Genomic DNA, 113987 nt, shown 5'->3' on the forward strand with positions numbered 1-113987 from the left:
CTGCGAGTGTCAGCTCCAGCAACTGTTCGGGCGGATCAAGGGAGATTCCGGCGTGGGCGCCAAGCTCCATGGCGATCGTCGAGATCCAGGCTTACACGGCGGCCCACGCCGGCTCTCGACACCTACGGTGCCAGATTCCAATCAGATAAGGCTTGGCCGCCGCATCCATGCGGCGGACACCCCCGCGAACCCAACCCGCCCGCCCTCTGACAGTTTCCTGTGGCCGCCCGCCACGGAAGAAAGAAAAGAAAAGCAACAGCGGGTCGCGCGCTGCGCGTGCTCACAAACAAAAAGGACGCGGCGAACGCCGCGTCCTTTTTGTTTTCCATCAGTTCGTCAGTAACCCATGCTCTTGCCCACCGTCACCGGGAAACGGTCGGGGGCGGGGCGGTGTGGGTTGGCAGGACCGTTGGCGCCATGGATGGCGCCATCGAGCCCCCATGGACGGGTTTACGGCGTGTCCTGCCAACCCACACCGCCCCGCCCAACCCACAGAAACCCAGAGCCGCTTTGGCTTTGGCTTTGGCTTTGGCTTTGGCTTTGGCTTTGGCTTTGGCTTCTGCCCGCCGCAGGCGGACCACCGCGCGTCAGCGCGGCACCTCCACATCCAACCCGATCGGGCAGCTCACGCCGGTACCGCCAATGCCGCAGTAGCCGTTCGGGTTCTTGGCCAGGTACTGCTGGTGATAGTCCTCGGCGTAGTAGTACGTCGGTGCCGGATACACGATCTCGGTGGTGATCGGGCCATACCCCGCTGCAGCCAGCTGCGCCTGGTAGGCCTCGCCACTGGCCAGCGCCGCGGCGTACTGGGCCTCGTCGGTGGCGTGGATCGCCGAACGGTACTGGGTGCCGGTGTCGTTGCCCTGGCGCATGCCCTGGGTCGGGTCGTGGCTTTCCCAGAACAGCTGCAGCAGGCGCTCCAGGCTGACAACCGCCGGGTCGAACACCACCTGTACCACCTCGGTGTGGCCGGTCAGGCCCGAGCAGACCTCTTCATAGGTGGGGTTCGGGGTGATTCCACCGGCATAGCCCACCGAGGTGCTGTACACGCCCGGCTCGTTCCAGAATTTGCGCTCGGCGCCCCAGAAGCAGCCCAGCGCGAAGCGGATCTGCTGCAGGCCGGCGAAACGGTCCTTCAGCGGATGGCTGTTCACGAAGTGCTGGTTGCTGTGCAGCGGCAGCGGCTGGTCGCGGCCCGGCAAAGCCTCTTCCGGGCGCGGCAGGCGCTGCTTGAAGGCCCCGATGCCGAGGATGCCCTGTCCGATTCCCAACATGATGCGCTCCTACGCCGGAAGCCCGGCAATGTCGTCGGCATCTGAAATGGGGGCGTCTGCGGCGTGGCCCAAGTCCAGCGCCGCCACGATCTCTTCGGCCTGTGGCCGCGCGGCGTCGGGGATACCGACCCGCAGCACGCCGAACAGCGGCAGCTCGCCCATGCCGCCCAGCAGCGACTCGCCGAACACGAACGCCGGGATGCCGGCGTCTTCCAGCGCGTGCTTGACCAGGTGGGCGTCGAACAGATTATCGGCCTTGTACACGATGTGCATGCGGCAGCTCCGTGGGACAGGATTCCAGCATACGCCCGGGGGCTGAATGGTGCCGCTGCGCTCGCCGGGCAGCCCTTCCCGGTAAGCGTTAGACTGGCAATCTTTCTGCCTTTCTTTCGCCGACTCATGTCAGAGCACACCCCCGCCAGCCCCGAGACCCCCGCCGACAGCCACGAGAAGCGCGATTTCATCCGCCAGATCGTGCGCGAGGACCTGGCCAGCGGTAAGCACCAGGCGATCAAGACCCGCTTCCCGCCCGAGCCGAACGGCTACCTGCACATCGGCCATGCCAAGTCGATCTGCCTGAACTTCGGCGTCGCCGGCGAGTTCGGCGGCGTCTGCAACCTGCGTTTCGACGACACCAACCCGGCCAAGGAAGACCCGGAGTACGTGGCCGCGATCCAGGACGACGTGCGCTGGCTGGGCTTTGAGTGGAACGAGCTGCGCCATGCGTCGGATTACTTCGACGCCTACTACCTGGCCGCCGAGAAGCTGATCGCCGACGGCAAGGCCTACGTCTGTGACCTGTCGGCCGAGGAAGTGCGCGCCTACCGCGGCACCCTGACCGAACCGGGCCGGCCCTCGCCGTGGCGCGACCGCAGCGTCGAGGAAAACCTGGACCTGTTCCGCCGCATGCGCGCCGGTGAATTCCCCGATGGCGCGCGCACCGTGCGCGCCAAGATCGACATGGCCAGCGGCAACATCAACCTGCGCGATCCGGCCCTGTACCGCATCAAGCACGTCGAACACCAGAACACCGGCAACGCCTGGCCGATCTACCCGATGTATGACTTCGCCCATGCACTGGGCGATTCGATCGAAGGCATCACCCACTCGCTGTGCACGCTGGAGTTCGAAGACCACCGCCCGCTGTACGACTGGTGCGTGGATAACGTCGACTTCGCCCACGATGACGCGCTGACCCAGCCGCTGGTCGACGCCGGCCTGCCGCGCGAAGCGGCCAAGCCGCGCCAGATCGAGTTCTCGCGCTTGAACATCAACTACACGGTGATGAGCAAGCGCAAGCTGATGGCGCTGGTCACCGAACAGCTGGTGGACGGCTGGGAAGACCCGCGCATGCCGACCCTGCAGGGCCTGCGTCGCCGTGGCTACACGCCGGCGGCGATGCGCCTGTTCGCCGAGCGCGTGGGCATCAGCAAGCAGAATTCGCTGATCGATTTCAGCGTGCTGGAAGGCGCGTTGCGCGAAGACCTGGACAGCGCCGCGCCGCGCCGCATGGCCGTGGTCGACCCGGTCAAGCTGGTGCTGACCAACCTGGCCGACGGCCACGAAGAGCAGCTGACCTTCAGCAACCACCCGAAGGACGAAAGCTTCGGTATCCGCGAAGTGCCGTTCGCACGTGAAGTGTGGATCGACCGCGAGGACTTTGCCGAAGTGCCGCCGAAGGGCTGGAAGCGCCTGGTTCCCGGTGGCGAAGTGCGCCTGCGCGGCGCCGGCATCATCCGCTGCGATGAAGTGATCAAGGATGCCGACGGCACCATCACCGAACTGCGCGGCTGGCTGGATCCGGAGTCGCGTCCGGGCATGGAAGGCGCCAACCGCAAGGTCAAGGGCACCATCCACTGGGTCAGCGCGGTGCACGGCGTGCCGGCCGAGATCCGCCTGTATGACCGCCTGTTCTCGGTGCCGAACCCGGACGATGAATCGGAAGGCAAGACCTACCGCGATTACCTCAATCCGGAATCACGTCGCACCGTCATCGGCTATGTCGAGCCGGCGGCTGCCACCGCGGCGCCGGAACAGTCGTTCCAGTTCGAGCGCACCGGCTACTTCGTTGCCGACCGCCGCGACCACACCGCAGCCAAGCCGGTGTTCAACCGCAGCGTGACCCTGCGCGACACCTGGTCGGCCTGAGCACCTGCGCGGGCGCCGCACAGGCGCCCGCGTCATCCCGGCGAGTGCCCCATCCCGTGAAGCCGCAGCGCCGACCAGCGGACGCGGCCCGGCCGTGCTGCGCACGTGGCACGCACTGCCGCTGTGCAGCGGATACCGCCATCATCGTCCGTTCTTTCCTACCCATCAGGCCCTGCCATGTCCGCTGCCCCGAGTGCACTTCTGCCGCTGCTGCAACAGGTCCTGCTGGGCCGTGACATCGCCTGCACCGTCGAGGACGACGGACTGCTGCTCGACAGTGGCCTGCACCTGACCCCACACGGTGTCGCCAGCAACGAACGAGACAACGGCGGCTGGCAGACCTCCACCGTCATCGAGACCCGTCACGCGGGCTTGTTCGCCGATGGCCTGTTCGAATACCAGCACGCCAATGGCGCAACCGAACAGGAATCCCTGCTGTCCGGCTTCGAGACCTGGGTGCGGGTGGATCTGGCGACCCTGCAGGCCGCCATCGGCGCTGAAGACGCACCGGATCTGCCGATGATGGGACTGACCTACCCGACCAACGAAGACGGCCGGGAACACGAGCGCACCGTGGTGCTGGGACCGCTGGCCCATTACCGCGCCCGCGAACTGGACGACGCTGCTGCGTGCAGCGAAGACGACCACGGCTCCTGCCCCTGCTGCCTGTTCACCAGGAGCATCGACGCCTTCGACGATCTGCTGAAGGCCCATCACTTCCTGGCCATCCGTCTGTTCGCTTCGCGCGACGAGCAGGGCCAGTGCGAAGCCGACTGCCGGGTCAACGGCCATGACTTCGCCCCTGCCCTGCCGCTGCTGCGCGCCTATGCTGCGCGCTGGCCGCAGGCGGGGCTGGAATTCCGGAAGCAGTACGTGGTGATCCGCACCGGCTCACCCTCAGCGGCCTGAATCCAGCGCGCACGCCCGGTACATGCCACTGCCGCTACACTGCGCGCCGACATCTGTTGCACCTGTTCCTTTCACTCCCAACGAGGCACCCCCGCGATGCTGTACGCGCAAGTCCACCTGACCCTTCCCGCCTGGATCCACGACCAGATCGACCTGGATCGTCGATATCCGGGCGACGAGGCCAAGGTCGCGCTGGCGATCGAGCTGTCGCGGCTGAACGTCGACCACGCCAGTGGCGGCCCGTTCGGCGCCGTGGTGTTCGGGCCGGATGACAAGGTGATCGCTGCCGGCGTGAACCGGGTGATGCCGCATTCGACCTCGCTGGCGCACGCCGAGAACATGGCCTACATGCTGGCCCAGCAGCGCCTGCAGACCCCGCGCCTGAACGCGGTGCTGTCGCCGATCACCCTGGCCACCAGCTCGCAGCCGTGCTGCCAGTGCTACGGCGCCACCGTGTGGGCCGGCATCGACCGCCTGCTGATCGGCGCCAGTTCGGCCGACGTGGAAGAACTGACCCCGTTCGATGAAGGCCCGCTGCCGGCCGACTGGGTGGGCGAGCTCAACAAGCGCGGCATCGACGTGGTGCAGGGCCTGAACCGCGATGCGGCGCGCAGCGTGCTGCGTGCCTATGGGGAAAGCGATGGCGCCCGTTACTGAGGCCGGCATCGGCCTGCTGTGCCTGTGCCGGCAGGGCTTCGAGCCCGAGCTGGCCGGCGAACTGCAGTTCCGCGCAGGCGCCGCCGGTTTTGCCGGTTACGCCCGTACCCAGCGCAACGACGGCTACGTGCTCTTCATGTGCGATGAAGCCGCAGCGCTTGCACCGCGACTGCCGTGGCGCGAGCTGATCTTCGCCCGCCAGAAGCTGGTGGTGCTGGCCGAGCTGCCGCAGCTGGATCCGGCCGACCGCATCACGCCGATGCTGGACGTGCTGGCCGATGCGCCGCGCTTCGGTGATCTGTCGGTGGAGCATCCCGATTCGGACGCCGGCAAACCGCTGTCCGGACTGGCGCGTGCCTTCGGTAATGCCCTGCGCCCGGCGCTGCGCAAGGCCGGCAAACTCAGCGAAAAACCCAACGCACGCCTGCCGCGCCTGCACGTGGTGTTCGTCGATGGCACGCATGCCTTCATCTGCGTGGCCAACCCGGACGACAGCGCACCCTGGGCGTTGGGCATTCCGCGCCTGAAGCTGTTGCCCGATGCACCCTCGCGCTCGGCATTGAAGCTGGACGAGGCACTGCTGACCCTGCTTGCCCCGGAAGAACGCGAAGCGCTGGTGCGTCCGGGCATGCGTGCGGCCGACCTGGGCGCGGCACCCGGCGGCTGGACCTGGGTACTGACCCGCCAGCACGTGCATGTGCTGAGCATCGACAACGGCCCGCTGCGCCAGCACGTGCTGGACACGGGCCTGGTCGAACACCTGCGCGCCGATGGCTTCCATTGGCACCCGGAGCAGCCGCTGGACTGGATGGTCTGCGACATGGTCGAGCAGCCGCGTCGCGTCGCCGAACGCATGGCCACCTGGTTCCGCGAGGGCTGGTGCAGGCACGCGATCTTCAACCTGAAGCTGCCGATGAAGAAGCGCTGGGACGAGACGCGCCTGTGCCTGGACCTGTTCCAGGAGCAGGCCGGCAAGCCGCTGGTGGTACGTGCCAAGCAGCTGTACCACGACCGTGAGGAAATCACGGTGCTGGCGTCGCCGCTGCGCTGATGAACACCCTGCGCATATCCCTGCTGCTGTGTACCGCGGTGCTGGCGTCGCCAGCACTGGCACAACCGGCGCGCCCGCAACCGGCACAAAGTGCTCCGCTGCGCGATGACAGTGGCGTGGTCCGACAGCAGTCACTGTCGGCCGGCCGCGTGACCGGCAGCGTCGACATCGTGGTGCCGCTGGGCGAAACCCCGGTAACGGTGCGCTCGCTGGCGCCGGCCAGCGTGGTCGGCCAGTACCGCATCCATTTCGCCGAGCTGGACGTGAATGCTGATGGTTTCATCAGCCGTGACGAAGCACTGGCCAATCCGGCGCTTTCCGATGAGTTCAACGCATTGGACAGCAAGCGTCGCGGCAAGCTGGACCGCGCTGACCTTGCCGGCTGGCTGATCGATTGAACCGATTCCGGTAGCGCCGGGCCACGCCCGGCGGGATCGGTGAACCGCGCTACGCGCTCGCCGGGCATGGCCCGGCGCTACCGGCGGATGATCCGGGGCTCGCGCGCCAACCAAGGTTGGCGTCTACAGAAGCGATTCGCTGCAGACCGGCATGGCCCGCTTTTGGTAGGTGCCAACCTTGGTTGGCACAAGCCCGGAAGGCCCTCACTCCAGCTGGGCCGAGGATGCCCGATCGACGCGCCAACCAAGGTTGGCATGTACCAGGGCCTCGCCGTCACACCCCTGCGGCGCGCTTCCAGAAGGCCTGTACCAGCGGCGGCCACTTGCCTACGCAGCCCAGCGCGCGGCCACGCGCCAGGGTCAGGTGCATCTCGTCGTTGGAGAACAGCCGGTTGATCGCGTCGAAGCTGTAGGCGGCGATCTGGTTGTCGCTGCGACGCTCACGCGCCCAGCGCTGCACGCGCTGCGGCGACAACCGGGGTTGTCCACGCCGTTCGGCCGACGGCGCCAGCCAGTGCTGCAGGGCGGCGACATCGCGCAGGCCAAGATTGACGCCCTGCCCGGCCAGCGGATGCACCACGTGGGCGGCATCGCCCAGCGCCAGCACGCGACCGGCCACGTAGTGGCGGGCCAGCTGCCGGCGCAGCGGGAAGGCCGCGCGCGGCGAGGCCAGCCGCAGTTCACCCAGGCGCGCGGCGAAAGCGCGGGTCAGTTCACGATTGAATGCGTCTTCGTCCAGGGCCAGTACGCGTGCGGCCTCGTCGTCGGGCAATGTCCAGACGATGGAACTGCGGCGCTCGGCCACCGGCAACAGCGCCAGCGGACCGGTCGGCAGGAAGCGCTGCCAGGCCGTGGCCTGGTTGGGCAGCTCGCTGTCCACATAGGCGACTACACCGCGCTGCTGGTAATCGTGGCGCTCGACCTCGATCCCGGCCAGTCCGCGCAGGGTCGATTCAGCGCCGTCGGCAGCCACCGCCAGTGCGGCTTCGATGCGACGGCCATCATCCAGGCGCAGGCGCACAGCGTGCTCGTCCTGCTCAAGCGCTTCCACGCGCGCCGGGCAATGCAGCTCCACGCCAGCTGCCGGCAGCGCCGCCCACAGGCGATCCTGCAGCAAGCCGTTCTCGACGATGAAACCCAGCTCGCGACGGCCGAAGCGATCGGCGTCGAACAGCAGGTCGTCGCCACCGGCCGCGTCCCACACCTGCATGCGCCGGTATGGCCAGGCGCGTGCCTGCGCGATCGTCGGCCACACGCCGAGACGCTCAAGCAACTGCACGTTGTCGGCGGCGAAGGCGAACACCCGCAGATCCGGCTGTGCGGCCTGCCATGGTGCCGGTTCACGCCCTTCCACCAGCGTTACGGCAAGGCCGGCATCGGCCAGCGCCAGCGCACAGGCGGCGCCGACCACACCGCCGCCCACAATGGCCACGTCCAGGCGTGCGCGCCGGTTCATGCGGCTTCTCCACGGCACAGGCGCGGCACATCGCCACGGAAGCCCATCGCACCACCAACCAGCATCGACTGCACCGAGGCGCGCTGTGCGGCCACCAGGCCAAGGCTGCGCAGGGGGCGCAGCAGCGGCGCCGGATTGCTGGTCAGCCGGGCAAGGCCGCCGGAGAACGCCACCGTCTGCCGTCGATCTTCTTCGCGGCGGTCCACGTAGGATCGCAACAGTGCATCGCTGCCGGCATCACCCTCCACTTCCAGCAGCTCGGCCAACGTCAATGCGTCGCGCAGGCCGAGGTTGAAACCCTGCGCACCCAGCGGGTGGATGGTCTGCGCGGCATTGCCCAGCAGCACCGTGCGCTCCCCCACCAGCGCGCGCGCCAGTACCTGGATCAGCGGATAGGCACTGCGCGGGCCGGAGTCGAGCAGGCGGCCCGCCCGCCAGCCGATGGCCTGCTGCAGGCGCTGCAGCCAGGCAGCGTCGTCCAGCGCCATCACCGCCTCGGCCTGGTCACGGGCAACCCCGTGCACGGTACCGAAATGGCGGTCGCCACGCGGCAGCAACGCCGTCGGGCCGGTATCGGTGAAACGCTCCCAGGCGGTGCCATCGGGCGCGCGCTGGCTGCGCACGCGGGCCACGAACAGCGTCTGCTGGAAGTCGTGGCGATCAACGTCGATGCCCAACGCATCGCGCACGCCGCTGCTGGTGCCGTCGGCACCGACCACCAGCCGCGCCAGCAGCACCCGCTCGCCACTGTCATCGGCCACCCGCACCTGGCGGTAGCCGTCAATCACCTCGCCCAGGCCAAGGAAACGCATCGGCCGGTAGCGGCGCAGCCGTGACAACTCCTGCAGCCGGCTTTCCAGCGCCTGGCCGAAATCACGCGCCACCACCACCTGGCCGAACCATGGCCGGTCGTACTCTGCGGCATCGAGCTGCACCCGGCCGAAATCGCCGGCGCGGCTGACATGGATGCGGCGGATCGGACCGGGCGCCATCGACAGCTTCTGCATGACCCCCAGCGCGGTCAGCGCGTTGATCGTGGCGGCGGCAAAACTGAGGTTGCGCTGGTCGAACACCGCCGGCAGTTCCCCGGCCGGGCTGGCTTCGAGCAGGCCCACGTCGCGGCCCAGGCGGTCCAGGGCGATGGCCAGGCTGGCACCCACCAGACCGCCACCGACGATCAGCACGTCATGTCGTTCACTCATGGGCGCATGATACGCGCTCGCCGCGCCGGCATGCCCCACGCCGCCCCGCCTGCGCCAAGCGCCGCGCCGGGCTAGAATGAAACCTGAATCCGCTCCGGCCCACCGCCATGTCCGACTCCGCCCCCCGCGCCTTCGTCCTGTCAGTGCTCGTGCTGTTGCTGGCTGCGACCCGCGTCAATCACTTCGCGGCAATCCCGGACGCCTCCTGGGCGGTGTTCTTCATCGGCGGCTTCTATCTCGCCCGCTGGACCCGCTGGGCGTTCCCGCTGCTGATGGTGTTCGCGGTGCTGGTCGACTGGATCGTGATCCGCAGCAGCGGCCTCGACTTCTGGCAGCACTACTGCGTATCGCCGGGCTACTGGCTGCTGTTGCCGGCGTACTTCGCGATGTGGGCCGGTGGCATGTTGCTGGGTCGCAACTACCGCAGCGCACAGTGGTCGGTGCTGGGCAAGGGTGCCTTGCTGCTGGTGGCGTCGGTGGCGCTGTGCCATCTGCTGGCGCAGGGCGGTTTCTACTGGACCAGCCAGAACGTGGCCGAGCCGACCGTGGCCGGATGGGCACAGAACTACGCCCAATGGTTCGGCCCTTACCTGCGCACCACCGCGATCTACGTGGCCTTGGCCGCCGCACTGCAGCTGGCCGTGGAGCAGGTGCTCAAGCTCCTGCAGGCCCGCCGCGACATCCACCACTGAGCCACGCCATGGGTCATCGCCTCTCGCGCATCTACACCCGCACCGGCGACGACGGCAGCACCGGCCTGGGTGACGGCAGCCGGGTCGGCAAGGATGACCTGCGTGTTGCGTCCTATGGCACCGTCGATGAAGCCAACGCCACGCTCGGCCTGTTGTTGGCCGTGCCGCTGCCGGAGGACGTCCGCGCACTGGTGGTGCACCTGCAGCACCAGCTGTTCGATCTGGGCGCCGAACTGTGCATTCCCGGCCATGCCGCGATCCACGCCGCTGATGTGTCGGCGCTGGAACAGCAGCTGGACCACTACAACGCCGACCTGCCGATGCTGAAGGAGTTCATCCTGCCGGCCGGTGGCGAGGCCGCCGCGCGCTGCCACCTGGCGCGCACCGTGGTCCGCCGCGCCGAGCGCGACACGGTCGCCCTGGCCCGCGTGGAACCGGTACGCAACGAGGCGCTGCAGTACCTCAACCGGCTGTCAGACCTGCTGTTCGTGCTGGCCCGGGTGCTGGCACGGGCCGATGGCCACGGCGAAGCGCTGTGGCAACCACAGCATCGCCAGCGCTGAGCCGCCGTGCTGGTCTTCACCCATCCCGCCTGCCTGCTGCACGATCCGGGCCCTGGCCATCCTGAATGCCCGCAACGCCTGCAGGTGGTGCTCGACGCGCTGCACGAGGCCTTCCCCGGCCAACTGGATTGGCGCGAAGCGCCGCCGGCCAAGTTCGGTGAACTGACCCGGGTCCACGACAGTGCGCTGCTGGATCTGGTACTGCAACCGCAGAGCGCACCGCTGCGCCAGCTGGACATGGACACCTGGACCTCGCCGGGCTCGGCCAGCGCCGCGGTGCACGCCGCCGGCGCAGGTGTCGCGGCCGTCGATGCGGTGATGCTGGGCGAGGATCCGCTGGCCTTCTGCGCGGTGCGCCCGCCCGGCCACCATGCCACCAGCAGCACCGCGATGGGCTTCTGCCTGCTCAACAACATCGCCATCGCCGCCGCCTACGCCCGCGACCGCCACGGTCTGGAGCGGATCGCAGTGGTCGACTTCGACGTCCACCACGGCAACGGCACCCAGGACATCTTCCAGCACGACGCACGGGTGTCCTACTACAGCACCCACCAGGCCGGGCTGTTCCCCGAGTCCGGCCTGCGCCGTGACCGCGGCGCCGGCAACCTGATGAACATCCTGCTGCCGCCCGGCAGTGGTGGCTTCCGCTTCCGCAACGTCTGGGCCGACGAGATGCTGCCGGCGATCGACGACTTCCGCCCCCAGCTGCTGCTGATCTCGGCAGGCTTCGACGCCCACCTGCGCGACCCGCAGGCCGACCTGATGCTGGAGACCGACGATTTCGCCTGGATCACCCGCGAACTGCACGCGCTGGCACGCCGCCATGCCGCCGGCCGGGTGGTGTCGATGCTGGAGGGAGGATACGACCTGCAGGCCTTGGCCGAGTGCAGCGTGGCCCACCTGCAGGCACTGATGGCGACGCCTTCCGGCAGCGGGCCTGGATGAACCCGAACCGGCAACCCGGGGAGGCCTTCATTGCCCCTATGCAAGGGATGGGGCAAGCTACCGTCCGTTTTCGCCCGAATCCGAACCGCGTGCGCCGAGCCCTCCGCCTGCTTCCCCTGCCCCTGAGCATCGCCGTCTGCCTTCCGGCATGGGCTGATGACAAGCCGCTCAACTGGGGCCTTTGCCCGGCCACCGACGTGATCCCTGCGTTCACCGACGCACCGACCCCGGTGCCCGGCCAGGACAAGGCTGCCGCCAGCGCTGCGCGCGAACAGCAGCCCACCGACATCGAGGGCGACCAGCTGCTGGGCACCACCACCGTGCCGCAGTACCAGGGCAACGTGGCGCTGCGCCGGGGCGACCAGTTCGTGGGCACCGACAAGCTCAGCTTCGATACCGAAAGCGGCAACTATGTCGCCGACGGCAACGTCCGTTACCAGGATGCCTCGATCCGGATGGTCGCCAAGCGCGCCGAGGGCAACCAGGAAAGCGACACCCACAAGATCACCGACATCCAGTACCAGCTGGTGTCCCGCCGCGGCAACGGTGAAGCCGAATCGGTCGACCTGCAGGGCGCGGTCGGGCAGATGCACCGCTCCACCTACACCACCTGCGACCCGTCGCAGCCGGTGTGGAAGCTGACCGCCCCGGAAATCGAAGTCGACAACGACGAAGGCTTCGGCACCGCCCGCAACGCGGTGCTGCGGATCGGCAAGGTGCCGGTGCTGTGGGCGCCCTACTTCAAGTTCCCGATCGATGACCGGCGCAAGACCGGCCTGCTGTTCCCGCAGCTGGGCATGTCCGGCCGCAACGGTTTCGATTACGCACAGCCGATCTACTTCAACCTGGCGCCGAACTACGACGACACGTTGACCCCGCGTTACATGAGCCAACGCGGCCTGATGCTCGACAACGAGTTCCGCTACCTCTACAACGGCGGCCGCGGCGAACTGCTGACCGCGTTCATGCCCAACGACAAACTGCGCGACCGCGACCGCGGCCGGGTGATGTTCGGCGGCTACCACAACCTCGACGACCACTGGCAGGCCCGCGCCAACCTGGCCTGGGTCAGCGACGAACGCTACGTGGAAGACTTCGCCAACCGCCTGGTGGGCGTCACCGCGTCAAACCTGCAGAGCACCGTCGGCCTGTACGGCACCGGCAAGAACTGGACGGCCGGCATCATGGCCGACCGCTGGCAGCTGACCGACTACACCCTCAACGAGAGTGCGCTGGCCTACAACCGCCAGCCGCGCCTGTACTTCAACTGGGACAAGCCGCTGCTGCCGTGGCTGGAGACCGGTGTCTACGCCGAGGCCGTGCGCTTCACCCACGACGACATCAACTTCAAGTACGGCGCCGATGCGGGACCGGACCTGCAGTACACCCGCAACGGCAGCCGGCAGACCGAGGGCATCGGTGTCAGCGGCGGCTCGCGACTGGACCTGAAACCGTACGTGTCGTTCCCGATCAGCGGCGCGGCCTGGTATGTCACGCCCACGCTTGCCTACCGCTATACCGGTTACCAGCTGGACCGTGGACTGGTTGATGGCGTGAACGGCATCCGCGGCCAGATCCTGCGCTCGCAGGGCATCGACCCGGCCACCGCTACCCCCGAACAGCTGCGCGGCAACACCTCGCCCAGCCGCAGCCTGCCGATCGCCAGCCTCGATGCCGGCCTGTTCTTCGACCGTGAGACGAAGATCGGTGGCAAGTCGTTCCTGCAGACCCTGGAACCGCGCCTGTTCTACCTGCGCACGCCCTACCGCGACCAGGACGAGCTGCCGATCTTCGATACCCGCGACTTCACCTTCAGCTGGGGCCAGCTGTTCCGCGATTCGCGCTATACCGGCGCCGATCGCCAGAACGACGCCAACCAGCTGACCGTGGCCCTGAGCACCCGCTTCATCGACCAGACCACCGGCAAGGAGCGTTTCTCGGCCTCCATCGGCCAGATCCAGTACTTCGACGAGTCGCGGGTGAGCGTGGTCCCCGGTGGCGCGCCGGTTGAAAAGGGCAAGTCGGCCTGGATCGCCGACGGCAACTACATGATCAACGACCGCTGGACCCTGGGCGCCACCTATCAGTGGGACCCCAAGTACAAGCGCGAGGATCTGGCCAGCGTGCGCGCCCGCTACCTGATGTCCAACGACGGCGTGGTCAACCTGACCTACCGTTACCGCATCAATTCCGGCGCCCCCGCCACCGCCAACAAGCATGACCGCACCCTGCTGGAACAGGCCGACCTGTCGTTCCTGTACCCGCTGAACGAGCGCTGGAGCCTGGTCGGCCGCTACTACTACTCGATCCAGGACAAGGAACCGCTGGAGATCATCGGTGGCGTACAGTGGGACAGCTGCTGCCTGGCCGTGCGCGCCGTGGCCCGCCGCTACGTACGCAACCGCGAAGGCGAAATGAACAACTCCATCCAGCTCGAGTTCGTGCTCAAGGGCTTGAGCTCCCTCGGCCAGGACACGGACCGCACTTTGCGCCGTGCTATCCTCGGCTACAACCGCGACGACCTCTATCTCGTGCCGCCCAGCAACACCGGAGCGACCCGCGATGACTACGATCCGAATCAGATCCCATGACCAAGAGCTTCCCCGTTCTCCTCGCATCGCTTCTGGCGGTGTCCAGCGTGTCCGCCCCCCTGCAGGTTCTTGCGCAGGAGGCCCAGCCGTTGGATCGCATCGCTGCTGTCGTCGATGAGGACGTGATCCTGCAGAGCGAGCTCCAGCGTGCGATCGCCAACATCAAGGCGCAGTACGCCGGCCGCGAGGCCCAGCTGCCGCCCGATGACGTGCTCAGCCGCCAGGTGCTCGAGCGCCTGGTGCTGGTCAAGCTGCAGGTGGCCCGTGCCCAGGGCAGCGGCATCCGTGTCAGCGACCAGGAACTGACCCAGGCGATGAATGCCATCGCCCAGCAGAACGGCTCGACCCTGGATGCCCTGCGCCAGCGCCTGGCCAGTGACGGTATCGATTTCAACGATTTCCGCGCCTCGGTGCGTGACGAGATCACCGTGCAGCGCCTGCGCCAGAGCTTCGCGCAGAGCCGCATCAGCGTCAGCGAAGGCGAGGTCGATGCTGCCCTGAAGCAGCAGGCCGATGCCGGCAACCAGTTCCACCTCGCACACATCCTGGTCGCCCTGCCCGATGGTGCCAGCGCCGAGCAGATCGCCACCGGCCAGAAGAAGGCTGATGGCGTGAAGGCCCTGCTGGACAAGGGCGAACTGGACTTCAATGCGGCGGCCGTGCGCTATTCCGACAGCCCCAATGCGCTGGAAGGCGGCGACCTCGGCTGGCGCACCCTGGATGAAATCCCGGCCGCGTTCGCACAGACGATGCAGCAGATGAAGCCCGGCGAAGTGGTCGGCCCGATCCGTGGCCCGAGCGGCTTCCAGCTGCTGAAGCTGGTGGAAGTGCGTGACGCCAGCGCGGCGGCAGGCACCCACACGGTCACCGAGTACCACGGCCGCCATATCCTGGTGCGCGTGGACGATGCCCAGTCCGACGCGGCCGCCAAGGCCAAGATCGACACCCTGCGTGCGCGTATTGCCGGCGGTGCCGACTTCCAGCAGGTGGCCAAGGAATCGTCCGAGGACACCAACAGCAAGGGCCAGGGCGGCGATCTGGGCTGGTTCCCGGCCGACGCGTTCGGCCCGGCCTTCGGCCAGCAGGTGGCAGGCATCCAGGACGGCGGCGTAAGCCAGCCGTTCCGCACCGATGCGGGCTGGCACATCGTGCAGCGCGTGGGCACCCGCCAGACCGACGTCGGCAGTGACAACCAGCGCGCCCAGGTCCGCGAGACCATCGGTCGCCGCAAGCTGGAAGACGAGTACAACCGCTTCCTGCAGGAGCTGCGTGGCGAAGCCTACGTCAGCTTCCGCAGCGGTGACCGGGCGGAAAATACCGCCACGCCTCCGCAGTCCTGAGCCATGCTCCCCGAGCTCGCTCTGGTACCGGGCGAGCCCGCCGGGATCGGCCCGGAACTGTGTGTCCGACTGGTCCAGCAGCCGCGCGATGATTGCCGGCTGCTGGCATTCGCCGATCCGGACACCCTGCGCGCGGCCGCAGCCGCGCTGGATCTGCCCCTGCAACTGCTGCCCGAGGACGCACACGCACGTGTCCCCGGCGATCTGCGCCTGCGCGCCGTCGCCAACAGCGCCCCCAGCCGTTTCGGCCATACCGACCCTGCCAACGCAGGTGCGGTGATCGGCGCCCTGCTCGGTGCGGGCCAGGCCTGCCTGTCCGGTGAACTGCACGGCGTGGTGACCGGCCCGGTGCACAAGGCGGTGATCAACCAGGGCGGCATCGCCTACAGCGGCACCACCGAACTGCTGGCCGACCAGGCCGGGGTGAAGGTGGTGATGATGCTGGCCAACGACATCGTCCGCGTTGCCCTGGCCACGACCCACCTGCCGCTGCGTGAGGTTGCCGATGCGATCACCGCGCCCGGCCTGGAACACACCCTGCGCACCGTGCATGCCGCGCTGCGCCGCGAGTTCGGCCTGGCCGCACCGCGCATCGCCGTGCTTGGCCTGAACCCGCATGCCGGCGAAGACGGCCACCTCGGCCGCGAGGAACTGGATCTGGTCATCCCGCTGCTGCAGCGCCTGCGCAGCGAGGGCATGGACCTGATCGGTCCGCTGCCGGCCGATACCGCGTTCCTGCCGGCCAAGCTGGCCGGCTTCGACACCGTGCTGGCCATGTACCACGACCAGGGCCTGCCGGTGCTGAAGTACTCCGGCTTCGAGCAGGCGGTGAACCTGACCCTGGGCCTGCCCTATCCGCGCGTGGCGGTCGACCACGGCACCGCGCTGGATCTTGCCGGCCGCGGCATTGCCGATCCTTCCAGCCTGCGGGCCGCCACAACGCTGTGTGCGCGGCTGGCGCGGCAACGTACACTGAGCACATGACTTCCCCGCATTCCCCCTCCGGCCCGGTGTTTTCCGCCCCGGCCAAGAAGCAGCTCGGCCAGCACTTCCTTGCCGACCGCTACTACATCGACAAGATCGTGATGGCGGTCAATCCCAAGGACGGCGACCGCCTGGTCGAGATCGGCCCGGGCCAGGGTGCGATCACCCTGCCGCTGCTGCGCGTGCACCCGAAGATGACGGTGATCGAGTTCGACCGCGACCTGATCGCGCCGTTGACCGCCGCCGCCGAGCCCCTGGGTGAACTGACCATCGTCAACCGCGACGTGCTGCGGGTCGATTTCACCGAGCTGGCCGACGGACAGCCGATCCGCCTGGTCGGCAACCTGCCCTACAACATCTCCTCGCCCATCCTGTTCCATGCACTGGAACATGCTGCGGTGGTCTCGGACATGCACTTCATGCTGCAGAAGGAAGTGGTCGACCGCATGGCTGCCGGTCCCGGCAGCAAGGTGTTCGGCCGCCTCAGCGTGATGCTGCAGGCCTACTGCGAGGTGACCTCGCTGTTCGTGGTGCCGCCGGGTGCGTTCAGGCCGCCGCCGAAGGTCGATTCGGCCGTGGTGCGCCTGGTACCGCGCGACCCGGCCAGCATCGACATCAAGGACCACAAGCGCTTCGCCGAGGTGGTCAAGGCCGCCTTCGGCCAACGCCGCAAGACCCTGCGCAATGCCCTGAACAACGTGGTCAGCGCCGAGCAGTTCGTGGCCGCCGGCGTGCGCCCCGATGCCCGCGCCGAACAGCTGGACGTGGCTGAATTCATCGCTTTGGCCAATGCCACCTGATTACACTGCCGGTATGGAAGACGCTGACGTTTATGCCATCTCCGTCGAAGTCGCCCCGCGCTTCCTCGACGACCAATCCGCGCCGGAAGACGGTCGTTATGCGTTCGCCTATACGATCCGCATCCACAACCAGGGCCGCGTTGCCGCGCGCCTGGTCGCACGCCACTGGCGCATCACCGATGCCAATGGCCGCGTCGAGCATGTCGATGGCGATGGCGTGATCGGCGAACAGCCGCGACTGCGTCCGGGTGAAGACTTCCATTACACCTCGGGTGTCATGCTCGGCACCGAGCACGGCACGATGCAGGGCCATTACGACATGGTGGCCGACGACGGCACCGAATTCGCCGCGCCGGTCGCACCCTTCGTGCTGGCCATCCCGCGCACCCTGCACTGACACGGAGGCCGAACGATGAGTGTATGGGCGATCGGCGACCTGCAAGGCTGCTATGACGTAACCCAGCGCCTGCTGGAGAAGATCCGGTTCGATCCGGCGCAGGACACCCTGTGGTTCTGCGGCGACCTGGTCAACCGCGGTGGACAGTCACTGGAAACCCTGCGGCTGGTGCATTCGCTGCGCGAACACAGCGTGGTGGTGCTCGGCAACCACGACCTTTCCCTGCTGGCCGTCGGTGCGCGAACCGAGGAAGAGCAGCGCAAGGTCAACCCGGACCTGCTGCGCATCGTCCAGGCCGAAGACCGCGATGTGCTGCTGGACTGGCTGCGCCTGCAGAAGCTGGTGCACGTGGACCGCGAGCTTGGCTGGATGATGGTGCATGCCGGCCTTGCGCCGAAGTGGACCACGCAGATGGCCGAGAAGCATGCGGCCGAAGTGGAAGTGCAGCTGCACGGCGCCGGCTACCGCAAGCTGTTCCGCAACATGTACGGCGACAAGCCCAGCTGGGCGCCGAACCTGACCGGCTACGAGCGCTCGCGGGCGATCATCAACGTGCTCACGCGCATGCGCTACTGCACCTCGCGCGGCCGCATCGGCATCGAGGACAAGGGCACGCCGGGCACCCAGGAGCAGGGGCTGTATCCCTGGTTCGAAGTGCCGGGCCGGGTCGAGCGCGACCTGAAGGTGGTCTGCGGCCACTGGTCCGCGCTCGGCCTGACCATCACCCAGGGCATCCACGCGATCGACACCGGTGCCGTGTGGGGTGGCAAGCTCACCGCGATCCAGCTCGACACCGATGAGCTGCGCGTGGTGCAGGTACCGGGACGCGACGTACCGGCACCGGTCGCCAACGCGCGGCCGCCCGCGCGACCGGCACACGAGCGCACGGCAGGCAAGGACAACAGCCAGGGCAACGGCAACGCTGCAACGGCTGGCGCCCCGGGCAACCGTGGTCCGCGCCGCCGCCGCCGCCGTGGTGGTGGCGGTGGTGGCAACAACAACGGAACGCCTCCTTCGGCATGACGCCCGGCAACCGCGCACCATGGACGGTGCTGCTGCTGACGCTGGCCCTGGCCAGCGGCTGCCAGCCCTCATCGTCGCCAGCGACTGCCGGCGCCGACGCTACCGCCGCCCCTGCATCAGCTCCTGCACCTTCGCCGCCGCTGGTCGCTGCCGCACGCGCACAGGTCGGCGTCACCACCCGCTACGACCCTGCCTATCAGGTACTGGCCTACCCCGGTGGCGACGTGCCCGCTGATCGCGGCGTATGCACCGACGTGGTGGTCCGCGCCCTGCGTACGCAGGGGCTGGACCTGCAGGTCCGCGTGAATGAAGACATGCGCGCTGATTTCAGCGCCTATCCGCCCCTCTGGGGCCTGTCCCGACCGGATCGGAACATCGACCACCGGCGCGTGCCCAACCTGATGCGCTGGTTCGACCGCCACGGCTGGCAGCAACCGATCAGTGCCCTTCCCAGCGACTTCGCTGCCGGCGACATCGTGGCCTGGAAGCTCAATGGCAACGGCCTGCTGCACGTGGGCATCGTTTCCGACCGGCGCCTGGCCGACGGTACGCCGCTGGTACTGCACAACATCGCGCGCGGTACGCGGGAAGAGAACCTGCTGTTCCAGCACACCATCATCGGCCACTACCGGATGCCGTAGAACGATCCTGTAGAGCCGAGCACGGCCAGGCTCTACAGGACGCCGCGCTCAGCGGCGGACGTAATGCACGAAGCGGAACGCGTAGGCGTGACGCTCATCGGCCGGGTGCGGCTCACTGGCCACCTCCTGCCAGAGGCGCTCATCCACCTCCGGGAAATGGGTATCGGCCGGTACTTCGGCATACACCCAGGTCAGGTACAGATCACTGGCCTGGTCCAGCAGCTGGCGGAAGATCTCGCCGCCACCAATGATGCACAGCTCGCTGGCGCCCTCGCCCTCTGCAATCGCTTTCGCCTCGTCCAGCGAGGCCACCGCGCGCATGCCCTCGAACGGCACCTGGCCGCTGCGGGTCAGCACCAGGTTCGTTCGGCCGGGCAGCACGCGGCCAATCGATTCGGCGGTCCTGCGCCCCATCAGGATCGGCTTGCCCAGGGTCAACGCCTTGAAGTGCCTGAAATCGTCCGGCAGGTGCCAGGGCATGGCGTTGCCCTGGCCGATGCCACGATTGCGATCCAGTGCAACGATCATCGAAAGTTTCATGGTGCGGCCTCCTCAGCCGGCGTCGATCTGCAGGCGTGTACAGGCCTCGTTGGCGGCACTGGCCGCGCGCAGCGCCGCAGCCAGCGCCGGGTTCGACGTGGAATTCTCGTCCAGGCCTTCGAGGATCCTGTCCATCTGCGCGTCCTCGATCTCCTTCAGGCCCGGTCCCGACAGGATGTCCCTGGACAGCGTGGCAACGTCGGTGCTGCCGCTGCGCGCCAGGAATCCCTGCAGATCCTTGCTGGAATAGACCACCGCCAGGCGCTGCTCAAGCTCATGCTGGTAGGCGGGTTCTTCGATGCCAGCCTTCAGGTGTTCGGCCATCGCCGCGTACATGCCGGTCACCGCTTCGCGCACCTGTGCCTGGCAGCCGGCCGGCATGTCGCTGGGCAGTGGCGCGCTGCCATCGAGCGTCCGGACGAAGCGCTGCAATTCCCCGCGCATGTGCTTGTGCACGATCTGCTCGTTGACCTGCCGGGCCAATGCGAGGGTGTCTGCAGGCGCCGCCTGCACCAGGCTCAACGGCGCCAGGCCAGCCAACGCCAGCAGTGCCGCAACGCGTGGGCGCGCGCTCATACCGCCACCGGCGCCTTGATCGCCGGATGCGGATCGTAGCCATCAATGCGGACGTCATCGAACTGGAAGCCGAACAGATCGGTCACCTCCGGGTTCAACCACAGCGTCGGCAGCGCGCGCGGTTCACGCGACAGCTGCTCGCGGGCCTGCTCGAAGTGGTTCGAATACAGGTGCGCGTCGCCCAGCGTGTGCACGAAATCGCCGACGCCCAGGCCGGTGGCCTGCGCCACCATGTGGGTCAGCAATGCGTAGCTGGCGATATTGAACGGTACGCCGAGGAAGATGTCACCACTGCGCTGGTACAGCTGGCAGCTGAGCTTGCCGTCGACCACGTAGAACTGGAACAGGTTGTGGCACGGCATCAACGCCATCTGCGAGAGCTCGCCCACGTTCCAGGCACTGACCACCAGCCGCCGCGAATCCGGATTACGCTTGATCTCGTCCACCAGCCACTGCATCTGGTCGATCTCGCCGCCGTCGGCCGTGGCCCAGCTGCGCCATTGCTTGCCGTACACCGGGCCGAGGTCGCCGTTCTCGTCGGCCCACTCGTCCCAGATGCGCACCTGGTTGTCCTTGAGGTAACCGATGTTGGTATCGCCCTTCAGGAACCACAGCAGCTCGTGGATGATCGAGCGCAGGTGCAGCTTCTTGGTGGTGACCAGCGGGAAGCCGTCGTTGAGGTTGAAGCGCATCTGCCAGCCGAACACGCTGCGGGTGCCCGTACCGGTGCGGTCGCTCTTCTCCGCGCCGTGTTCGAGCACGTGCGAGAGCAGGTCCAAGTAGGCCTTCATGCCTTGCCCTCCGCCGTCACCAGCGGCTGCGGCTGCAGCACCGGCGCGCGGCGCGACATCACCAGCAGCACCAGGCCGAAGGCGATCAGCGGCACGCACAGGATCTGGCCCTTGGTCAGCCAGCCGAAGGCCACGTAGACGCCGTTGTCGGGCATGCGCACGAACTCGACGGCGAAGCGGAAGATGCCATACAGCAGCGCGAACAGGCCGCCGATGAGATAGCGATGGCGCGGCTTGGCCGACACCGTCCTCAACACCGCGAACATCACCAGCCCTTCCAGCAGCGCTTCATACAGCTGCGACGGATGGCGCGCGAACTGGTTGAGCGCACCGCTGGCGAACTGCGACTGCAGGGTGGCGTGATCGAGCTGGTTCAACGGTGCCGGCAGGCCGGAAGGGAACACTACGCCCCAGCGGCCGTCGGTGTACTTGCCCCACAGCTCGGCGCCGATGAAGTTGCCGATGCGGCCAAAGCCCAGGCCCAGCGGCACCAGTGGCGCCATGAAATCCATGGTGTCGAAGAAGTGCAGCGCATGCTTGCGCGACCACCACCAGCAGGCCGCGATCACGCCGAGCAGGCCACCGTGGAAGCTCATGCCGCCATCCCACACCTTGAACAGCAGCAGCGGGTTGTGCAGGAAATCGCCCAGCGCGTAGAACAGCATGTAGCCGATGCGCCCGCCCAGCACTACGCCGAGCATGGCGTAGAACAGCAGGTCGGAGAAGCCGTTGGCGTCGACGCCCGGCAGGCGCCCGTCGGCGATCCGCTTGCGCCCCAGCAGCCAGGCGGCGGTGAAGCCGAGCAGGTACATGATGCCGTACCAGTGCACCTTGATCGGTCCCAACGAGAGGGCGATGGGGTCGATGTCGTGGAAATAGATCATGAAGGGCGCCTTGCAGGGATGCCGATATTCTAGCGCCGCCCGGGAGCGGCCTCGTCGTGGCCGCCGTCGCCCGATTGCCGGGCTTCAGCCCAGGATCTGCGGCGCGTCCGGCAGGCCGTCCTGATCGGACCGCGCCGAGGCCGGAAAGTGCCCTTCCACCAGGGAGGAAACCTCGTCGATGGCATCGCGCAGCGCCGCCACCGGCTGCGAGCCGCACAGGCCTTCGCGCAGATGCGTGCAGACCCGCTGCCACTGCTCGGGCGCGACCCGCCCCTGCAGTCCACGGTCGGCCACGATCTCGATGGCGTGGTCGGCCAGCAGCAGGTAGATCAGCACGCCGTTGTTGTGCGCGGTATCCCAGGTGCGCAGGCGCGCGAAGGCATGCTCGGCCGCCTGCCGCGGGGTGACCTTGTGCCACAGCGCATGCAGTGGCAGATCGGCCTCCACGGCAAACATCACCTGGCCGCCATGGCGCTGCTCGCCCGCGGCGATCGCCTCGGTGATCGCCTGCAGCGTGGCCGGCGGGAACGCCCGCCGTACCGATGGCGAAAACAGATGCCTGCACAGACGTTGGATCATCACCAGCCTCCCGACGCGCCGCCGCCGCCGGAACGGCCACCACCGCCGCCCCAGCCGCCGCCACCGCCAAACCCACCCCCGCCGCCGAAGCCGCCGCCGCCCCAGCTACCTCCGCCCCAACCGCCACCACCGGCGAAACGCCCCGGATGGCCGGACAACATCGCCACCACCAGGCCCACCACGCCGGCCAGGCCACTGGCCAGCAAGGTGGAAGTGAACAGGAAGGCGGCTACCGCCGCTCCAGCACCACCCAGCAGGCCGCGCAGCGGACGCGGTACCCGCGAGAACACGCCGCGCAGGATGCTGCCGGCGAACACGCCGATGAACAACGCCAGGATCCAGGTATCACCGCCCCCGTCCGGGGCGCGTCCCTGCTGGCTGCTGACCGGCGCCGGCAGGGCTTCGCCGTCGATGATCCTCACCAGCACCGCCGTGGCCTCGGTGATGCCACCGGCATAGTCATTGGCGCGGAAGCGTGGCACCAGGTATTCCTGGATCACCCGGTTGGCGATCGCGTCGGGAATCGCACCTTCCAGGCCATAGCCCGGTTCGATACGCACCCGCCGATCGTCCTTGGCCACCACCAGCAGCACGCCGTCATCCACGCCCTTGCGACCGATCTGCCACTGATCGAACACCCGGGTGGTGTACTGGGCGATGTCTTCCGGCTGCGTGGTCGGCACCACCAGCACCTGCATCTGGCTGCCCTTGCGCTGCTGCAGGTCCAGCGCCTGCTGCACCAGCGCCTGCTTCTGCGCGGCATCCAGGGTGCCGGTGGTATCGACCACCGGCGAATCCAGCGCCGGAATCGGCGCCAGCGTCTGCGCCTGCACGGTCATCGGCAGCCACAGCAGCAGGGCCAGCAGTGTGGCGGCCAGGCGCATCGGTCAGTGGCCCGGAGCCGGGGCCGGCTGCTGCTGCGGCGCGTTGCCGAAATCAACCGCCGGCGCGTTGGAAATCTGCGCTTCGTTTTCCACGGTGAAGTTCGGCTTGGGCTGGTAGCCGAAGATCTTGGCGGTGATCAGCTGCGGGAACGAGCGGATGTAGGTGTTGTAGTCCTGGACCTGCTGGATGTAGCGGCCACGGGCAACGGTGATGCGGTTCTCGGTGCCTTCCAGCTGCGCCTGCAGGTCGCGGAAGTTCTGGTCGGACTTCAGCACCGGGTAGTTCTCGGTAACCACCAGCAGGCGCGACAGCGCACTGCCCAGTTCGCCCTGGGCCTGCTGGAACTGCTTGAGCGAGGCTTCATCGTCGGCGTTGACGTTGATCTGGCCAACGCGCGAACGGGCGTTGGTGACTTCGGTCAGCACGCGTTCTTCCTGGCTGGCGAAACCTTTCACGGTCTGCACCAGGTTGGGCACCAGGTCGGCGCGGCGCTTGTACTGGTTGAGCACTTCGGACCAGCTGGCCTTGACCGCTTCGTCCTTCTGCTGGATGGCGTTGTAGCCGCAGCCGGACAGCAGGGAGGCCAGCAGCAATAATGGGATGAGGCGGGTCAACAGGCGCATGGCCTAGGCTCCGGGTGGACTGAGCGCCGAGCATGCCATGGTCGGTGTTAACGGACGTGTGGAGAGTGCCGGCCATCGGGCGCCGCCCCCTCCGCGGTGTGGTCCAGCCAGCTCGGGTGGGCCGGGAGGGTGGGTTGGCTGGGGGACGCTGCAAGTACGTCCATGTAAGCTCGGTCGCCGCATCCATGCGGCTCACGCCCCCAGCCAACCCACCCTCCCGGCCACGGACGGTTTCCTGCGCACCGCGGGAAGATCAAAAGAAAAAGAAAAATCAAAAGCGAAAACCGATTCTTCAGACATTCCTGATGCCTGCCATCCACGCATGGCGTGGATCTGTCGACCAAGGTCGACACCTACCAACAGCAGCACAGAATGCCGTCCCGACAGATCGCGGAACACTGTCGAAGGCGGGGTGGGTCAGCTTGCGGGGGCGTGAGCGCCATGGATGGCGCGACCGAGCTTACAGGGACGTACTTGCAGCGTCCCCCGCAAGCTGACCCACCCCGCCATCCCACGGAATGCCCGCCGTTGCTGTTGAGGTTGCCGGCCAGCGGCCGGCACTACCGCCTCTGCGGGTGCAGGGCGCAGCCCTGCCGGAACACATCTCTCAGCAAGCCTCAGCCACCGGCGCGCGTGCCCGCCCCAGCCACGCCAGCAGCAGCGCCGACGCTGCCAGCAGGCCACCGGCCACCGGAATCGCCGCGTACCCCAGCCCCAGGCTGATCACCGCACCACCCAGCGCCGCGCCCAGTGCATTGCCGAGGTTGAATGCACCGACGTTGATCGACGACGCCAGGCCCGGCGCCTCGCTGGCCGCCTGCATCACCCGGATCTGCAACGGCGGCACGATGGCGAAGGTCGCCGCACCGAACAGCAGTACACCCAGCGCCGCAGTCGCTTGGCTCATGAAAGCCAGCGGCAGCACGAACATCAGCACCGCAAGTACCGCCAGCAGGATCCGGGTGGCGCCGTCCAGCGACCAGTCGGCCAGGCGCCCGCCAATACCGTTGCCGAAGGTAAAGCCGATGCCGATCAATGCCAGCGACAGCGCGATGAAGGCATTCGACGCACCGGTCAGTTCAGTCAGCACCGGCGCCACGTAGGTGTAGAGGGTGAACATCGCACCTGCACCCAGCACCGTAGTGGCCATCGCCAGCAGCACCTGCGGCTGCATGATCGATTTCAGTTCACGCCGCACATCCGGGCGCGCGCCCGCGGCCGACGGCGGCAGTGCCATGGCCAACGCGGTGATCGCAACCACACCGAGTACGGCGGTGCCGGCAAAGGCCAGGCGCCAGCCCAGCTGCTGGCCGACCCAGGTCGCCAGCGGCACGCCACCGATGTTGGCGATGGTCAGGCCCATGAACATCGTCGCCACCGCCGCGGCCTGCTTCTCCTTCGGCACCAGGCTGGCGGCGACCACCGCGCCGATGCCGAAGAACGCACCGTGATTGAGGCTGGTCACCAGCCGTGACAGCAGCAGCAGGCCGTAGTTCGGGGCCAGCGCCGACAGCAGGTTGCCGATGACGAAGATCGACATCAGCAGCATGAGTGCGGTGCGCTTGCCGAAGCGTCCCATCAGCAGGGTCATCACCGGTGCGCCCAGCATCACGCCCACCGCATAGGCGGTGATCAGCATGCCGGCGGTGGGGATGCTGACCCCCACTCCGTTGGCGATGACCGGCAGCAGGCCCATCGGCGTGAACTCGGTGGTGCCAATGGCGAAGGCGCCGACGGCGAGGGCCAGCAATGCGGCTCTGGAATTCATGGGGGTTGCCTGCGTGGGGGCAGGCCCTGTGGAAAATGAGCGCGTAGCCTGCGCGCTTTGCCGGCCGGGAGTAAGCCACTACGCGGGAAAACAGTGTTGATCCCGATTCACAAGTGGAAGGTGCAAGCCGGCATTGCGGGAAGAAGCCACGCCGGGCATGGCCCACGCTTCGGTAGCGCCGGGCCATGCCCGGCGAGCGCAGCGGCGCCTGAAACGCAGAACCCCCGGCCGGGCCGGGGGTTCTGTCTCGCTTGCTTACCAGTCGCCGGCGCCCGGCACGTGGTGTTCGCGTGCGCGGCGGCGCATCAGCAGGTTCAGCCACTCCACCAGCACCGAGAAGCCCATCGCGGCGTAGATGTAGGGCTTGGGCACGTGCACGTCCAGGCCGTCCAGGATCAGCACCGCGCCGATCAGCAGGATGAAGGCCAGGGCCAGCATCTTCACGGTCGGGTTGGCATCGATGAAGCGGCCCAGCGGGTTGGCCGCCAGCAGCATCACCGCCACCGACAACAGGATCGCCGCCACCATCACCGGCACATGGTCGGCGATGCCGACGGCGGTGATCACCGAATCCAGCGAGAACACGATGTCGATGACCGCGATCTGCGCGATCACGTAGCCGAACACGGCCGAGGTCTTGGTGGTGGTCGGGTCCTCGTCCTCGCCACCGGTGATCATCTCCTTGATCTCCATCCAGCCCTTGATGATCAGGAACAGGCCACCGACGATCAGCACCAGGTCGCGGATGGAGATGCCCATGCCGGCCACGGTGAACAGGTTCGCCTGCATGTGCGCCAGGTACGCCAGCGAGACCAGCAGGCCGATACGGGTGATGCAGGCCACGGCGATGCCGAGGCGGCGCGCGAACGGGCGGCGCTCTTCGGGCAGCTTGCTGACGGCGATGGAGATGAACACCAGATTGTCGATGCCGAGCACGATTTCCAGCGCGCTCAAGGTGAACAGGGTCAACCAGACGTTCGGATCGGCGAGAAGCTCAAGGGACATGGGAAGTCTTCAACAAGGGGGGAGGAAGAAGGATCAGCCGACGCTGGCCGGGAACAACCGCGGCACCAGCACCAGGGCCCAGCACAGCAGCACGTTCATCATCAGCACGAACACCGCCGCCGAGCCCATGTCCTTGGCGCGGCCGGCCAGTTCGTGGATTTCCGCGCCATAGCGCTCGATCACCGCCTCGATGGCCGAATTGGCCAGCTCCATCGCCAGCACCAGCAGCATCGAGCCGATCATCAGCGCGCGCTCCACCGGGGTCTGGCCCAGCCAGATCGCCAGCGGGGTCAGCAGCACCAGCAGGTAGACCTCCAGCCGGAACGAGGACTCGTGCAGCCAGGCAGCACGCAGGCCCTGCCAGGACCAGCGGGCGGCCTGGAAGATGCGGCGCGGGCCGCGGGGCATGTGGCCGAACTGATCAGCCACGGGTGATGGATCCAGCAACAGGGGCGCGGCGCAGCGACCGCTCAGACGCACGGCAGGAAATCATGGGTGCACAGGGATAGGCAGACAGCCCCCATTTTGCCACAAGGGCGGCAATGGCACCCCGCACGCCCCGCCGCGAGGCCCTGCGAACGACCCCGCAAACGGCCCAGCGCGGCCAAGCGCGGGGCCAGCCCAGCTTCTATGATGGATACCCCTGCCCTGCCGGAGTGCCTGATGACCCGTCCCCGCACCTGCCTGATCCTGCTCGGCCTGCTGGCCGCGCCGCTGGCCCAGGCCCTGAGCCCGCCGGCGCCGCCACAGATCCCTGCGCAGGTCTCCAACGTGGCCTGGGAGGCCGACATCGCCGCCTTCGCCGCCGCCGACCGGACCAATCCGCCGCCGCGTGGTGGCATCGAGTTCATCGGCAGCTCGTCCTTCCGCATGTGGGACAGCCTGGCCCGGGATTTCCCGGGGCAACCGGTGTTCAACCGCGGCTTCGGAGGTTCGGAAGTACGCGACAGCACCTGGTACGCCGGCCAGGCCATCGTGCCGTACGCGCCGTGCAAGGTGTTCTTCTACGCCGGCGACAACGACCTCAACAGCGGCCGCAGCGCAACCCAGGTACGCGATGACGTGGTGGCCTTCGTGCAGCGCGTGCATCGCGACCTGCCGCAGACGAAGGTGGAATACGTCTCCATCAAGCCCAGCCCCTCGCGGGCGCACCTGCTGCCGGCGATCAACGACGCCAACGCGAAGATCAAGGCTGCGTTGGCGAAGCTGCCCAACACCGGCTACACCGACATCTACACACCGATGCTCGGGGCCGACGGCCAACCCGATGCGTCGTTGTTCCGCGAGGACATGCTGCACATGACCCCGGCCGGCTATGCGATCTGGACCAAGGCGCTGGCGCCGAAGGTCAACTGCAACTGATTGATCCCGAGGTTGCCGGCCAGCGGCCGGCACCACCGCGACAACGCGCGTGCTCCGGTAGTTGCCAACCGTGGTTGGCATGAATGCGTCCACCTGCATCCCAGTGAAAGCGCCGACCAAGGTCGGCAACTACCGAGGTGGCAAGCGGCCCTCAGCGGAAAATCACCGTCGCCTCGGTGCCCTTGCCCAGCTCGCTGGCCAGGCTGACCTTCCAGCCGAAGCGGTCACACAGGCGGCGCACGATCGACAGCCCCAGGCCAGTGCCCTGCGGTCGGCTGGGATCGGCACGATAGAACGGCTCGAACGCACGCGACAGCGCGTCAGCGGACATGCCGATGCCGGTATCGCTCACCACCACCCGGTCGTTGTGCACATGCACGTCGATGCGGCCTTCATCGGTATAGCTGCAGGCGTTGCGCACCAGGTTGCTGACCACCACCTGCAGCACCCGCGGCGGTGCGTGCAGCTGCACGGCCGCGTCGCTGTGCAGGTGCACCGCCAGCGGCCGTCCCACCAGCAGCTCGTTGGCGTTGTCCACTTCGTAACGGACGATGTCGTTGACGTCGAACAGTTCCACCTGCGGCTCGACGTCGGCCTCACGGGCCAGGATCAGGAAGGCATCGATCACCGCTTCCATGTCCCGCCCGGCACGCTGGATGCGCTGCAGGCTCCGACGCAGGCGCGGCTCCAGGCTTTCATCGCCCAGCGCCATGTCGCTGGCCACGCGGATGACGGTCAGCGGCGTGCGCAGTTCATGGCTGGCATCACGGGTGAAGTTGCGCTCGCGCGCCACGTGCGCGGTGACCCGGTTGGCCAGCGAATGCAGCGCCGCCGCAAGTTGCCGGGTCTCGCCCTGCATGTCCGCCGGCAGCTTGTTCGGCTCCAGGTCGGCCGCTTCCGGATGGCCCGGATCCCAGCGCGAGACACGGCGCGCCAGCCAGTTCACCGGCGATACCAGGCGTTTGGAGGCACGGTAGGTGATCCAGGAGGCGCCATATACCGCCAGCAGGGTCAGCAGCACCGGCACGATGCCGAACCAGAACGCCAGCATCTCCGCGCGCGAGCGCAGGAACACCAGGTACAGGCGCCCCTCTTCGCGGGCGTCGACCAGCACCAGCTGATCGTCGTCGGGCAGTTCGTGGAAACCCGGTTCCAACGTGCGCAGGTTGGCCGGCAGTGACAGGCTGGACTGCCCGCGTTCCAGCAGGTAGCCACGGATGTTCTGGGTATTGGGTGGCGGCTGCACGGGCGAGGCCTCGTGCAGTGTCCAGTAGTACGCCGCTTCTTCGCGCAGGGCAGCGCCCACCAGGCTGTGCTTGATCACCAGCGAAACCAGCCAGGCACCCAGCAGGATACCCAGGCTGGCCAGCACGGCTTGCAGGATGAAAGCGATACGGATCTTGCGCGGCAGGCCGTGCGGCATTGCGGTGTCCCGGTCAGAGCGCTGCGATTATAGGCAGCGCGCTGTGCCGTGATCGTGCATGGACGATGACGACCCGGTATCCGGAACGTGCACCCCTTCCCTGCCGACCACGGCCGTGCCGGTTCTGCTGCAACACCGGCACGACGTCGATCAGGCCATCGGCTGGGCGATATCGGCGATGCGATAGCCCGCGCTCTGCACGGTGTGCAGCAGCGGCCGATCGAACGGCTTGTCGATGATCTTGCGCAGGTTGTACAGATGGCTGCGCAACGTGTCCGAATCAGGCAGGCCGTTGCCCCAGATCTCGCGCTCGATTTCCTGGCGGGTGACCACACGCGGCGATTCACGCATCAGGATGGTCAGCAGGCGCAGGCCGATCGGCGACAGCTGCAGCTCGGTGCCGGCACGGGTGGCACGCATGCTGACCGGATCGAGCACCAGGTCGGCGACCTTGAGCACTTCCGAACCCACCTGGCGACGTTCGCGGCGGATCAGCGCGCGCAGGCGGGCTTCCAGTTCCTGGATCGCGAACGGCTTGGTCAGGTAATCGTCGGCACCAAAGCCAAGCCCGGTGAGCTTGTCATCCAGCGTGTCGCGCGCGGTCAGCATCAGCACCGGGGTCGACTTGCGCGCATCGTTGCGCAGCCGGCGGCACACTTCGATGCCATCCAGCCGCGGCAGCATGAGGTCCAGCACGACGACGTCGTAGCTGTTCTCGGCAGCCAGACGGTAGCCGTCCAGGCCATCCTGCGCATAGTCGACCTCGAAGCCACGGCCTTCCAGGTATTCACCGATCATCTCGGAGATATTGCGGTTGTCTTCGACCACCAGCACCAAGCCGGAAGTCTCCTTCGTCTGACGCATGAGAATCCCTCTTTCTTCAGCTTTGTGAAACATGCCCGATCGACGGTGCACGCGATGTGAAGTTGCGTCAATGAAAAGAAGATGGCGTGCTCACAGCAGCGGTTTCAGCAGCGGCCAGACGTTGTCCAGCACCTTCGGCTGCGCTTGGGCGGTGGGATGCAGGCCGTCGGCCTGCATCAAGCCGGGCTGCAGGGCCACGCCTTCCAGCAGGAACGGCAGCAACGGCACCTTGTACTGCGTGGCCAGTGCCCGGTACGCCGCAGCCAGGCGCTGGCGGTAGCCCGCCCCATAGTTGGGCGGCACGTCGATGCCCAGCAGCAGCACCTTGGCACCGGCCTTCTGGCTGGCCTGCACCATCTTCTCCAGGTTGCCCTGCACCTGCGCCGGGGTCAGCCCGCGCAGCGCATCGTTGCCACCGAGGGCGATCACCACCACCGTGGGCTTCTCCCGGCCAAGCAGGCCCGGCAGGCGGGTCAGCGCGCCAGCAGTGGTTTCCCCGCTCATGCTGGCGTTGACGATGCGCGGCGGGGTTTTCGACTGCTGCCTGACCCGCTGCTGCAGCAGGCTGACCCAGCCGGCATCGGCCGGGATATTGTGGGCGGCACTGAGGCTGTCACCGAGCACCAGCACGGTACCGCCGCCCGGACCTTTGGCACACGCCAGTACCGGCAACAGCAGCAACCCTAGCAGCAGCATCATCATTGCGCCGGCTTGCCGGCTCCATTCCGTCTTGTGCATTGGAGTCTCCTCATCGACAGCCTGTCCCCCCGCAGCGCGCCCGTCGCCATCGCCGTCGACCAGGTCGGCAAATCCGTGCATGGCCCGGAGGGTGAAGTCCACATACTGGACAACATCACCCTGACCGTCCATGAAGGCACCAGCGTGGCCATCGTCGGCGCCTCTGGTTCCGGCAAGACCACCCTGCTCGGCCTGCTGGCCGGGCTGGACCTGCCCAGCCGTGGCCGCATCGCGCTGGCGGGCCAGGATCTGACGGCACTGGACGAAGAAGCGCGTGCACAGCTGCGCGCGCGCGACGTCGGCTTCGTCTTCCAGAGCTTCCATCTGCTGCCGGCGCTGACGGCGGCCGAGAACATCGCGCTGCCGCTGGAACTGGCCGGGCGCGAGGACCGCACGCGGGTGGACGAGGTGCTGGCTGCGGTCGGGCTCTCGCATCGCGCCCGCCACTATCCGCGGCAGTTGTCCGGCGGTGAGCAGCAGCGTGTCGCCCTTGCCCGGGCATTCGTCAGCCGCCCGCGCATCCTGTTCGCCGACGAACCCACCGGTTCACTGGACCAGGCCACCGGCCAGCACATCAGCGATCTGCTGTTCGAACTCAATGCCGGCAGCGGTACCACGCTGGTGCTGGTCACCCACGACCTGCGCCTGGCGCAGCGCTGCCAGTACATCCATCGCATCGACAACGGCCGCCTGCAGCCGGTGGAACATGGAGTGGACGCATGAACCTGCTGCGGCATGCGTGGCGCGCGCTGCGCCGCGAGGCCCTGGCAGGTGACCTGCTGACCGTGTTCGCCGCCCTGGTACTGGGCGTGGCGGTGATGACGGCGGTGGGCACGCTGGTGAACCGGGTCAACCTGGCATTGACCGGCAGCGCGGCGGAAATGCTCGGCGGCGACCTCGGTGTTGCCGGCCGCGATGACCCGCCCGCCGCGTTCGCTGAGGAGGCGCAGCGACGCGGCCTGGCGCATACGCGGCTGGCCAGCTTCGGCAGCGTGCTGTTCCAGGGCGATGCCAGCCAGATGGCCAGCATCAAGGCCGTGGAAGCGGGCTACCCCCTGCGCGGCGCGCTGCGCGTGCGTGCCACGCCCGGCGGCGCGCTGATCGCCGATGCCGGAATGCCGGCCAAGGGCCAGGCCTATGCCGACCCACGCCTGCTGCAGGCACTGGGCCTGAAGGCCGGCGACGATCTGGAATTCGGTGCGGGCACGCTGCGCATCGCCGGCATCATCGAATCGGAACCGGATGCCGGTGGCGACCTGCTGACGCTGTCGCCGACCCTGCTGGTCAACCGCGCCGATGTGGAAGGCACCGGCCTGCTCGGCCCCGGCAGCCGCATCAATTACCGGGTGATGTTCGCCGGCCCTGCCGCCGACATCGCGTCATTCCGGCAATGGCTGCTGCCGCAGGTAAAAGGCATGCGCCTGCTCAGCGTGAACGATACCCAGCGCGGTGTGCGCCAGGCCTTCGACCTGGCCGGTCGTTTCCTCGGCCTGAGCGCGCTGCTGGCGGTGCTGCTGGCCGGCGTTGCCACCGCACTGGCGGCCAACCGGTTCGCGCTGCGTCGCATCGACCAGGTGGCGATCCTGCGCTGCCTGGGTGCACGCCAGCGCGACATCCTGGCCGGCTTGGCCCTGCAGCTGCTGATGCTGGCGGTGCCGGCGTGTGCGATCGGCATCGGCCTGGGCATGGCGGCACAGGAAGGACTGGTGCAGGTACTGGGTAGCCTGGTGCCGCAACGCCTGCCGCTGCCCGAAGCCATGCCTGCGCTGACCGGCGCGGGAATCGGCCTGTTGCTGCTGTTCGGCTTCGGACTGCCACCGCTGCTGCGCCTGCGTGGCGTGCCGCCGATGCGCGTGTTCAACCGTTCGTTCGCAGCCTTGCCGCCGGCCTCGCTGCTGGCCTATGTGGCTGCGCTGGCGGCCAGCCTGGTACTGGCGGTGCAGGTCACCGGCGATCTGAAACTGGCGCTGTGGGTGCTGGGTGGCCTGGCCGGGCTGGCGGTGGCCGCGGGCGTGGTCGGGTTCCTGCTGCTGCAGCTGCTGCGTGGCCTGCAGCACCGCCTGCACGGCAACTGGCGGTTGGGCCTGGCAGCGCTGACGCGGCGGCGGATGCTGGCGGTGATGCAGCTGGTGGGCCTGTCACTGTCGCTGTGCGCCCTACTGTTGCTGGCGGTGATCGGCCCCGGCCTGCTGCAGCAGTGGCGCGAGCGCCTGCCTGCGGACACGCCCAATTATTTCCTGATCAACATCCAGCCCGAGCAGCGCGACAGCGTGCTGGCGACCCTGCAGGGCCTGGGTGCGCACGATGCCAGCATCGAACCGATGGCCACCGGCCGCCTGATCGCGATCAACGGCAAACCGCCGCTGCGAGTGGATCGCACGCCGGCCGACGACAATCAGCCGCAGGGTGAAGGACAGCGCGACGACGATGACGAGAACCGGCCGCTGAACTTCAGTTGGCGCAGCACGTTCCCGCCGGCCAATACGCTGGTCAACGGCACGTTCTGGAAGCCGGACAGCACCGCCGCGGAGGCATCCGTGGAGATCGGCTGGGCCAAGCGCTACGGCGTGTATCCCGGTGACCGCATCACCATAGCGGTGGGCGAGCAGCAGCGCGAGTTCAGCGTCACCAGCGTGCGCAAGGCCGACTGGAATACCTTCCGGCCGAACTTCTTCGTGTTGTTGAACCCGAACGCGGTGGGCGATACACCGCACAACCTGCTGTCGGCATTCCATCTCCCGGCCGGCCGATCGGCGGGACTGGGTGCCCTGGTGCGTGCGCAGCCCAACCTCTCGCTGCTGGACGTGGATGCGGTGATCTCGCAGGTACGCGATGTGATGGAACGGGTGGCGCAGGCGGTGCAGCTGGTGATGGTGTTCAGTCTGCTGGCCGGCGTGCTGGTGCTGCTGGCGGCGCTGCAAGCAACGGCGGGCGAGCGACGCTATGACAGCGCGGTGCTGCGCACGCTGGGTGCGACGCGGCGCCAGCTGCGTGGCGCGGTGCTGGTGGAATTCGGTGCGCTGGGCGCGCTGGCGGCGCTGCTGGCGGTGGGCGCGGCAGCGGTGATCGGCGTAGCGGTGTCGCAGAAGGTGTTCGAACTGCCGCTGCTGCCGCCGTGGCCGGGCCTGCTGCTGGGTGGCCTGCTCGGCATCGCGCTGAGCCTGCTGGCCGGCTGGCTGGGGACCCGGCGGATCCTGCACACGCCACCGGCATTGGCGCTGCGCGAGGCCTGACGCTGTTCTGTGGCAAAGGCATCCACGCATGGTGTGGATCTACCAGCGAGCCCAGTAGATCCGGCCACGCAAGCAGGTAGATCCACGCCATGCGTGGATGCAGTGCCGATGGTCCCAGTAGATCCACGCCATGCGTGGATGCCGGGTGCAATCGCCGCCGGAGAGCGTGCCGAGCAAGCTCGGCACCCACCAGAGCAGCGCACGTCCGGTAGATCCACGCCATGCGTGGATGCCGTGCAGTGCGCATCCGGCACCCGCAGCGCGCCGATCAACCTTCCTTCGGCGCCTTTTCCACGTACTTGGCGAAGACTTCGTCGATCTGCGCGTCCTTCACCTTCTTGCCGGCCTGCACGTCCTCGGCCTGGGTGAACAACGGGATGATCATCGCCATGCCGTCGAGCTTGGTCTTCAGGTGCACGCCCGGGGCCTGGGTCAGGAAACCGTCCCAGCGCTGGCGCACCTTGCTCCAGTAACCGGCGGTGGCCTTCCAGTAATCGCGCGCCGGGGTGAAGTCGACCTCGGTGGTCCTGATGTAGTCGTTGAAGCCGAATTCGCGGGCGATTTCCACCTGGCTGCCATCCGCGTTGCGCTGCACCTTGGTGTTGAACTGCTCGTGGGTCCAGCCGTTCGGGGTCAGGGTGTGGCGGTTGACCACGGCCAGCGCGTTGTAATCGCTGCGCTTGGTGTACTCGCGGCGTGGCAGCGGCCGCCAGCTGATGTCACTGGTCCAGGTCGGCACGTTGTTGAGGTAGGTCCACGTGCCGGTGCCGCAGTAGCGCGGCGCATCGCTGACTTCGTACACGCACTGGGTCCAGGCGCCCTGGTTGGTTGCAGCCGCGATCGTGCGCACCTGCCAGGTCTGGTCGGCGCTGAACTCGAAGCGGTTCGGCGCTTCATACACCCAGTCCTGCCGCCAGTGCTTGGTCACGTGGCCGCTCTTCTCGTCCAGCAGCAGGTGCTGCAGCACGATGCGCTTCGGCGTGTCCTCGACCACGATCACCACTTCGTTGCCACCGCTGCGCATGGCCGGCGCGCGCTCGTAGCCCGGCTTCAGCAGCACGGTCTCATCGAAGGCGAAATCCACCGTGTACTCACCCTGCATGGCGAGGATGCTGTCATGGTCGCGGGCGATGTCGGAGGGCTGCGCGCTGGCGGCGCCACTGGCGGCGAGCAGCACCATCACGCTGGCTGTCTGGAACTTCATCGGGTCTTCCTTCGGGGTTGCAGGTTTCGTGGAAAGGCCATCCTGGCCGGCAGGCAATCCATCGCAATCAGGTCACAGCCGTACCAGCGGCAGGTCGCCGGGAGCGCGCGCGGCAGGGCGGCGTGCGGCGTCGGCGCAGCAGCAGTCGTCGATCGCCAGTTCGCCTTCGGCGCCTTCCATGCGTGCGATGCGGCGCGCGGTGGCGGCACCGAGCGACGACAGCGTGGACAGGCTGGCGGCCAGGGTCCGGCCCTCGTCGGCGGCGTGCAGGCGCAGCGTGCACAGACGCCAGCGTTGTCCGCCCAGATGCCCGGCCAGGCGCCGCCACAGGCGTTCACCGACGCTGCCATCACTATCGTGCGAAGGACCCGGCGGCAGCGTCGCCACCAGCCGGTCCCAGGCCAGGAAATCGCTGTCCGGCAACAGGTACAGGCGCCACACGCAACGGCCTCGTGCATCGAGGAAGCACAGGCTTTCGCGCAGGCCCTCGCTGTCCACGCCCTGGCAGGCATGCACCGATACCGCCTGGCGCCAACCGCCCAGCTCGTTGCCATCGGCGTGATACAGGCACAACACCGTGCCGAGCGCTGCCAGCTGTGCCGGCGCAGGCCAGGCCCGCGGCGACGAACGCGACAGGGAGGACGGCGGGCGGCGCGCGGACAGGGCTCGGCTCATGGGATCACCAGGACACGGCAAGGCTGGCCGACAGGGTGCGGCCGGGGCTGGTATAGCGGTCCAGAACGGTACTGGTGGCCGACAGGGTCGAGCCGACGTTGGACCAGTCGATGTAACGCTTGTCACCCAGGTTGAAGACACCGACGTTGAAGGTGGCGCCCGGGGCGAAGTTCCAGTGCGCCATCAGGTCGGCCACGCCATAGCCCGCCGGGCGATAGGTGGTGGTGCTGGCCAGCCGGTCCTTGCGCTTGACGAAGGTGCCTGCCAGTTCAACTCCCCAGGTATCGGTGTCGTACATCAGGCCGACGGTGCCGCGCAGCGGATCGACCGAATCCAGCGGCGTGTCTTCGGTCTTGTTGTCGCCGCGCGACCACGCCACCGCACTGCGCAGCGCCCAGCCCTGCAGTGCGGGACGGATCTGGCCGAAGTCGACGCCGGCCTTCAGTTCGGCGCCGTAGATGCGTGCGTCGGCGATGTTGCGCGACTGGAACACCATCAGGCCCTGCGGGTTCGTACCCACCAGCGTCTGCGACTCGATGAAGTCCTTGTAGTCGTTGTAGTAGCCGCTCACGCTCACGTACGCCGCCGGCGACAGGAAGCGCAGGCCCAGCTCAACGCCATCGCTGGTTTCCGGCTTCAGGTCCGGATTGGGAATGGCGGTATAGCCGAAAGCGAAATTGGTGAAGCCGAGGTTGACGTCGTTGTACGGCGGCGAGCGGAAACCACGCGAGTAACCGGCAAACAGCGACCACTCGTCGGTGAAGCGATAGACCAGGCCGAACTTCGGCGACACGCTGGTCTTCTTCAGCTCCGACACGGCCACGCCGGGGTTGTCCTCGGCGAAGATGCTGTCCACGTCCGGCTTCAGTTCGTAGCGGTCCACGCGCACGCCCGGCACCAGCGAGAGCCTGCCATCGGCCAGGCGCATTTCATCCTGCGCGTACAGGCCCAGCTCGGTGGTCTTGCTGATCGGGAAATCGCGCACGGGGAACGCGTCGGGCAGGATCGTCGTGCTGACCACGCCACGATTGCTGACCTGGTAGCCATCGCGCTTCTGGCGGATCTCGGTGCGGGCGCCATCGAAGCCATAGGTCAGCGCGTGTTCGACGCTGCCGGTGCTGAAGGCCTTGTTGAACACCGCCTGCAGGCCATATACGCGCTGGTCGAAACTGAACTCGCGATGGCGGCGGCTGCCGTTGGCGCGCGCCTCATCGGTGCGCTGCGTGGTTTCGCTGTCCTGCGTGTAGACCTGCCAGTGCAGGCTGTCGGCGAAGCCCTTGTCCAGCGCATCCATCTCGTGGGCGAAGGACACGCGGGTGCGGTTCTGCTTGTCGCGCGCCTTCATGCCGGTGGTGGTGGTGCGGTCGATCGAGGACAGCACGTCGGTATCGGTGTTGTCTTCGTTGCCTTCCACGGTCAGGCGGAAACGCTGGTCTTCGCTGGGCGCATAGACCAGCTTGGCCAGGCCGCTGCGACCATCGCGGTCCTGCGGGTTGGCCGCGGTGCGCGTGTTGTCATTGCTGCGCACATCGCCCTTGTTGTCGGTTTCCTGGCCCTGGCGGTGGTTGATGTTGACCATGCCGCTCCAGTGTTCGCCACCGAAGGCACTGGTGACGCCGCCGAGCAGGCCCTTCCACTCGCCGTCGTAGCCGAATTTCAGGCCGACGTAGCTGTCCTTGCCATCCTTGAGGTAATCAGCCGGATCCTTGGTGACGAAGGCAACCACGCCGCCAAGTGCGTCCGAGCCGTACAGCGAACTCGCCGGCCCGCGCACGATCTCGACGCGCTTGAGCGTGTCCAGGTCGGTGAAGTTGCGGTTGGCGTTGGAGAACGAACCGATGTTGAAGCTGGTCGGCATGGCGATGCCATCGGTCTGGATGCGTACGCGATTGCCATCCAGGCCGCGGATGCGGATGCTGCCGAGGCCGAAACGGGTGGCACTGCGGCTGACCGACAGCCCCGGCTCGTAGCGGACCAGATCCTTGATGTCCTGCACCAGCTGCCGGTCCATCTGCTCGCGGTCGATCACATCGACGGTGGCGGCGACATCGCTGACCGCACGTTCGGTACGGGTGGCGGTGACCTGCACGCGATCGAATTCGCGCGCGTCGGGCGCAGCATCGGCAGCAGCGTGGGCGGACAGCGGCAGAGCCATCCACAGGGCAATGGAAAGGGCAGTCGGGCGGGTCATCGGCATCGTTCGGTCAGGCAGGGGAACCCCCGGCCACCGCCACGCCAGACAGGCATGAACGGTAGACCGAGGGGGAGAGAGCAGGAGCGGACGGGTCGCCCACCCTGCCGGCGCTGCCGACAGGAGGGAGGGAGGCAGGCGACCAGACCGCGTTACTTGGTCAGGATCAGCTTGTCGTTGCTGGTATGACGCAGACGGTAGAAGCGGTCACCGTGCTGGATCAGGATTTCACGACGGCCCTTGAGCAGGGCTTCGCTGTCGATGACCTCTTCCGGCGGCACGACACGCACCGGGCGGTCGCGGAGGGTCAGCGTTTCGGGGCGCAGCAGTACAGGTTGAGCATTCATGAGCATCTGGACTCGTGCGAGGGACGAGTTAAATGATAATGATTCTCAGTTGACAATCAACAACCATTCTCAACTTCATTGATGGAATTAATGATCGAAATTTAAAATTCGATAGCTACCATCTATTGAAATGGGCCCGCCTGGGCGCGGGAGGGCGCGGGTTCGGCCCTGCCCCCTGTCCCCGTTCCTCAGGCGAATACGGCTTCCACCTGCGCCCAGCCGGCGTCGTCCACCTGCGCCAGCACGTCCAGCGCCTGCAGGTTCTGCAGCAGCTGGCTGACCCGGCTGGCGCCGAGGATCACGCTGGAGACGTTGGGATTGCGCAGGCACCAGGCGATGGCCAGGCTGGCCGGGGCGTGACCCAGCTCGCGGGCCACCGCACTGAAGCGGCGCACCCGGGCCAAACGCTCATCGGCGTTGTCGCCCAGCACCAGGTCCTGCAGCCAGCCCATGCCTTCGCGGCCCAGGCGCGCATCGGCCGGGACGCCATCGTCGTACTTGCCGCTCAGCAGGCCCGAGGCCAGCGGCGAGAAGATCGTGGTGCCCAGTCCGGCGGTGGCATACAGCGGCGCGTACTCCACTTCCACGCGCTGACGGTGCAGCAGGTTGTACTGCGGCTGCTCCATCGACGGCGCCTGCAGGTTGTGGCGCGCGGCGATGTCCACCGCCTCCTGGATCTGGTTGGCCGACCATTCCGACGTGCCCCAGTACAGCACCTTGCCCTGCCGGACCAGGGTGTCCATGGCATGCACCGTCTCAGCGATCGGCGCGTCCGGATCCGGACGATGACAGTAATAAAGGTCCAGGTAGTCCACCCGCAGGCGCTTGAGCGCAGCATGGCAGGCGTCGGTCACATGCTTGCGCGACAGGCCGCGCTGGGTGGGCCGGGGGTCCTTGGCACTGCCGAAGAACACTTTGCTGGACACACAGAAGCCATCGCGCGGCAGGCGCAGGTCGGCCATCACATCGCCCATCACCTGCTCGGCGCGGCCGTTGGCATAGCCCTCGGCGTTGTCGAAGAAGTTGATGCCATGGTCCCAGGCCGCCGCCACCAGGTTGCGCGCCTCGTCGCGCGGCACCTGGTCGCCGAAGGTCACCCAGGCGCCGAAGGACAGGGCGGACATCGGCAGGCCGGTGGAGCCAAGGCGACGGTAGAGCATGCGATTCTCCTGCTGCGGGCCCGCATACGGGCCGGGATCAAGCCACCATTCTACCTGTCCCGGCAGGCGCAACCCCTTGCTGTTGCTGGCCTGATCGGAGCCGATGGCCGCGCGCAGACGGCTTTTCCTTGCTCCGGCCCCTGCCCTGCACTAGGCTTCCCGTTTTTCGCGACGCCCCAGGGGAGTCACTCAGATGGTCGAAGGTTTGGGCAGGATCGGCTTCGGCCTGTTCGGTTTGGCGGTGCTGATCGGCATCACCTGGCTGTTTTCCAACAACAAGCGCGCGGTGGACTGGAAGCTGGTCGCCACCGGCATCACCCTGCAGATCGCTTTTGCGGCACTGGTGATCCTGGTACCGGGCGGGCGCGACGTGTTCGATGCGCTGGGCCAGGGCTTCGTGAAAGTGCTGAGCTTCGTCAACGAAGGTTCGAAGTTCATCTTCGGCTCGTTGATGGACGTCAAGAACTACGGTTTCATCTTCGCCTTCCAGGTGCTGCCGACGATCATCTTCTTCTCGGCGCTGATGGGGGTCATGTACCACCTCAACGTCATGCAGGCGATCGTGCGGGTGATGGCCTGGTCGATCACCAAGGTGATGCGCGTGTCCGGTGCGGAAACCACCAGCGTCTGCGCCAGCGTGTTCATCGGCCAGACCGAGGCGCCGCTGACGGTGCGTCCGTACATCGCCAAGATGACCCAGTCCGAGCTGCTGACGATGATGATCGGCGGCATGGCCCACATCGCCGGCGGCGTGCTTGCCGCGTACGTGGGCATGCTGGGCGGCGGCGATCCGGTGCAGCAGGCGTTCTACGCCAAGCACCTGCTGGCGGCCAGCATCATGGCGGCCCCGGCCACCCTGGTCGTGGCCAAGCTGCTGATTCCGGAAACCGGCACCCCGCTGACCCGCGGCACGGTCAAGATGGAAGTGGAGAAGACCTCCAGCAACATCATCGACGCCGCCGCCGCCGGCGCCGGTGACGGCCTGAAGCTGGCCCTGAACATCGGTGCGATGCTGCTGGCCTTCATCGCCCTGATCGCCCTGCTCAATGCGCCGCTGACCTGGATCGGTGAAGTGACCGGCCTGGCGGCTGCGATCGGCAAGCCGACCGACCTGTCGACCATCTTCGGTTACGTGCTGGCCCCGATCGCCTGGGTGATCGGCACGCCGTGGGCCGACGCCACCACCGTCGGTTCGCTGATCGGCCAGAAGGTCGTGATCAACGAGTTCGTCGCCTACACCGAACTGTCGAAGATCGTGAATGGCCAGGTGCCGGGCATGAGCCTGTCCGACGAAGGTCGCCTGATCGCCACCTACGCGCTGTGTGGCTTCGCCAATTTCAGTTCGATCGCGATCCAGATTGGCGGCATCGGCGGGTTGGCACCTGAACGCCGCCACGATCTGGCCAAGTTCGGCCTGCGCGCGGTGCTGGGCGGTACCATCGCCACCTTCATGACGGCTACCATCGCCGGCGTGCTGACGCATTTCAGCTGAACCCTAGTTTCGAGAACAGATTCCCTATGAGCAGCAGTGTCGTTGTCGTCGGTTCCTTCAATGTCGATCACGTGTGGCGGTGCGAGTCGCTGCCGGCACCGGGTGCGACCATTGCCGGCCGCTACAGCACCGGTCCCGGTGGCAAGGGCTTCAACCAGGCCGTTGCCGCCTGCCGTGCCGGCGCTGACACCAGCTTCCTGTGTGCGCTGGGCGACGACGCCGGTGGTGCCACCGCCCGTGACCTGGCCGCGCAGGATGGTTTCGCGCTGATCGCCGAAGCCAGCAGCGAGCCGACCGGCACCGCCGGCATCTACGTCGATGCCCGTGGCCGCAACACCATCGTCATCGGCCCGGGTGCCAACGCGGCGCTGAGCACCGACTTCGTACAGCAACAGCAGGCCCTGCTGACCGGCGCCAAAGTGGTGCTGGTGCAGCTGGAATCGCCGGTGCAGACCATCGAAGCGGCCCTGGCCGTGGCCCGTGAGGCCGGTGTCACCACCGTTCTCAACGCCGCCCCGGCCGACGCCCCGTCGAGCATCGGCCTGCTGAAGCTGGCCGATGTGATCACCCCGAACGAGACCGAGTTCGCCGCCCTGCTCGGCCGTCATGTCGGCGAGCGCGTGGATGCCAATGACGTCGCCGCGCTGGACGGTGCCAGCCTGCACGCGCTGTGCCGCAAGCTGGTCGGCAATGGCACGGTGGTGGTGACCCTGGGTTCGGTGGGCGTGTTCGTGTCGCATGCCGACGAGCACCTGCGTGGCGACACCCAGCCGTACTACCGCGTGGGTGCAGAACAGGTGCAGGCGATCGACACCACCGGTGCCGGCGATGCCTTCAACGGTGCGCTGGTGGCCTCGATGGCACAGGTGCCGGACGCTCCGTTCGCCCGCCACGTGCGCTTCGCCAACCAGTTCGCCGGTCGCTCGACCGAGAAGGAAGGCGCAGCGGCGGCGATGCCGCGCTTCACCCCGGCCGATGCCGAAGTGAAGTAACGCGACATCCCCGTGGGGATGATGATCGGGCCCGGGCATGCAGATGCCCGGGTCTTTTCACGTTCATGGGCAAGGCCCCATCCACGCATGGCGTGGATCTACCGGGTGTTGGGTGCGATGGCCCCATCCACGCATGGCGTGGATCTACCGGATGCTGGGAGCGATGGCCCCATCCACGAATGGCGTGGATCTACCGGGTGCTGGGTGCGATGGCCCCATCCACGCATGGCGTGGATCTACCGGGGCACAGTAGATCCACGCCATGCGTGGATGCGCCTTGCCGGCCCGCCCAGCCGCCCACCATGACCGGCCCGTGGGGGCGAAGGAAGCGACCATCAAGCATCTGCTGATGCCCGTCCGGCATGAGGTCGGTCCGGATCGGCCTGAACCGGCGGGCCGTCAACCCAGCCGGGGCGCCTGCCGCGCCCTACAATGGGCACATGCAGATCGGCCCGTACTCCATTGCCCCCAACGTCGTGCTGGCGCCCATGGCCGGCGTTACCGACAAACCCTTCCGCCTGCTGTGCAAACGGCTGGGCGCGGGCCTGGCCGCCTCGGAAATGACCATCAGCGACCCGCGCTTCTGGAACACGCGCAAGTCCATCCACCGCATGGACCACGCGGGTGAACCGGCGCCGATCAGCGTGCAGATCGCCGGCACCGAGCCGCAGCAGCTGGCCGAGGCCGCGCGTTACAACGTCGACCATGGCGCGCAGATCATCGACATCAACATGGGCTGCCCGGCCAAGAAGGTGTGCAACGCCTGGGCGGGGTCAGCGCTGATGCGCGACGAGCAGCTGGTCGCGCGCATCCTGGAAGCAGTGGTGAGCGCGGTGGACGTGCCGGTGACGCTGAAGATCCGCACCGGCTGGGACTGCGACCATCGCAACGGCCCGCTCATCGCGCGTATCGCCGAAGACAGTGGCATCGCTGCGCTGGCGGTGCACGGCCGTACACGCGACCAGCATTACACCGGCCAGGCCGAGTACGCCACGATCGGCGAGATCAAGGCCGCGCTGCGCATCCCGGTGATCGCCAACGGCGATATCGATTCGCCGCAGAAGGCCGCCTTCGTCCTGCAGCAGACCGGCGTGGATGCGGTGATGATCGGCCGCTCCGCACAGGGCCGGCCGTGGATCTTCCGCGAAGTGGCGCATTACCTGGCCACCGGCGAGGAGCTGCCGCCGCCGTCGCTGGCCGAAGTGCGCGACATCCTGCTCGGCCATCTGCACGCGCTGCACGGTTTCTATGGCGAACCGCAGGGCGTGCGCATCGCGCGCAAGCACCTGGGCTGGTACGCCAAGGATCGGCCGGAGAATGCCGCGTTCCGCGCGGTGGTCAACCGCGCCGAAGATCCGGCCAGCCAGATCGCGCTGACCACCGACTATTTCGACCGCCTGATTGCCGGGGAACCGGCGATGTCTTCTGCTGCCTGAGCCCGCCCCCATGACCCCGCCGATTTCTTCCCCGACCTACCTGCATGGGTTCTCCGGCACCGAGCAGCAGCGCCTGATGACCCAGGCGCGCCTGCTGGAAACGAGCATCTTCGGCCAGATCGATTACAGCGGCGCAAAGCGCCTGCTGGAAGTCGGCAGTGGCGTGGGCGCGCAGACCGAGATCCTGCTGCGCCGCTTCCCCGAGCTGCACGTGACCGGCGTGGACCTGAGCGAGGCCCAGCTGGAAACCGCGCGCGAAAACCTGGCGCGCACGCCGTGGTGCAACGACCGTTACACCCTGCAGCAGGCCGATGCCGGCGAACTGCCTTTCGAGGCGCGCAGCTTCGATGCGGCGTTCCTGTGCTGGGTGCTGGAACACGTGCCGTCGCCGGCGCGCGTGCTGAGTGAAGTACGCCGCGTGTTGGCCCCGGGCTCGCCGGTCTACATCACCGAGGTGATGAATGCTTCGTTCCTGCTTGATCCGTATTCGCCGCACATCTGGCGCTACTGGATGGCCTTCAACGATTTCCAGTACGACCACGGCGGTGATCCGTTCGTCGGCGCCAAGCTGGGCAACCTGCTGCTGGCCGGTGGCTTCCGCGATGTGCACACCGAGATCAAGACCATCCATCTGGACAACCGCGAACCGGCACGTCGCAAGACGATGATCGCTTTCTGGGAACAGCTGCTGCTGTCGGCGGCCGACCAGCTGCTGCAGGCCGGCACGGTGGACGAAGAGACGGTGGAGGGCATGCGCCGCGAGTTCCGGCTGGTGCAGAACGATCCGAACGCGGTGTTCTTCTATTCGTTCGTGCAGGGCCGCGCAACGGTGTATTGAGCGGCCGCGGTACACGCCATCCACGCATGGCGTGGATCTACTGGGTGCCGATGCACTGCGCCATCCACGCGTGGCGTGGATCTACTGGGCTGATGGGCCGTGGCGTGGATCTACGGGTGCGCGGCGGCGCCGTCCGCCGCCTCCGGTTCGTGCCAGATGCGCTGCCACATCGCCGACAACCGGCGGCCGGCATCGGCACGCGCGGCCGGGCTGCTGTAGTCCACCCGCAACTGCTCGGGCACGATCGCACGCCACTGGCCATCAACCTGCTCGGCCACCGCGAAATTGAAGGTGTAGTCCGGCTCCAGCCCCATGCGCAGGTCGCTCAGCACCAGCCTGCCCTGCACCACCTGTGCGCGCATGAAGCCACGGTTGAACCACTGCAGGCGCCGTACTGCCGGAATTCCCGCCGCTTCGCGCAAGGCCTGCACGTTGGACGGATGCCCCTCGAAACGCATCGGCCCGTGGTCGGCCACCAGCGAGCGGTCACCAACCACGTAGCCATTCGGGGTCATCGCCACGACCCGCCACAACAGGGTATTGAACGGCATCGGCACCGAGAACCGCGGCGCGTCGCCCAGGCCCATCGCGGCCAGGCTCTGCTGCGCGGCGCGGTCGACCTGTGCCTTGGCGATCAGCCCCCAGCCCAGGTACGCACTGCTGAGCAGCAACGCAACGCAGAGCACCTTGCCCACCCACGGTCGCGCGCGGCCGAACCACGCCAGCACGCAGCCCAGCAGCAGCCACACCGTGTAGCCGGGATCGATGATGAAGACGCTCGAGCCCATCGCGGGATGTGGCTGCAACGGCCACCACAGCTGCGTGCCGTAGACAGTGAACGCATCCAGCACCGGATGGGTGACCAGCGCCAGTTGGATCGCCCAGAACCAGCGCAGCGGTGATTGCGCCACCCGGCCGTTGCCGAAGCGCTTGAACAGCCACCAGATCAGCGCGGCCACCCACGGCAGCACCAGCAGCGAATGGCTGAAGCTGCGATGGTCGGTCATGTTCGCCACCGGGTCGGCGGCGGCAAAGCCCAGCCAGAGGGCATCCAGGTCCGGCAGGGTACCGAGCGCGGCACCGGCCAGCAGGGCGGCGCGGCGGTGTCCAGGCGGGGCGATGGCGGCAGCGACGGCGCCGCCAAGAACGATCTGGGTCAATGAGTCCATCGGCCGATGCTAGCGGCTTGGCGATCTCCGTGCAGCGGCGGTTTCCTGCCCGGCGGCGCGTCAGTCAGCTGCCAGTGCGGCCGCAGCCGCGCGTGGGCCTGTCCCTGCAGCTGTGAATCACGCCGCCTGCGACAACCGTGCTCCCGGCAGCTCCACCAACGTCCGCCCGTTGTGGTCCAGCAGCCGCATGGCGCCGTCGTGGTCCTCGGCCAACGCGGTCAGGCTCTCCACCCAGTCGCCGTCATTGGCGTAGACCAGACCGTCGCGTTCGATCAGTGCGGCGCGGTGGATGTGCCCACAGATGATGCCGTCGAGGCCTCGCCGGCGAACATCGTCCAGGCCGGCCTGCACGAAGCGCTCGATGTAGCGTTCAGCGGCACCACTCTGCCGTTTCAGGAATTCGGACAGTGACCAGTAGCGCATCCCGAGTCGGCGCCGCACCGCATTCAACAGATGGTTGCCGGTGAGGATGCGGTAGTACAGCCAGTCACCAAACCGCTCCTGCAGGCCACCGAAGTGGGTGACACCGTCATAGTCGTCGCCATGCGCCACCAGCAGCCGGCGGCCATCGGCGGTGGTGTGGATCGCACGGCGGCGCACCTGCATCGCCGGCAACATCAGGCCGCACACCTGGCGCAGCGAGGCGTCGTGGTTGCCGGGGATGTAGATGATCTCGGTACCGGCGCGTCGCAGCGCGTGCAGGGCCAGGATGACCTCGCTGTGCGACTGCCGCCAGTTGGCGCGTCGGTGTGCCATCCACCACAGGTCGATGATGTCGCCGACCAGATACAGTCGCTCGCAGCGCAGGGTGCTGAGGAAACGCGCCAGCTCGGTGGCGTGGCAATGCCGCGACCCGAGATGAACATCGGAGACGAACACGGCGCGACGATGCGGTGCCAGGTTCGCCAGCGTGCTCATGCCGGCATCCCCGCATCGCGCAGATAGCGTTTGCGCTTGTGTGGCCGGATCGCGTGCAGGTCGACTTCGATCAGGCCGTCGATCGAGTCGCTGAAATCCGGATCGACGCCAAACGCCAGGAACCGTGCACCGCCGGGTTCGCACAGGTCTGTGTACTGCCGGTACAAGGTGGGCACACCGGTACCGAGCGCGGCGAGATTGGCTTTGAGCACGTCGAAGGCAGCCGCCGCATCCATCTCACCAAAGCAAGGTGGCGCGGCGAAGTACTGGAACGGCCGGTTCGACTGCACCCGGCCATCGGCCACGCCGTAGTAACGCTGGTAATAGGCCACCAGCTGCTCGCGCGCATCGCGTGGCAGCGCGGCGCTGATGGACACCGCACCGAACAGGTAGCGGATGCCGGGCTGGCATTGCAGGTAAGCGCCGATGCCCTGCCACAGGTAATCCAGGCTGCGGCTGCCCCAGTAATCGGGCACCACGAAGCTGCGTCCCAATTCCAGGCCTTCGGCAATGCGGGGAATGGCGTCGTCGGAATAGCGGAACAGCGAAGCGCTGTAGAGCCCGGCCAAGCCCCGGCGCGCCAGCGCCTGCGCGCCCCGCATGATCCGGTAGGCACCGGCGATGCGCTGCGCGGTGCCGTCCCAGATCACGATGTGCTGGTAGTGCAGGTCGAAGTCATCCAGGTCGCGACTGCGCCCAGTGCCCTCGCCCACCTGGCGGAAAGTCAGTTCGCGCAGCCGCCCCAGCTCGTGCAGCAGCGGCGAATCGGCCGTGCAGCTGGCCAGCAGGATCTGTTTGCCATCGGCGGTCTGCCCCAGCACGGTGGCGGCGGCAATCGCAGCGGCGACCTGTGCGGGCGGCACCGGCGCGGCAAGCGGCTCGGGCCCTGCCGGGCAGCCTTCGGCAAGCGCTGTGCTGCGCCCCAGCGCATATACCGCGCGGCGCACCGCCAGCAGCTGCGCGCCGGGATCACCCTGCCCCAGCTGCATCGGTTCGCCGATGCGCAGCCGCAGCGGCCGGCCGCGGCGGGCGAACATCTCCCGTGCCAGCAGTGCCGTACCAGCCGGCTTGAACAGGGTCGAAGCGCCGTAGAACAGCGCCGAATTGCGCGCTTCCACCCGCACCGGCAGTACCGGTGCGGCGGCGGCGCGGGCAAAGCGGACAAACCCCCGCTGCCAGCGACCATCGCGGATGCCGAGCAGCGACAGCCGCGAGACCTCGCCGGCCGGGAACACGATCACGCACTGCTCGGCCGCCAGCGCCTGCTCCACCGCCTGCAGGCTGCTGCGCTGGACCTTGCCGCCGAGGATGCGTACCGGCAGCAGCAGGTCCTGCAGCGGCCCGATCGCGCCCAGCAGATCGTTGGCCACGATCCGCACGTCACGGCGGATGCGGCCAACCGCATCCAGCAACGCCAGCGCATCCAGCGCGCCGGAAGGGTGGTTGGCCACGATCAACAGGCGGCCGGTGGCGGGGATCCGCGCCAGCGCGGCGGGGTCCACGTGATAGCGACCCTCGATGAACTCCAGTCCGGCGGCGACGAAGTCGAAACCGCGCACGTTGGCATTGCGGCGCAGGAACGCCTCGATCCGGTCCAGCCGTGACCAGCGCCCGACGCTGCGCAGCAGGGGCCGAGCCAGTTGGCCCCGACGGCCATGGAACCAGTCGGGATAGCGTTGCTGCAGACGCTGTTCGAGTTCCTGCATGGCGTGTCCCCTCCTGCCCGGCGGCCGGGTTGGCCGAGAGCCTGCGCCCGGCAGGCGGCAGCCAGATGGCGGTTTGGCGGCAGAATGATGACGGCGCACCCGACGCTGCGCAGCAGGGGCCGAGCCAGTTGGCCCCGACGGCCATGGAACCAGTCGGGATAGCGTTGCTGCAGACGCTGTTCGAGTTCCTGCATGGCGTGTCCCCTCCTGCCCGGCGGCCGGGTTGGCCGAGAGCCTGCGCCCGGCAGGCGGCAGCCAGATGGCGGTTTGGCGGCAGAATGATGACGGCGCAGGCGCTGGCACATCCGGTCCCGGCGGGGGCGGCAATGGTCACGCCAGTGGAACACTGCCTGTGCACGATGCCGCCGCAATGCCCGCCAGGCCTTGCCCTGCCGGGCACAACACCTTAACCACCGGCAACCCATACAGGTTCACAATGCACAGGCGGCGCACCCCGTGTATCATTCGCGCCCATCTTTCCATCCGAATCAAAGGATATTAAGCCTGATGTCCAGCTACCTCTTCACCTCCGAGTCGGTCTCTGAAGGCCATCCGGACAAGGTTGCCGACCAGATCTCCGATGCGGTGCTGGACGCGATCCTGACCCAGGACCAGCGCGCCCGCGTGGCCTGCGAGACCATGGTCAAGACCGGCGTTGCCATCGTTGCCGGCGAAATCACCACCAGCGCCTGGATCGACCTGGAAGCGCTGACCCGCAAGGTCATCGTGGACATCGGCTATGACAGCTCCGACGTCGGCTTCGACGGCGCCACCTGCGGCGTGCTGAACCTGATCGGCAAGCAGTCCCCGCACATCGCCCAGGGCGTTGACCGCAAGAAGCCGGAAGAAATGGGCGCTGGCGACCAGGGCCTGATGTTCGGCTATGCCACCAACGAAACCGACAGCTACATGCCGGCGGCGATCCACCTGTCGCACCGCCTGGTCGAGCAGCAGGCCAAGATCCGCAAGAAGCGCAACTCGCCGCTGTCCTGGCTGCGTCCGGACGCCAAGAGCCAGGTCACCCTGCGCTATGAAAACGGCGTGGTCTCGGCCATCGACGCGGTGGTCCTGTCGACCCAGCACGCCCCGGGCATCAAGCAGAAGGACCTCATCGAGGCCGTCCGCGAAGAGATCATCAAGCCGGTGCTGCCGGCCAAGTGGCTGCACAAGGGCACCAAGTTCCACATCAACCCGACCGGCAAGTTCGAGATCGGCGGCCCGGTGGGCGACTGCGGCCTGACCGGCCGCAAGATCATCGTCGACACCTACGGCGGCTGGGCCCGTCACGGTGGTGGCGCGTTCTCCGGCAAGGACCCGTCGAAGGTCGATCGTTCGGCCGCCTACGCTGCCCGCTACGTCGCCAAGAACGTGGTTGCCGCCGGCCTGGCCGACCGTTGCGAAGTGCAGGTCTCCTACGCCATCGGCGTGGCTGAGCCGACCTCGATCTCGGTCACCACCTTCGGCACCGGCAAGATCAGCGACGACAAGATCGAGAAGCTGATCCGCAAGCACTTCGACCTGCGCCCGTACGGCATCATCAAGATGCTGGACCTGATCCACCCGATGTACCAGCAGACCGCGGCCTATGGCCACTTCGGCCGCAAGCCGAAGGAGTTCAGCTACATCAACGGCGAAGGCGAGACCGTCAACGCCACGGCCTTCTCCTGGGAGAAGACCGATCGCGCCGCCGCCCTGCGCGCCGATGCGAAGCTGAAGTAAGAAACACGAAGGGCCGCGCAAGCGGCCCTTCTGCTTTCGGTAGTGCCGGCCGCTGGCCGGCAACCATGCATCGGTTTCCGGACATCATGAGGGTGCCGGCCGCTGGCCGGCAGATGGTAGTGCCGGTGGTTGCCGATACAATCGCCCCATGTCGACCGAACTCAAATCCCACCAGCTGTCCATGACCGTGCTGATGTCGCCGGAAATGGCCAATTTCTCCGGCAAGGTCCACGGTGGCGCGATCCTGCGCCTGCTCGACCAGGTCGCCTATGCCTGCGCCAGCCGCTATGCCGGCCGCTACGTGGTCACCCTGTCGGTGGACCAGGTAGTGTTCCGCCAGCCGATCGCGGTGGGCGAACTGGTCACCTTCCTGGCCTCGGTGAACTACACCGGCACCTCGTCGATGGAAATCGGCGTCAAGGTGGTGGCCGAGGACATCCTCAAGCGCAGCGTGCGCCACGCCAACAGCTGCTTCTTCACCATGGTGGCGGTGGACGAGGACGGCCGGCCGACGCCGGTTCCATCGCTGCAGCCGGCCAGTTCGGATGAAAAGCGCCGGCAGGCCGCAGCGCTGATCCGCCGCCAGCTTCGGCAGGAAATGGAGCAGCGGCATCTGGAACTGCTGGCGTCCAATCCGCCGTCACCGGAAGAATGAAAGCGGGCCGACCGGGCTCGGCACCTGGCAAACCGGTAGTGCCGGCCGCTGGCCGGCAACTGCAGTAGCCTGCCTGCTGTGAGGTTGCCGGCCAGCGGCCGGCACTACCATTGCGAATTCGCCGGGCCATGCCCGGCGGATGCGCATCACCCCGTGTTCTGCACGCCCTGCGAGACACCATTCACGCAGGCCACCAGCGCACGCAGCAGGTCGTCGTCCTCGCGCCCGCTTTCGCGCCAGCGCTGCAGCAGGTCCACCTGCAGCACGCTGATCGGGTCCACATAGGGATTGCGCAGGCGGATCGACAGCGCCAGCCGCGCGTCGTGGTCCAGCAGGGTCTGCTGCTCCATCAGCGCCAGCAGCCAGTGCCGGGTCAGCTCCAGTTCGCGCTCGACCTGGGGGAAGAACGCATCGTGCAGCTCGCCGGACAGGCGCGAGAACTGTTCGGCGATGGTGATATCCCCCTTGGACAGCACCATCGCGATGTCATCCAGGAAGGTGCGGAAGAACGGCCAGTCCCGCGCCATTTCACGCAACGTGGCTTCATGGCCGGCGTCGGCGGCCGCCTGCAGGCCGCTGCCGACCCCATACCAGCCCGGAATCACCGCGCGCGCCTGGCTCCAGGCGAACACCCACGGAATCGCGCGCAGGTTGGTCAAGGCCGCATCCTGGCCGAGCCGGCGCGACGGCCGCGATCCCAGCGTCATCCGTTCAATCACATCGATCGGCGTGGCGGTACGGAAGTAATCCATGAAACGCGTTTGGCCAACGAACGCCCGATAGACCTCGCTGCTGGAACCGGCGACCACGTCCATCACCGGCCGCCAATCATCCTCGCGCGGTTCGGCGGCACGCGGGCGCAGGCTGGCGCGCAGCACCGCACCGGTGGCCTGCTCCAGCGAACGCAATGCCAGCGCGCGGATGCCGTACTTGCGGTGGATCACCTCGCCCTGCTCGGTCACCCGCAGGCGGCCATCGATGCTGCCGCGTGGCGAGGCATCGACCGCGTGCGTGGTCTTGCCACCACCGCGGCTGATCGAGCCACCGCGGCCATGGAAGAAGGTCAGGCGCAGGCCCGCTTCGGCAGCCACTTCCAGCAGCTCCACCTGCGCGCGCTGCAGGCCCCAGCGTGATGCGGCAATGCCACCATCCTTGCTGCTGTCCGAATAGCCGAGCATCACCATCTGCACGTCCTCGCGTGCACGCAGGTGCGCGCGGTACACCGGATCGGCCAGCAGATCGCGCAGCGTCGCGGTGCCGCGCTTGAGGTCGTCCACGGTTTCGAACAGCGGCGCGATATCCAGCGGCACGTGGCCGGCGTCATCGACCAGGCCGCCACGACGCGCCAGCGCCAGCACCGCCAGCACATCGCCACGGTCGTGCGCCATCGAGATGATGTAGCTGCCCAGCGCGTCGCCACCATGCCGCGCACGGGCATCGGCCAAGGCCGCGAACACTGCATCCAAGCGCTGGTTGCCCTCATCATCGCCAACAGACAATGGTGTTTCACCACTGGCATGCGGTGCCAGCAGGCGTGCGCGACCCGCTGTATCCAATGCGTCCCATGCCGCATCGCCCCCCAGCACTGCCGCCAGCGCGCGCGCATGCACGCTCGATTCCTGGCGCACATCCAGCCGCGCCAGATGGAAGCCGAAGGTCTTCACCCGCCACAACAGGCGCTGCACCGCGAAGCCGCCGGCATGCTCGCCCCGGTTCGCGCGCAGGCTGTCGAGGATCAGCTGCAGGTCGTCGATCAGCTCGTCCGGGCCGGCATAGGCGCCGTCGGCATCATCCAGCGTGGCCTGCAGGCGTGCGCGCATGCGGTCATTGAGCAACCGATATGGCATGTCGGCATGGCGTGGCCGCGACTGCACCTGCGGCAGCAACTGCTGGTAATGCGCGACGCGCGCCTGCAGTGCATCGCTTACCCCCACCCGCTCGGTGGATTGGCTGAGCAGGCTGGCCAGCTGCAGCAGTTCCTTCTGGTAACGGCCCAGCACGGCAACGCGCTGTGCATCCAGCGTATTGCGGATGGTGTGCGCATCCACATTGGGATTGCCGTCCATGTCGCCGCCCACCCACGTGCCGAAACGCAGCAGGCGCGGCAGCGGCAGTTCCGCGCCATAGGTATCGCGCAGTGCCTGCTGCAGCGATTCGTACAGCACCGGGATCACCCGGTACAGCACCTGCACCAGATAGAAGCCGACGTGCTCGCGTTCGTCGTCCACGGTCGGGCGCACCGGCGAGGAATCGGTGGTCTGCCACGAGGCGGTCAACGCCATGCGGAAACGCGCGGCATCTGCGGCCGCTTCACCCGGCGTGCGCTGGCCGTCGAGATTGTCGACCAGGCTGGCCACCATCAGCTGCTCTTTCTCCAGCAGCGCGCGGCGCACCGCTTCGGTCGGGTGTGCGGTGAACACCGGCTCGATATCGATGCGTGGCAACCACTGCGCCAGTTCGTCCAGGCCAACGCCCTGCGCCTTCAGGTGCTGCAGGGCATCCTGCAGGCCATCGGGTTGCGGTGCGGCGGCAACGGCGCGCTGGTAGTCGCGGCGGCGGCGGATGCGATGCACGCGCTCGGCGATGTTGACCACCTGGAAGTAGGTGCTGAACGCGCGCACCATGGTCTCGGCCTGTTGCGGTTCACGCCCGGCCAGGCCGTCGGCCAGCACGGACAGCGGCGCCTGGTTCTCGCGGCGGGCAATGGCACGCGTGCGCACGTCCTCGACGTCATCGAGAAAGGCGGCCGATACCTGCTCGACCAGCAGGTCACCGACCAGTGCACCCAGACGGCGCACGTCGTCACGCAAGGGAAGATCAGGGGAAGCGAATTCGATACTGCTGCGGTACTCGTTCATCGGCGACGCACAGGCCTCGGTCAACGGATCCAGACCCCAAGCCTAAACCAGAACGCGTGCCGTGCTGCGCTGCAGAAATGGTTTCATCTGGTAGTGCCGGCCGCTGGCCGGCAACCTCACGTTGCGCAGGTCCATGAGGTTGCCGGCCAGCGGCCGGCACTACCAGCACTGGTCAGCGCGTCTTCTTCGCCTTGCCCTGCTGCACCGGGCCGAGGTTCTGCTCGAGCCAGCGCTCGCTTTCGGCCAGCATCGTCATGATCGATTCGCGTGCGCGGTAGGCATGCGACTCGTTCGGCAGCATCACCAGGCGGGCGGTGCCGCCCAGCCCCTTCACTGCGGCAAACATGCGTTCGCTCTGCATCGGGAAGGTGCCCGAGTTGTTGTCGTCCACGCCGTGGATGAAGAGGATCGGATCCTTGATCCTGTCGGCGTAATTGAACGGCGCCATCTTCTGGTACACGTCCTGCGCCTGCCAGTAGTTGCGCTCTTCGGCCTGGAAACCAAACGGGGTGAGCGTGCGGTTGTAGGCGCCGCTGCGCGCGATACCGGCCTTGAACAGGCGGGTGTGCGCGAGCAGGTTGGCGGTCATGAACGCACCGTAGGAGTGGCCACCGATGGCGATGTGCTCGCGGTCGGTCACGCCACGCCGCACCACCTCGTCCACCGCGGCCTGCGCATTGGCCACCAGCTGTTCGATATAGGTGTCGTTGGGCTCCTTGTCGCCTTCGCCGATGATCGGCATCGACGGGCTGGCCAGCACCACATAGCCCTTGGCCAGGAACGCCTGCGGGCCCCAGTAGCTGATGGCGTTGAAGCGGTACGGCGAATCGGTCACCTGGCTGGCGGCCGCCGCGCTCTTGAACTCACCCGGGTAGGCCCACATCAGCAGCGGCCGCGGACCATCGCGCTTGGGGTCATAGCCCGGCGGCAGCAGCAGGGTCGCGGTCAGGTCCACGCCGTCCTTGCGCTTGTAGCGGATCTGCTCCTTCTGCACGCCCTTCAGCTGCGGCAGCGGATGGGCGAAATGAGTCAGCGCACGCGGTGCGGCGTTGGTGTCGGCCAGCGACTGCACGTAGAAGTTGGTCGGCTCGTCCGGGCTCTCGCGGCTGATCAGCAGCGAACTGGCCTGCGCATCCAGCAGCGTTACCGGCGCGGCGTAGGTCGGTGCCTGCGAATGGAACAGGCGGGTTGCCTTGCCGCTGGCCACGTCGAAGCGATCAACGAACGGACGGTCGCCTTCCGGCGATGCACCGGCACCGGCCAGGTACAGGCTGCCGCCATCAGCGGTGGTCTGCAGCAGCGAGCGGCCGCGGTCATCACTGGCCATCAGCGGGCGGCCCGGATCGGCGTAGCGGTCCTGCGCGTCGCGATCCCACAGCAGCCTGGCATCGGCGCTGGCGTTGTCCGGTGCGATCAGCCAGGTCTTGCTGCGGCGGGTCTTCCACCACGATTCGTTGAGCAGGGCCAGGTCGCCACGGCCCCAGCTGATGCCGGCATAGCGGCTGCCGAGCTGGGCCAGGGTCACCGGCGGCGTGTCGAACGGTGCGGCCTGCATGAACACCGCATCGCGCACCTTGGCTTCCCGGTTCGGGTCGCCACCATCCTGCGCTTCGGCCCAGACCAGGGTGGCATCGGCATCGCCGCGCCAGCTGATGTCACGCACGCCGGTCACTTCGGCATCGTTGCCGGTCGGCAGACCTTCCACCAGCGGCCGTACGGCCACGGTATGCACCAGCTTGCCGGTGCTGCGGTCGAGCACTTCGATTCGGCGCGGGAAGCTGCTCAGCGGCACCACGTAGGAGTACGGACGCTGCACCGGCTGGCTGAGCACGAAACGGCCGTCGGGCGACACCGCAAAACCCATGAAGATGCCGGCCGCACCGATGGCACGGCTCTGCCCGTCCAGCCCCACTTCCATCGGTTGGGTGGTGGCGTAGTAATCGAACTGGCGCGCGTCGGCCTCGTTCTTCAGCAGGTCCTGGTAGGTGCGGATGGACACCACGCCACCGCCCTGGCTGGTCTGCTGCACGGCCGGGCCGGTCGGGATGCCATCTGCAGCCGGGGCGGCGCCAAGGTTGGCCGGGCGGGTGAACACCACCAGGCCACGGCTGTCCGGCAACCACTGGTAGCCAGTGCCCAGAACGGTGTTCAGGCCGGCGACCAGGCGACGGGCGCTGCCGCCAGCCACGTCCACCAGCCACAGCTCATTGGCCCCGGTAGCGGCATCGACCTGGTTGAAGGCCAGCCACTTCTGGTCCGGCGACCACGTCAGGCTGGCGATCGACAGCGAGGCCGGCAACCCGCTGATCTGCCGCTCCTTGCCGTCGGCTACATTCATCAGCCACAGCTTCTGGCCGAAGCTGAAGCGGCTGTCAGAGAAGGTTTTCGGATTGATGCGCAGGCCGGCCAGCTTCAGCTCCGGCTGTGCCACCACCTGGATCGACGGCAGCGACGGCATCTGCATCAGCGCGGCCACATCGCGGCGTGGCGACAGGTACAGCGACGGCGCCCGCGGCGCGTCGACCACGGCCTGCAGTGCGGCCGAGGGCAGCTCGTAACCGGCCACGCCCTGCGCCTGCGCCGCGGCCGCCTGCGGTGCCGCAGCCCAGGCCTGCGGGACCACCGCCAGCAGTGCCATCGACAGGACCAGGCCAGTCAAGCGCCGGTTGCGGCGTGCGTGCGTGCTCATCATTGTTCCACCTGTTCGCTGCATGAAGCCCTCGACCTTAACAGGCCATGCACCTGCGCCCATCTGCCGATGGTTGGGTCATCGCCGTGTCACAGCGGAGGCGCGATATAATGGGCATCCTCCCCTGCCGAGGGGCGCTGCGACCGGATCCCTGAGACCGGCCAGGCTCGGCCAGGTGGCTTTGCAACAACGGCGCCCGGCCAGATGCGAGCATCCGCTCGCCCACAACCGGAGCTACTGCATGAATGCTGTTGCCAAGACCTTCTCCACTGAAGGCGACTACAAGATCCGCGACATCACCCTGGCCGACTGGGGCCGCAAGGAACTGGACATCGCCGAGCACGAGATGCCGGGCCTGATGTCCATCCGCCGCAAGTACCAGGCCGAGCTGCCGCTGAAGGGCGTGCGCGTGACCGGCTCGCTGCACATGACCATCCAGACCGCGGTGCTGATCGAGACCCTGAAGGACATCGGCGCTGACGTGCGCTGGGCTTCGTGCAACATCTTCTCGACCCAGGACCACGCCGCTGCGGCGATCGCCGCCACCGGTACTCCCGTGTTCGCCTGGAAGGGCGAGTCGCTGGAAGAGTACTGGGACTGCACCCTGGACGCGCTGACCTTCACCCTGCCCGACGGCACCCTGACCGGCCCGGAGCTGGTGGTCGACGACGGCGGTGACGTGACCCTGCTGATCCACAAGGGCTACGAGCTGGAAAACGGCAGCACCTGGGTCGACGAAAAGGCTGCTTCGCACGAAGAGCAGGTCATCAAGAACCTGCTCAAGCGCGTGGCCAAGGAGCGCCCGGGTTACTGGGGCCGCGTGGTCAAGGACTGGAAGGGCGTTTCGGAAGAAACCACCACCGGCGTGCACCGCCTGTACCAGCTGGCCCAGGCCGGCACCCTGCTGATCCCGGCGATCAACGTCAACGACTCGGTCACCAAGAGCAAGTTCGACAACCTGTACGGCTGCCGCGAGTCGCTGGCCGATGGCCTCAAGCGCGCGATGGACGTGATGCTGGCCGGCAAGGTCGCCGTGGTCTGCGGCTACGGTGACGTCGGCAAGGGCTGCGCCGCGTCGCTGCGTGCCTACGGCGCGCGCGTGGTGGTCACCGAGATCGATCCGATCTGCGCCCTGCAGGCGGCGATGGAAGGCTTCGAGGTCAACACCATCGAATCCACCCTGGGCCGTGCCGACCTGTACGTCACCACCACCGGCAACAAGGACATCATCCGCATCGAGCACCTGAGCGCGATGAAGGACCAGGCCATCGTCTGCAACATCGGCCACTTCGACAACGAGATCCAGGTCGATGCGCTGGTCGCCTTCCCGGGCGTGAAGCACGTCAACATCAAGCCGCAGGTGGACAAGTACATCTTCCCCAACGGCAATGCGATCTTCCTGCTGGCCGAAGGCCGCCTGGTCAACCTCGGCTGCGCCACCGGCCACCCGAGCTTCGTGATGTCCAACTCGTTCGCCAACCAGACCCTGGCGCAGATCGACCTGTGGGCCAACAAGGGCACCTACGAGAACAAGGTGTACCTGCTGCCGAAGAAGCTGGACGAAGAAGTGGCCCGCCTGCACCTGGAAAAGATCGGCGTGAAGCTGACCACCCTGAGCCAGGAACAGGCCGACTACATCGGCGTGCCGGTGGAAGGTCCGTTCAAGCCGGATCATTACCGCTACTGATGCCGTGCGCGGGGTCGGATCCCTTTCCGCAGGAAAGGGCTCTGACCCCAGCAACGGATGCACACGGACGGGCGCCTTCGGGCGCCCGTTCTGCATCCGGGCACCCGCCGCCGTGTTCCGCGCGCCCTGTCACAGAGCCCTAAGCAGTCGCTTGCTACGCTCTGTTCCCGCCAACGGCCCCGGCGCGGGATGTTGCAATGCCCAGCCCGCCGCGTGGCCGCCACGGCCCCCCCGTTCCATGGTTCGCCCCATGCCTGCCGCCCGCAGGCCATGCGCCAGGACGCAGACATCAAAGGATAGACATGCAGCGCAGCAGTGAACGTATGACCCGGGCCATCAAGCCCCTCATGACCCTGTGCTGGGTGGCCCTGCTGGCCGCCTGCACCCCGCCCTCCGGTGAAGCCCAGGCCACGACACCTGCAGCCGCCACCGAACAGGCCAACACCGACGGCAAGGCGGCCAGCGCCCCGGCAGCGGCCGCCGGCAGCACCGCCTGCGCCAATCCGGCATCGCCGGTGCAGACCCTGATCTGCAACGACCCCGCCCTGTTGAAGCAGGAAGGCGAGCTGGCCAAGGCCGAAGCCGCCGCAAGCCAAACCCTTGATGCCGCCGGCAAGGCCAAGCTGCAGGCCGAGCAGCAGCGCTGGATCCAGCACACGCGCGACCTGTGCAGCGACGCGCACTGCCTGCAACAGGTATCTGCCGACCGCCTCAAGGTACTGTCGGCCACGCGCGACGGTCTGGTCGACCAGGACGCCTGCGAAGTGCCCGACGGCCAGCAGCAGTGCGTGGACATGCTGGTGCTGCGCGACCCCAACAGCCAGCTGGCGACCTTCAACACGCTGCTGGGTGAAAACGGCCAAAAAGGCAGCCTGCTGGGCTGCACGGCGGCAACCAACATCGGCGCCGGCCACAACGCCCTGCTGGCGGCCAACTGCACCCTGGAAACAGCCAGCGGCAAGCGCAACGTGCAAGTGTGCAGCAACCAGATGGTCGGCCAGTTCGCCATCGAACCGGCACCGGCTGCCTACGGCACCGAGGCCACACGCCAGCTGCTCGGCTTCACCCAGCAGCACTGCGCCGGCTGACATCAGCCGGGCGGGCACGGCTCCCTTTTCCTCATTGAAGGACGATGACCATGGCAACGGATTCCACTCTCACCCGCGAACAGCTGTCCACGCTGTTCCTCAACACCGAACTGGGCGGCAACACCCGCCACCTGGACCATTTTTCATACGCCCAGGAGGGCACCAGCGCCTATTCGTTCGGCCTGGTGCAGTTCGACGTCGGCGGCAACCCCCAGGCCAGGCGCTTCCTGCGCGACAACGGTTTCACCAACGGTGACATCGAACTGCTGTCCCAGCACGGGGGGCTGAGCACACAGCAGCTGGCCGCGCTCGACGCCAAGCTGCAGGCCATTCCGCAGGCCAACATCGACCAGCTCACCAACGCCAAGCTGGACAGCGCCATCGAGCGCGTCGACGAGGCCATCGCCAAGGTGCGTGCGACCAACCCGGCCGCCGCCGATGCCATCGTGGCAAACCCGGAACTGCAGCTGGCCATGGCCGACTATGACAACCAGTTCGGCAGCATGGGCCCGCAGTTCATCAGCTATCTGGCCGGCAACGCGGAGAAGCTGCAGGGCGGTACCGTCCAGGCCGGCGATCCACCAAGCCGGGCCGACGTGCAGACCTTCGTCGATGCGACCAAATTCGGCATCCAGTCGCCTGCGGCCGTGACCAGCCGCGATCAACGCTTCGACACGGCCATGACCCAGCTGGGCATCAACCCAACCCATGCCCCCTCGCACGGCTCGCCCAGCACACCCGGTGCGTCGGCTGGCAGTGGCGTGCTGGTGAACGGCGCAAAGGGCGATGAGGTGCAGGCCATGCAGCAGAAGCTGGCCGACCTCGGCTACACGGGCAAGGACGGTGCACCGCTGGTGGCCGACGGTCACTTTGGCCCGGGCACCCTGCAGGCGGTCCAGCAGTTCCAGCGCGATCATCAGCTGACGGTGGACGGCAAAGCCGGCAGCGGCACCTTGGGTGCGCTGGAGGCGGCAAGCCAGCAGCATCAGCAGGCCGAATCAGCAGCACCGAGCATGGCCACGCCCGGGCACGCCGACAATCCGCGCTACCAGCAGGTCGTAGAAAAGCTGGAAGCATTGGAACAGCAGCGCAGCCAAGGTGGACTATCGCCGCTGTTCCATGACCGCGGCCAGCTGGAGAATGCCGCTGGACAGGTCGCCTACGAGTCCAAGCTTGTCGGCATGTCACAGGTGGACACCGTGGTGGCGCGCCCCGACGGCCAGGGTGTATTCGCGGTGCAGGGCCAGCTGGGCGATCCTGCCGCGCATCGCACCTACATCGACCTTGCGCAGGCGGTCAGCCAGGATCTGCCATCCAGCACTCGCCAGAGCGAAGCGTTGAACGCCGAACAGACACAACGACAGGCGCAGGAACAGGCACAGGCACAGCAGCCGCTGTCGCGCTGATCTGCGATGGATCGGATCCACGCACAGCGTGGATCCTGTCGTCCGGTTCGGTATCCACGCGCGGCGTGGCTCTACTGCATGCGCTGGCGGTCGTCGCCGAGGGCGAGGCGGCACTGTTCGCGGAACGCAAGCTGCCACGCGGGCAGATCGAAGCGCTCGCGCTCCTGGAATGACACCGTCTCGGCGGCCAGCACGTAACAGCGGTTGTGCGACAACCGTAGTGCCGCCTCCCTATCGCCGATCTGCCAACACCGATCGATGCAGGCCTGCATCAACGCATAGTCCGGGTTGTTCCTGGCACCGCCAAAGGCGAAGCCCATCTGCTGCGCCATCGCCACCACCGGATCCTCACCAGCATGCGCCGATTTCAGGATGCGCAGCACACCTGCCTCGGGCACGCCAAAGGCCCAGTTGGCCAGCACGGCCGAGCGCGCCGCGCACACCGCCAGCTCGGCATTGCGCAACCGCATGTGCTGGCCAGCGAGCATGGCCCAGCCCTTCTGCAGGTCTGGAAAAGCCGCAGTTGCGGCGTCGAGCAGTGGGATCGCAGCGGCGGGCTCGCCCGCTGCTACATGTCCCTGCGCCAACTCGACAAGCCGGAAAGGCGAGTCTGCGTCGTCCACATCATGCGCGCGCGGATCCCACTCGTCGTCATCCCACGCATCCTCGTCCAGCGCGCGATTGATGCCCAACCAGTGCACGAACACGTCCAGCGAAGAATGGCTGTAGACCATCCTGCCCTCGTCATGGAACATCTCGCAGACCAGCGGCAATGCGCCTTCGCGCCCCAATGGCCAGTACAGCCCGAAGCAATCGCCGTTGCCCAACGCGCCTTCGGCGATCGGCAGAAAACCCTGCGGTGGGTACGGGCCCGCTGCCACTTCGGTGTCAAAGGTCAGGTCGTGGAGGTGAGCGGGTGCGCGCATGCTGGAGCCTGGGAAAGCCGACGTGCAGTATCGCAGGGTGCGGCAATAGCCTCGGTCAAGGCAATGCCCGCGCGCGGCGCTACGATATGCCCATGACCCCGGCCATCAACCTGCTCAAGCGCGAGAAGATCGCCCATACCGTGCACAGCTACGTGCACGATGCCCATGCCGAATCCTACGGCGGCGAGGCCGTCGAAAAGCTGGGCCTGGACCCGGCACAGGTATTCAAGACCCTGCTGGCCAGCACCGAAACGCACGAACTGCTCGTCGCCATCGTGCCGGTGGCCGGCCAGCTTGATCTGAAAGCACTGGCCGAGGCGGCCGGCTGCAAGAAGTGCGAGATGGCCGCCGTCGATGCCGCGCAGCGCGCAACCGGCTATCTGGTCGGCGGCATCAGCCCGCTTGGGCAGAAGAAGCGCCTGCGCAGTTTTCTCGACGCCAGCGCGCAGGCACTGCCCACCCTGCACGTCAGCGCGGGACGGCGTGGCCTGGAAGTGGAGCTGGCACCGGCCGACCTGCTGCACCTGACCGGCGGCCACTACGCCGCGATCGGCAGGCCCCGTTGATGCGCTGGCCCTGGTCCACATCGCCGCCACCGCGGCTGGACGACCCGCAGGCCGATGTGCTGCTGCAGGACCTGCTGTCGCGCGATGCCAGTCGTATCCATGCCGCCAGCAGCCGCCTGGCACGGTTGTTCAGCGCTACGACGCTGGATGCGCTGGCACCGCAGACCGAGGGGATCGAGCAGGCCTGCCAGGGCGTGCAGCTTGGCGGTGCGCTGGTCAGCAACGATGTGCACCTGCAAGCGGCACTGCGCCGACTGCGTTATTGGCGTGAGCGCAAAGGCTGCCTGTGCGCGCTGTATCCGGATTACCTGTTCTTCGACCCACGCCGGCTCATCGAGCAGGGGCATGTGCGGCTGCTGGAACAGGGCGTGGCCGAGGATGGCTGGGGCGACCGCCATCGGGTGGCCTGCACCTGCTGCGGCCAGCGCTGGGATGCCACCGACCGCGAGTACCACTACCCGTGGTGGGAGTGGACCTTGCTCGCCCTTGATTGAAGCCACGCGTGGCGTGGTTCTACTGCGAAGGCGGATCCACGCCAAGCCTGGTTGTGCCGGCTCCCGCTACGAAAGCCAGGAGAGCACGTCCTTCATTCGTTGAGAGCAAAGGTCACCGGCACGTCCATCACACTCATGGCGGGCAACGCGGGCTGTTGCGCGTCGCGTTGCATGGCCCACGAGCGGAGCCCCTTGGCCGCTGCCGCGTCCAGCACCGCGTGACCACTGGACACGCGTACCACGGCCGCGACAATCCTGCCGTCCCCGTTCACCAGCGCCTTCAGCTGCACTTTGCCCTGCAACCCGTCACGTACAGCCGCAGAGGGGTACTCGGGGAATTCACGCCTCCAGTTGCCGCTGGCCGCAGGGAACAGTGTCGCCTTGGACGACAGCGGGCAGCGCGCAGGGAATCGCAGCACCAGTGACAGCGGCTGCGCGGACGGCTGAGGTTCCGCAGCGGCCTTGCATACCGCCATCGACACCGCTTCCAGCATGCGTTGCTGGCGCACCAGCGCTTCCGCATCCGCAGCCACGACGTGCAGCGTGCAGCGCCCTTGCTGGGCACGCGCCTCCATGCTGCTGACGCCCACATCCTGGATCGATGCCGCGTTGCTCAATCCACCGCATGCGGCGTTGGCATCGTAACGCTGGGCTGAACTCTCGGCTGAACCCAGCAAGGCGCCCAGCGCCACCGCCAACGGCATCCACGTTCTGATCGTCATCGTTGCTTCCTGCTGTGATGGAAACAGCATCGTATCCCGCGGTGGCCGCAGCGGATTTCACATCGCAGTGCGCTGACGCGCATCGCGATGCTGTGTTCTCACGGCCGCCAGTTGGCGTTGTTCTCCCAGAACGCCACCGCGCGCTGATAGGCTTCGCGGTCCAGCGGCACGCCCGAACCACCCTCCTCCACGCCCAGCGCATTGCGCATCATGGTGATCGGCGCCATCGGCACTTCTTCCGGTTCGGCGGTATAGATGCAGCCGACGATGCCCCAGTCCGCATCGATGGGTGAACCTTCCTTGGCCAGCTGCTCGGCGCTGTACAGGATCACCACCAGGTAATTGGCCCGTGGCGATTCCACGCCCTCGAACCAGCGCACCAGCACCGGCAGTTCCTCACGGTTGCGCGCCTCGTAGCCGCTGCGCAGCAGGTGCCGGTTGGCGTCGGTGACCGGCACGGTCAGGCAGCGCGTGCTGGTCCAGTTTTCATAGACGAACAGCTTGCAGAACGGTGCATAGCCATCGAGCACCTTCAGCGGCGGGTGCGCGTTGAGATGCGCCTGGAACTGCTCGGCGCTGCAGTCCTGGATGGTGTTGCCGCGCGGTACGCGCGGGAACAGGCGGGGGCGGGCGAAATCGGTGAGGACGATGGACATGGCGCGGCGTGATCGAAGAATCCGCTGCACAGGGTAACCGCCACCGGCGGTGCAAGGGGAGCAGGCCGAGAGTCACTGGCATCCGAACCGGACTTGCCCCACCCTGCCTTCGACCCACCGTAGGGATTGCAGGCTCATGGATGCAGCACGCGCGTTGTCCCCTTCCCCTCGATCACGCCAACGGCCTCTGCTGAAGGCAGTAGCGGCTGTGCTTCTCGCTCCGCCCCTGCTGTTCGCTGCCGCCCTGATCTGGCCGTTGCCAGCGCCGCCGCCACCCGATGTCGGCAACAGCCGGGTGATCATCAATGCGCGGGTGGTGGACGTGCAGAACGGCGTTGCCAGCGCGCCCACCACTGTAACGGTGCGCAACGGCACCATCATCGCCATCGGCAATGGCCCCCACGACGCCACTTTGCACGTATTCGACGCCGGTGGCCGCTGGCTGCTGCCTGGCTTCTGGGACATGCATACCCACGCACTGCAGCTGTCTCCGCAACTGCAGTTCCCGTTGATGCTGGCCAACGGCATCACCGGCACCCGCGACATGATGGACTGCCCGCAGCCGACCGATCCGCTGATCGCCTGCGTCGCTGACAAGCGTCGCTGGAGCGCACAGGCCATCGCTGGCACGTTGACCGCGCCGCGATTCGTGCAGGTGGCAAGCTTCTACTTCGAAGACCCTGCGCTGGCACCACAGGATGCCGTCCGTCGCGCGCGTGAGTACGCCGAGCGCGGCGTGGATGCACTGAAGGTCTACAACCGGCTGCGCCCGGATACCTACCAACGGCTGGCTGCCGAGGCGCGGCAACTGCATCGTCCGCTGGTGGGCCACCTGCCCAGGGCGGTGGCGCTGGAAGAGGCACTGCAGGCCGGACAGCACAGCTTTGAACACGCGCATCTGTTCGTTCGCCACTGCTCCGGCTCCGCAGCTGCATGGCGCAGCGGGACGCTGGACGGTGAAGACCCGACAGCCTTGGCCGAGCACTTGGTGGACAGCTATGCGCCTGCAAGGTGCAAGGCCGCCTTCGCACTGATGCAGGCCAGCGGCAGCGCCTTCGTGCCCACTCATGTCACCCGAGAGGAGGATGCCCGCGCGCGCGATCCGGGCTTCATCGATGATCCGCGACTGGCGCACCTCGATCCGCTTTCGCGCTGGGCCTGGCGCGACGACCTGCAGGCCACGGTCACCCGCCATCCAGGCCAACGTGGCGAGCGCGCGCTGCACGCCTATTTCAATCATGGCCTGGCACTGACCGGCGCTGCGCACCGCGCCGGTGTTCCGGTGCTGGTGGGCACCGACACCGGGCTTGGCGGCTTCCGCTATCACGATGAACTGCAACTGCTGCACCAGGCCGGACTCAGCCAGGCCGACGTGCTGCGCGCAGCCACGTTGCACGCCGCACAGCACCTTCGCCTGCAGGCCCGGCATGGCAGTGTCGAGGTCGGCAAAGCGGCCGACCTGGTGCTGCTGGACGGCAATCCTCTGCTGGACATCGGCAACAGCCGGCGCGTGCATGCGGTGCTGCTGGCCGGCCACCTCTACGACCGTCCAAGGCTGGACGCACTGCTGGCCTACTCCCGCGCGCAGGCACGCTCACCTGCGGTGATGGCGCGGCTGCTGTGGGGATTCGTGACCAGCCCGGTCAGCGCGGAACTGTAGGATCGGCGGCTACAGCGCCATCCGCTCGCGCAGCTCCCGTGCCTGCCGCCGCGACACCTCCACTTCACTGCCATCATCCAGTGCCAGATCGTAACCATCGCCAATGCTCGGCGTGACCGCGCGAATGCGCCGCAGGTTGACCAGCGTGTTGCGGTTGGCACGAAAGAAAAGGTCCGATGGCAAGCGTGCTTCCAACGCGCTCAGGCTGCGGGCCAGCAATGCGTTCTGGTCGCGGAACCACAGCCGCGTGTAGTTGCCGTCCACCACCAGCCGACGGATCTCGGCAATGGACACGAACCAGCAGCGCTCGCCTTCGCGCACGAACACCTGGTCCTGCGCACCCAGCGTGCCGTGCACTGTGGGAGGTTCGGTATCCAACGCCGCATGATGACGCGCACGCTCCAGCGCTTCCAGCAGTCGCGGCGCTTCCACCGGCTTCACCAGGTAATCCAGTGCATTGGCCCGGAACGCGCGTACTGCGTAGGTGTCGTAGGCAGTGACGAACACCACCGAGGGCACCCTTTCCAACCCGTCCAGTACATCGAAGCCGGTACCGGAGGGCATCTGCACATCCAGCAGCACCAGGTCCGGCGCCAGCGCGGCGATCGCCTCGCGCGCAGCAGGCACATCGTCGGCCTCGCCCACGCACTGCACCCACGGCAGCGCCGACAGCAGCGTCCGCAGCTCCTGTCGCGCCAGCCGTGCATCATCGACAATCAGCACACGCAGCACGGCCGTCATTGCGGAATCTCCAGCAGCGCCTGCATGCGGTCGCCGACCGGCTGCAGGGTGAAACGGCCGCGCGTGCCAAGCTGCGCGCGCAGGTAGGCCAGTCCCACACCATGCCCGTGCGCAGGTTCGCTGCCAGTGCAGAGCGGGTTGTCCACCTGGAGGCGCAGCAGGTCATCGTCCAGCGACGCGCGGATATGTACCTCGCCGCCGCCAGCGCGGCTGGCAATGCCATGTTTTATCGCGTTCTCCACCAACAGCTGCAGTGCCATCGCAGGCAGTTGTGCCTGCACAGCCTCTGCGGCGATCTCCCGCCGCACCTGCAGGCGCTGTTCGAAGTGGATCGCCTCGATGGCCAGATAGTCGTCGACCACTTCCAGTTCCTCGGCCAGGGTCACCTGCTCACTGCGATTGTGGGCCAACGCGTGGCGCAGCGTGCGCGACAGGCGGGTGACCATGTCGCGGGCACGCTCGGGGTCTTCCAGAATCAGCGCTCGCAGGTTGTTCAATGCGTTGAACATGAAATGCGGATTCAGCCGCGCACGCAACGCATCGCGCTCCAGGGCACTGCGCTCCGCCTCCACGCGCAACCGCGCCAGCTCGCTGTGGCGCGCGCGGCGCAAGCCATGCAGGCCCGCCCACAGGCCCGTCCACATCAAAAGGAACAGGGCGGTGTTCATCCAGTACAGCACGACCGACGACAGCTGGTAGTCGGCACGCCCACCGGGCAACTGCACCCAGCCCATGGCCAGCGCCGGCAACAACAACGCCGCCGTCAGCGCCTGTGCAATGCTGGCACCGACCACCACGCCAGTTGCCAGTTTCAACACCAGGCTGCCCAGACTGCCATCCCACCAGCGCTGCCGCAGTGCGACCGAACGCAGCGCGCCGCTGCACAACCACAGGGACACGGCAATGCTGAGGGAGATCAACACCACGCCGCTGAACAGCGTACCGCCGCCGATACGCACCCCCAGCCACAGGCTGTACGTCGCATAGCCTGCCCATGCCAGCGCATTGAGTATCCAGAAGCGGCGGGATGGCGTGGTAGCGTCCATGAGCAGCCTTGGCGGTGGAGGAAAGGGCATACGGCGGTCAGGGATGTGCGGCGAGGAAGCGGCGCACCTGCGCCTGCAGCCAACGCGGATCATCCCACATCAGGAAGTGGTAACCCTGTGCGCTCATCTCGATCTGCACACCCGGCAGCTTCGCGTACTGCGCCTGGAACTGCGCACGGGTACTGGCTTCCGTACCCCCCATCGACTGATAAGCGGCCCAGCTGCCCAGCACCAGGACCGGCGTGTGGATGCCGTCGATGTCATCACGCAGATCGCGCACCAGCATGGAGTACATCGCATCGGCCATGCTCGTGCGATCACTGTCGCGCCCCCAACGCTGCAGCTCCGGCAGATGCTGGGTGCTGCGGGTCAGGGCTTTGGCGGTCGCATCGTTGCGTGCATTGAAGCTGGCCTCATCGGCCGCCAGCAAACCTTCACGCAGCTGCCCGGCCATCATCCCTACGTTCTGCGCGGTGGCCTGCGGGTTCATCACCGCCGCATAGAACGGCAGCGAATCAACGATCACCAGCGGACCGATGCTATCGGGCGCCTTCAGTGCCAGTTGCATCGCCAGCACACCCCCCAGGCTGTGACCGATCACGGCAACCTTCGACAGGTGCCGCGCCTGCAGATAGCCCAGTAGTTCGTCGCGCATCGCCGGCAGGAAATCGGCCGGGCGCGGATCGACAGGCGCCGCACCGGCAAACCCCGGCAGTTGCACCAGATGGCACTGCACGTCCTTCAGGGCCAGGCAGGTCTCACGCCAGACCTCCGCACTGCTGTTAAGCCCGGGAATCATCAGCAAGGGACGGCCCTTGCCGAGCACCTCGACCTGCACTGCGCCTGCAACGGCGGCTTTATCGACGGCTGTGGCATGGGCTGGGCCTGAGCCAAGCACGGCCATCGCCATGCCGATCATCGCCAGCCTGGCCAAGGCCTTCATCGCGTACCAGAGTGCCTGGAAGATCTTCATCGTCTGCTCCTTCATCGCGTGGGTGGTGCCGGGATTGGGACCAGCGTGGCTTCGCTCCCGTTGCCCCGGTTGCGATTACGGAGCAACGGTCCGTCAGCGGGGCGAACGGTCGCCCGCACGGGACGACGTGACCCGACACATCCATCGCACATCTATCGCACATCCATCTCGATGGAGAGATATACTGCTTCACACCCGATGCCGCCGCCCGTGCCATGACCGCCATCAGCTTCGAGTTCTATCCGCCCAAGACCGACGAACAGCGCACCCAGCTGGACCGTGCCGCGGCCAAGCTGAAGGCCTATGCCCCCGAGTACGTGTCCTGCACCTTCGGCGCCGGTGGCTCGACCCTCAGCTACACCTCCGAGACCGTGCGCCATCTCAACCAGCACCACGGCTTTGACGCGGCACCGCACCTGTCCTGCGTCGGCGGTACCCGCCAGGAAATCCGCGAACTGCTCAAGCTCTACCGCGCCATCGGCTGCCGGCGCCTGGTGGCACTACGCGGCGACCTGCCCTCGGGCATGGGCTTTCCTGGCGACATGCGCTATGCCTCCGAACTGATCGCCTTCATCCGTGCCGAACACGGTGATGCCTTCCGCATCGAAGTGGGCGCGTATCCGGAAACGCATCCGCAAGCGCAGGACGCCCTGCTCGACCTGAAGCACTTCAAGGCCAAGGTCGACGCCGGTGCCGATGCCGCCATCACCCAGTACTTCTTCAATCCCGACGCCTACTTCCACTTCGTCGACGAAGTGCAGCGGCTCGGCGTGCAGGTGCCGATCACCCCGGGCATCATGCCGATCTCCAACTTCAGCCAGCTGCGCCGTTTCTCCGAACAGTGCGGTGCGGAAATCCCGCGCTGGATCAGCCGCAAGATGCAGGCCTACGGTGACGACGCCGAATCGGTGCGCGCCTTCGGCGCCGAAGTGGTGGCCAAGCTGTGCCAGCGCCTGGTCGAAGGCGGCGCTCCGGGCCTGCACTTCTACACCTTGAACCTGGCCAAGCCGACGGTCTCGGTACTGAAGCTGCTGCAAGGCTGAAAAGTACGCTGCGTTATCGCAATCGGCGCTACGCTGCGTTGATGAAGCTCGTCCTGTCCCTGTTGCTGGTCCTGCTGCTGCCCGGCGTCTGCGCCGGTGTGCAGGCGCAGACCACGCGCTTGAACCGCTGCACCGATCCGCAGGGGCAAAGTGTCTATACCGACCGCCCCTGCGACAGCCTGGGCGCGCAGTCCCGGCGGCCACCGCCCGCGCCTTCCGGCAATACCCTGCAACGCGACAGCCTCGGCAGCAGCTGCCCGCGCCGGCTGAGCGAACTGGTGCAGGCTTTGCACACGGCGGTCAGCATCGGTGATGTGAACCGGCTTTCTTCGCTGTACCTGTGGGGCGCGGTGTCCGATGCCGGCGCGCAGCGGATTCTTGGCCAGCTGGAATCGGTGGTGCGGCGGCCGCTGGTGGACGTGGTGCCGGTGTATCCGCGGCAGGATCTGGATGAGGGCCAGGGCATCGCCTCACAGGATTCGGAAACGGTGCCGATGCCGGCTGCACGGCGCCATCCGATCGGGTTGCGGTTGGAGCAGACCCTGCCGGGCACCGCCACGCGTGCGGCGACCGTGCTTGGGCTGCGGCGGCAGTATGGGTGTTTCTGGATTACGTTGTGAGCGGGTGCTGCTGAACCGCCATCCACGCATGGCGTGGATCTACTGCTTGCGGTGAGGGGTCGGATCCCCTTCCAGCGGAAAGGGCTCCGACCCCAGATTCAAGCGAGGAGGTCAGAGCCCCGCGTCGCGGGGATCCGATCCTGTGTATCGCGCTACGCCGGCCACAGTCCGCGGATGGCGGCGATACCCTGCCCGCCATGCCGGCGCGCCTCGGCCACATGCTGCGGTGTCATGCCGCCGAGCGCATAGATCGGCAGCGAGACCTGGGCGCGCAGCGCGGCGAAGGCCTCCCACCCCAACGGCATTGCATCGGGATGGCTCGCAGTGGCCTGCACCGGCCCCAGCACGGCGAAGTCGCAGCCCAGCCGCTGTGCGGCCAGCAGCTGCTCAAGCCCGTGGCAGGAGGCGGCCACCAGCTGCCCGGACGGCAGCGGCCGTTCCTGCAGCGACTGCAGCTGCTCGCTGCCCAGGTGCACGCCAACGCCGAGGGTGCGCGCCAGTTCGATATCGCGGTTGAGCAGCCACTGCACACCGCGCCGATGCGCGCGCACGGCCTGCTCGATCACGCCCTGACGCTGCGGATGCTCGGCGGGCAGGCGCAGCTGGATGCGTTGCTGCCCCGAAGCCACCGCCTGCTGCAGCTGGCCGTGCCAACGCTGCAGGCCGCCCTCATCGATGTCCGGCGCAGGGGTGATCAGGTAGCAGTCCGGCTGGCGCAGTGCGGCCACCACCGGCAGGTCAGCCGGCGGCATTGAATAACGGGCCAGCTTGTCCGGCGTCACCCAGGTGATGGCCTGGCCCTCGCGTCCACGCGGGGCGCCCTTCCAGCTGCGCACGTGGCGCACTTCCAGGGTCAGGTCCTTGTCCGGGTAGCGCTGCGGCACGTCCATGATCCACTCGCCCACCTCGGCCTCGATGCCCAGCTCCTCGTGCAGCTCGCGCACCAGCGCCTGTTCGGAGGTCTCACCGGGCTCGCGCTTGCCGCCCGGGAATTCCCAGAGGCCGGCCATGTCGCGGCTTTCGGTACGGCGGTTGAGCAGGATGCGGCCGCGGGCGTCGGTGATGACGGCGGCTACGACGTGGATCGATCGTTTCGGGGAAGGCATGGCCGAAGCATGCCGAAAAGCGGGGCACCGGCGCAATCGCCGGGCGCTTCAAGGCCCAGAACAGGAAAGCCCCGCTTTCGCGGGGCTCTCCGGGGTCAGCTCAGCTGGCCGTGGCAGTGCTTGTACTTCTTGCCGCTGCCGCACGGGCACGGATCGTTGCGACCGATCTTGGGCTCGTCACGCTGCAGCTGCGCCACGCCCTGCTGGGCGGCCTCCACTTGCGCCGCCTCTTCGTCGGCGCCGTAGCCGCCAGCGTCCTGGTGCTGGAACTGCGACTGGCTCAGGCGGGCTTCCACCTGCTGGCGCTCGGCCGCTTCCAGTGCCTGCACTTCCTCGTCGCTGCGGATGCGCACGCGGGCCAGCAGGGTCACCACTTCGCGCTTGACGTTCTCCAGCATGTCCGAGAACAGCTCGAAGGCTTCCTTCTTGTATTCCTGCTTCGGCTGCTTCTGCGCATAACCGCGCAGGTAGATGCCCTGGCGCAGGTAATCCATGCGCGCCAGGTGCTCCTTCCAGCTCTGGTCGAGCACGGTCAGCATCACGTGCTTCTCCAGCGCGCGCATGGTCTCTTCGCCCACGCCCGCTTCCTTCTCGGCGAAGTGCTGGTTGATGCGCTCCTGCACCTTGGCGGTGATGCCTTCGGCGTCCAGCTCCTCGTGCGACTTGACCAGATCGGTCAGCGACATGTCCACACCGAAGTCCGACTGCAGGGTGGCTTCCAGGCCACGCAGGTCCCACTGCTCGTCCACCGAGTTCGGCGGCACGAAGCGGGCAACGATGTCGAAGATCACGTCGTCGCGGATGCCATCGACGTTGTCCTTCACCGACTCGGCGTCCAGCAGTTCGTCGCGCTGGGCGTAGATCACCTTGCGCTGGTCGTTGTTGACGTCGTCGAAATCCAGCAGGTTCTTGCGGATGTCGAAGTTGTGGGCCTCGACCTTGCGCTGCGCCTTTTCAATCTGGCGGCTGACCAGGCGGTCTTCGATGACGTCGTCTTCCTTCATGCCCATCATGCGCATGGCCTTCTGCACCCAGTCGGAGGCGAAGATGCGCATCAGGTTGTCTTCCAGCGACAGGTAGAAACGGGACGAGCCCGGGTCACCCTGGCGGCCCGAACGGCCACGCAGCTGGTTGTCGATACGACGCGATTCGTGGCGTTCGGTGCCGACGATGTGCAGGCCGCCGGCCGCCTTGACCGCGTCATGGCGCTTCTGCCACTCGGCCTTGATCGCGGCCTTCTGCTCGTCGGTCGCGCCTTCGCCCAGCTCGTGGATTTCCGCTTCCAGCGAACCGCCCAGCACGATGTCGGTACCGCGACCGGCCATGTTGGTGGCGATGGTCACGGCGGCCGGACGACCGGCGTTGGCGACGATGGTCGCTTCGCGGTCGTGCTGCTTGGCGTTGAGCACTTCGTGCTTCACACCCGCCTTGCGCAGGTGCTCGGACAGCATTTCCGAGGTTTCGATCGAGGTGGTACCCACCAGCACCGGCTGGCCGCGCTTGGCGCACTCTTCGATGTCGGCCAGCACCGCATTGAACTTGCCCTTGCGGTTGAGGAACACCTGGTCCGGGCTGTCCTTGCGGATGGTCGGGCGGTTGGTCGGGATCACCACCACTTCCAGGCCATAGATGCTCTGGAATTCGAACGCTTCGGTATCGGCCGTACCGGTCATGCCGGACAGCTTCTTGTACATGCGGAACAGGTTCTGGAAGGTGATGCTGGCCAGCGTCTGGTTCTCGCGCTGGACCGGCACGCCTTCCTTCGCTTCCACCGCCTGGTGCAGGCCATCGGACCAGCGGCGGCCGGCCAGGGTACGGCCGGTGAATTCGTCGACGATGACCACTTCGCCATCGCGCACGATGTAGTCCACATCGCGCTGGTAGATGGCGTGCGCGCGCAGGGCGGCGTTGAGGTGGTGGACCACGGTCAGGTTCTGCGCCGCGTACAGGCCTTCGGTCTCGGCATCGAGAATGCCCGCTTCCACCAGCAGCTGTTCGGCGTGCTCCATGCCCGCTTCGGACAGGTGCACCTGCTTGCCCTTCTCATCGACCCAGAAGTCGCCTTCGCCGTCTTCCGCTTCCTGCTTGACCAGGTTCGGCACGATGCGGTTGACGCGGATGTACAGCTCCGGGGAATCGTCGGCCGGGCCGGAGATGATCAGCGGGGTACGCGCTTCGTCGATCAGGATGGAGTCGACTTCGTCGACGATGGCGTAGTGCAGGCCGCGCTGGTAGCGGTCAGCCTTGGACAGCGCCATGTTGTCGCGCAGGTAGTCGAAACCGAATTCGTTGTTGGTGCCGTAGGTGATGTCCGAACCATAGGCTTCGCGCTTGTCGCTGTGCGGCATGCCCGGGTAGACCACGCCCACGCTCAGGCCCAGCCAGTTGTACAGCTTGCCCATCTGCGCGGCATCGCGGCGGGCCAGGTAGTCGTTCACGGTGACCACGTGCACGCCCTTGCCTTCCAGCGCGTTGAGGTACACCGGCAGGGTCGCCACCAGGGTCTTGCCTTCACCGGTGCGCATTTCTGCGATCTTGCCCAGGTGAAGCACCATGCCGCCGATCAGCTGCACGTCGTAGTGGCGCATGCCCAGCACGCGGCGACCGGCCTCGCGGCAGACCGCGAACGCTTCCGGCAACACCTTGTCCAGGGCTTCACCACCGGCGATGCGCTGCTTGAATTCCGGCGTCTTGGCCTGCAGCTGCTCGTCGGAAAGCTTCTCGATCTCCGGCTCCAGCGCATTGATCTTGGCGACGATGCGGTTGAGCTGGCGCAGCTGTCGTTCATTACGACTGCCAAATACGCGGGTAAGCAGGCTGTTGATCATTGAGGGAACCGGGTTGGATGGAAATGCCGCACGGCTCCGGGAAGGATCCGTCCGCCGCAAACGAATCAGGGCGCCTGGCGCCCTGTCGATGGCAACACCCATTGTAGCTTGGGATGGGCCGCTGGGGTTTCAACCCTGTGGCGGCATTGGCATCCGAACATTCCGGTAGTGCCGGCCGCTGGCCGGCAATCCGCGATGTTGCCGAAGATCATGAGGTTGCCGGCCAGCGGCCGGCACTACCGCCCCCGGAGTACGGGGGCCCGATTCAACCGCGGGTGATGCGCCCGACCGGGGTATTGCCGCCATCGCCGAGGAACTTGCGCGGGTTGACCACGTTGCCGTTCTCCCACACCTCGAAGTGCACGTGGGCGCCGGTCGAACGACCGGTGGAACCGGCCTTGGCTACTTCCTGGCCGGCACGGACGAGGTCGCCGACCTTCACCACCAGGCGCGAATTGTGCGCGTAGCGGGTGACGTAGCCATTGCCGTGGTCCACATCGACCACGTTGCCGTAGCCGCCCTTGACCCCGGAGAAGCTGACCACGCCGTCGGCCACCGACATCACCGGGTCACCGACGCGGGCGTGGAAGTCCATGCCCTTGTGGGTGGCGGCACCGCGACCGAACGGGTCGGCACGGGTACCGAAGCCGGACGTGACGTAGCTGTTGCGGATCGGCATGCGCGAGGGCACGGCGTTCTGCTGCAGCTGGTGGTCGAACATCAGCGATTCCATCACCGACAACTGGCGGCCTGAAGCAGCGAAGCGCTGCTCCAGCACCTGTAAGTCGGCGTTGACGTCCTTCACCGGGATGTCGGCGGTCGGGCCGCCGGCATCGCCGTCACCGAGGCCGGGGGTCTCGTTGAAGTCGAATTCGCCGTCTTCCAGCTTGCCCATCTGGGTCAGTCGCTCGCCCAGGGCGTTCAGGCGGGTGGCCTGTGCCTGCAGCTCGCCGAGGCGGGCAGCCAGCGCGTTGACCTGGGTCTGCGCATCGCGCTGGACCTTGGCCAGCTCGGCCTCCTGGCGGTCGACCTTGGCCTGCAGGCGCGAGTCATTGAGCGCGCTGACGCCAATGCCGCCGGCAAGGCCGATAATGCAACCTGCGCCGAGCACGCTGCCCAGCAGGGCTCGGGGGCGGTCCTCGAAGTAGAACCGCAAACGCGTGAGCGCCGATTTGGCCTGTCCTTCACGCGTTTTGATTACGATCTTTTTGAATGCCATCAGTGAGTTTTCATGTCTGAGCCGAAATCCAGCGTTCGTCCCGCATCCCGACCGAAACCGGCCTTGGATGCAGTGATGGCGGACAAAAGCGGGAACCCGCTGCGGCGTGCCCTATGGCTCGACGCGCTGGACCGTCAGTTGCGCCCCCAGTTGCCGCCACCTCTGCGCAGCCGTTGCCGGCTGGCCAATGTGGACGGGGAACACCTCGTTTTTCTCGTCGAGTCCCCGGTCTGGCATGCCAAGTTGCGGCTTGCCGAAGCCCAGTTGCTCGACGCGGCCCGGTCCATCGGGCTGAAGGCCACCAAGGTGACCGTCAAGACTGCGTCTCCCACTCCCACGCGCTCCCCAGCGCTCGACAACCGGAATGGACCCCACGCAGTTTCAGCCGCCACGCACAAAGGGCTACGCGACGCCTTGGCAGCTCTGCAGGACCTTCCTTCGAAACCGAAGCGGGAAACCTGAAAGCAGCGGAGCGTCCTGCTCCACTCCCCGTCGCGCGTGTCACCGCAGCGTGAAACATTTCGGGGGCCGGGTCGCATCCTAGCTGGCCCCGGTGGGCCAGTCGTTAGATTGTTGTTAAAACAACGTTAAATTCAGGCTTCGGATCCAACAGGTTCACAAAACCGTGACCTCGGCCCGGCCGTCGCGTCACCAACTGCGCCAGTGCGTCAAACAACGCCGGAAACGCAGACGCCGCCCTGGAAGGCGGCGTTTTTGCATTCAAATTCAACAACTTGTGAAATCAGGCATAGGCCGGTGTGGCATACACCACCGGGTCCGGCACGGCCGGCGAGTCGTAAGTGACCCATTCCCAGGCGGTGGCATCGGCCATCAGCGCCCGCACCAGCTTGTTGTTGAGCGCGTGGCCGGACTTGAAGCCCTCGTAGGCACCCAGCACCTGGCCGCCGGCCAGATAGAGGTCGCCGATCGCGTCAAGAATCTTGTGGCGCACGAATTCGTCGGCGTAGCGCAGGCCGTCTTCGTTGAGCACGCGGAACTCGTCGAGAACGATGGCGTTGTCCATCGAACCGCCGAGGCCGAGATTGCGCTCGCGCATGTATTCCAGGTCGCGCATGAAGCCGAAGGTGCGCGCGCGGGAGATTTCCTTGGTGTAGGCCATCGTCGAGAACTCGATTTCCTGGCGCGACTGCTTGGCCGGGATCATCGGGTGGTCGAACTGGATGGTGAAGCCCAGCTTGTACCCCTCATACGGGGTAAAGCGGGCCATCTTGTCGCCCTCGGTCACTTCCACGGTCTTCAGCACGCGGATGAAGCGCTTGGGCGCATCCTGTTCGACGATGCCTGCCGACTGCAGCAGGAACACGAACGGGCCGGACGAACCGTCCATGATCGGCAGCTCGGCCGAGGACAGTTCGACGATGATGTTGTCCACACCCAGGCCGGCCAGGGCCGACATCAGGTGCTCGACGGTCTGGATCTTGGCGTCGTTGCAGGTCAGGCCGGTGCACAGGGTCACTTCGGTGACCAGTTCGGCCTTCGCAGGCACTTCCACTACCGGGTCCAGGTCCACGCGCCGGAACACGATGCCATGGTTGACCGGCGCCGGGCGCAGGGTCATGTAGACCTTGTCGCCGCTGTGCAGGCCTACACCGGTGGCGCGGATCGTGTTCTTGAGGGTGCGTTGCTGGATCATGGGGGACGACCGGAAGTGACACAGTAGATTAACACGCAGGGTCCCCTACCCCGGCTGAAACGCCGGTGGGACGCGCGTGAAGCAGGGCGGCCGGGCCCATCCTGGCCCGGCGCCCGCGTTTTCAGGACATGGTGGCGCAACCCGGGGGGGACAAGCCCCGGGCAGCGTCGATCAGTCCGCCTGGCGGCGCAGGAACGCCGGGATGTCCAGGTAATCGTTCGGCAGTTCCGCCGCGGCCGGGGCCGAGGAGGCCGGAGCCGACGGGGTGGAAGCTGCCACGCTGTCGCTGCTGGCACGACGCAGGCCCAGGCCCATGCCGCCGACGGCCTTGGACACCGCATCGCCGCCGTTGTCGAACTCGCCGAACTCCGGCTGGCCGGTGGTGGCGTTGCGGACCAGCTTGATCGGTGCACGCTCGCCCGGACGCTGGGTCTTGCTGGCCGAGACGCGGTTCAGGCCCGTGGCGACCACGGTCACGCGCACCTCGTCCTGCATGTCCGGATCGAGCACGGTACCCACCACCACGGTCGCGTCTTCCGAAGCGAAGCCGTCGATGGTGCGGCCGATCTCGTCGAACTCGGCCATGGTGAAGTCGGCACCGGCGGTGATGTTGACCAGGATGCCGTTGGCGCCCGCCAGGTTCACATCGTCCAGCAGCGGGTTCTGGATGGCCGACTCGGCCGCGGCCTGCGCGCGGTCATCGCCGCGGGCGGTACCGGTACCCATCATCGCCAAGCCCATTTCGGACATGACGGTGCGCACGTCGGCGAAGTCGACGTTGATCAGGCCCGGACGCACGATCAAGTCGGCGATGCCCTGCACGGCGCCCTGCAGCACGTCGTTGGCGGCACGGAAGGCCTGGATCATGGTCGCGTTGCGACCCAGCACGGTGATCAGCTTCTCGTTGGGGATGGTGATCAGCGAGTCGCAGTGCTGGCTCAGCTCTTCGATGCCCTTCAGCGCGACCTGCATGCGGCGGCGGCCTTCGAACGGGAACGGCTTGGTGACCACGGCCACGGTCAGGATGCCCATTTCCTTGGCCAGCTGTGCCACCACCGGCGCAGCGCCGGTACCGGTGCCACCGCCCATGCCAGCGGTGATGAACACCATGTCCGCACCCTGCAGCGCGTCCATGATGCGCTCACGGTCTTCCAGCGCAGCCTGGCGGCCGACTTCCGGATTCGCGCCTGCGCCCAGGCCCTTGGTGACATTGGTACCCAGCTGCAGCTGCAGCTTGGCACCACAATTCTTGATGGCCTGCGAGTCGGTGTTGGCGGTGATGAATTCCACGCCATCCACTGCCGAGTTGACCATGTGCGCCACGGCATTGCCGCCGCCGCCGCCCACGCCAACCACCTTGATCACCGCATTGGGTGCCATCTTTTCGATCAGTTCAAAATGCGCCATGTCCGTGTCCTCGTTGTATCCGCTTTCGATTGCATGGGCGTTCGGGCGTCCTGCCTTCGTGCTGCATGCCGTCGTTGCGGCTGTGTGGGTTATGTGTGTTGCCGGTGTAGCGTCGTGTTGCCGGTGTTGCGGCCGGGCAGCGCCCGGGTGGTACAGGTGCCGCGTCAGAATTCGCCGCGGAACCAGGTCTTGAGTTTCTTGAACATGCTTCCAGCGCGGCCGGTCGGCAGCGACGGCCGGCGCGGATGCTCGATCTGGCTGCCCATCAGCAGCAGGCCCACGCCGGTGGCATGCACCGGGTTGCCCACCACTTCGCCCAGGCCGGTAACGTGCTGCGGGATGCCCACGCGTACCGGCATCTGCAGCATTTCCTCGGCCAGTTCGACCACGCCTTCCATCTTCGAGGCACCACCGGTCAGCACCATGCCGGCGCGCACCAGTTCCTCGAAGCCGGAGCGGCGCAGTTCGGCCTGCACCATTTCGAAGATCTCTTCGTAGCGGCCCTGCACGGCCTGCGCCAGCGCGTGGCGCGGCATGCGGCGCGGCGGACGATCACCGACCGACGGCACCTGGATGCTTTCCTCGGCGGTAGCCAGCTGGGCCAGGGCGCATGCATAGCGCACCTTGATCTGCTCGGCTTCCGGGGTCGGCGTGCGCAGCATGTGCGCGATGTCGTTAGTCACGTGGTCGCCGGCAATCGGCAGCGAGGCGGTGTGGCAGATCGCGCCCTGCACGAACACTGCGATGTCGGTGGTGCCGGCGCCCATGTCGACCAGCACCACGCCCAGCTCGCGCTCGTCGGCGGTCAGCACCGCCACGCTGGACGCCAGCGAGGACAGCACCAGGTCGTCCACCTGCAGGCCGCAGCGCTGCACGCACTTGCTGATGTTGGCCGCAGCCGACTGCGCGCACACCACCAGGTGCGCATGCACCTCCAGGCGCACGCCGGTCATGCCGACGGGATTGCGGATGCCTTCCTGCGAATCATCCAGCACGTACTCGCGCGGGATCGCATGCAGGATCTTCTGGTCGGCCGGAATCGCCACTGCCTTGGCCGCATCGAGCACGCGATCCAGGTCGCCCCAGGTCACTTCGCCGTCGCGGATCGGCACGATGCCGGGCGAGTTCTTGCACTGCACGTGGTTGCCGGAAATGGAGGCATACACCGAGCGGATCTCGCAGCCGGCCATCAGCTCGGCTTCTTCGACCGCACGCTGGATCGACTGCACGGTCGATTCGATATCCACCACCACGCCGCGCTTGAGGCCGCGCGACTCGTGCGAGCCGATGCCGATCACTTCGATCGGGTTGCCCGGCGAATACTCGCCCACCAGCGCCACCACCTTGGAGGTGCCGATATCCAGGCCGACGATCAGCGATTTGTCACCCTTGCGATTCATGTTCTTTCCTGCGTCCTTCTTGCCGGGGTGCCCGGTGCATTGGCCGGGGCGGCCGGAGTGCCCCAGCTCAGCGTGAAACCATTGGTATATCGGAGGTCGGCGCGCTCGATCGGCGCGGCCTGGTTGGCCAGCTGCGGCAGCACGCGCACGAAGCGCTGCAGGCGCGAGCGGGCATCGTCGCGGCCGACCACCACTTCAGTGCCGTTGCTCAGCAGCAGCGACCAGCTGCCGCGCGCGTCCATCGTCAGCCGGCGCACGTCGACGCCTGCCGGCGCGAACAGCGCGCGCGAATCGTTGTACAGCTTGACCACTTCCTCGGTCTGGCTGTCCGGGCCATCCAGCTCGGGCAGCTGCAGGTCGGCCAGCTTCTTCGGCGTGGGGAACAGCTTGCCCTGCTCGGACAGCAGGCGATCTTCGCCCCAGCGCGCGAACGGCTTGTGCTCGACCAGGGTCACTTCCAGCACGTCCGGCCACTGCTTGCGCACCTGCGCGCTTTCCACCCACGGCAGTTTTTCCAGTGCGTCCTGCGCGTCCTGCAGCTTGACCGCGAAGAAGCCGGCATGCGCATACGGCAGCAGTACCTGCTGCAGCTGTTCCGGTGGCACCCGCTTGAACTCACCGTGCACGCGCAGCTTCGCCAGCGGCCAGCGCTCGGCGCCGACCCAGCCATTGACCACGGCCACCACCGGCAGTGCAACCACCGACAGTGCCAACAGCCAGACGAAGATGCGCAGCACCGCGTTCATGCGTGCGATGCCTCCAGGGTCTGTTCCAGCACGCGCCACACCAGCTCTTCGAAGCTGATACCGGCCTGCCCGGCCGCCTTGGGCACCAGCGAGTGGCTGGTCATGCCCGGCGCGGTGTTCACTTCCAGCAGGAAGAAGCGGCCGCTGGTGCGGTCACGCATCACGTCGACGCGACCCCAGCCACGGCAACCGGCCGCGCGGAAGGCAGCCAGCGCGATGCGGCGGATCTCGTCTTCGTCATCACCGTCCAGGCCCGGGCACAGGTACTGGGTGTCTTCGGCGATGTACTTGGCGTTGTAGTCGTACCACTGGCCCTTGGGCACGATGCGGATCGACGGCAGCGCAACGTCGCCGAGGATGGCCACGGTCAGTTCGTCGCCCACCACCATCTGTTCCATCAGCAGCTGGCCGTCGTAGCGCGCGGCCAGGGCCACGGCTTCGTCCAGGCCGGCGTCGTCGGTGACCCGGCTGATGCCCACGCTGGAGCCTTCGTTGGCCGGCTTGACCACCACCGGCAGGCCGAGCTCGGCCGCCAGCGCGTGGACATTTTTTTCGGCCGCTCCCGGCATCCTGCCTCCCGCGGCACTCGTACCTCCGTGTACTTCACGGTACTGCGGGGTCGGCAGGCCCAGCGACAGCCACACCTGCTTGGTGCGGATCTTGTCCATGCTCAACGCCGAGCCCAGCACGTTGGAGCCGGTGTACGGCACGCCGAAGGCCTCCATCAGGCCCTGCACGATGCCGTCCTCACCGCCACCATTGTGGCCGTGCAGGATATTGAACACGCGATCGATGCCGCCGGCCGCCAGCGCCTTGGCCAGCGCCGGAATGCCATCGATGGCGATGGCATCGACGCCGCGCGACTGCAGGGCTTCGAGCACGTTGCGGCCCGAATCCAGCGACACTTCGCGTTCGCTGGAGCTGCCACCGAGCAGCACGGCGACGCGGCCGAACGCGGCCGGGTCGGTGCTGCGCAGCGGCGGGAAGGTCAGCGTGCTCACGCCTCGCCCTCCGCCTTGAAGCCTTCCACGGCAATGTGGCTGGCGACGGCGCCGATGTCGCCGGCACCCATCATCAGCAGCAGGTCACCGTCCTGCAGCACGTCCGGCAGCACGGTGGCCAGCTCGGATGCCTTGCCCACCACCACCGGCTCGCTGCGGCCACGCGCACGGATGGCGCGGGCCAGCGCATGCGAGTCGGCACCGGCGATCGGCTCTTCACCGGCCGGGTAGACCTCGCTCAGCACCAGTGCATCGACACTGGACAGCACCGCGGCGAACTTGTCGAACTGATCGCGGGTACGGCTGTAACGGTGCGGCTGGAAGGCCACCACCAGGCGCTTGTCGGCCCAGCCGCCACGCGCGGCGGCGAACACCGCTTCCAGCTCGCTCGGATGGTGGCCGTAGTCGTCGATGATGCGGACCTTGGCACCGCTGGCAGTGGTCACTTCGCCCAGATCATTGAAGCGGCGACCGACGCCAGCAAAGCTGGCCAGTGCACGCGCGATCGTGTCCGGCGCCACGCCCAGCTGCCAGCCCACCGCCGCAGCGGCCAGCGCGTTGAGCACGTTGTGCTTGCCCGGCAGCGCCAGTACCACTTCCTGGCTGGTGCCCTGCGGCAGGCGCAGGGTGAAGCGCATGCGCGAACCTTCCTGCACCACGTTCTCGGCGCGCACGTCGGCCTGCGGGCTCATGCCGTAGCTCATCACGTGGCGCGGGGTCTTGGCGGCCAGTGCGGCCACTTCCGGATCGTCGATGCACAGCACTGCCAGGCCGTAGAACGGCAGGCGCTGCAGGAACTCGGCGAACGCCGCCTGCACGCGGGCGAAATCGTTGCCGTAGTTCTCCAGATGATCGGAATCGATGTTGGTGATGATCGACATCAACGGATTCAGGCGCAGGAAGCTGCCGTCGCTCTCGTCGGCCTCGGCCACCAGCCACTGGCCACCACCGAGCTTGGCGTTGGCACCGGCCGCCAGCAGCTGGCCACCGATCACGAAGGTCGGGTCCAGCCCGCCCTCGCTCAGCACCGCAGCGGTCAGGCTGGTGGTGGTGGTCTTGCCGTGGGTGCCGGCCACGGCGATGCCGCGGCGGAAGCGCATCAGTTCGGCCAGCATCGCCGCGCGCGGCATGATCGGAATGCGCTGGCTGCGCGCTTCCATCAGCTCCGGGTTGTCTTCGCGGATCGCGCTGGAGACCACCACGCAGTCGGTGCCCAGCACGTTGGCGGCCGAGTGGCCGCGCATGATGCGCGCGCCCAGGCCGGCCAAGCGGCGGGTCGCGACGTTGTCGGCGTTGTCCGAACCGGACACTTCGTAGCCCAGCGTCAGCATCACTTCGGCGATGCCGCTCATGCCGGTGCCGCCGATGCCGACGAAATGCACGCGCGGGAACGCGCGCACCAGATCGTTGGTGTCATGCAGGCGGCGGATCATGCGCGGCCTCGCGCAGGGCAGGCGCTGGAGCGTGCCTTCTTCATACAGCTTCCTCGAGAATGATATCGGCGATGCGCTCGGCGGCATCGACCTTGGCCAGGGCACGCGCGGCTTGCGCCATCTGCATGCGGCGGGCGGGATTTTCGGACAGATCACGCAGCAGCGCGGCAATGCCGTCTGCCAGCGTTTCGTCCTGCTTCAGCAATACGGCTGCATCGCGCTCGACCAGGTACTCCGCATTGCGGGTCTGGTGATCGTCGACAGCAGCGGGGAATGGCACCAGCACGCTGCCGATGCCGACCGCGCAGAGTTCGGCCAGCGTGGACGCGCCGGAACGGCACACCACCAGGTCGGCCCAGGCGAAGGCTTCGGCCATGTCGGCGATGAACGGTGTGACCTCGCCCTGCACGCCGGCCCTGGCATAGGCCTCGACCGCTTCGGCATGCAGCTTCTCGCCGCTCTGGTGACGCACCACCACCGGCACCTGCGCACCCAGGCTGGCCAGTGCCTGCGGCACGCCACTGTTGAGCGCGCGGGCACCCTGGCTGCCGCCCAGCACCAGCAGGCGCAGCGGACCGCTGCGATCGGCCAGCCGCTGCTGCGGCGGCGCGACGGCGGCGATTTCGGCGCGCACCGGATTGCCCACGAACTCTTCGCGTGCAGCGAAGGTGCCCGGGAAACCGGTCAGCAGGCGGCGCGCGTAGCGCGACAGGATGCGGTTGGTCAGGCCCGGCGCGCGGTTCTGTTCGTGCACGACCAGCGGTAGGCCGTGCAGGCGCGCGGCCATGCCACCGGGGCCGGAAGCGAAGCCACCGAAGGCGACCACCGCACGCGGCTGGCGATCACGAATGATCAGGCCGGCCGCACGCAGCGCGCGCATCAGGCGCCACGGCGCGGCCAGCAGCGCCAGCTTGCCCTTGCCGCGCAGACCGGTGATGGCCAGCGTATCAATGTGGATGTCGTGCTGCGGAACCAGGCGGGTTTCCATGGCGCCATCAGCGCCCATCCAGGTGACCGGCACGCCACGCGCGCGCAGCACGCGGGCCACGGCCAGGCCCGGGAAGATGTGCCCGCCGGTACCACCGGCCAGGATCATCACCGGCCGGTTGTTGTTCTGGGCCGCGCTCATCCGAGCCTCCCGAAGGTGGGTTCGACGCGCGACTGCAGGCGGCTGGTGCCACGCACGGCGGCCGGCTCGGCCGCGGCCGGTTCGGCAGCCATCGGCACGTTCTTCGCCACCGGTGCAGCAGAAGGCTCGGCGGCGGCAGGGCCGGCAACATCGTCGGCAGCGCCCATGCGCACGGCCTGGCGGCGCTCGGCGCGCTTCAGTTCATAGGACACGCGCAGCAGCAGGCCCATCGCCACGCAGGTCATCAGCACCGACGAACCACCCGACGAAATCAGCGGCAGGGTCAGGCCCTTGGTCGGCAGGATGCCCAGGTTCACGCCGATCGAAACGAAGGTCTGCATGCTGATCCACAGGCCGATGCCGAAGGCGATGTAACCGGAGAAGTGGCGCTTCATTTCCACGCAGCGCATGCCCAGCCAGAAGGTGCGGCCGACCAGCAGCGCGTACAGGGCCACGATCACGCAGGTGCCCAGGAAACCGAATTCCTCGGCCGTGACCGAGAAGATGAAGTCGGTGTGCGCCTCGGGCAGGTAGTACAGCTTCTGCACCGAGTTGCCCAGGCCAACGCCGGTCCACTCGCCGCGGCCCACCGCCATCAGCGCGTTGGACAGCTGGTAGCCGTCGCCCTGCTGGTCGGCCCACGGGTCGAGGAAGGAGGTGATGCGGCGCATGCGGTACGGCTCGATGATCGCCAGCGCGCTCATGCCCACCAGGCCGATCACCACCGGCATCGACATGCGCGGCATGTTCACCCCGCCCAGCACCAGCATGCCGGCGGTGATCGCCAGCAGCAGGGTGGACGAGCCGAAGTCGGGCTGCAGCAGCAGCAGCACCACCAGCGCACCGGCCACGCCCAGCGGCTTGAGCATCGCCGGCCAGGTCGCGTTGACCTCGTCGCGGAAGCGCACCAGGTAGCTGGACAGCCAGACGATGTAGAGCACCTTCACCGCTTCGACCGTCTGGAACTTGGAGATGCCCAGGTTGATCCAGCGGCGGGCACCGTTGACGCTGCTGCCCAGGCCGGGCACGAACACCACCACCAGCAGCGCGAAGCAGCCCAGCAGCAGCATCTGGTTGTACTGCTCGATGGTCTTCAGCTCGGTACGCGCGGCGAAGATGGCCAACACGATGCCGACCGCCAGGAAGATCAGGTGGCGGTTGAGGTAATAGAACGGGCTGCTCATCAACGCGATCGAGCTGGACGCCACCATCACCACGCCCAGCCCGGTGAGCGCGATCATCGCGCCGAGCAGCCACTTGTCGTAGCTGCCACCGATGGCCTCAAGGCGTGTTGCCTGGTGCGACAGGTCATTCATCAGCGTACCTTCAACGTGGCCAGGCCGATCAGCACCAGCACGACGGAGATGATCCAGAAGCGCACGATCACGCGCGGCTCAGGCCAGCCCTTCAGTTCGAAGTGGTGGTGGATCGGCGCCATGCGGAACACGCGCTTGCCGGTCAGCTTGAACGAGGCGACCTGGATCATCACCGACAGCGTTTCGATGACGAACACGCCGCCCATGATCACCAGCACCAGTTCCTGGCGGGTGATCACCGCGATGGTGCCCAGCACCGCGCCCAGCGACAGCGCGCCGATATCGCCCATGAACACCATGGCCGGATAGGTGTTGAACCACAGGAAGCCCAGCCCCGCGCCGGCGATCGCCGCGCAGATGATGACCAGCTCACCGGCGCCTGGAATCTGCGGGATCTGCAGGTAGTTGGCGAACACCGCGTTGCCCGACGCATAGGCGAACACGCCCAGCGCGCAGGCCACCAGCACCGTCGGCATGATCGCCAGCCCGTCCAGGCCGTCGGTCAGGTTGACCGCGTTGGAGAAGCCGACGATCCAGAAATAGGCAATGGCCACGAAGCCGATGCCGGCCAGCGGCAGCGCCACCGACTTGAACATCGGGATGTAGAAGGTCAGCGCCGCCGGTACGTCGGCGGTCTGGAACAGGAAGATGCCCGCAGCCAGGCCGAAGATCGACTGCAGCAGGTACTTCCAGCGCGACTTCAGGCCGTTCGGGTCGCGACGGACGATCTTGATCCAGTCGTCGTACCAGCCGATGGCGCCGAAGCACAGCATCACCGCCAGCACCAGCCACACGTAGCGGTTGCGCAGGTCGGCCCACATCAGCACCGACAGGGTGACGGTGAGCAGAATCAGCGAACCACCCATGGTCGGCGTGCCGGCCTTGGAGAAATGGGTCTGCGGACCATCGGTCCGGATCGGCTGGCCGCCCTTGAACTGGGCAAGCTTGCGGATCATCGCCGGGCCGAGCCACAGCGACAGGAACAGCGCCGTCAACGCGGCAAGGATGGCGCGGAACGTCTGGTAGTTGAACAGCCCGAACAGGCTCTCCAACTGCTGCAACCATCGAGCCAGTTCATACAACATGCGGGGATTCCTCTCCTTGCGCCAGCAGCGCTTTGACAATCGTGTCCATGGCGCTGCCACGGGAACCCTTGACCAGGCAGCGCACGCCGGCGTGCAGCGCTTCCTTCAGCGCCTGCGACAGCGCGTCATGGGTGGTGAAATGTTGTCCGCCCTCGCCAAACGCAGCGGCGGCAGCGGCGCTGAGCGGGCCCAGCGCATACAGGCGCTTGAGGCCGGCGGCACGCGCGCGGATGCCCGCCTGTGCATGCAGCGCCTCGGCGTCGGCGCCCAGCTCGCGCATGTCGCCCAGCACCAGCCAGCCCTCTTCCGGGGCGGCGGCCAGTGCGTCGATGGCGGCGGCCAGCGAACCAGGGTTGGCGTTGTAGCTGTCATCCACCAGCACCGCGCCGTTGTGCAGCTGATGGGCGATCTGGCGGCCCGGCACCGGCTGCGCTTCCGCAAGGCCGGTGGCCACCAGTGACAGCTCGATGCCGGCGGCAAGCGCCAGGCTGGCGGCGGCCAGCGCATTGCTGATGTTGTGGCGGCCCGGCAGGCCCAGCACCACGCCTGCCTCGCCCATCGGCGTGACGAGGGTGAAGCGGCTGCCCTGCGCACCGGCGCGGATGTCCCGCGCGGTGACGTCGGCGGTGTGTTCCAGGCCATAGCGCAGCACCCGGCAACGTGCCGGGGTACCGATGAAATGCTGTTCGAACCAGCGCCCGTAGGCATCGTCGGCGTTGATCACGGCCACGCCATCGGCAGGCAGTGCGGCATAGATCGCGCCCTTGGTCACCGCCACGCCGAGCAGGCTGCCCATCCGCTCCAGGTGGGCCGGGGCGATGTTGTTGACCAGGGCATAGCGCGGGCGCGCGATGTCGGTCAGGTAGGCGATGTCGCCCGGCTTGCCGGCGCCCATCTCGTAGACGGCGTAGTCGGCATCTTCCGGTGCGTCGATCACCGCCAGCGGCAGGCCGATCTCGTTGTTGCGGTTGCCCGGGTTGGCGTAGACCACCTTGTGCGCGTGCTGGGCCACCTGCTGCAGGATCGCCAGCAGCAGGCTCTTGACGCTGGTCTTGCCGTTGCTGCCGGTGATGGCGAACAGTTCGGTCGCGCGGTCGCGCTGCATGCCGGCGGCGATCTTCGCCAGCGCGCGCTCGCTGTCGGCCACCAGCACCTGCGGCAGGTCCAGCGGCAGCAGGCGCTCGACCAGCAACGCGCTGGCGCCACGTGCCTGTGCGTCGGCAGCAAAATCGTGGCCGTCGAAGCGTTCGCCACGCAGCGCCACGTACAGGCTGCCCGGGCCAAGGCTGCGGGTATCGTTGCTGACCGCGTCGATGGCCACGTCGTCGCCATGGATCTCGCCACCGGCCCAGTGCGCGATCAGCGAAAGCAGGGTGCGCTTCATGCGGCGCCCTCCCCGGCCTGAGCGGCCAACACACCGGCCTTCGCAGCCAGCGCGGCGGCCGACACTTCGGTGTCGTCGAAGTCATGCCGCACGCCATTCACTTCCTGGTAGGGCTCGTGGCCCTTGCCGGCGATCAGGATGATGTCGCCGGCACCAGCGCGCTTCACCGCCAGGCCGATCGCACGCGCGCGGTTGCGCTGCACGGTCACGGCCGAGGCATCGGTGAAACCGGCCAGGATGTCGGCCACGATCACGTCGCCGTCTTCGCCACGCGGGTTGTCGTCGGTGACGATGACCTGGTTGGCCAGGCGCTCGGCAATGGCAGCCATCTGCGGGCGCTTGCCGGTATCGCGCTCGCCACCGCAGCCGAACACGCAGAACAGCGTGCCCTGCAGGTGGCCGTGCAGGCTGTCCAGCGCCTGTTCCAGCGCGTCGGGGGTGTGTGCGTAATCAACCACCACGGTCGGCAGGCCATCTTCGCCGCCCAGGCGGTTCATGCGGCCACGGATCGGCTGCAGTGCCGACAGCACCTCGGCGATGCGCGGCAGCGGATGCCCCAGCGCATGCAGGCTGCCGGCCACGGCCAACAGGTTGTCCACGTTGAAGCGGCCCAGCAGCGGCGACTGCACCGCAGCGCGCTGGCCGTCGATGACCAGTTCGAAACCGATGCCGCGGCCATCCAGCTGCAGCGCTTCGGCGCGCACGCTGGCACCGTCGGCACCACGCGAGCTCAGGCCGATGGCCTGCACGCCCGCCGGCAGGCCGGCGAACAGCTGGCGACCGAACGCATCGTCAAGATTGATGACCGCCGCCTTCAGGCCCGGGCGATGGAACAGCCGCGCCTTGGCCGCGCCGTAGCTGGCCATGTCACCGTGGTAGTCAAGGTGATCGCGGGTGAGATTGGTGAACACCGCCACGTCGTAGTGCACCGCATCCACGCGGCCCTGGTCCAGCGCATGCGAGCTGACTTCCATCGCCACCGCGCGCGCGCCATCGTCGCGCAGCTGCGCCAGCAGCGCATGCATCTGCAGCACCAGCGGGGTGGTGAAACCGGTCGGCTCGACCGCACCATAAAGTCCGGCGCCCAACGTGCCGATACTGCCACTGGGCGTACCGAGCAGGTGCCAGGCCTGGGCCAGCAGCTGCACGGTGGAGGTCTTGCCGTTGGTGCCGGTCACGCCAACCATGGTCATCGCCCGCGAAGGCGCGCCATGGAACTGGTCGGCCATTGCCCCCAGACGCGCGCGCAGGTCCGGCACGGCGATGGCATCGGCCGGTGCAGGCAGCTCGGCAGGCGCCGGCGCTTCGAACAGGATCGCGCCGGCACCGGCAGCACGCGCCTGCTCGACAAAACCCAGGCCATGCGCGCCGAAACCGGCGATGGCAACGAAGGCATTGCCGGGGCGCACGGCACGGCTGTCCAGCACCAGGCCGGTCAGAACGGGATCATGGCCCGCCAGGGCCACGTCCGGAAGCAACTGCGAAAGCAACATCGAAGGGCTCATTGCGTGCCTCCCGTGGCGGGCGGCACATGGGGGTGCGCGCTGGGCAGCGCGGCATCGAATTCAGCGGCGGCATCCACCGGCAGTGCGGCTTCGGCCGGCGGCACCGGCAGCACCGAGGCCGAATGCCCGATCTTTCCGGACTGCTGGGCAGCCAGCCACGACTGCAGGTCATCCAGCGGCACATCCATCAGGCGCAGGGTGCCTTCCATCACGTTGTGATAGACCGGCGCCGACACCAGGCCGCCGTAGAACTTGCCGCCCTGCGGATCGTTGATGACGATGACGGTGGCAAAACGCGGATTGGTGGCCGGCACCACGCCAGCGAACAGCGCGTTGTAGTGGCCGCGCTCGTAGCCACCGGGGCCGGTCTTGCGCGCGGTACCGGTCTTGCCGGCCACGCGGTAGCCCAGCACCGCCGCCTGCTTGGCGCCGCCCTGGGTGACCACCGTTTCCATCATCGCCACCACCTGCTTGGCGACGTTCTCGTCGATGATCTGCTGGCCTTCGTTGCGCTGGCCCTTGACGAAGGTCGGCGCGATCAGCTTGCCGCCGTTGGCCAGCGCCGAGTACGCGGTGGCGATCTGCAGCGGCGTGACATTCAGGCCATAGCCGTAGGACATGGTCGTCTTGGTCGCGCCGTCCCAGTTGGCGGGGCGCCGCACGACACCGCCGGACTCGCCGGGGAAGCCACTGTGCGGCACCGAGCCGTAGCCGAAACGGCGCACGCCGTCGTAGAACACCTGGTCGGGCATCTTCGCGGCGATCTTGGCCGCGCCGATGTTGGAGCTGCGGGTGATCACACCGGTGACGTTCAGCACGCCGTTGTTGCGCGGCACATCGCGGATGGTGAAACGGGCAACCTGCATGTAGCCCGGGTTGGTATCGATGATGGTGTCCTTGGTCACCACCCCGGACTGCAGCGCGGTGGCGATGGTCAGCGGCTTCATCGTCGAACCCGGCTCGACCAGATCGGTCACCGCGCGGTTGCGACGCGTGTCCGGCACCGCGCCGTTGAGCGAGTTCGGGTTGTAGGTCGGCAGGTTGACCATGGCCAGGATCTCGCCGGTGGTCACGTCCATGATCACCATCGAGCCGCCGGCCGCCTTGTTGGCCACCAGCGCGTTGCGCAGTTCCTTGAAGGCCAGGTACTGGATGCGGCGGTCGATGCTGAGGGTCAGGTCCTTGCCCGGCTCGGCCGCACGCAGCAGATCGCTTTCGACCGTCTCGCCCTTGCGGTTGCGGATCACCCGCTTGCCGCCGGGCTTGCCACGCAGCCATTCGTCGAAGGCCAGCTCCAGGCCTTCCTGGCCACGGTCGTCGATGTTGGTGAAGCCCAGCACGTGCGCCATCGCTTCACCCTGCGGGTAGAAGCGACGGAACTCACGCTGTGCCGCCACGCCCGGAATCTTCAGCGCGACCACGCGCTCTGCCTCGTCCGGATTGATCCGGCGACGCAGGTACATGAATTCCTTGTCCGACTTCTGCGACAGGCGGCTGCTCAGCTCGTCCACCGACATGCCCACCGCCTGTGCCAGCTCGGGGATGCGCTCGGGCGAACGCAGCAGGTCCTGCGGGTTCACCCAGATCGAGGCGACCGGGGTGGACACCGCCAACGGCTCGCCGTTGCGGTCGGTAATCATGCCGCGCGAGGTCTTGATCGGCAGTTCGCGCAGGTAACGCGCTTCGCCCTGGCGCTGGTAGAAGTCGCTGTTGATGATCTGCACGTAGGCGGCACGACCCACCAGCGATACCGAGCACAGGCCGAGCGCCAGGGCCACCCAGCGCAGGCGCTGGCGCAGGTTGAAGGCGTTGCGGGGACGGTTGCGGCCGGTCTTGCTCATGGGCGCACCACCACCACGTCGGCGGCTTCGGGGAACTTCATGCCGAGCTTTTCGCGGGCGATGCTGTCCACGCGGTTGGCTTCGGCCAGGGTCGCCTGCTCCAGCTGCAGGCGGCCGAATTCGATGTTCAGGTCATCGCGTGCACGCTCGGCGCGCGACAGCTCGATGAACGTCTGCCGGTGACGGTGACGCACGAACACGACGCCGATCGCCGAGGCCACGGTGCAGGCCAACAGGATGATCAGCAGCAGCCGGCTCATGCATCGGCCTCCCGCTTCTGGGCTACACGCAGCACGGCGCTGCGGGCGCGCGGGTTCATCGCCAGCTCTTCGTCGGTGGCCTTGATGGCGCCACCGATCAGGTCCAGGGTCGGCACGAAGGCCTGCGCCTCGGGCAGCCGGCGGTTGGCCGGCGGTGCCTTGGCCAGGCGGTTCATGTACTGCTTGACGATGCGGTCTTCCAGCGAGTGGAAGCTGATCACCGCCAGCCGGCCACCGGGCTTCAGGCGCTCCACCGCCGCGTCCAGGCCGGCTTCGAGGTCGGCCAGTTCACGGTTGATGTGGATGCGGATGGCCTGGAAGCTGCGCGTGGCCGGATGGATCTTGTCCTTGCCGCGCGGCATCACCGAGGCGATCAGCTCGGCCAGTTCGGCGGTGCGGGTGAACGGCTGCTTCTCACGGCGGGCCACGATGGCGCGGGCGATGCGCCGGCTCTGCCGCTCTTCGCCGTAGGTCCACAGCACGTCGGCGATCTCGCGATCCTCCACGCGGTTGATCCACTGCGCAGCGCTTTCGCCACTGTCCGGGTCCATGCGCATGTCCAGCGGGCCGTCCTTGCCGAAGCTGAAACCACGCTCGGCCACATCCAGCTGCGGCGAGGACACGCCAAGGTCGAACAGCACGCCATCCAGGCCTTCGGCGGTCTCGTTCCACTGCAGCAGCTGGGCGAAGCTGCCACGGAAGATCGACACGCGCGGGTCCGGCGCGAAATCGCGCTCGGCAACGGCAATGGCTTCCGGATCCTTGTCCATGACCAGCAGGCGTCCCTCGGGACCGAGCTGGGTGAGCACGCCACGTGCATGACCGCCACGACCGAACGTGCCATCCAGATAACGTCCGTTTTCGATCACCCTCAGGCCTTCCAGGACCTGGGTGTACAGGACCGGCAGATGCACCGCCGGCGACTGCGACACCGGAAGGTGACCGGTCTGCGCTTCTGGGCGCATCCGGGCACCCCGGCTCACAACTTCAGGTCGAGCAACCCATCACCCAGATCCTCATCAGACAACGTCTGCTGGATCAGGGCCCGATGCGCCTGCTCGCTCCACAATTCGAATTTGTCGCCCATACCGAGCAATACCGCCTTCTTCTCAATGCCCACCGCACCGCGGTGGCTGGCGGGAATGCTGATGCGACCGTTGCCGTCCAGCTCCAGGTGGGCGGCTGAACCGACCAGCTTCTGCTGCAGCAGACGTACGACGCGCTGTGTGTTGGGTTTGGACATGACGTCGTCGCGTACCCGCTCCCATTCCGACTCGGCGTACAGCCACAGGCAGCCGGATTCGAAGGGGTTGTAGGTCAACACGAGACGGTTGTTGCTGACGCGCGCAACCAGGTCGCGGTGAGCGGTGGGAACCGCCATGCGTCCTTTGTCGTCAACTGTGATGGCCGTCTCGCCCTGGAACACGACGCCTGCACCTTATCCTTCGCCCGGTGAAACATTGAACCACGAAAATCCACAAAACACCCGGATTTCCCTCTGATGCCCACCTTAGCAGCGGCCCAAGGGTTGTCAACAACTTTTCAGCAGGGAAATCGCCAGCCGCATCAATGGTTTGCGCCGATGTTTAGAGAGTTGTTCAAGGTTTATCCACAAGTTGCTGATCCGTCTCAATTTTTGAGATTGAACGGAAGTTCAGGGGTGTGGAGGGCGCGTGAAACATGGGCTGCGCATTCATCCGGAACGGGCCGAAAGCGACGTCGGACTGCGCAAACCGGGCACAATGGCGCCATGTGCCTGCTTGCTATTGGCTGGTTGCACCACCCGCGCTGGCGGCTGGTGATGGCCGGCAACCGTGATGAGTTCCACGCCCGCCCGACCGCGGCCCTGGCCCCCTGGCAGGATGAGACCTCGGTCATCGGCGGGCGCGACCTGCGCTCCGGCGGCGGCTGGGCCGGGGTGGGTGCCGGCGGCCGGATGGCGGTGGTGACCAACGTCCGCGATCCGCAGGCTTCCCAGACCGGGCCATCGCGTGGCGCCCTGGTGGCCGACTACCTGCGTGGCCGCGATCCGGCGGGCATACATATAGAACGCCTGGCCGGGATCTCCACTGCCTATGCCCCGTTCAACCTGCTGCTGGCCGATGGCCACAGCCTGGAGTATCTGGGCAACCACCCGGCCGAGCGGCAGACGCTTGGCCCGGGCGTGCATGGCATGTCCAACGGCGCGCTTGATGCGCCCTGGCCGAAGACCCGGCGGCTGATGGATGCGCTGTCGTCGTGGCTGGAACAAGACGGGGTCAGATCCCTTTCCCAACGGGAAAAGGATCTGACCCCGGACCTGAGCCCAGACCTGACCCCACTGTGGGATGCCCTGGCCGATGAACATCGCCCGGTCGACAGCGACCTGCCCGATACCGGCATCGGCCTGGAACGCGAACGCTGGCTCAGCCCCGCTTTCATCCGTGGTGACGATTACGGCACCCGCGCCAGTACCGTGCTGCTGATTGATGGCAACGGCCACGGCGAAATCCACGAGCGCCGCTTTGGTCCGCAGGGCGTACCCAGCGGACAGGGTCACGTCATTTTCTGACTGGAACGGTAGTGCCGGCCGCTGGCCGGCAACCTCTGCATCTTCGGGCAGGTCTCGCGGTTGCCGGCCAGCGGCCGGCACTGCCAGGTCCACACACCCTGCGTGGAGGGCGATAGGTAGATCCACGCCATGCGTGGATGGACGTGGATGGAATGAAGGGGCGGAGCCGGCCGATAAGCCGGGTTCTGTCGTGGACAGTCATTCCTCTAGGCGTTACGTCGCCGCAACGCTCAAGCAACCTACCCGGATCCAACGCGGGCCGCGCCAATGGATCCCTATTTGGTCTTGCTCCAGGTGGGGTTTGCCGTACCGGTCTGTTGCCAGACTCGCGGTGCGCTCTTACCGCACCATTTCACCCTTACCGGCCTTCCGAAGAAGACGTAGGCGGTATCTTTCTGTTGCACTTTCCGTCGGCTTGCGCCGCCCAGGCGTTACCTGGCACCTTGCCCTATGGAGCCCGGACTTTCCTCGGCACCCCCGAAGGGATGACGCGACTGTCTGGCCGACTCCGCCGCGCGCATTCTAGCGTACGCGGGCCCGCCCTGCCGGTTTGATTGCGGCGTGCGGTTCATCCGCCCCAGCAGTAGAGCCACGACACGCGTGGCTGCGCACCGCACCTGCAGGCTCAACGCGCCAGCAGCGCTGCCCGCGATTGGAGCACCAGCCCGATATCCAGCTCCTGCGACGAGGCCCCGGTTGCCAGATCCAGCACCGTGCGGCGCACCTTCAGCTGGATGCGATCACCGGGCGCGTACGCGCGAAGGACCTGTTCGATGCCGTAGGTCGTCGCCACGGCGGTGCCCTGCACCGACAGCACCTCGTCATTTGCCTTCAGGCCGGCCCGCTCGGCGTTGCTGCCGTTGAGCACGTGATTGACCAGCGTCCCTCCCGCCATCCCCAACCCCAGCACGGGCCGCAACGCGTCGGCGCGCTCATCGACGGCACCTTTGGCCGAGCGCGACATCTCGGTGTGGGCGAGCAGGCGCCCCTCCATACGTTCATCGAAATGCGGGGCCTGCATGGCGAACGCGCCACATTCCAGCACGCCACGCAGCGGCGGCTGCTTGTAGCTGCCGTGCAGCGCCTCGCGCAGCCGCTTCCACTGGCGCGCACTTACATACCGGTGCTGGCTGGCCGCCATCTGCTGGTAGGCCTGCTCGATCGCTTCGCGCGCAGCGGGGTCCACCTGCGGGCAGCCCTCGGCCAGGTCCACGGCTTCCCGTGCGGCGGTGTAGATGACGATCGCGTGGTTGCCTTCCACATACGGGCCCTGCCGCAACTGCACCAGGCCAGGATCGAACAGCTCATAGCCGGTGAAGCCACGCCCCAGATCCGATGGGTCGATCTCCTCGCCCGCCCACGCGTGGGCGGAAACGACCAGAGCCAACACCAGTGAAAGTTCTTTTGCCGACATCGTCCTCATCCTTGTCCAGGGCCACTTCATCCACGCATGGCGTGGATCTACTGCATTCCGGGCTGTTTTCATCCACGCATGGCGTGGATCTACTGCATTCCGGGGTGTTTTCATCCACGCATGGCGTGGATCTCCTTCACCCGCTCAACTGCCGTACAACGCCTTGCGCGGTGCGCCGGTCAACTCGGCCGCCAGCTTGGCCGCGGTCGACGGCGGCAGGTGCTCGCTCAGCTTGGCGTAGACGTGCCGGCCATGAGCCAGCTGCGCCTCGGCATCGTCACCGGCGCCCTGCACCATCACCACGAACTCGCCCTTGCGCTGGTTGTCATCGGCTTCCACCTGCGCCAGCAACCCGGCCAGGTCGCCATCCAGCACGGTCTCGAACAGCTTGGTCAGCTCGCGCGCGAGCACGGCCGGGCGCTCGCCGCCAAAGATCGCCGCCATGTCGGCCAACGACTCGGTGATGCGGTGCGAGGATTCGTAGAACACCATCGTGCGCACTTCGCCGGCCAGCCCCTGCAGGCGATCGCGGCGGCCGCTGGCCTTGGCCGGCAGGAATCCCTCGAAACTGAAGCGGTCGCTGGGCAGACCGGCCACGCTCAGCGCAGCGATGGCCGCGCAGGCGCCGGGAATCGGGCTGACCTTGATGCCGGCAGCACGCGCGGCACGCACCAGCCGGAAGCCCGGATCGCTGACCAGCGGGGTGCCGGCATCGCTGACCAGCGCCAGCGACTCGCCCGCCTGCAGCCGCGCCACCAGGCGCTGGGCCAGGGCCTCTTCGTTGTGTTCGTGCAGGGCCACCAGCGGCTGCTGGATGCCGAAATGGGACAGCAGCTGGCCACTGCGGCGGGTGTCCTCGGCGCAGATGGCCGCCACCGAACGCAATACCTCCTGCGCGCGCGGGCTCAGATCGGCCAGGTTGCCGATCGGCGTGGCGACGACATACAGGGTTGGGACACTCATTTCAGCGGTACTCACGGGGCAAGGGTAGAATCCTAGCGTGTACCTGGCCAAGGCCGCTGCCCTCATCGCATGGACCCGATCATGAACAAGCCCGCCGCACGCATCTCTGCCCTGTCGCTGTCGTTGATGCTGCTGGCCGGTTGTGCCACCACCAGCCTCGTCAGCACGCCCGAATCGCCGGCCCAGAGCCAGGCGCTGGCGCTGATTGAACAAGGCAAGCCGCGCGACGCCGCCCTGCAACTGGAAGCGCTGGCCGCGACCCTGCGTGGCGGCGCCCGCAGCAACGCACTGGCCGATGCGGCCTGGGCCTGGCACCTGGCCGGCGACAGCGCACGCGCGCGCAGCCTGCTGGGCCAGGTGACCGCCCGCCAGCTGACCGGCGCCAGCCTGCAGCGTTACCAGCTGGCCAGCGCCGAGCTGGCGCTGGCCGACAAGCAGCCGGCGCAGGCACTGGCCCTGCTGAAGGATCATGCCGACAGCGTGCACCCGAGCCTGCGCACGCGCTGGTCGCTGGCCCGCGCCAGTGCCCTGCAGGCCACCGGCGATGCCTTTGGCGCCGCCACCGAACGCGCCCGTGCGCATGCAGGCCTGACCGGCACCGCGCGCAGCGAGAACCAGGCCGCCATCTCCGGCCTGCTCGGCACCCTCGACGATGCCACCCTGCGCAGCCGCGCCGCCGCCTTGCCGGCCAATGACCCGCTGTACAACTTTGCAGGCCGTGCACTGATCGCCCGTGGCCTGCCGCTGCCGCGCCCGTTCGATCGCGATGGCGCTGCCCAGTTCGACACCAGCAAGCGCCCGCCGGCGATGAGCGATGGCTACCGCCCGCCGGCCAAGCTGGCCGTGCTGCTGCCGCTCAGCGGCCGCCTGGCCACTGCCGCACAGCCGGTGCGCGATGGCCTGCTCAGCGCCTACTACGGTGAAACCCGCCGTCGTCCGGAGGTCAACTTCTTCGACACCGCCGGTACCCCGGCCGGTGCGCTGGCCGCGTATGACAAGGCCGTGGCGTCCGGCGCCGACTTTGTGGTCGGCCCGCTCGGCCGCGACGAGGTGGATGCCGTGTACGGCCGCCAGCAGCTGCCGGTGCCGGTGCTCGGCCTGAACCGCGGCAAGGATGCACCGCCCGCTGGCAGCGCCGGTTTCTCGCTGGCACCGGAGGACGACGGCATCGTCGCCGCCGAATACATGCGTGGCCGCGAGCGCAGCAAGGCCCTGGTGATCAACAGCAGCGACGACACCGGCCGCCGCGCCGCTGCCGCCTTCGCCCAGCGCTTCGCCCAGCGCGGCGGCAGCGTCGCCGCCACCATCGCCATCAGCGAAACCGTGGGGGATGTCAGCGCGCAGGTGCGCAACGCCGGCGCGGTCGATGCCGTGTTCCTGGCCGTACGTGCACCGCAGGCCCGCCTGCTGGCCCCGCAGCTGGCGCTGGCCGGTGCCGGTGGCGCCACCCGCGTGGGTACCTCGCAGCTGACCACCGGCAGTGGCAAGGTCGAAGAAGACGTGGCGCTGGACGGCATCATCTACCCGAACGAAGCCTGGAACGTGCGCAGCGTGTCCGGCGTGCCGTCCGCTGCCCAGGTCGCGCAGACCCTGCCCAGCGCGCGCGGCGCCGCCAGCCGCCTGTTCGCCTTCGGCGCCGATGCGTGGAAGATCAGCGCCTACCTGGACAAGCTGGCCACCGAAGGCGGCCTGGACGGCGCCACCGGCACGCTGTACCTGGACAGCAACGGCAACATCCTGCGCCAGCCGGCATGGTCGACCTTCAGCGGTGGCCGGCCGATGCCGATCGCCGGTGGTCGCTGAGCACCTGCAACGTGGCTCGGCGGTGGAAGCCGCCGCCGAGCAGCATCTGCAGCAGGCCGGGTTGCGGCCGCGCGCACGCAACGTGCGTTATCGCGGCGGTGAACTGGACCTGGTGATGGAGGACGCCGGCACCGTGGTGTTCGTGGAAGTGCGCTACCGCGCGCGACAGGACTTCGGTGGCGGCGCGGCCTCGGTCGATCCGCGCAAATGCCGGCGCCTGATCCACGCGGCACAGCTGTACCTGCAGGAACACCCCGCCGTGGCCGATGCGCCCTGCCGCTTCGACGTGGTTGAAGCTACGGGCGAACCACCGCAGCTGCACTGGCTGCGCGATGCGTTCCGGTTGGATGATTGCTGATGGCTCCCCATTGCCGGCCAGCGGCCGGCACTACCCGTCGGACCCATTGCCGGCCAGCGGCCGGCACTACCACGGTGCGTGACTGATGCCGTCGATCATCACCCACGCGGCGGTGCCACTGGCGTTGTGGTGCGCTGCTGATCGCGGCCGCATTCCGCCGCGCCTGCTGGGCGCGGGCGTGATCGCGGCGATGCTGCCCGACGCCGATGTACTCGCGTTTGCCCTGCACATTCCCTACGCCGATGCGTTCGGCCATCGCGGGGCCAGCCACTCGCTGCTGTTCGCCCTGGTGCTCGCCGTGTTGGCGGCGGTGTTGGCGTTCTTTGGTAGCCGCCGACTTGGGTCGGCGCCGCTCAGCTCCGGTAGTCGCCAACCTTGGTTGGCGGTGCTGTGCCAACCAAGGTTGGCACCTACCACGGCAAAGCCAACCTTGGCATCTACCGTACAAGCGGCGGCGTTCGTGTTCGTCTGCGCCGCCAGCCATCCATTGCTGGATGCGTTGACCTCCGGCGGCCTTGGCGTTGCGCTGGCCTGGCCCTGGAGCGAACACCGCTTCTTCGCACCCTGGCGGCCGATCCGCGTGTCGCCGTTCGCGCCGCAGTTCTTCAGCGCGCGCGGCCTGGCCACCCTGCTGTCGGAACTGCGCTGGGTGTGGCTGCCGCTGGCCGGCGCTGTCATCGCCTGGAAACTGATTCACCCCGCCCCCGCTGCCCCACGAGACCTGTCATGAGTACTGCCCTGCCCTCCGCATTGGTTGCCGAACTGTCCGCGCTGCTGGGCAGCGACGGCTGGCGCATGGATGACGGCGCACTGGAGGCGAACGCGCAGGACAACTCGTGGCGCCACCAGCGCCCGGCTGCGGTGGCACTGCCGGCCGACATCGAACAGGTGCAGGCGCTGGTGCGTGCCTGCCGCGCGCATGGCGTGGCCCTGGTCGCGCGCGGTGCGGGCACCGGCACCACCGGCGCCGCCGTGCCAGTGCCCGGCAGCATCGTGCTGTCGTTCACCCGCATGGACCGCATCCTCGAGATCCGCGCCGGTGACCGCTGCGCCGTGGTGCAGCCGGGCGTGCTCAACGGAACGCTGCAGCAGGCACTGGCACCGCACGGCCTGTTCTGGGCACCGGACCCCTCCAGCGCCGAGATCTGCAGCATCGGCGGCAACCTGGCCTGCAATGCCGGTGGTCCGCGCGCGGTGAAGTACGGCACCAGCCGCGACAACGTGCTGGGCCTGGTAGCAGTGACAGGTACCGGCGAGGTGATCCGCTGCGGCGGTGCCTACACCAAGGACGCCACCGGCTATGACCTCACCCACCTGCTGGTCGGCAGCGAAGGCACGCTGGCGCTGATCGTGGAAGCCACGCTGAAGCTGACCCCGCTGCCGGTCAGCCAGGCCGGGCTGCGCGTGCTGTATCGCGATGCCGACGCGGCCGCCGCTGCCGTCTCGCGGCTGATGTCGCAGCCGGTCGTTCCCACGCGCTTGGAATTCATGGACGCACGCAGCCTGGAGCTGCTGCGCCTTAATGGTGCCGACGTACCCGAGGCGGGCGCGATGTTGCTGGTCGAGGCCGATGGCGACCACGACACCCTGCCCTATCTGCTACAGGCATTGGCGACCGCCGCCGAAGGTGACGGCATGATCGCACTGGACGTGGCAATGGAAGGCCGCGCGCGCGACCAGCTGTGGGCCGCACGCAAGGCCTTGTCGCCGGCGCTGCGCAGCGTCGCCCCGGGCAAGATCAACGAAGACGTAGTGGTACCGGTATCGCGCATCCCCGATCTGGTGGCCGGCGTGCAGGTACTGGCCCGCGACTATTCGCTGACCATCGTCACCTTCGGCCATGCCGGCAACGGCAACCTGCACGTCAACATCCTGTACCACCCGGACGATGCAGACGAGAACGCACGCGCGCATGCCGCGCTGCCGAAGATCTTCGAACTGACGCTGGCGCTGGGTGGCACGCTGTCGGGCGAACACGGCATCGGCCTGGCCAAGCGTGATTTCATGGCGAAGGCGTTCACCGCGGAAACGCTGGCGGCGATGCGCGCGATCAAGGCCGCGCTGGATCCGGATGGCATCCTCAACCCGGGCAAGGTGCTGCCGCCGGCATAGGCCGCGGACAACTGTTGAGCCGAGCCATGCTCGGCTCGCCGCGTTCCGCGCGGGCTTGCGCGAGCGGAACGGAGAGCAGCCAAGCGCGGGCCCGGCGCTACAGTGGATTGTCGCCCGCAATATCGTTCAGGGTCTGCCGGAAGCTGGGCAACAGCACGCGGTTGCCATGGCCGCTCAGGTGATCGTTGTCGAAGAACAGCGGTTCACCGTCCTGCACCGCCGAGCAGGTATCCGGCCCGCACAGCAGCGGCAGCGGATCCCACACGGTCAATGACGGGTAACGCGCGGCCAGCTCGGCCAGCAGCGCCATCTGCGGTGCACGCAGCATCTTCAGATTCGCGCGCGACATGCTCAAGCCACCGGCGCACGCCGGATTGCTACGGTTGAACCAGTCCGAGCAGCGATAGGCCCCGGCCTTGAACAGCGGCAGCGGTGCATCGATGACCACGTGCACGCCCAACCGCTGCAGCCGGCCCAGCACACGCTCGGCTTCTTCGCGTGCCGCCTGCGCATGCGTGGGCGTGCGCTCGGCCAGCAACTGCCGATAAATCTGCAGTGCGTCCTGTTGCTGCCAATCGAACCCTCGCAGCTCCGGCATGCGCAGCGCCGCCAGCAACACGATGTCACCCGGGCGCGCGTCGCGTTCGATGGCCGACAGGCTGTCCTCGATGAAGTCCTGGCAGTCGGCCGGGCTGGCCCGCAGCAGATTGACGAAGCTGCAGCCGCCGCGATCCTCCTGGCGGATCTCCATCCCGGTCTGTCGCGCAACCATGCTGGTCATCGTGCGGTAGGCCGCCGCATGCGAGTCGCCCACAACAAACAGGCGTCGCCCTTCAAGCGCCGGTGCGCCCACCGGCTCCAGCGGTCGCCACGCCGGGTAGCGACGCGCCTGCCATGCGTAGCCATCACGGGTGACGCTGAGCGAGATCTGCTCGTGGTACTCCACCGTCGCCCAGGCACCGGCGCCGCACAGCGCCACCACAGGCAGCGCCATCGCCAGCACCTTCGCCGGCGCCAGCCGCAACAGCGGCAGGGCGCTGCGCAGCGGACGTTCAACGTAATGATAGGACGCGGCCGACACGGCCAGCAGCAGCACCGGATACAGCCACAGCGCAGCGCCCTGCAGCCCGTAGGTCCAGCGCAGCAGCACCAGCAGTGGCCAATGCCACAGGTACAGCGAATACGACAGGCGCCCCAGGTACGACAGCGGTGCCCAGCCCAAGGCGCGGCCGACGCGCGATTGGCCATGCCCGGCTACCGCCGCCAACAGCAGCAGGGTGCCAACCACCGTGGCCAACACACCCGGCACCGGCATCGCCAGTTGCGGCGCGACAAGTACGCCCGCCAGCAGCAGGGCCAGGCCGGGCAGTGCGAGCGCATCCCCGCGCTTGCCGGGACCGCGCGTGCTCATCCACTGGTACAACAGCGCACCGGCCGCCAGTTCCCAGAAGCGCGACGGCAGCAGGTAGAACGCCGCCGCCGGGGCGGCCTGCGCCTGCCAGCCCGCCCACGCCAGCGACAGCACCGTGAGCGCCGGCAACAGCACACGCGACCACGGCCAGCGGTCGTGGCCGCGCAACCACACGAAGAACAGCAGCGGGAACACCAGGTAGAACTGCTCCTCCACGCCCAGTGTCCAGGTGTGCAGGAACGGATTGAGTTCCGCGCCGGGCGAGAAGTAGTCATCCTGCTGGCCGGCCAGTACCACGTTGCTGAAACCCACCAGCGCCGCCCAGCCGGTCTGGTCGAACTGCTCGTTGCGCCAGGCGCGGGGAATGAACAGCGCCGACAGCACGAAGGTGGCCATCAGCATCACCAGCAGCGCCGGCAACAGACGCAGCACGCGACGCCGGTAGAAATCGAGCAGCAGCGCGCCCAGTGGCATGCCTGCACGCGCAGCCAGCGATTGGCTGATCACGAAGCCGGAGACCACGAAGAACAGGTCCACACCGGTGAAACCACCGGAAAGCCACGCCGCATTCGCATGGAAGACGATGACGGCCAGCACGGCCAGTGCACGCAGGCCATCGATGGCAGCGTTGTGGGAGCGTTCGGGGTGAAGCATGCGGGCGACCGTCAGCGAGCGATCGGGCAGCATGGCCAGCGCTTGCGCAGTCATTCAATGGACAATCGCGACAGACGTGGACATTGTTCATGTCCCGTCCCTGCTCGCCGCAGTTGTAGAGCCGAGCCATGCTCGGCTGTTCTGCAGTCAGATCGCTTGGGGTCAGAGCCCATTGCCATGCAATGGGCTCTGACCCCGGCGTCGGCCCTGGCGTCGTTGTTTACCAGGCCATGCGCAGGCCCACCTGGCCGCCCACGTTGCGGTAACCGTGGTCACCGCGCTGCACGCTCAGGCCGCCCCATGCACCCCAGCGCTGGCCCAGCTTCAGCTCGGCACCGGCCTGCACTTCGTATCGGTTGCGCGGCACATCCGCGCCCAGCGTGTCACCGTTGAACTGCAACGCGCTGGTGCCGCTGCCACGCAGCCAGTTCACGCCCAGGTAGGGCTGCACCACGCTGCCCGCCGCAGTGCCGCCACCGAACACGCGCACGCCCACGCGTCCGTTCAGTCCGCCGGCATCGGCACGATCGATCACCGTGCCGTTGTGCTCGACATGACGATCGGCGCGGAACTCCGCGTACGACAATTGCAGCTGCGGCTGAAGGTACAGCTGGCTCGACGCCCCCTGCCAGACGTTGAAGGTGTAACCGGCTTCCAGCGATGCGCTGGTGGTGCGCGAATCGTACTGCTCCGGCTCCAGGCCGATGCCCTGCACCCGGTTGTCGAAACGACCGTACTGCACGTTCGCATCCACATAGGCGCCGTGAGTGCCCTCGCCATCCTGCAACCAGGTGCCATAAACACCCAGCGCAGTGCCACGCACGCGGCCGGTAGCGGTGTAGCCGGTCAGATCCGAAACGACGCGGTTGTCGGTGCGGCCACTGCCCAGCATCACGCCAAAGGCCGCGTTTCCCCGACGCAACAGATCACTGCCGATCTGCAGTACCGACGTATTGCCATCCACCGACAGCTGACCACCCACCGCGGTGAAATCTGCATTGCTGCGGCCTGCGCGCGCCCACGCAGTGCGCTCGCTGCCAATGGCGCCGGTGCGCTCATGCATGCGGTGGGCAAACATGCTGATGGCCGCCGACTGGTTAGCCAGATAGGCACCAGCCTCCGGGCGCAGCACCGGCGGCGGCCGGATCGGGTCCACCGGCCCCACGCCCTCGCCCCCGTCCCCGCCCTCACCCGGGTCCGGGCCCGGGCCCGGATCCACCGCACAGCCCGGCGCCGCCGGATCGTCCTGGCACACATCAAACCACTGCGAACGCAGGTACCAGTTGCCGTCGGAAGGATCGGCAAGACCGCCATGGAACAGGAAGTACTCGTACGAACCTCCCACCGCGCGGCCGGCCAGCGCGTAGCGCGCCAGTGATGCTCCGTCCACTTCGATCAGCTGGATGCCGTCCACCGTAGGTGCGCCCACTCCGCCGATGTTGTTGACCACGATGCTTGCATCACCCGAGGTATCCCCTCGCACATGCAGGCGATCGATCGCGCTGTCATCGCCCGCCAGTGCGCCCTGGAACAGGAAGGACGCACCTTCGCTGTGCAGGTCGCCGTCTACGGTGAGCGTGTTGAAGCGGCCGCTGCCGTCGGACAACGCCAGCCCGCTGTTGAGCACCTGCAGTTCCCCCACCGTGGCGTCACCGACCAGCGTCCACTGGCTGCCGCTTTCGATCGCCATCGTCTGCACAAGATCGGACGAACCCTGCCACAGTGAACCATCGGCCAAGCGCACGTGCACGTCCGACTGTGGCACCAGGCCGGCATCCTCGTCCTCCGGGGTAATCACGATGTCGCCCAGCATCTGCGAGCGCCCTTCCAGCAGCACATCGAAGCGCCCCGCCACAGCCGCATCCAGCGCCAGTGCAATGCCATTGCCGCCAGACACCAGCGCACCGCTGGTCAAGGTCAGTCCAGGGTCACGGCTGCTGCGCAGCCACACACCGCCATGCTGTGCACTGACCAGCGAGCCGCCGTCGATACTCATGCGGCCGTTGTCATTGATCACTGCGGCCCACGCGCCTTCGCCTTCGGTGCGAACGTGGGTGTTGGTCAGCGTCATCTCGCCGGTGCCACCGGACAGCACACCGTGCGAGTTGACGCCGGTAGTGCGCACCACGCTGTCGGCCAGATGCACGGTGCCGCCCAGGCGCGCAATGGCACCGATGGCGCCGGCGCCTTCGGTCAGGATGTCGGTCGCGCTGGCAGTCGCTACCGGGCGAGCCCCGGGGCCACCCTGGGCATACAGGCCATGACCATTGAGGCCTTGCGTACGCAGCCGGCTGGACGCGATCCGCGTCGTTCCCCCGTACAGCGCCACTGCCTGCCAGCGGTCACCTTCAGCGGTGATCTGTGAACCTTCAATCTCCAGTTCACCGTCAATCATCAGTTGCACACCTATGCCATTACGCGCGGTGATGACCGATCCAACCACAGTGGCTTTGCCATCACGCTGGTTGATGTCGATGCCTTTGCTCTCACTGAGCAACTGGCTGTTGCGCAGGGTCAGTTCAGACCCCTCGGTCATGCTGATACCGAAATGTCCGTACAGATCAACACCATCCAGCAGCAGCTTCCCGCCGCCTCCCGTCGAGAAGCTGATCGCGCTGGCATGATCGCCACGCGCGTGGATGGAGCCGCCGTGCACCTCCACATCGCCGCCCACATCCAATCCTGAGCCGGATCGGGCATGACCCAGGTCGATCCGCAGGTCTTCAAACACCGCCCTGCTGCCCAATGGAACCAACACAGCATGCGCCCCCCCCGCATCACCGGTAATCTGGACGTTGCGCAGCATGGCGTCCGAGCCCATGGCCAGCCATAACGCATATCCCGCCCCGTTCTGTTCGATACGTACGTTCTCGGCCACCACGGTGCTGCCCTGTGCATGGATGGCATTGGCATCGCCATTGATCTGCAGATGACTGTCACGCAACGCAAGGTCGCCGTCGCTCACCTGCACGCCATGGCTGCCCGCGCCATGGGTGACTATGCCAACACCGCTTGCGGATGCGCTTGCCCGCGAAACTGCCATACCTGCTGAAGACCGCCCCTGGGTCTCGATCTGCGTGCCGCTCAGGTCGACCCGGCCGCCATCCACCACCGATACACCGGCGGCACCGCTGCCCAGCGTGGTGATGGTGCCCCCGTGCAAGCGGATCAGGCTGTCCGCACCCTGCACCATTGCAGCGGCGGCAGCATTGCCTTCGGTGCGCAGGTTTACCTCGCCGGCGGGAATGATGCTGCCGCCGTTGAGTGCAAGGAACGCATGGCCGGCGGGATTGCCGGGCACGACCGGGTCAGTGGTGTGGTAGTCGCCTGCGGCCGGAACCTGTTCGTCACCATCAGCGATTACCTGCTGTGCCATAGCGACAGACGGAACCAGCATGGCGGAGAGCGCTATGGCGAGCAGATGGCGGCGGGGAAGTGCGGGACGCATGCAGGTGGCTCCGATGGAAGGGCCACCACCTTAGGGACGGGGGGCAATGGCGCCCATCGAATAGTTTGCAGATCTGCTGCACCGCAGCTCCTCGTGCCCGTGCCGCCTGCGATGAACAGTGGCCAACCCGGTCAGCAGCCTGATCCGGCCTTTACAACAAATTGCATGGGCTGAGGCCAGCGTCCCGCCCAGAATTCGTGCCGATCAAGACATGGACCGGCGAATTCAGCTCATCACACCCGTTTCACATGAACAGGCCGTAGAAGCTGCTACGTGAACGAAGGGATTAGCGAAATCTGTGCAGACGCACTTGCGCACGATGCAGAACTGAATCGCCGCCTCCGCCGATGCCCGCGTCAAGCGGGGCCTGCAATCCACTTCTGCCATAAGGATCTACCCATGCGTCTTCGCCACAGCATTTCCCAACCCAAACTGTTGCCGCTGGTCCATGGCCTGCTGGCTGCACTGGCCTTGGCCCCTGCAGCGACGGCGTTTGCAGCTGAGCTGGACGGGGGTTTCGCCCGCGTGCAACCAGGAGATGCCGTTGAGGAGTGGACGCTGAAGAACGGGGCGTATCTGATCGTGCAGGATGGTGAGACGCAGTCCATCACGGCCGTTAGCTCCGGAGTCGACGCCTTCCACGCCACGATCAGCCGCAGCGGCAGCAATCAGCACGCCGTGGCACTTTACGGCAGGGCCCAGTTCCAGTCCGAGGGAAGCACGCTCCGCGGCGGTGGCGTCCTCGTCAGCGGAGAGTCATCGGCGCACATGATCGGAAATCGTGTGCTGGTGACCGCTGCAGATGGGCTGTCACCTACTGAATCACTAAGCATCGGCCTCGCGATGGGTGGCACGCCGGCCGGCGCGCCGCTGCCCGGTGCATCGGCCATCATCAACTCCACCTACATGCGCGTGGAAGACACCGCCGCCGGCAGCGACATTGCCAGTGGGCTGGGCGTGCGCATGCAGAACGGCAAGGTAAGCATCATCAACGGATCGCGCATCGACGCGGACAACGTGGGCGTGCTGATGATGGGCACGATATACACGCCGGACACCCTGCAGCTGGTGGTTGATGGTTCTACGATCTCGTCTGGCCGCAGCGCCGCCATCCGTGTGGCGGCCGATCAGCCTGCGGACTTCGTCATCAACGTCAGCAATGGCGCCCAGCTTCACGGCGGCAACGGCAATCTGCTGCAGGTCGATTCCCGCAGCGGCAGTGCCACACCCGGTGCCAGCCACGTAACGTTCAACGTGGATGACGCGCGGCTTGCGGGCAATGTCAGCTTCGACGCCGCCACGGTCGATGGCAGCCTGGACGTCGCCCTGCGCAACAAGGCGCAGATCGATGGCCGTTTCATCAATGTCACCAGCGCCAGCATCGACAGCGACAGCACCTGGCTGATGACCGGCGACAGCAACGTCGGTGCGCTCACCCTGGGTGCCGGTGGCACCGTTGCACTGGGCAGCGGCAGCAGCTTCAACACGCTCACTGTGGATGAATTCACCGGCAACGGCGGCACCCTGCTGTTCAACACCCAGCTGGGTGACGACACCTCGCTGACCGACAAGCTGGTCATCAAAGGCGATGCCAACGGCCAGGCCAACGTGCGCGTGCTCAATGCCGGCGGCGCTGGCGCCAAGACCGACCGCGGCATCGAGCTGATCGACATCAGTGGTGCGTCCAATGCACAGTTCGACCTGGTCGGCCGCGCCGTGGGTGGGCAGTACGAGTACTTCCTGGTGAAGGACACCAACGGCAACTGGTACCTGCGTTCGCAGACCGGCGCCGGCCCGGATCCGTGCGTGGTCGATCCGACCCTGCCGGAGTGCACGCCGATCGACCCAGTGGACCCAGTGGACCCGGTGGACCCGATCGAGCCGCCGCCGCCGGTGTTGCGCCCGGAAGCCGGTGCCTACCTGGCCAACCAGTTCGCGCTGGACCAGATGCTGCGCCATGGCTGGCGTGACCGTCAGGGCGGAAGCACTGCCGCCAGCGATGGCGTCCGCGGCTGGGCCCGGGTGGATGCCACGCAGAGCAAGCTCGGCGCGGTGGATGACCAGCTCGACCTGCGCGTGGACCGCTCGCGCCTGCAACTGGGTGCGGACATCGGCGTGTTCGATGACGGCCGTGGCCGCATCGGCGTAATGGGTACCGCTGCACGCAGCAGCGCCACCTCGCGTTCGGACGTGACCGGCTACAGCGCACGCGGCAAGGTGGAAGGTGGCGCGCTGGGTGTGTACGGCAACTGGAGCACCGATGCGCTGTATGTGGACGCCAGCGTGCAGCGCGGCCAGTTCCGCAACCGCGTGCAGGGCGAAGGCCTGGCCGAGGAGCGCTACGACTCGGATATCTGGCAGTCGTCCGTGGAAGCCGGTTACCGCTTCGGCATCGGCCAGATCGGCACTACCGCGCTGAGCCTTCAGCCGGAACTGCAGCTGGTCTACACCGATGCAAAGACTGACGTGCATACCGAAACCAACGGCACCGTGGTGCGCGCAGCGGGCAACAGCGGCCTGTCCGGTCGTGCTGGCCTGCGCCTGCAGGGTGAAGGCCACTCGGCGGCGGGTGCCTCGGTCAGCCCGTATCTGGCGGCCAACTGGTACCGCGATAGTGCCGGCAATGGCATCGCCTTCGACGACGAAGTGCTGAAGGCCGGCATCCCGCGCAACCGCTATGAACTGAGCGCGGGCGCGCGCGTGGAATTCCGTTCCGGCTTCAGTGCCTGGGGCGGGTTCGGGGTGATGCGCGGTGACAGTGGCTACCGCGAAGCGACGGCGAACCTGAGCGTCGCCTACAAGTGGTGATGTAAACACGAACGGCGCCGGAGAGATCCGGCGCCGTTCTGCTTTCTGTAGCGCCGAGCAGATCTTTTGCACCGCAGCTCCTGGGGCCCGCGTCGCCTGTGATGAACAGTGGCCAACCCGATCAGCAGCCTGATCCGGCCTTTACAACAAATTGCATGGGCTGAGGCCAGCGTGCCGCCCAGAATTCGTGCCGATCTAGACATGGACTGGCAAATTCAACTCATACAGCCGCTTCACATGAACAGGCCGAAAAGGCCGCTTACGTGAACGAAGGGATGAGCGAAATCGGTGCAGACGCACTTGCGCACGATGCAGAACTGAATCGCCGCCTCCGCCGATGCCCGCGTCAAGCGCGTCCTGCAATCCACTTCTGCCATAAGGATCTACCCATGCGTCATCGCTACAGCATTTCCCAACCCAAGCTGCTGCCGCTGGTCCATGGCCTGCTGGCCGCACTGGCCCTGGCCCCTGCAGCGACGGCGTTTGCAGGTGAGCTGGACGGCACCTACGCCAAAGTGCGACCGGGCGATGCCGTTGAGGATTGGACGCTGAAGAACGATGCAGTTCTAGAAGTGCTGGAGGATGCTGAGACGCAGACCATCAGGGCCGTCGACTCCTTCGTCACCGCCTATCGCGGCAGCACGATCACCCGCAGCGGCAGCTATAACTACGCCGTGGAACTTTTCGGCAGGGCCTCGTTCCAGTCCGAGGGCATCACGCTCCGCGGCGGTGGCGTCCTCGTCAGCGGAAACTCAGAGTCGCGCATGTACGGAAATCGCGTGCTGGTGACCGCCGCAGATGGTCTGTCACCCACGGCGGTACACAGCGTGGGCCTCTCGATGGGTAGCACGCCGGCCAGTGCGCCGCTGCCTGGTGCATCGGCCCTCATCGACTCCACCTACATGCGCGTGGAAGACACCGCGGCCGGCATCGACATTGGCAGTGGGCTGGGCGTGCGCATGGAGAATGGCACGGTAAGTATCGTCAACGGATCGCGCATCGACGCGGCCAACATTGGCGTACTGATGTTCGGCACACGATTCACGCCGGACACCCTGCAGCTGGTGGTTGATGGTTCTACGATCTCGTCTGGCCGCAGCGCCGCCATCCGTGTGGCGGCCGATCAGCCTGCGGACTTCGTCATCAACGTCAGCAATGGCGCCAAGCTTCACGGCGGCAACGGCAATCTGCTGCAGGTCGATTCCCGCAGCGGCAGTGCCACACCCGGTGCCAGCCACGTAACGTTCAACGTGGATGATGCGCGGCTTGCGGGCAATGTCAGCTTCGACGCCGCCACGGTCGATGGCAGCCTGGACGTCACCCTGCGTAACAAGGCACAGATCGATGGCCGTTTCATCAATGTCACCAGCGCCAGCATCGACAGCGACAGCACCTGGCTGATGACCGGCGACAGCAACGTCGGCCACCTCGCGCTAGGCAACACCGGCACCGTGGCACTGGGCAATGCCAGCACGTTCAACACCCTTACCGTCGACAGCTTCGATGGCACGGGCGGCACCCTGCTGTTCAACACCCACCTGGGTGATGACAGCTCGCTGACCGACAAGCTGGTCATCAACGGCGATGCCAATGGCCAGGCCAACGTGCGCGTGCTCAATGCCGGCGGCGCTGGCGCCAAGACCGACCGCGGCATCGAGCTGATCGACATCGGTGGTGCGTCGAACGCGCAGTTCGACCTGGTCGGCCGCGCCGTGGGCGGGCAATACGAGTACTTCCTGGTGAAGGACGCCAACGGCAACTGGTACCTGCGTTCGGAACTGGGCGGCGCGCCGGACCCGTGCCTGGCCGACCCGACCCTGCCCGAGTGCAAGCCCATCGATCCGGTGGATCCGGTGGATCCGCCGCCGCCGGTACTGCGCCCGGAAACCGGTGCCTACCTGGCCAACCAGTTCGCGCTGGACCAGATGCTGCGCCACACCTGGCGCGACCGCCAGGGCGGCGCCGCTGCGGCGGATGGCATCCGTGGCTGGGCCCGGGTGGACGCCACGCAGAGCAAGCTCGGTGCGGTGGAAGACCAGCTCGACCTGCGTGTGGATCGCTCGCGCCTGCAACTGGGCGCGGACGTGGGTGTGTTCGACAACGGTCGTGGCCGCATGGGTGTGATGGGTACCGTTGCGCAGTCCAACGCCACCTCGCGTTCGGACGTGACTGGTTTCAGCGCACGCGGCAAGGTGGAAGGTGGCGCGCTGGGTGTGTACGGCAACTGGAGCACCGATGCGCTGTATGTGGACGCCAGCGTGCAGCGCGGCCAGTTCCGTAACCGCGTGCAGGGCGAAGGCCTGGCCGAGGAGCGCTACGACTCGGATATCTGGCAGTCGTCCGTGGAAGCCGGTTACCGCTTCGGCATCGGCCAGATCGGCACTACCGCGCTGAGCCTGCAGCCGGAACTGCAGCTGGTCTACACCGACGCAAAGACCGACGTGCATACCGAAACCAACGGCACCGTGGTGCGCGCAGCGGGCAACAGCGGCCTGTCCGGTCGTGCTGGCCTGCGCCTGCAGGGTGAATCGCGCTCTGCAGCCGGTGCCTCGGTCAGCCCGTATCTGGCGGCCAACTGGTACCGCGATGGTGCCGGCAATGGCATCGCCTTCGACGACGAAGTGCTGAAGGCCGGCATCCCGCGCAACCGCTATGAACTGAGCGCGGGTGCGCGCGTGGAATTCCGTTCCGGCTTCAGTGCGTGGGGCGGGTTCGGGGTGATGCGCGGTGACCATGGCTACCGCGAAGCGACGGCGAACCTGAGCGTTGCCTACAAGTGGTGATGTAAGCACGAACGGCGCCGGAGAGATCCGGCGCCGTTCTGGTTTCTGCTTTCTGTAGCGCCGAGCACGCGCTCGGCGCCACAACAAATGTCGCAACTGGCACGCGCAGGCGTGCTCGGCTTCGCGCAGCGCGTTCGATATGCGTCTGCAATGTTTTCGAAATTGAAACTTTTCTGATTGGTATAGCAGCACCTGCATGCACATCATGGCGCGCCACCGACAACGGGTGGCACGGGCTTGCAATCCCGTTGGATGAGTGTGTTGTTTACGCTTGCCTGTCGGCGTCGCTCTTTCCTTGTTGAGCGGCGTCGGCAGGCAATCCGTCCGTGCCCTATGGCGGGCGGTGCGTGGGGGCCTCGTGCCCGCCGGCGTTTCACACTTGTCCCCGGTATTGCAACCACGCACCGTCCGCCGCCCTCGCCCAATGCGAGGGCGGCCCCTTGCATCACACTCAAGGACGCCGCCATGACTTCTTCGCTCTATCCCTATCTGTTCGCCACACTGGGCGACGCCGTCGAACGCTTGCCGGATGATCTGGCCAAAGCACTGGAAACCACGTTGGGCAGCACAATGCGCGCCCACGCCGACGAAGGCATCACCCTGCTTGGCTGCCTGCAGCGCATCCGCCACGTGGACGCCGCCGATGGCCAGCCGTGGCCGGACAAAGGACGCAAGCAGTGCTTTGGCTTCGCGATGGCCCGCATCGACCGCGCCAATGCCGGGCTCACCTTGCTGCTGGAACTGCTGCACGCCATCGAACGCGTGCGCGTGGACGGCGATGCCGACCAGCAGGTGGGCGATGATGTGCGCGAAGGGCTGCTATTGGCCTGCCGTGGGCTGGCCGAGTATGTGGATGTGCAGTTGCGGGTGGCGTAGCGCTTCGCGTTCTGAACTGCGGAAGAGGGCTCAGTTCAGCAGCCTGCCACCCGCATTTGCAATGATTCCGATGGCTCATCTTCACACTGGCATTGATAGTGCGCACTTCTTTCCAGGAAGTGTACCGATGCACAAGATGATGATCCCCCTGAAGCGCTATGCACAGTTCAGTGGCCGGGCCAGCCGCAGCGAGTTCTGGTGGTTCCAGTTGTTCATCGTGATCGTCTCGATCCCGCTTTACATTGTGAGTTTCTATGCCGGCTACAGCGGTTCTCAGGGCCTCATCCTGGCATCGAGCGGGCTGAGCTTGGTGATGTGGCTGGCCTTCGCATTGCCCGGCATTGCTGCCACCGTTCGTCGCCTGCACGATACCGATCGCTCGGGCTGGTGGCTGCTGTTGGCAATGGTCCCGTTTGCAGGCTTGGTGCTGCTGGTGTTCCTGCTGCTGCCCGGCACGCCGGGCGGCAACCGCTTTGGGACGCCCGTTCCGCACGTCTGAACTGGTAGCGCCGGGCCATGCCCGGCGCAGTCGAAAGAGCAGTCGATTGCGGCTCGACTCTACAGGAGTAAAGGATGTTGTCGGCTTATCCTTACCATCATTGCCTCTCATTCTGCCTATTTCCGCCTTCGCCATCGGTTGCGATCAGGTAGCAGATCGATGCCAAGCCCACTTGGATTGCGAGCTCAGCTTCAGCAAGGGTGGGCGGCGCCCCCTCCACTTGCCCATGGCGAACAAATGGCGTTGCGTTCGTATATGCATAGAACTTTTCGAGCATATCAAGCAGTCTTGGACTGAACCTTCCGTCACTTCGCCGATTCTTCAATGCGTTGTTCAGAGTAGTTGCTTTGGTATCGAGGACCTTAGCGACACTCTCGAGGGCACAGGCAATCTCCTTTACGCTGTTCCCGGGATCAACTGGATGCCTCAGCAAATACTGCATTGCCTTCGAGTAATGGACGCGCGCACTTTCAAATTTTTCTGTCAGTGCAGCGTCAACAGATGCAACTGTCCTCTGCAGGGCCCTCAGCCGCCTCGTCAGTTGGGACTTCTCGTTCAGCATCCAGCCAATACCGTCAGCCTCCAGCAACTCATTTACGCTTGAGCGATAAGCATCAAAGTTGAAATCACTATCGAACGGAATGCTGTCGTCGACTTCGATGAGTTGCTCTCCGACCAACTCTATAAACTCAAAGAACAATGGCCACTCACACATTTTCAAGTGTGACGACAGAGCATCCCACTCGCTTTGTTCGCTCCAATCATATGGATCTGCATCAAGCCTACAGATTGTTATGAAGGCCTCATGGAGCTCGCCAGCAATCAGGGGTTGGAAACGAGGTGGCGATCCATAGCGCTGTCCAGCGAATCTCGTGAGGATAGCCCGGACGTAGCCAATTCTCGTGTGCGCAGGGGCATCGTCAAGAATTAAAGGAGCCTGTCTATTTGCGGCCAATCTAGCTGAGAATCTTCCG

Annotated in this window: 97 protein-coding genes, 1 other RNA gene, 1 pseudogene and 1 riboswitch (1 of these 100 running past the window's edge); of the genes and pseudogenes, 42 read left to right on the forward strand and 57 right to left on the reverse strand. The window is 67.0% G+C overall.

Translation table 11 applies throughout. The annotated features are described in order from the left end of the window. Positions 1 to 587: 587 nt before the first annotated feature. On the reverse strand, positions 588 to 1253 hold the full coding sequence (msrA, locus tag LC407_RS18325) for a peptide-methionine (S)-S-oxide reductase MsrA (protein WP_059066071.1): 666 nt from the start codon (positions 1251 to 1253) through the stop codon (positions 588 to 590). A 30-nt stretch (positions 1254 to 1283) separates the two neighbouring features. Beyond that, positions 1284 to 1547, reverse strand: coding sequence for a DUF2007 domain-containing protein (locus LC407_RS18330; protein WP_025877942.1), 264 nt, complete (start codon positions 1545 to 1547; stop codon positions 1284 to 1286). A gap of 126 nt (positions 1548 to 1673) precedes the next feature. On the opposite strand from LC407_RS18330, the gene LC407_RS18335 reads away from it, so the two are divergent. From LC407_RS18335 to LC407_RS18355, 5 genes are all read left to right on the forward strand, one after another. Next, positions 1674 to 3422 (forward strand): glutamine--tRNA ligase/YqeY domain fusion protein, encoded by a 1749-nt coding sequence (locus LC407_RS18335; RefSeq protein WP_223483366.1) that lies wholly within the window; start codon positions 1674 to 1676, stop codon positions 3420 to 3422. A 177-nt stretch (positions 3423 to 3599) separates the two neighbouring features. Further along, complete coding sequence (locus tag LC407_RS18340) at positions 3600 to 4331, forward strand: DUF6348 family protein (protein ID WP_059066058.1); 732 nt, start codon at positions 3600 to 3602, stop codon at positions 4329 to 4331. Between the two features lie 96 nt (positions 4332 to 4427). Further along, positions 4428 to 4988, forward strand: coding sequence for a nucleoside deaminase (locus LC407_RS18345; RefSeq protein ID WP_059066057.1), 561 nt, complete (start codon positions 4428 to 4430; stop codon positions 4986 to 4988). After that, complete coding sequence (gene rlmM, locus LC407_RS18350) at positions 4972 to 6039, forward strand: 23S rRNA (cytidine(2498)-2'-O)-methyltransferase RlmM (protein ID WP_223483367.1); 1068 nt, start codon at positions 4972 to 4974, stop codon at positions 6037 to 6039. The genes LC407_RS18345 and rlmM overlap by 17 nt, the downstream gene beginning before the upstream one ends. Further along, on the forward strand, positions 6039 to 6437 hold the full coding sequence (locus tag LC407_RS18355; RefSeq protein ID WP_059066056.1) for a hypothetical protein: 399 nt from the start codon (positions 6039 to 6041) through the stop codon (positions 6435 to 6437). Before rlmM ends, LC407_RS18355 begins: the two co-directional genes overlap by 1 nt. Positions 6438 to 6711: 274 nt before the next feature. Here LC407_RS18355 and LC407_RS18360 read toward each other — a convergent pair whose 3' ends face one another. Both LC407_RS18360 and ubiH read right to left on the reverse strand, forming a co-directional pair. Beyond that, positions 6712 to 7893 carry a UbiH/UbiF family hydroxylase gene (locus LC407_RS18360; protein WP_059066055.1) on the reverse strand — a complete coding sequence of 394 codons (1182 nt, stop codon included), beginning with the start codon at positions 7891 to 7893 and terminating at the stop codon, positions 6712 to 6714. Then, positions 7890 to 9095 carry a 2-octaprenyl-6-methoxyphenyl hydroxylase gene (gene ubiH / locus LC407_RS18365; RefSeq protein WP_099782905.1) on the reverse strand — a complete coding sequence of 402 codons (1206 nt, stop codon included), beginning with the start codon at positions 9093 to 9095 and terminating at the stop codon, positions 7890 to 7892. The genes LC407_RS18360 and ubiH overlap by 4 nt, the downstream gene beginning before the upstream one ends. 107 nt (positions 9096 to 9202) lie before the next feature. Between ubiH and LC407_RS18370 the strand changes: the two genes are divergently transcribed. From LC407_RS18370 to LC407_RS18415, 10 genes are all read left to right on the forward strand, one after another. Beyond that, a complete protein-coding gene (locus tag LC407_RS18370) occupies positions 9203 to 9787 on the forward strand; it encodes a hypothetical protein (protein ID WP_025877927.1) in 585 nt (194 codons plus the stop codon). 8 nt (positions 9788 to 9795) lie between these two features. Continuing rightward, the gene (locus LC407_RS18375) at positions 9796 to 10350 is read left to right on the forward strand and encodes a cob(I)yrinic acid a,c-diamide adenosyltransferase (RefSeq protein ID WP_223483368.1); all 555 of its coding nucleotides are present in this window, start codon (positions 9796 to 9798) and stop codon (positions 10348 to 10350) included. Positions 10351 to 10356: 6 nt separating this feature from the next. Next, positions 10357 to 11295, forward strand: a complete 939-nt coding sequence (locus tag LC407_RS18380) for a histone deacetylase family protein (RefSeq protein ID WP_223483369.1) — start codon at positions 10357 to 10359, stop codon at positions 11293 to 11295. 89 nt (positions 11296 to 11384) lie between these two features. Then, positions 11385 to 13886, forward strand: coding sequence for an LPS-assembly protein LptD (gene lptD / locus LC407_RS18385; protein WP_223483370.1), 2502 nt, complete (start codon positions 11385 to 11387; stop codon positions 13884 to 13886). Next, positions 13883 to 15226 carry a peptidylprolyl isomerase gene (locus LC407_RS18390; RefSeq protein ID WP_032974943.1) on the forward strand — a complete coding sequence of 448 codons (1344 nt, stop codon included), beginning with the start codon at positions 13883 to 13885 and terminating at the stop codon, positions 15224 to 15226. The genes lptD and LC407_RS18390 overlap by 4 nt, the downstream gene beginning before the upstream one ends. A 3-nt stretch (positions 15227 to 15229) precedes the next feature. Continuing rightward, positions 15230 to 16210 (forward strand): 4-hydroxythreonine-4-phosphate dehydrogenase PdxA, encoded by a 981-nt coding sequence (gene pdxA, locus LC407_RS18395; protein ID WP_059066050.1) that lies wholly within the window; start codon positions 15230 to 15232, stop codon positions 16208 to 16210. After that, entirely contained in the window at positions 16207 to 17010 is an 804-nt protein-coding gene (gene rsmA / locus LC407_RS18400) for a 16S rRNA (adenine(1518)-N(6)/adenine(1519)-N(6))-dimethyltransferase RsmA (protein ID WP_025877916.1), read from the forward strand. Before pdxA ends, rsmA begins: the two co-directional genes overlap by 4 nt. A gap of 13 nt (positions 17011 to 17023) precedes the next feature. Then, the gene (gene apaG / locus LC407_RS18405; protein WP_025877914.1) at positions 17024 to 17407 is read left to right on the forward strand and encodes a Co2+/Mg2+ efflux protein ApaG; all 384 of its coding nucleotides are present in this window, start codon (positions 17024 to 17026) and stop codon (positions 17405 to 17407) included. 15 nt (positions 17408 to 17422) lie between these two features. Further along, positions 17423 to 18430 (forward strand): symmetrical bis(5'-nucleosyl)-tetraphosphatase, encoded by a 1008-nt coding sequence (locus LC407_RS18410; protein WP_059066049.1) that lies wholly within the window; start codon positions 17423 to 17425, stop codon positions 18428 to 18430. Beyond that, positions 18427 to 19071, forward strand: a complete 645-nt coding sequence (locus LC407_RS18415) for a DUF1287 domain-containing protein (protein ID WP_025877912.1) — start codon at positions 18427 to 18429, stop codon at positions 19069 to 19071. The genes LC407_RS18410 and LC407_RS18415 overlap by 4 nt, the downstream gene beginning before the upstream one ends. Positions 19072 to 19119: 48 nt before the next feature. On the opposite strand, the gene LC407_RS18420 is transcribed toward LC407_RS18415, so the two are convergent. From LC407_RS18420 to LC407_RS18465, 10 genes are all read right to left on the reverse strand, one after another. Beyond that, the gene (locus LC407_RS18420; RefSeq protein WP_059066048.1) at positions 19120 to 19611 is read right to left on the reverse strand and encodes a dihydrofolate reductase; all 492 of its coding nucleotides are present in this window, start codon (positions 19609 to 19611) and stop codon (positions 19120 to 19122) included. Positions 19612 to 19623: 12 nt separating this feature from the next. Continuing rightward, positions 19624 to 20187, reverse strand: a complete 564-nt coding sequence (locus LC407_RS18425; protein ID WP_025877910.1) for a hypothetical protein — start codon at positions 20185 to 20187, stop codon at positions 19624 to 19626. Then, a complete protein-coding gene (locus LC407_RS18430; RefSeq protein ID WP_223483371.1) occupies positions 20184 to 20978 on the reverse strand; it encodes a thymidylate synthase in 795 nt (264 codons plus the stop codon). Before LC407_RS18430 ends, LC407_RS18425 begins: the two co-directional genes overlap by 4 nt. After that, positions 20975 to 21862 carry a prolipoprotein diacylglyceryl transferase gene (gene lgt, locus LC407_RS18435; protein ID WP_223483372.1) on the reverse strand — a complete coding sequence of 296 codons (888 nt, stop codon included), beginning with the start codon at positions 21860 to 21862 and terminating at the stop codon, positions 20975 to 20977. Before lgt ends, LC407_RS18430 begins: the two co-directional genes overlap by 4 nt. A gap of 84 nt (positions 21863 to 21946) precedes the next feature. Continuing rightward, the gene (locus tag LC407_RS18440; protein ID WP_223483373.1) at positions 21947 to 22441 is read right to left on the reverse strand and encodes a TPM domain-containing protein; all 495 of its coding nucleotides are present in this window, start codon (positions 22439 to 22441) and stop codon (positions 21947 to 21949) included. Next, positions 22441 to 23325, reverse strand: coding sequence for a TPM domain-containing protein (locus LC407_RS18445; RefSeq protein WP_025877904.1), 885 nt, complete (start codon positions 23323 to 23325; stop codon positions 22441 to 22443). The genes LC407_RS18440 and LC407_RS18445 overlap by 1 nt, the downstream gene beginning before the upstream one ends. 3 nt (positions 23326 to 23328) lie before the next feature. Continuing rightward, a complete protein-coding gene (locus LC407_RS18450) occupies positions 23329 to 23949 on the reverse strand; it encodes a LemA family protein (RefSeq protein ID WP_025877902.1) in 621 nt (206 codons plus the stop codon). A 607-nt stretch (positions 23950 to 24556) separates the two neighbouring features. Next, positions 24557 to 25717 (reverse strand): MFS transporter, encoded by a 1161-nt coding sequence (locus tag LC407_RS18455; RefSeq protein ID WP_223483374.1) that lies wholly within the window; start codon positions 25715 to 25717, stop codon positions 24557 to 24559. Between the two features lie 255 nt (positions 25718 to 25972). After that, entirely contained in the window at positions 25973 to 26722 is a 750-nt protein-coding gene (locus LC407_RS18460; RefSeq protein ID WP_025877899.1) for a TerC family protein, read from the reverse strand. 33 nt (positions 26723 to 26755) lie between these two features. Then, positions 26756 to 27151 carry a diacylglycerol kinase gene (locus LC407_RS18465; RefSeq protein ID WP_025877898.1) on the reverse strand — a complete coding sequence of 132 codons (396 nt, stop codon included), beginning with the start codon at positions 27149 to 27151 and terminating at the stop codon, positions 26756 to 26758. A 234-nt stretch (positions 27152 to 27385) separates the two neighbouring features. On the opposite strand from LC407_RS18465, the gene LC407_RS18470 reads away from it, so the two are divergent. Then, the gene (locus tag LC407_RS18470; protein WP_223483375.1) at positions 27386 to 28084 is read left to right on the forward strand and encodes an SGNH/GDSL hydrolase family protein; all 699 of its coding nucleotides are present in this window, start codon (positions 27386 to 27388) and stop codon (positions 28082 to 28084) included. A gap of 151 nt (positions 28085 to 28235) precedes the next feature. Here the strand turns inward: LC407_RS18470 and LC407_RS18475 are convergent, their stop codons facing one another. The 3 genes from LC407_RS18475 to LC407_RS18485 form a co-directional block, all read right to left on the reverse strand. Beyond that, positions 28236 to 29507 carry a HAMP domain-containing sensor histidine kinase gene (locus tag LC407_RS18475; protein WP_032974932.1) on the reverse strand — a complete coding sequence of 424 codons (1272 nt, stop codon included), beginning with the start codon at positions 29505 to 29507 and terminating at the stop codon, positions 28236 to 28238. Positions 29508 to 29657: 150 nt separating this feature from the next. Then, on the reverse strand, positions 29658 to 30371 hold the full coding sequence (locus LC407_RS18480; protein ID WP_002811889.1) for a response regulator transcription factor: 714 nt from the start codon (positions 30369 to 30371) through the stop codon (positions 29658 to 29660). A 90-nt stretch (positions 30372 to 30461) separates the two neighbouring features. Next, entirely contained in the window at positions 30462 to 31109 is a 648-nt protein-coding gene (locus LC407_RS18485) for an arylesterase (protein WP_025877872.1), read from the reverse strand. Positions 31110 to 31184: 75 nt separating this feature from the next. Here LC407_RS18485 and LC407_RS18490 point away from each other — a divergent pair, with 75 nt between their 5' ends. Then, complete coding sequence (locus tag LC407_RS18490; RefSeq protein WP_059066070.1) at positions 31185 to 31832, forward strand: ATP-binding cassette domain-containing protein; 648 nt, start codon at positions 31185 to 31187, stop codon at positions 31830 to 31832. Next, positions 31829 to 34342 (forward strand): FtsX-like permease family protein, encoded by a 2514-nt coding sequence (locus LC407_RS18495; RefSeq protein WP_223483377.1) that lies wholly within the window; start codon positions 31829 to 31831, stop codon positions 34340 to 34342. The genes LC407_RS18490 and LC407_RS18495 overlap by 4 nt, the downstream gene beginning before the upstream one ends. Positions 34343 to 34610: 268 nt before the next feature. On the opposite strand, the gene LC407_RS18500 is transcribed toward LC407_RS18495, so the two are convergent. The 5 genes from LC407_RS18500 to LC407_RS18520 form a co-directional block, all read right to left on the reverse strand. Next, positions 34611 to 35546: a DUF6607 family protein gene (locus tag LC407_RS18500; RefSeq protein ID WP_025877869.1), complete on the reverse strand. Its 936-nt coding sequence runs from the start codon at positions 35544 to 35546 to the stop codon at positions 34611 to 34613. A 72-nt stretch (positions 35547 to 35618) separates the two neighbouring features. After that, positions 35619 to 36221 carry a hypothetical protein gene (locus LC407_RS18505; RefSeq protein WP_025877867.1) on the reverse strand — a complete coding sequence of 201 codons (603 nt, stop codon included), beginning with the start codon at positions 36219 to 36221 and terminating at the stop codon, positions 35619 to 35621. Between the two features lie 4 nt (positions 36222 to 36225). Next, positions 36226 to 38412, reverse strand: coding sequence for a TonB-dependent hemoglobin/transferrin/lactoferrin family receptor (locus LC407_RS18510; RefSeq protein ID WP_025877865.1), 2187 nt, complete (start codon positions 38410 to 38412; stop codon positions 36226 to 36228). Between the two features lie 152 nt (positions 38413 to 38564). Then, positions 38565 to 38759, reverse strand: a complete 195-nt coding sequence (locus LC407_RS18515; RefSeq protein WP_005412278.1) for a hemin uptake protein HemP — start codon at positions 38757 to 38759, stop codon at positions 38565 to 38567. Positions 38760 to 38947: 188 nt separating this feature from the next. Next, positions 38948 to 39919, reverse strand: coding sequence for an aldo/keto reductase (locus LC407_RS18520; protein ID WP_025877856.1), 972 nt, complete (start codon positions 39917 to 39919; stop codon positions 38948 to 38950). A gap of 193 nt (positions 39920 to 40112) precedes the next feature. Here LC407_RS18520 and LC407_RS18525 point away from each other — a divergent pair, with 193 nt between their 5' ends. From LC407_RS18525 to LC407_RS18540, 4 genes are all read left to right on the forward strand, one after another. Further along, positions 40113 to 41411, forward strand: coding sequence for a nucleoside transporter C-terminal domain-containing protein (locus LC407_RS18525; RefSeq protein ID WP_025877855.1), 1299 nt, complete (start codon positions 40113 to 40115; stop codon positions 41409 to 41411). Positions 41412 to 41437: 26 nt separating this feature from the next. After that, a complete protein-coding gene (locus LC407_RS18530) occupies positions 41438 to 42403 on the forward strand; it encodes a ribokinase (protein WP_025877854.1) in 966 nt (321 codons plus the stop codon). Positions 42404 to 42843: 440 nt separating this feature from the next. Next, a complete protein-coding gene (gene dusB, locus LC407_RS18535; RefSeq protein WP_223483378.1) occupies positions 42844 to 43839 on the forward strand; it encodes a tRNA dihydrouridine synthase DusB in 996 nt (331 codons plus the stop codon). 10 nt (positions 43840 to 43849) lie between these two features. Next, the gene (locus tag LC407_RS18540) at positions 43850 to 44677 is read left to right on the forward strand and encodes a class I SAM-dependent methyltransferase (RefSeq protein WP_032974924.1); all 828 of its coding nucleotides are present in this window, start codon (positions 43850 to 43852) and stop codon (positions 44675 to 44677) included. A 110-nt stretch (positions 44678 to 44787) separates the two neighbouring features. On the opposite strand, the gene LC407_RS18545 is transcribed toward LC407_RS18540, so the two are convergent. The 3 genes from LC407_RS18545 to LC407_RS18555 all read right to left on the reverse strand — a co-directional run bounded on the left by LC407_RS18545 (position 44788) and on the right by LC407_RS18555 (position 48470). Then, positions 44788 to 45846, reverse strand: coding sequence for a metal-dependent hydrolase (locus LC407_RS18545; RefSeq protein ID WP_223483379.1), 1059 nt, complete (start codon positions 45844 to 45846; stop codon positions 44788 to 44790). A 117-nt stretch (positions 45847 to 45963) separates the two neighbouring features. Next, entirely contained in the window at positions 45964 to 46764 is an 801-nt protein-coding gene (locus LC407_RS18550; RefSeq protein ID WP_223483380.1) for a UDP-2,3-diacylglucosamine diphosphatase, read from the reverse strand. Then, positions 46761 to 48470: a GNAT family N-acyltransferase gene (locus tag LC407_RS18555; protein ID WP_218788709.1), complete on the reverse strand. Its 1710-nt coding sequence runs from the start codon at positions 48468 to 48470 to the stop codon at positions 46761 to 46763. The genes LC407_RS18550 and LC407_RS18555 overlap by 4 nt, the downstream gene beginning before the upstream one ends. Positions 48471 to 48977: 507 nt before the next feature. Here LC407_RS18555 and metK point away from each other — a divergent pair. Both metK and LC407_RS18565 read left to right on the forward strand, forming a co-directional pair. Then, positions 48978 to 50189 carry a methionine adenosyltransferase gene (gene metK, locus LC407_RS18560; RefSeq protein WP_025876533.1) on the forward strand — a complete coding sequence of 404 codons (1212 nt, stop codon included), beginning with the start codon at positions 48978 to 48980 and terminating at the stop codon, positions 50187 to 50189. Positions 50190 to 50337: 148 nt separating this feature from the next. After that, complete coding sequence (locus tag LC407_RS18565) at positions 50338 to 50844, forward strand: acyl-CoA thioesterase (protein WP_025876535.1); 507 nt, start codon at positions 50338 to 50340, stop codon at positions 50842 to 50844. Positions 50845 to 50990: 146 nt separating this feature from the next. On the opposite strand, the gene ppc is transcribed toward LC407_RS18565, so the two are convergent. Continuing rightward, positions 50991 to 53702: a phosphoenolpyruvate carboxylase gene (gene ppc, locus LC407_RS18570; RefSeq protein WP_223483381.1), complete on the reverse strand. Its 2712-nt coding sequence runs from the start codon at positions 53700 to 53702 to the stop codon at positions 50991 to 50993. A 172-nt stretch (positions 53703 to 53874) separates the two neighbouring features. Beyond that, entirely contained in the window at positions 53875 to 56391 is a 2517-nt protein-coding gene (locus tag LC407_RS18575) for a prolyl oligopeptidase family serine peptidase (RefSeq protein WP_223483382.1), read from the reverse strand. Between the two features lie 123 nt (positions 56392 to 56514). Continuing rightward, positions 56515 to 56596, forward strand: a riboswitch (S-adenosyl-L-homocysteine riboswitch). A 36-nt stretch (positions 56597 to 56632) separates the two neighbouring features. Here LC407_RS18575 and ahcY point away from each other — a divergent pair. The 3 genes from ahcY (at position 56633) to LC407_RS18590 (ending at position 60572) form a co-directional block, all read left to right on the forward strand. After that, complete coding sequence (ahcY, locus tag LC407_RS18580) at positions 56633 to 58078, forward strand: adenosylhomocysteinase (RefSeq protein ID WP_025876541.1); 1446 nt, start codon at positions 56633 to 56635, stop codon at positions 58076 to 58078. Positions 58079 to 58425: 347 nt separating this feature from the next. After that, complete coding sequence (locus LC407_RS18585; protein WP_223483383.1) at positions 58426 to 59166, forward strand: lysozyme inhibitor LprI family protein; 741 nt, start codon at positions 58426 to 58428, stop codon at positions 59164 to 59166. A 50-nt stretch (positions 59167 to 59216) separates the two neighbouring features. Next, positions 59217 to 60572: a peptidoglycan-binding domain-containing protein gene (locus LC407_RS18590; protein WP_223483384.1), complete on the forward strand. Its 1356-nt coding sequence runs from the start codon at positions 59217 to 59219 to the stop codon at positions 60570 to 60572. A gap of 71 nt (positions 60573 to 60643) precedes the next feature. On the opposite strand, the gene LC407_RS18595 is transcribed toward LC407_RS18590, so the two are convergent. Continuing rightward, positions 60644 to 61498, reverse strand: coding sequence for a hypothetical protein (locus LC407_RS18595; RefSeq protein WP_223483385.1), 855 nt, complete (start codon positions 61496 to 61498; stop codon positions 60644 to 60646). A gap of 92 nt (positions 61499 to 61590) precedes the next feature. Here LC407_RS18595 and ybaK point away from each other — a divergent pair, with 92 nt between their 5' ends. Both ybaK and LC407_RS18605 read left to right on the forward strand, forming a co-directional pair. Beyond that, positions 61591 to 62064 (forward strand): Cys-tRNA(Pro) deacylase, encoded by a 474-nt coding sequence (ybaK, locus tag LC407_RS18600; RefSeq protein ID WP_025876549.1) that lies wholly within the window; start codon positions 61591 to 61593, stop codon positions 62062 to 62064. Beyond that, entirely contained in the window at positions 62064 to 62558 is a 495-nt protein-coding gene (locus LC407_RS18605; RefSeq protein ID WP_088101102.1) for a hypothetical protein, read from the forward strand. The genes ybaK and LC407_RS18605 overlap by 1 nt, the downstream gene beginning before the upstream one ends. Positions 62559 to 62650: 92 nt before the next feature. On the opposite strand, the gene LC407_RS18610 is transcribed toward LC407_RS18605, so the two are convergent. Next, positions 62651 to 63280, reverse strand: coding sequence for an energy transducer TonB (locus LC407_RS18610; RefSeq protein ID WP_158684100.1), 630 nt, complete (start codon positions 63278 to 63280; stop codon positions 62651 to 62653). A 98-nt stretch (positions 63281 to 63378) separates the two neighbouring features. Then, positions 63379 to 63936: a DUF3228 family protein gene (locus tag LC407_RS18615; RefSeq protein ID WP_025876554.1), complete on the reverse strand. Its 558-nt coding sequence runs from the start codon at positions 63934 to 63936 to the stop codon at positions 63379 to 63381. A gap of 136 nt (positions 63937 to 64072) precedes the next feature. Between LC407_RS18615 and LC407_RS18620 the strand changes: the two genes are divergently transcribed. Continuing rightward, entirely contained in the window at positions 64073 to 65596 is a 1524-nt protein-coding gene (locus LC407_RS18620; protein ID WP_263292384.1) for an amidohydrolase family protein, read from the forward strand. A 9-nt stretch (positions 65597 to 65605) separates the two neighbouring features. Here LC407_RS18620 and LC407_RS18625 read toward each other — a convergent pair whose 3' ends face one another. From LC407_RS18625 to LC407_RS18635, 3 genes are read right to left on the reverse strand one after another with little or no spacing between them, the layout of a single operon-like run. Then, positions 65606 to 66337: a LytTR family DNA-binding domain-containing protein gene (locus LC407_RS18625; RefSeq protein ID WP_033830364.1), complete on the reverse strand. Its 732-nt coding sequence runs from the start codon at positions 66335 to 66337 to the stop codon at positions 65606 to 65608. Beyond that, positions 66334 to 67383, reverse strand: a complete 1050-nt coding sequence (locus tag LC407_RS18630; protein WP_223483387.1) for a histidine kinase — start codon at positions 67381 to 67383, stop codon at positions 66334 to 66336. The genes LC407_RS18625 and LC407_RS18630 overlap by 4 nt, the downstream gene beginning before the upstream one ends. Before the next feature lie 37 nt (positions 67384 to 67420). Further along, complete coding sequence (locus tag LC407_RS18635; RefSeq protein WP_025876561.1) at positions 67421 to 68356, reverse strand: alpha/beta hydrolase; 936 nt, start codon at positions 68354 to 68356, stop codon at positions 67421 to 67423. Between the two features lie 215 nt (positions 68357 to 68571). Between LC407_RS18635 and metF the strand changes: the two genes are divergently transcribed. Together metF and LC407_RS18645 are read left to right on the forward strand one after the other, a co-directional pair. Continuing rightward, positions 68572 to 69399, forward strand: coding sequence for a methylenetetrahydrofolate reductase [NAD(P)H] (gene metF, locus LC407_RS18640; RefSeq protein WP_099841913.1), 828 nt, complete (start codon positions 68572 to 68574; stop codon positions 69397 to 69399). Positions 69400 to 69440: 41 nt separating this feature from the next. Continuing rightward, complete coding sequence (locus LC407_RS18645) at positions 69441 to 70019, forward strand: DUF4124 domain-containing protein (protein WP_223483388.1); 579 nt, start codon at positions 69441 to 69443, stop codon at positions 70017 to 70019. A 152-nt stretch (positions 70020 to 70171) separates the two neighbouring features. On the opposite strand, the gene LC407_RS18650 is transcribed toward LC407_RS18645, so the two are convergent. The 3 genes from LC407_RS18650 to LC407_RS18660 all read right to left on the reverse strand — a co-directional run bounded on the left by LC407_RS18650 (position 70172) and on the right by LC407_RS18660 (position 75172). Continuing rightward, complete coding sequence (locus tag LC407_RS18650) at positions 70172 to 71125, reverse strand: Nudix family hydrolase (RefSeq protein ID WP_154879380.1); 954 nt, start codon at positions 71123 to 71125, stop codon at positions 70172 to 70174. Between the two features lie 95 nt (positions 71126 to 71220). After that, a complete protein-coding gene (gene secA / locus LC407_RS18655) occupies positions 71221 to 73953 on the reverse strand; it encodes a preprotein translocase subunit SecA (protein WP_025876568.1) in 2733 nt (910 codons plus the stop codon). Between the two features lie 265 nt (positions 73954 to 74218). Then, on the reverse strand, positions 74219 to 75172 hold the full coding sequence (locus tag LC407_RS18660) for a M23 family metallopeptidase (protein WP_025876571.1): 954 nt from the start codon (positions 75170 to 75172) through the stop codon (positions 74219 to 74221). 12 nt (positions 75173 to 75184) lie between these two features. On the opposite strand from LC407_RS18660, the gene LC407_RS18665 reads away from it, so the two are divergent. Then, the gene (locus tag LC407_RS18665; RefSeq protein WP_025876573.1) at positions 75185 to 75634 is read left to right on the forward strand and encodes a DUF721 domain-containing protein; all 450 of its coding nucleotides are present in this window, start codon (positions 75185 to 75187) and stop codon (positions 75632 to 75634) included. A 280-nt stretch (positions 75635 to 75914) separates the two neighbouring features. On the opposite strand, the gene lpxC is transcribed toward LC407_RS18665, so the two are convergent. From lpxC to mraZ, 15 genes and pseudogenes are all read right to left on the reverse strand, one after another. Next, positions 75915 to 76826, reverse strand: a complete 912-nt coding sequence (gene lpxC / locus LC407_RS18670) for a UDP-3-O-acyl-N-acetylglucosamine deacetylase (protein ID WP_025876575.1) — start codon at positions 76824 to 76826, stop codon at positions 75915 to 75917. 171 nt (positions 76827 to 76997) lie between these two features. Beyond that, positions 76998 to 78233 carry a cell division protein FtsZ gene (ftsZ, locus tag LC407_RS18675; RefSeq protein ID WP_025876577.1) on the reverse strand — a complete coding sequence of 412 codons (1236 nt, stop codon included), beginning with the start codon at positions 78231 to 78233 and terminating at the stop codon, positions 76998 to 77000. 164 nt (positions 78234 to 78397) lie between these two features. Beyond that, on the reverse strand, positions 78398 to 79633 hold the full coding sequence (gene ftsA / locus LC407_RS18680) for a cell division protein FtsA (protein ID WP_025876580.1): 1236 nt from the start codon (positions 79631 to 79633) through the stop codon (positions 78398 to 78400). A 68-nt stretch (positions 79634 to 79701) separates the two neighbouring features. Further along, positions 79702 to 80379, reverse strand: a pseudogene (locus LC407_RS18685) (cell division protein FtsQ/DivIB); the annotation flags it as partial. After that, positions 80376 to 81380, reverse strand: coding sequence for a D-alanine--D-alanine ligase (locus LC407_RS18690; RefSeq protein WP_033830359.1), 1005 nt, complete (start codon positions 81378 to 81380; stop codon positions 80376 to 80378). The pseudogene LC407_RS18685 and the gene LC407_RS18690, both read right to left, overlap by 4 nt. Then, positions 81377 to 82813, reverse strand: a complete 1437-nt coding sequence (gene murC / locus LC407_RS18695; protein ID WP_025876586.1) for a UDP-N-acetylmuramate--L-alanine ligase — start codon at positions 82811 to 82813, stop codon at positions 81377 to 81379. Before murC ends, LC407_RS18690 begins: the two co-directional genes overlap by 4 nt. Before the next feature lie 40 nt (positions 82814 to 82853). Then, entirely contained in the window at positions 82854 to 83942 is a 1089-nt protein-coding gene (murG, locus tag LC407_RS18700) for an undecaprenyldiphospho-muramoylpentapeptide beta-N-acetylglucosaminyltransferase (RefSeq protein ID WP_223483389.1), read from the reverse strand. Continuing rightward, on the reverse strand, positions 83939 to 85258 hold the full coding sequence (gene ftsW, locus LC407_RS18705; protein WP_025876590.1) for a putative lipid II flippase FtsW: 1320 nt from the start codon (positions 85256 to 85258) through the stop codon (positions 83939 to 83941). The genes murG and ftsW overlap by 4 nt, the downstream gene beginning before the upstream one ends. Then, positions 85258 to 86343 carry a phospho-N-acetylmuramoyl-pentapeptide-transferase gene (mraY, locus tag LC407_RS18710; RefSeq protein WP_025876592.1) on the reverse strand — a complete coding sequence of 362 codons (1086 nt, stop codon included), beginning with the start codon at positions 86341 to 86343 and terminating at the stop codon, positions 85258 to 85260. Before mraY ends, ftsW begins: the two co-directional genes overlap by 1 nt. After that, the gene (murF, locus tag LC407_RS18715; RefSeq protein WP_134832009.1) at positions 86333 to 87727 is read right to left on the reverse strand and encodes a UDP-N-acetylmuramoyl-tripeptide--D-alanyl-D-alanine ligase; all 1395 of its coding nucleotides are present in this window, start codon (positions 87725 to 87727) and stop codon (positions 86333 to 86335) included. The genes mraY and murF overlap by 11 nt, the downstream gene beginning before the upstream one ends. Then, entirely contained in the window at positions 87724 to 89232 is a 1509-nt protein-coding gene (locus LC407_RS18720; protein ID WP_025876596.1) for a UDP-N-acetylmuramoyl-L-alanyl-D-glutamate--2,6-diaminopimelate ligase, read from the reverse strand. Before LC407_RS18720 ends, murF begins: the two co-directional genes overlap by 4 nt. Further along, the gene (locus LC407_RS18725; RefSeq protein ID WP_025876598.1) at positions 89229 to 91073 is read right to left on the reverse strand and encodes a penicillin-binding protein 2; all 1845 of its coding nucleotides are present in this window, start codon (positions 91071 to 91073) and stop codon (positions 89229 to 89231) included. Before LC407_RS18725 ends, LC407_RS18720 begins: the two co-directional genes overlap by 4 nt. Next, positions 91070 to 91333, reverse strand: a complete 264-nt coding sequence (gene ftsL, locus LC407_RS18730) for a cell division protein FtsL (protein WP_025876599.1) — start codon at positions 91331 to 91333, stop codon at positions 91070 to 91072. The genes LC407_RS18725 and ftsL overlap by 4 nt, the downstream gene beginning before the upstream one ends. Further along, complete coding sequence (gene rsmH, locus LC407_RS18735; protein WP_025876600.1) at positions 91330 to 92298, reverse strand: 16S rRNA (cytosine(1402)-N(4))-methyltransferase RsmH; 969 nt, start codon at positions 92296 to 92298, stop codon at positions 91330 to 91332. The genes ftsL and rsmH overlap by 4 nt, the downstream gene beginning before the upstream one ends. 14 nt (positions 92299 to 92312) lie before the next feature. Beyond that, positions 92313 to 92759 carry a division/cell wall cluster transcriptional repressor MraZ gene (gene mraZ, locus LC407_RS18740; RefSeq protein WP_025876601.1) on the reverse strand — a complete coding sequence of 149 codons (447 nt, stop codon included), beginning with the start codon at positions 92757 to 92759 and terminating at the stop codon, positions 92313 to 92315. A gap of 324 nt (positions 92760 to 93083) precedes the next feature. Here mraZ and LC407_RS18745 point away from each other — a divergent pair, with 324 nt between their 5' ends. After that, a complete protein-coding gene (locus tag LC407_RS18745) occupies positions 93084 to 93884 on the forward strand; it encodes an NRDE family protein (protein ID WP_223483390.1) in 801 nt (266 codons plus the stop codon). A gap of 158 nt (positions 93885 to 94042) precedes the next feature. On the opposite strand, the gene rnpB is transcribed toward LC407_RS18745, so the two are convergent. The 3 genes from rnpB to rsmI all read right to left on the reverse strand — a co-directional run bounded on the left by rnpB (position 94043) and on the right by rsmI (position 96261). Continuing rightward, positions 94043 to 94394: RNase P RNA component class A (gene rnpB / locus LC407_RS18750), an RNA gene on the reverse strand. 115 nt (positions 94395 to 94509) lie between these two features. After that, positions 94510 to 95298 (reverse strand): PDZ domain-containing protein, encoded by a 789-nt coding sequence (locus tag LC407_RS18755; RefSeq protein WP_223483391.1) that lies wholly within the window; start codon positions 95296 to 95298, stop codon positions 94510 to 94512. A gap of 144 nt (positions 95299 to 95442) precedes the next feature. Continuing rightward, positions 95443 to 96261, reverse strand: a complete 819-nt coding sequence (gene rsmI, locus LC407_RS18760; RefSeq protein WP_025876607.1) for a 16S rRNA (cytidine(1402)-2'-O)-methyltransferase — start codon at positions 96259 to 96261, stop codon at positions 95443 to 95445. An 81-nt stretch (positions 96262 to 96342) separates the two neighbouring features. Between rsmI and LC407_RS18765 the strand changes: the two genes are divergently transcribed. The 4 genes from LC407_RS18765 to LC407_RS18780 all read left to right on the forward strand — a co-directional run bounded on the left by LC407_RS18765 (position 96343) and on the right by LC407_RS18780 (position 100534). Next, a complete protein-coding gene (locus LC407_RS18765; RefSeq protein ID WP_223483392.1) occupies positions 96343 to 98064 on the forward strand; it encodes a penicillin-binding protein activator in 1722 nt (573 codons plus the stop codon). Next, positions 98054 to 98422, forward strand: a complete 369-nt coding sequence (locus LC407_RS18770; RefSeq protein WP_223483393.1) for a YraN family protein — start codon at positions 98054 to 98056, stop codon at positions 98420 to 98422. The genes LC407_RS18765 and LC407_RS18770 overlap by 11 nt, the downstream gene beginning before the upstream one ends. 85 nt (positions 98423 to 98507) lie before the next feature. Then, a complete protein-coding gene (locus tag LC407_RS18775) occupies positions 98508 to 99152 on the forward strand; it encodes a metal-dependent hydrolase (protein WP_223483394.1) in 645 nt (214 codons plus the stop codon). Then, on the forward strand, positions 99149 to 100534 hold the full coding sequence (locus tag LC407_RS18780; RefSeq protein ID WP_223483395.1) for an FAD-linked oxidase C-terminal domain-containing protein: 1386 nt from the start codon (positions 99149 to 99151) through the stop codon (positions 100532 to 100534). Before LC407_RS18775 ends, LC407_RS18780 begins: the two co-directional genes overlap by 4 nt. 97 nt (positions 100535 to 100631) lie before the next feature. Here the strand turns inward: LC407_RS18780 and LC407_RS18785 are convergent, their stop codons facing one another. Further along, positions 100632 to 102653, reverse strand: coding sequence for an acyltransferase family protein (locus LC407_RS18785; protein ID WP_223483396.1), 2022 nt, complete (start codon positions 102651 to 102653; stop codon positions 100632 to 100634). Positions 102654 to 102819: 166 nt separating this feature from the next. Continuing rightward, positions 102820 to 105975, reverse strand: coding sequence for an autotransporter outer membrane beta-barrel domain-containing protein (locus tag LC407_RS18790; protein ID WP_223483397.1), 3156 nt, complete (start codon positions 105973 to 105975; stop codon positions 102820 to 102822). 471 nt (positions 105976 to 106446) lie between these two features. Between LC407_RS18790 and LC407_RS18795 the strand changes: the two genes are divergently transcribed. The 4 genes from LC407_RS18795 (at position 106447) to LC407_RS18810 (ending at position 113013) form a co-directional block, all read left to right on the forward strand. Beyond that, a complete protein-coding gene (locus LC407_RS18795; protein WP_223483398.1) occupies positions 106447 to 108855 on the forward strand; it encodes an autotransporter outer membrane beta-barrel domain-containing protein in 2409 nt (802 codons plus the stop codon). 389 nt (positions 108856 to 109244) lie between these two features. After that, on the forward strand, positions 109245 to 111638 hold the full coding sequence (locus tag LC407_RS18800; protein WP_223483399.1) for an autotransporter outer membrane beta-barrel domain-containing protein: 2394 nt from the start codon (positions 109245 to 109247) through the stop codon (positions 111636 to 111638). 465 nt (positions 111639 to 112103) lie between these two features. Continuing rightward, positions 112104 to 112514, forward strand: coding sequence for a hypothetical protein (locus LC407_RS18805; protein WP_032978965.1), 411 nt, complete (start codon positions 112104 to 112106; stop codon positions 112512 to 112514). 127 nt (positions 112515 to 112641) lie between these two features. Continuing rightward, positions 112642 to 113013 carry a DUF805 domain-containing protein gene (locus LC407_RS18810; protein WP_134831998.1) on the forward strand — a complete coding sequence of 124 codons (372 nt, stop codon included), beginning with the start codon at positions 112642 to 112644 and terminating at the stop codon, positions 113011 to 113013. 97 nt (positions 113014 to 113110) lie between these two features. Here LC407_RS18810 and LC407_RS18815 read toward each other — a convergent pair whose 3' ends face one another. Then, on the reverse strand, positions 113111 to 113987 hold the 3' portion of the coding sequence (locus LC407_RS18815) for a hypothetical protein (protein ID WP_134831997.1). The gene runs 20 nt beyond the window's last position; the window shows 877 of its 897 coding nt (coding positions 21-897); the start codon falls outside the window, past its right edge — the gene reads right to left on this strand; the stop codon is at positions 113111 to 113113.

The organism is Stenotrophomonas sp. OVS01A (assembly GCF_019969775.1).
Taxonomy (GTDB): domain Bacteria; phylum Pseudomonadota; class Gammaproteobacteria; order Xanthomonadales; family Xanthomonadaceae; genus Stenotrophomonas; species Stenotrophomonas indicatrix.

What these genes read in the sequence shown, in the direction of transcription:
- apaG (WP_025877914.1), top strand. Translation starts at nt 17,024, where the DNA reads ATGGAAGACGCTGACGTTTATGCCATCTCCGTCGAAGTCGCCCCGCGC.
- LC407_RS18340 (WP_059066058.1), top strand. Translation starts at nt 3,600, where the DNA reads ATGTCCGCTGCCCCGAGTGCACTTCTGCCGCTGCTGCAACAGGTCCTG.
- LC407_RS18620 (WP_263292384.1), top strand. Translation starts at nt 64,073, where the DNA reads ATGGATGCAGCACGCGCGTTGTCCCCTTCCCCTCGATCACGCCAACGG.
- LC407_RS18540 (WP_032974924.1), top strand. Translation starts at nt 43,850, where the DNA reads ATGACCCCGCCGATTTCTTCCCCGACCTACCTGCATGGGTTCTCCGGC.
- LC407_RS18505 (WP_025877867.1), bottom strand. Translation starts at nt 36,221, where the DNA reads ATGAGCCGAGCCCTGTCCGCGCGCCGCCCGCCGTCCTCCCTGTCGCGT.
- LC407_RS18530 (WP_025877854.1), top strand. Translation starts at nt 41,438, where the DNA reads ATGAGCAGCAGTGTCGTTGTCGTCGGTTCCTTCAATGTCGATCACGTG.
- LC407_RS18475 (WP_032974932.1), bottom strand. Translation starts at nt 29,507, where the DNA reads ATGCCGCACGGCCTGCCGCGCAAGATCCGTATCGCTTTCATCCTGCAA.
- LC407_RS18420 (WP_059066048.1), bottom strand. Translation starts at nt 19,611, where the DNA reads ATGAAACTTTCGATGATCGTTGCACTGGATCGCAATCGTGGCATCGGC.
- LC407_RS18515 (WP_005412278.1), bottom strand. Translation starts at nt 38,759, where the DNA reads ATGAATGCTCAACCTGTACTGCTGCGCCCCGAAACGCTGACCCTCCGC.
- LC407_RS18595 (WP_223483385.1), bottom strand. Translation starts at nt 61,498, where the DNA reads ATGCGCGCACCCGCTCACCTCCACGACCTGACCTTTGACACCGAAGTG.
- LC407_RS18755 (WP_223483391.1), bottom strand. Translation starts at nt 95,298, where the DNA reads ATGTCGGCAAAAGAACTTTCACTGGTGTTGGCTCTGGTCGTTTCCGCC.
- ahcY (WP_025876541.1), top strand. Translation starts at nt 56,633, where the DNA reads ATGAATGCTGTTGCCAAGACCTTCTCCACTGAAGGCGACTACAAGATC.
- LC407_RS18410 (WP_059066049.1), top strand. Translation starts at nt 17,423, where the DNA reads ATGAGTGTATGGGCGATCGGCGACCTGCAAGGCTGCTATGACGTAACC.
- LC407_RS18625 (WP_033830364.1), bottom strand. Translation starts at nt 66,337, where the DNA reads ATGACGGCCGTGCTGCGTGTGCTGATTGTCGATGATGCACGGCTGGCG.
- LC407_RS18775 (WP_223483394.1), top strand. Translation starts at nt 98,508, where the DNA reads ATGCCGTCGATCATCACCCACGCGGCGGTGCCACTGGCGTTGTGGTGC.
- secA (WP_025876568.1), bottom strand. Translation starts at nt 73,953, where the DNA reads ATGATCAACAGCCTGCTTACCCGCGTATTTGGCAGTCGTAATGAACGA.
- LC407_RS18745 (WP_223483390.1), top strand. Translation starts at nt 93,084, where the DNA reads ATGTGCCTGCTTGCTATTGGCTGGTTGCACCACCCGCGCTGGCGGCTG.
- LC407_RS18635 (WP_025876561.1), bottom strand. Translation starts at nt 68,356, where the DNA reads ATGAAGATCTTCCAGGCACTCTGGTACGCGATGAAGGCCTTGGCCAGG.
- LC407_RS18605 (WP_088101102.1), top strand. Translation starts at nt 62,064, where the DNA reads ATGCGCTGGCCCTGGTCCACATCGCCGCCACCGCGGCTGGACGACCCG.
- rsmA (WP_025877916.1), top strand. Translation starts at nt 16,207, where the DNA reads ATGACTTCCCCGCATTCCCCCTCCGGCCCGGTGTTTTCCGCCCCGGCC.
- LC407_RS18460 (WP_025877899.1), bottom strand. Translation starts at nt 26,722, where the DNA reads ATGTCCCTTGAGCTTCTCGCCGATCCGAACGTCTGGTTGACCCTGTTC.
- LC407_RS18335 (WP_223483366.1), top strand. Translation starts at nt 1,674, where the DNA reads ATGTCAGAGCACACCCCCGCCAGCCCCGAGACCCCCGCCGACAGCCAC.
- LC407_RS18550 (WP_223483380.1), bottom strand. Translation starts at nt 46,764, where the DNA reads ATGAGCACGCTGGCGAACCTGGCACCGCATCGTCGCGCCGTGTTCGTC.
- LC407_RS18415 (WP_025877912.1), top strand. Translation starts at nt 18,427, where the DNA reads ATGACGCCCGGCAACCGCGCACCATGGACGGTGCTGCTGCTGACGCTG.
- lgt (WP_223483372.1), bottom strand. Translation starts at nt 21,862, where the DNA reads ATGATCTATTTCCACGACATCGACCCCATCGCCCTCTCGTTGGGACCG.
- ppc (WP_223483381.1), bottom strand. Translation starts at nt 53,702, where the DNA reads ATGAACGAGTACCGCAGCAGTATCGAATTCGCTTCCCCTGATCTTCCC.
- LC407_RS18795 (WP_223483398.1), top strand. Translation starts at nt 106,447, where the DNA reads ATGCGTCTTCGCCACAGCATTTCCCAACCCAAACTGTTGCCGCTGGTC.
- LC407_RS18645 (WP_223483388.1), top strand. Translation starts at nt 69,441, where the DNA reads ATGAAGCTCGTCCTGTCCCTGTTGCTGGTCCTGCTGCTGCCCGGCGTC.
- LC407_RS18725 (WP_025876598.1), bottom strand. Translation starts at nt 91,073, where the DNA reads ATGAGCAAGACCGGCCGCAACCGTCCCCGCAACGCCTTCAACCTGCGC.
- LC407_RS18470 (WP_223483375.1), top strand. Translation starts at nt 27,386, where the DNA reads ATGACCCGTCCCCGCACCTGCCTGATCCTGCTCGGCCTGCTGGCCGCG.
- LC407_RS18590 (WP_223483384.1), top strand. Translation starts at nt 59,217, where the DNA reads ATGGCAACGGATTCCACTCTCACCCGCGAACAGCTGTCCACGCTGTTC.
- pdxA (WP_059066050.1), top strand. Translation starts at nt 15,230, where the DNA reads ATGCTCCCCGAGCTCGCTCTGGTACCGGGCGAGCCCGCCGGGATCGGC.
- LC407_RS18440 (WP_223483373.1), bottom strand. Translation starts at nt 22,441, where the DNA reads ATGATCCAACGTCTGTGCAGGCATCTGTTTTCGCCATCGGTACGGCGG.
- LC407_RS18330 (WP_025877942.1), bottom strand. Translation starts at nt 1,547, where the DNA reads ATGCACATCGTGTACAAGGCCGATAATCTGTTCGACGCCCACCTGGTC.
- LC407_RS18430 (WP_223483371.1), bottom strand. Translation starts at nt 20,978, where the DNA reads ATGAAGGCCTACTTGGACCTGCTCTCGCACGTGCTCGAACACGGCGCG.
- LC407_RS18485 (WP_025877872.1), bottom strand. Translation starts at nt 31,109, where the DNA reads ATGCACAAGACGGAATGGAGCCGGCAAGCCGGCGCAATGATGATGCTG.
- LC407_RS18360 (WP_059066055.1), bottom strand. Translation starts at nt 7,893, where the DNA reads ATGAACCGGCGCGCACGCCTGGACGTGGCCATTGTGGGCGGCGGTGTG.
- rsmI (WP_025876607.1), bottom strand. Translation starts at nt 96,261, where the DNA reads ATGAGTGTCCCAACCCTGTATGTCGTCGCCACGCCGATCGGCAACCTG.
- LC407_RS18545 (WP_223483379.1), bottom strand. Translation starts at nt 45,846, where the DNA reads ATGGACTCATTGACCCAGATCGTTCTTGGCGGCGCCGTCGCTGCCGCC.
- LC407_RS18780 (WP_223483395.1), top strand. Translation starts at nt 99,149, where the DNA reads ATGAGTACTGCCCTGCCCTCCGCATTGGTTGCCGAACTGTCCGCGCTG.
- LC407_RS18610 (WP_158684100.1), bottom strand. Translation starts at nt 63,280, where the DNA reads ATGACGATCAGAACGTGGATGCCGTTGGCGGTGGCGCTGGGCGCCTTG.
- LC407_RS18425 (WP_025877910.1), bottom strand. Translation starts at nt 20,187, where the DNA reads ATGAGCGCGCGCCCACGCGTTGCGGCACTGCTGGCGTTGGCTGGCCTG.
- rlmM (WP_223483367.1), top strand. Translation starts at nt 4,972, where the DNA reads ATGGCGCCCGTTACTGAGGCCGGCATCGGCCTGCTGTGCCTGTGCCGG.
- LC407_RS18660 (WP_025876571.1), bottom strand. Translation starts at nt 75,172, where the DNA reads ATGGCATTCAAAAAGATCGTAATCAAAACGCGTGAAGGACAGGCCAAA.
- murG (WP_223483389.1), bottom strand. Translation starts at nt 83,942, where the DNA reads ATGAGCGCGGCCCAGAACAACAACCGGCCGGTGATGATCCTGGCCGGT.
- LC407_RS18800 (WP_223483399.1), top strand. Translation starts at nt 109,245, where the DNA reads ATGCGTCATCGCTACAGCATTTCCCAACCCAAGCTGCTGCCGCTGGTC.
- LC407_RS18810 (WP_134831998.1), top strand. Translation starts at nt 112,642, where the DNA reads ATGCACAAGATGATGATCCCCCTGAAGCGCTATGCACAGTTCAGTGGC.
- LC407_RS18785 (WP_223483396.1), bottom strand. Translation starts at nt 102,653, where the DNA reads ATGACTGCGCAAGCGCTGGCCATGCTGCCCGATCGCTCGCTGACGGTC.
- metF (WP_099841913.1), top strand. Translation starts at nt 68,572, where the DNA reads ATGACCGCCATCAGCTTCGAGTTCTATCCGCCCAAGACCGACGAACAG.
- murC (WP_025876586.1), bottom strand. Translation starts at nt 82,813, where the DNA reads ATGATCCGCCGCCTGCATGACACCAACGATCTGGTGCGCGCGTTCCCG.
- LC407_RS18585 (WP_223483383.1), top strand. Translation starts at nt 58,426, where the DNA reads ATGACCCTGTGCTGGGTGGCCCTGCTGGCCGCCTGCACCCCGCCCTCC.
- LC407_RS18445 (WP_025877904.1), bottom strand. Translation starts at nt 23,325, where the DNA reads ATGCGCCTGGCCGCCACACTGCTGGCCCTGCTGCTGTGGCTGCCGATG.
- dusB (WP_223483378.1), top strand. Translation starts at nt 42,844, where the DNA reads ATGCAGATCGGCCCGTACTCCATTGCCCCCAACGTCGTGCTGGCGCCC.
- LC407_RS18375 (WP_223483368.1), top strand. Translation starts at nt 9,796, where the DNA reads ATGGGTCATCGCCTCTCGCGCATCTACACCCGCACCGGCGACGACGGC.
- LC407_RS18615 (WP_025876554.1), bottom strand. Translation starts at nt 63,936, where the DNA reads ATGTCCATCGTCCTCACCGATTTCGCCCGCCCCCGCCTGTTCCCGCGC.
- LC407_RS18500 (WP_025877869.1), bottom strand. Translation starts at nt 35,546, where the DNA reads ATGAAGTTCCAGACAGCCAGCGTGATGGTGCTGCTCGCCGCCAGTGGC.
- LC407_RS18575 (WP_223483382.1), bottom strand. Translation starts at nt 56,391, where the DNA reads ATGAGCACGCACGCACGCCGCAACCGGCGCTTGACTGGCCTGGTCCTG.
- mraY (WP_025876592.1), bottom strand. Translation starts at nt 86,343, where the DNA reads ATGTTGTATGAACTGGCTCGATGGTTGCAGCAGTTGGAGAGCCTGTTC.
- LC407_RS18480 (WP_002811889.1), bottom strand. Translation starts at nt 30,371, where the DNA reads ATGCGTCAGACGAAGGAGACTTCCGGCTTGGTGCTGGTGGTCGAAGAC.
- ftsL (WP_025876599.1), bottom strand. Translation starts at nt 91,333, where the DNA reads ATGAGCCGGCTGCTGCTGATCATCCTGTTGGCCTGCACCGTGGCCTCG.
- LC407_RS18650 (WP_154879380.1), bottom strand. Translation starts at nt 71,125, where the DNA reads ATGCCTTCCCCGAAACGATCGATCCACGTCGTAGCCGCCGTCATCACC.
- rsmH (WP_025876600.1), bottom strand. Translation starts at nt 92,298, where the DNA reads ATGCGCCCAGAAGCGCAGACCGGTCACCTTCCGGTGTCGCAGTCGCCG.
- LC407_RS18370 (WP_025877927.1), top strand. Translation starts at nt 9,203, where the DNA reads ATGTCCGACTCCGCCCCCCGCGCCTTCGTCCTGTCAGTGCTCGTGCTG.
- LC407_RS18765 (WP_223483392.1), top strand. Translation starts at nt 96,343, where the DNA reads ATGAACAAGCCCGCCGCACGCATCTCTGCCCTGTCGCTGTCGTTGATG.
- ftsW (WP_025876590.1), bottom strand. Translation starts at nt 85,258, where the DNA reads ATGAATGACCTGTCGCACCAGGCAACACGCCTTGAGGCCATCGGTGGC.
- LC407_RS18495 (WP_223483377.1), top strand. Translation starts at nt 31,829, where the DNA reads ATGAACCTGCTGCGGCATGCGTGGCGCGCGCTGCGCCGCGAGGCCCTG.
- LC407_RS18665 (WP_025876573.1), top strand. Translation starts at nt 75,185, where the DNA reads ATGTCTGAGCCGAAATCCAGCGTTCGTCCCGCATCCCGACCGAAACCG.
- metK (WP_025876533.1), top strand. Translation starts at nt 48,978, where the DNA reads ATGTCCAGCTACCTCTTCACCTCCGAGTCGGTCTCTGAAGGCCATCCG.
- LC407_RS18790 (WP_223483397.1), bottom strand. Translation starts at nt 105,975, where the DNA reads ATGGCACAGCAGGTAATCGCTGATGGTGACGAACAGGTTCCGGCCGCA.
- LC407_RS18455 (WP_223483374.1), bottom strand. Translation starts at nt 25,717, where the DNA reads ATGAATTCCAGAGCCGCATTGCTGGCCCTCGCCGTCGGCGCCTTCGCC.
- LC407_RS18565 (WP_025876535.1), top strand. Translation starts at nt 50,338, where the DNA reads ATGTCGACCGAACTCAAATCCCACCAGCTGTCCATGACCGTGCTGATG.
- LC407_RS18805 (WP_032978965.1), top strand. Translation starts at nt 112,104, where the DNA reads ATGACTTCTTCGCTCTATCCCTATCTGTTCGCCACACTGGGCGACGCC.
- ubiH (WP_099782905.1), bottom strand. Translation starts at nt 9,095, where the DNA reads ATGAGTGAACGACATGACGTGCTGATCGTCGGTGGCGGTCTGGTGGGT.
- LC407_RS18555 (WP_218788709.1), bottom strand. Translation starts at nt 48,470, where the DNA reads ATGCAGGAACTCGAACAGCGTCTGCAGCAACGCTATCCCGACTGGTTC.
- ftsA (WP_025876580.1), bottom strand. Translation starts at nt 79,633, where the DNA reads ATGAATCGCAAGGGTGACAAATCGCTGATCGTCGGCCTGGATATCGGC.
- murF (WP_134832009.1), bottom strand. Translation starts at nt 87,727, where the DNA reads ATGAAGCGCACCCTGCTTTCGCTGATCGCGCACTGGGCCGGTGGCGAG.
- LC407_RS18720 (WP_025876596.1), bottom strand. Translation starts at nt 89,232, where the DNA reads ATGAGCCCTTCGATGTTGCTTTCGCAGTTGCTTCCGGACGTGGCCCTG.
- LC407_RS18345 (WP_059066057.1), top strand. Translation starts at nt 4,428, where the DNA reads ATGCTGTACGCGCAAGTCCACCTGACCCTTCCCGCCTGGATCCACGAC.
- lpxC (WP_025876575.1), bottom strand. Translation starts at nt 76,826, where the DNA reads ATGATCCAGCAACGCACCCTCAAGAACACGATCCGCGCCACCGGTGTA.
- ftsZ (WP_025876577.1), bottom strand. Translation starts at nt 78,233, where the DNA reads ATGGCGCATTTTGAACTGATCGAAAAGATGGCACCCAATGCGGTGATC.
- LC407_RS18510 (WP_025877865.1), bottom strand. Translation starts at nt 38,412, where the DNA reads ATGACCCGCCCGACTGCCCTTTCCATTGCCCTGTGGATGGCTCTGCCG.
- LC407_RS18630 (WP_223483387.1), bottom strand. Translation starts at nt 67,383, where the DNA reads ATGGACGCTACCACGCCATCCCGCCGCTTCTGGATACTCAATGCGCTG.
- LC407_RS18525 (WP_025877855.1), top strand. Translation starts at nt 40,113, where the DNA reads ATGGTCGAAGGTTTGGGCAGGATCGGCTTCGGCCTGTTCGGTTTGGCG.
- LC407_RS18520 (WP_025877856.1), bottom strand. Translation starts at nt 39,919, where the DNA reads ATGCTCTACCGTCGCCTTGGCTCCACCGGCCTGCCGATGTCCGCCCTG.
- LC407_RS18355 (WP_059066056.1), top strand. Translation starts at nt 6,039, where the DNA reads ATGAACACCCTGCGCATATCCCTGCTGCTGTGTACCGCGGTGCTGGCG.
- ybaK (WP_025876549.1), top strand. Translation starts at nt 61,591, where the DNA reads ATGACCCCGGCCATCAACCTGCTCAAGCGCGAGAAGATCGCCCATACC.
- LC407_RS18450 (WP_025877902.1), bottom strand. Translation starts at nt 23,949, where the DNA reads ATGCGCCTGTTGACCCGCCTCATCCCATTATTGCTGCTGGCCTCCCTG.
- LC407_RS18390 (WP_032974943.1), top strand. Translation starts at nt 13,883, where the DNA reads ATGACCAAGAGCTTCCCCGTTCTCCTCGCATCGCTTCTGGCGGTGTCC.